This window comes from Actinopolyspora lacussalsi subsp. righensis (genome assembly GCF_900116555.1).
In the GTDB taxonomy this organism is placed as follows: Bacteria; Actinomycetota; Actinomycetes; order Mycobacteriales; family Pseudonocardiaceae; genus Actinopolyspora; species Actinopolyspora lacussalsi.
The window spans coordinates 1-115,343 of sequence record NZ_FPAT01000015.1; the positions used below are offsets into that span (position 1 = coordinate 1).

Genomic DNA, 115,343 nt, shown 5'->3' on the forward strand with positions numbered 1-115,343 from the left:
ACCCCCCCAACACACCGCCCACCCGCGCACCGAACCCGCAAGCACACGCGATCTCGCCACCACTATACGGCTCCCAACACAGCCACCAGCCCCTATCAACTAACTACATACCGGCTGACCCAGTCGGCCCCATGGTTGTTTGGGTCGGTGGCCACAGCGGAGGAGACACGCCCGGTATCCATCCCGAACCCGGCAGCTAAGCCCTCCAGCGCCCCAGGTACTGCACCCCCACGGGTGTGGGAGACACGGACACCGCCGACCCAACCCCCCCGAGACCGGCCCCACCCACCAGGGTGGGGCCGGACTCATACCCAGCCCCCTTACGGCTCGTCCCCACTGCTCCGGATCGCGGAACTCCTCGTTCTATCCTCGTACCGTGAGTGAAAACATCAGTTCGACGGAATCAGGGGCCGACCACGGTGCAGGCCCCGGACAGTCTTCCCGAGCGATGCCGCCCAGACCGCGTAGTCACGAGGTGACCGACGGTATGGAACGCGCGGCCGCTCGCGGCATGTTGCGCGCTGTCGGTATGCAGGACGGCGACTTCGCCAAACCGCAGATCGGCGTGGCTTCCTCCTGGAACGAGATAACCCCCTGCAATCTCTCGCTGCAGCGACTGGCGGGAAGTGCCAAGGACGGAGTGCACGCGGCCAACGGCTACCCGCTGGAATTCGGGACCATCTCCGTTTCCGACGGCATCTCGATGGGGCACGAGGGGATGCACTACTCGCTGGTGTCCCGCGAGATGATCGCGGACTCGGTGGAGACCGTGATGCAGGCCGAACGACTCGACGGTTCGCTGCTGCTGGCGGGCTGCGACAAGAGCCTGCCCGGAATGCTCATGGCCGCGGCCCGACTGGATCTCGCGTCGGTGTTCATCTACGCGGGATCCATCCTGCCTGGAAAGGTGGACGGGCGCGAGGTCACGATCATCGATGCCTTCGAAGCGGTGGGTGCCTGCTCGCGGGGGCTCATCCCACGCTCGGAGGTCGACCGCATCGAACGCGCGATCTGCCCCGGCGAAGGGGCGTGCGGTGGGATGTACACCGCGAACACGATGGCTTGCGCCGCGGAGGCGTTGGGCATGTCGTTGCCGGGTTCGGCGAGCCCACCATCGGTGGACCGTCGTCGTGACGCCGGCGCCAGGGCCGCCGGTGAGGCCGTGGTGGGGATGCTGGAGAAAGGCATCACCGCCCGCGACGTGTTGACCAAGGAAGCCTTCGAGAACGCGATCGCGGTGGTCATGGCGTTCGGCGGTTCCACCAACGCGGTACTGCACCTGCTGGCCATAGCGAACGAGGCGGGTGTCGAGCTGACCCTCGAGGACTTCAACCGGGTGGGGGACCGTACCCCACATCTCGCCGACGTGAAGCCGTTCGGTGAGTACGTGATGACCGCGGTGGACCGTATCGGCGGTGTCCCCGTCGTGATGAAGGCACTGCTGGACGCGGGGCTCATCCACGGCGACTGTCTGACCGTGACCGGTCGTACCGTGGCAGAGAACCTCGCCGAGCTCGAACCTCCGGAGCTGGACGGCTCGGTGATTCATCGACTCTCCGACCCGATACATCCCACCGGTGGACTGACGGTGCTGCGGGGCTCGTTGGCTCCGGAAGGCGCCGTCGTGAAGAGCGCGGGATTCGACACCGCACGCTTCGAGGGCACGGCCAGGGTGTTCGACGGGGAGCAGGCCGCGATGGACGCCGTGGAGAACAACACCCTGAGCGCTGGGGACGTGGTGGTCATCCGTTACGAGGGCCCCAGGGGCGGTCCGGGCATGCGCGAGATGCTCGCCGTCACCGGTGCGATCAAGGGTGCGGGCCTGGGCAAGGACGTTCTGCTGCTCACCGACGGCCGGTTCTCCGGAGGGACGACCGGATTGTGCATCGGCCACGTCGCACCGGAGGCCACCGATGGTGGTCCGATCGCCCTCGTCGCCGATGGCGACCCGATCCGACTGGATCTGGCTGACCGGAAACTGGACCTGCTGGTTTCGGACGAGGAGCTGTCGCGTCGCGAGCAGCGGTGGCAGCCGCCGGAGCCGAAGTACCGCGGTGGCGTGTTGGGCAAGTACGCCAAGCTGGTCGGCTCCGCTGCCAATGGTGCGGTCTGCTGACCCGATCGCCCGTGTCGCGGTCTCGCCCGACGTCATCGGGACCGGACTTCGCAGGGGACGTTCGATCGAGTTGATGCCCGGCCGGTTCGACCGGCCCGCCGGGGAACGTGCCGGATTCCCGGGACACCCCCCGGCGGGCTGTCGGCGTGCCGCGTGGGTCAGGTCGGCATGTTCATCTCGAGCAGCGGATCGTTCGAGGGCTGCTCGCTGCCGCCCGCCGGTTCCACGGTTATGCCGATGGCACGGGTGTTCGGCGGAATCTCGGCCGTCATCGCCGACATGTTGCCGCTGGACTCCTGCCGCAGCAGTCCGGCCGACTCCGCACCGTAATCGCCGAGGAACCACAGTTGGTAAACCCGTTCCGGCGGTGCGGGTTCCATACCGGAGCCCAGGAACATGACTTTGTCCATGCGTTCGGACATCACCGTGACGGCTTCCATGCCACCCGTGCTGGTGGTGGCGACCTTGGCGTCCGGTGCTCGTACGAGTCGCTCCACCGCCGCGTCACGATCCGCGCGCGCCTGCTGCAACTCCTGCTGAGTGTTCCACGCCAGGGCACCGAAACCGGCGGCCAGTACGACACCGACGATCGCCGCCGCCGTCGCCAGCCGCGTGCCCCACGACGCCCGACGGTTCACCCCCCGGCCACCGCGGCGTCGTGGTCGTTCCGCTGTGGCGGGGGGCTCCTGCCGGGTGCGCGAGACCTCCGACAGCACCCGCTGCTTGAACTCCTCCGGAGGCTCGACAGCGGTGGTTCCACCCAGGTAAGCGGCCGTTTCCCGGAACTGGCGCACCTCCTCGGCACAGTCCGAGCACGAGGCCATGTGCCGTTCGAAGGCCACCCGCTCGGTCTCCGACAGCGCGTCCAGCACGTAGGCCCCCGTCAACGTGGCCATGTCGGTGTTCATCTGCCCACCCCCAGGCAGTCCCGGAGTCGGATAAGCCCGTCCCGCAGCCGCGTTTTCAGCGTGGACGCCGGTGTGCTCAGCAATCCGGCCGCTTCCCGGTAGGTGTAGCCACGGTAGTAGGTCAGCATCACCGACTCACGTTGAATCTCGGTCAGTGTGGACAGACACTTGCGTACCTGCTGCTGCTCCCAGCGGGAGGCCACGGTCTCCGACACCTCGTCGAACGGGCGCCCCTGCTCCCGTGAGCCGGCACGGCTCTCACGGTCGGTGGCGGCCTGCGCCGAGCGCACGCGGTCCACCGCGCGGCGGTGCGCCAACGTCAGGACCCAGGTGAGCACGCTGCCCTTGCCCGCGCTGTAGTGCGTGGCGCTGCGCCAGACCTCCACCAGGACTTCCTGCGCCACCTCCTCGGACTGGGCGGTGTCGCGCACGACGCGCTGCACCAGGCCGAACACCGAGCCGGCGATCAGGTCGTAGAGCCGCTCGAAGGCCTGTTCGTCCCCCTTCGCCACCTCGGCGAGCAACGCCTCGGTGTCCGGGCCGTGCTCCGAGGCCTCCTCGAGCTCCTCGGAATCGCGCAACCACCGTTTCGATCGGTGACTCGCGGGGTTCTCCATCGCGCCGCTCCTTTCTGCGCGTTACCCGCTGTCCCGGGCGCCGTCGGTGGTGGGTTTGGCGAAGACGAGCTGCCACACGTCCAGATATCGTGCGCGGAATCCCGCTTCACTGTATGCCAGGTAGAACTCCCACATGCGCCGGAACCGCTCGTTGAATCCGAGCCCGGCGATGTGCTCGCGCCGTCGAGTGAACCCCGCGCGCCATTGCCGCAGGGTTTCGGCGTAGCTTTGCCCGAAAGCGTGTCGTTCCACAGGGTGAATACCGGTGTGCTCGGACACGATGCGCTCGATGGCCGGGATCGAGGGCAGCTGCCCGCCCGGGAAGATGTACTTGTGGATCCAGGTGTAGGAGTCCCGGGTCGCCAGCATCCGTTCGTGCGGCATCGTGATCGCCTGGACAACCGCCCGACCACCGGGCGTCAGCAGCCGGTCGAGCTTCGTGAAGAACCTGTCCCAGTACTCCGCGCCGACGGCTTCGATCATCTCCAGGCTGATCACCGCGTCGAACTCGCCGTCGGCCTGCCGGTAGTCGCGCAGCTCGACGTCGACGTGATCGGCCAACCCCGCTCGCTCGACGCGCTCCACGGCGAGCGCACGCTGCTGCTCCGACAGGGTCAGCGTGGTGACTCGCGCGCCGCGCCGCGCCGCTCGGATCGCCAGCGATCCCCAGCCGCTGCCGATCTCCAGCAGCCTGGTGCCTTCCACCACACCGGCCGCGTCGAGTGCCCGGTCGAGTTTGCACCGCTGCGCGGTCGCCAGGTCCGTTACTCCCGGTCGGAACAGTCCCGCCGAGTAGGTCATGGTCTCGTCCAGGAAAGCGGCGAAAACCTCGTTGGACAGGTCGTAGTGCCGTTGAACGTTGCGTGTCGCTCCGGCGGTGGTGTTGCGCTCCGCCGTGGGCCTGGAAGCGTCCACCCAGCGGCGCAGGGACTGCAGCGGGCGCGGCACAAGTGTGGAAAGTCGCCGTGCGAACGGGGTCAGCAGCGCGGCCGGATCTGGGCTGTCCCAGTCGCCGGTCATGTAGGCCTCGCCGAAACCGATCTTGGCGTCCACCCCGAGCCGGTGGAAGAACGCCTCGGGACGGATCACTCGCATCAGGGGAGCGTCCGGTCCGCCCGCGCCGAGGCGCTCGCCGCCCGCGAGCACAACCCGCACCGGCAGCTCACGTACGGCGTGGCGGAACAGTCGTTCGGCCAGCCCGGCGCGTACCGGGGAACGCGGCGCTTCGTCCACCGCGTCCCACACCGACACGCTCGCCGGGGCGGGTAACGACATGGCAGTGGTCATCTGACACCTTCCTGGTGAACATGGGGAGTACGGGGGTTCGGTGAGCGTCCGCGCAGCCACAGCGAGATCCCGTGCGCGCGAATCATCGCCGCCACACGCTGCGGCACCAGCGGGTTGCCGAGCAGCAGCCGCGTGAGCCGTCGTGGTTCCGCCGGAACGCGCCGACCGTGCATCTCCGCCGTCAACAGCGGTTTCCCGGCCTCGTCGCGCAGCCGGACGCTCACGTCCACCCGTTCACCCGGATAACCCAACCGCATCTCGTAGTTTCCCCGCTGTGGCAGGAAGGGCGAGACGTAGAACCGCTTGGTGACCGTGGCGTGCCCGTGTGGGTCCGGCCGCAGCAGATAGCAGTGTCGCTCTCCGTAGGTGTTGTGTACCTCGGCCACCACGCATGCCAGCTCCCCGTCCGGACGGTGACACCAGTAGAACGTGACGGGGTTGAACACGTAGCCCAGCACCCGTGCGTGGGCCAGCATGAGTACTCGGCCGCCTTCGAGGTCCACGCCGTTGCGGGACAGCCAGTTGTCCAGGTTGGCCCGGATGGAGCGGTGGGGAGACCCGAGGTGATCACGTGCCTCGAACCGTGCGAACGGCCGTAGCGGCAGCGGCAGCCGTGGCAGGTCGTCCAGATCGACCAGCCAGGTGTAGAGCCGGTGCCGGAACCCGTCACCCGGTTCGGTGTGCCTGGTGTGGCCGACCGTCACGTCGTACAGGGCGGTTGTCGTCGAATCGCTCATCCGGCTCACCAGCCCGCCCCCAGCGCGGCGGCGGCACGCACCCCCGAGGCGCAACCGTCCTCGTGGAAGCCCCAACCCTGGTACGCCCCCGCGAACCGGACTCGGTCGTCGCCGATCTCGTCCAACCGCCGCTGCGCGGCCACCGCCTCGGGTGTGTAGATCGGATGCCGGTAGGTCATGCGCGCCAGCACGCTGGCCGGACGAACCCGTTCACCGGAGTTCAGCGTGACCAGGTAGTCGTCCGGCTCGGCCAGTCGCATCAGGCGGTTCATGTGGTAGCTGATCCGCACCCCGGTCCCGGCCCGGTCGCAGGAGGGCATCGTGTAGTTCCAGCTGGCCACGGCCGCCGGACTGCGCGGTAGCACCGTGGCATCGGTGTGCAGCAGGGTCTCGTTCTCGCTGTAGCCGAAGGCCCCCAGCAGTTCCTTCTCCAGCGGTTCCGGATCGGCCAGCATCTCCAGGGCCGTGTCGGCGGGGCTGGCCAGCACGGCGTGCCGTGCTCGGTACCGCTCTCCCGCCGCGTCCCATAGCGTCACCCCTTCGGCGGAGCGCCGGACGGTCCGTATCGGGGTTGTGGAGCGCACCGCGTGCAGCCGTTCGGCGATGCGTGCCACGTACTCCCGCGATCCCCCGGGGACGAACCGCCAGCTCGGTGATCCGCGCACGCTCAGCATTCCGTGGTTGCGCAGGAAATGGAACAGGTAACGCGCCGGGTACTGGCCGCTGCTGATCCCGTCGGCCGACCAGACCGCGGAGACCAGCGGTAGTGCGAAGTGGTTGACGAAGTACTCCGAGAAGTTCCCCTGCCGCAGGAAGGTTTCCAGCGTGGGCAGCGACTCGTCCGCCACCGGTGTATCCAGCAACGAGTTGGCTCGCCGGTGAAACCGGATCACCTGCCTGAGCAGGTTCAGGTAGGCCGGGTTGCCGAGATTGTGGGGCTGGGCGAACAGCCCGCGCAGTCGTTTCGCCCCGGCGTACTCCAGCCCGCATCCTTCGCAGCGCACGCTCATCGACATCTCGGTCGGCCGGGTCGCAACGCCCAGCTCCTCGAACAGCCTGCACAACTGCGGATAGGTGCTCCGGTTGTGCACGATGAAGCCGCTGTCCACGGCTATCCTTCGCCCGTCGCCGGTGGGCACGTCGTGCGTGTGCGCGTTACCGCCCAGTCGGTCCGCCGCTTCGAACAGCGTCACCTCGTAGTGCCGTTGCAGCAGGTACGCCGCCGTCAGTCCGGAAACCCCGGAACCGATGACGGCCACTCGCGGTCGGCCGGATCCGTTCTCCATCACTGCCCTCCGGCGTGTCCTTCGAGGTGGGACGGTGTCCTGCTCGCGGCGCGGCTCGGCCCGACCTCGGCCACGAATTCGCGGGCCAGGCGGGTCCATTCCCGGTGTCGACGCAGCATCGCGTGCCCGCTGCTCGGAACCAGCCGGTACCGCGCGGTGTGTCCGGCGCGATTCGCCCGCCGTGCGTACTCGGCGGAAGCGGGTGCCGAAGTGATGCCGTCACGATCGCCGTGCGCGAGCAGTGTTCGGGTGCCCGCGAGCTGTTCCACCGGATCTGACGGTTCGATCCACGGTGCCAACGCGCAGACGTCACCCACGCCGTCCTCGCCCGCGAGCAGCAGGGCCGCGCGGCCTCCCATCGAGTGCCCCAACAGCACGATCCGGGCCCGCGGCGAGCGTCGCCGGATCTCTCGCAGCGCCCAGCGCGCGTCGACCACCGGATCCCGATCCGGCTCGTTCCACCCGCGCAGTCGGTTCCGCAGCAACCACACCGCCGATGTTCCGCCGTGCTGCCGGGCCACTCGCAGCGCGAGCCACCACATGCGCAGATAGGCCAGCCGCCAGGGGCGCATCGGCTCCTCGCTGCGAGAGCGGCCGCCGTGCAGCACCAGTACCGCAACGTCAGCCTCGGCGGATCGCCGGATGCTGTGCAGTACGGCTCCGCGGTTCTCCCCATCCCGGATCACCCGGTCGGCTGCCTCGTGATCTCGCATACCCGTTGTTCGGAACCGCCGGGCATCGGGGTTGGTCGGTGTGGCGGCCCGCACAGTCCGGGTGTTCGGGCAATCGCTTTCGCCCCCGGCTGCGAATCGCCCGAAACCGCCGCACGACGTGCCGGATTCGTACGCGCGTGCGGCACTTGATCACGACGATCGTGTGGGAGGTCGGGTGTTACGAGTTCGCAGGGGTTCTCCCGCGTCGTTCCGGAGCGCTGTCCGCGGCTCGGAGCGGCGCGCTCGTGCCACGCCGCTCGTCCTGTCGGGACGGATCCGGAAACGGCGGCGTACGGCCGGCGGGGCGAGCGGCGTGGCGGACGGTATCGCCGACCTGGTGGAGCGGGTGCTCGGCGTCGAGCCCCCGCTGGGGATCAGCGCCTGGGACGGCAGCGGTCACGGACCGCCCGGAAACCCGCGCGTGCTGCTCCGCGGTCGGCGCGCGTTGCGCCACCTGCTCTACCGCCCCGGGGAACTGGGACTGGCCCGAGCGTTCGTCACCGGCGATCTGGACGTGCGTGGGGATCTCACCGAGGCACTGCGGCGGTGCCGGGCACTCGCGCGACACGAGGGTGTGACCGTCCCACGGTTCGGCCCCGGGCACTTGTGGGGGCTGGTCCGAGACTTCGCCGTGCTGGGAGCTCTCGGCCCCCGTCCGGACCCTCCCCGCAGTGAGGCACGGCCCACCGGCAGGCTGCACAGCAGACGACGCGATTCCCAGGTCATCGCCCATCACTACGACCTGGGCAACGAGTTCTACGGGCTGTTGCTCGATCCCAGGATGGCCTACTCCTGCGGCTACTGGCCCGACGACGGCACCGAGCGCACGTTGGCGGCCGCACAGGAGGCCAAGCTCGACCTGATCTGCCGCAAACTCGGTCTGGACAGCGGCACCCGCCTGCTCGACGTCGGTTGTGGTTGGGGTTCGCTGCTGCTTTACGCGGCCCAGCACTACGGTGTCTCCGCCACCGGCGTGACCCTCTCGACGCAGCAGGCCGACCACGTTCGACGGCGCGCGCACGAACTCGGGCTGGCGGAGCTGGTCGAGGTCCGGCGTTGCGACTACCGCGAGCTGGCGGTGCCCGACTCCGGCGAGTACGACGCGGTGGCCTCGGTGGAGATGGGCGAACACGTGGGTTCGGCCAACTATCCGGATTTCGTCGCCACCCTGCACCGCATGCTCCGGCCCGGCGGCAGGCTGCTGCTGCAGCAGATGTCGCGCGGTGATTCGGCACCCGGCGGTGGTGCCTTCATCGGGTCCTACATCGCGCCCGACATGAACATGGTTCCGATCGGTGCGACGCTGTGGAAACTGGAACGTGCCGGTTTCGAGGTTCGTGATGTCCAGGCGATGCGCGAGCACTACGTTTACACGGTTCGGGCCTGGTTGCGGACCCTGCTCGACCGGTGGGACGAGGTGATCGCGCTGGCGGGTACGGAACAGGCCAGGGTGTGGTGGCTGTACCTGGCAGGCGGCGGGCTGGCCTTCGAGGAGAACCGGATGGGAGTGCACCAGATTCTCGGGGTGCGTCCCCACGAGGACGGTTCGATCGACGACTGCACCCTCGCGTTGCCCGAGGTCCGGCGTTGACCCCGGGTGCCGTGGCCGGTGTGCTCGCGATCGGGCTGGGCGTGGCGTGGGCCACGGTCACCGTCACGTTCCTGATGGCGCGGGTGCGGAATCGCTACGACACCATCGACACCGCCTGGGGCACCGGGTTCGCGCTGATCGCGGTGTGCGCACTGGCACTGGTCCGGCCGGTGTCCGGGGACTCGGAGCAGCCCGGGGTGGCGGGGTGGCTCGCCACGGTGCTCACTGTCGTGTGGGGGGTGCGGTTGGCGCTGCACCTGCATCTGCGCAACCGGACCAAGCCGGAGGATCCCCGCTACCGGGAGATGCTCGCCAAGGCGCGCCGGTTCCCGGCCGGGCGGATGTACTTCCGGGTGTATCTCACCCAGGCCCTGGTGATGTGGTTCGTCGCCCTTCCGGTACAGCTCGCCCAGTTCGGCGGTTCCGCCCGGCATCCCCTGTCAGCGGCGGTGCTCTGGGCGGGGGTGTTCGTCTGGCTGGTGGGGTTCGCGTTCGAGACCGTCGGCGACGAGCAGTTGCGCAGGTTCCGGAACCGGCCGGAGAACTCGGGGGCGGTGCTTCGCATGGGGCTGTGGCGCTACACGCGCCACCCGAACTACTTCGGTGATGCCTGCGTGTGGTGGGGGCTGTACCTGATCGCCTGCCACCACCAGGTCGGCGTTCTCCCGCTGTTGTCCCCCGTGCTGATGACCTGGTTGTTGGCCCGGGGCAGCGGCAAACCGTTGCTGGAGCGCGACATCGTCGAACGTCGGCCGGACTACGCGGACTACGTCCGGCGAACCAGCGGGTTCGTGCCCCTGCCACCGAAGCGGGATTGACGCCCACGCCGTGATGGTCGGGTTCCCCGCTCGCTCCCGGCCGGAATTGATTCCGGCTCACGTTTCGTGGCGCCGATCCTCCTCGCGAGGATCGACCTCCCGTCCCCGATCGGTTCGTTTCGCGCGTTCCACCAGCCTGGAACGCAGCGGCGCCAACCGCGATGACAGGGTATGGACGCTGACGAGCCCGATCGTGAAAATCGCTCCCAGAATCCAGCCCGCCACGACGTCGGAGGGGGAGTGCACGCCCAGCACGAGTCGGGAGAACCCGGTGATCAGCACCAGCAGTACGCCCAGTCCCACGACACCCGCGCGTGACCAGCGCCCGCGCAGCACTCCCAGCAGCAGAATCGCCAGCATCAGGTAGACCGCCGCGGAATGGGCGGAGTGCCCGGAGGGGAAGGCGAAGCTGTCCTCGGTGAGCGCGTTGGGGGCCGGAACCGGTCTGGGGCGCGCGATGGTGAGTTTGAGCAGGAAAACCGTCAGTGCTGTTCCGGTGGAGGTCAGCACCAACAGCATCGGACGACTCCAACCGCGGGTGCTGGTTCCCAACCAGACGGCGCCGATGACCGCCACGGAGAACACCACCGCTCCCTCGCCCAGGTGAGTGATGACGTTGAACGCCGCGATCACGGTGGGAGTGCGCAGTTCGGCGATCATCTCCAGTAGCCGACGGTCCAGCCCGAGGATCGCGCCGTGCTCGTAGACCTGTTCCGCGAGCTCGCCGAACACGTTGATCCCGGCCACCACGAGTAACAGCCCAAGCACCGGGGTGAACCAGGGGTACCAACTCGCGAGGTCACGCCAGCTCGCGTGCGACTCGGCGAGACGTTCCTCGGGGTCGTACCCGTCACCGGAGCGCGGGCTCTCGCCGGTGGGGGCCATTGTCATGGATCACACTCCCGGCCTCGGTCGCCGTGATTGCTCGGTCCCCGTGCATTCTACGTGCGCTCGGACTTTCGAGCCCGGATGTCGGACGAGAGGCATTCCGGTGGCGTGACTCGCGGAACGGAATCCGAGGAATTCGTGATTGTCGCCGCGCCGGGAGCTGTCTCCCCACCGGAGGGGCAGGAATCGTTCGGCGGCGGAAGTGCTCGACAATCCGTCCCGCGTGCGATCCGCTTCGTTCCGGTTGGGTTCCGGTCGGGAATGCCTTGGAAACGAAAAAGTCCCGAGCCGAATGACTCGGGACTTCGGTGCGCCAACAGGGACTCGAACCCCGAACCCACTGATTAAGAGTCAGTTGCTCTGCCGCTTGAGCTATTGGCGCGTTGCCGTGTGAAATTTTTCCGCCTCGCTCGAATTCCCTCTCGCGTTGGCGACAACACAAACTTTAGCACGGTTGCCGGAGGTGTGATTCGAGGGGGGTCGCTTGCGTGTCGTGGGTGGTGTGCGCTGCGGCTTCGTCGCTTCCTCGCTGGGCTGGGGCGCGGTCGGTCGGATCGTCCGCTCGCCGGCGGCGGTGCGGCTCGTCGGGACGGGTTCATCATGGGGCGGCGCTTCTCGTCATCCGCTTCGTCGTTCGGGCGGCCGTCTCACCCGACTTCGATCTCCGGGAGTGATCCGCTCGATGTCCTCCGAGCTCGATGTCCACCCGAGGTTACGGAAGTACTACGGCTGAGACGCGATGACAACCCTTTCGGGTGAGAAGGCGTCATCCTGGACAGCAGTTGTGCGGACTCACGTTTCGTCGTCCGGTACGGGACGGCGCCGGGTGAGCCTCGAACTCACGGGGGACACGACTGTGGGGAATGGCGAATCGAGCGGAACGGAACGCCACGGATGGAACTGTTGAGTCGCTCTTCCGGGGGATCCATGGTTTCCCCACGGCAAAGACTTCTGACGACCCTGCTCTGCTTGGTCGCGTTACTGGTCGCCGGTTGCGGTACGGGGGCCGGTGGTGACTCCCGCACCCAGACCTCGGGTTCGGAGCCGAGCAGCACCGGCCCGCCCGCGATCGAGTTCACCCCGAAGTCGGGAGCCTCGTCCGCCTCCCCGGTGGATGATGTCGGGGCCCGGGCGAAGAATGCCACGTTCACCGAGGTCGTGATGACCAACGCCTCCGGTGAGAAGGTCGAGAGCTCGCTCGAGGACGACGGCCGAGGTTGGTCGGTCCAGGAGCCGCTCGGCTACGGCAAGACCTACGAGGTGGTGGCGAAGGCCACCGGTGCGGACGGCGAGAAACTGACCGAACGCTCCCGGTTCACCACGCTGACCCCCGAGAATCTCACCTACGTGTCCATGAACCCGCTCGACGGGCAAACCGTGGGTGTCGGTCAGCCCCTGGCGTTCTACTTCAGCGAGGACGCGCCCGCTCCCGTCAGGGAACGCGCCGAGAAGGCCATCGACATCAGTACCGACCCGAAGGTCAAGGGCGAGTTCTACTGGTTCGACGACCGCGAGGTGCACTGGCGTCCCAAGGAGTACTGGGAACCGGGTACCGAGATCACCGTCGACGTCAACATCTACGGCAAGAACCTCGGCAACGGTGTCTACGGCGAGTCCGACCGCCACGCCACCGTGAAGATCGGTGACGAGGTGATCCTGCGTGCCGACGCGGCCTCCCATCGGATGAAGGTCACGGTCAACGGCGAGCTCAAACGCACGATTCCGGTCTCGCTGGGACGCCCCTCCTACCCATCGCACAACGGCACCCACGTGGTGATGCGCAAGCACGACACTTACATGATGGATTCGACCACCTACGGCCTGGGGCTGGACGAGGGTGGCTACCGCACCGAGGTCGAGTGGGCCGTACGGATCTCCAACGGCGGTGAGTTCCTGCACGCCGCCCCCTGGTCGGTCGGGGACCAGGGCGAGCGCAATGTCAGCCACGGCTGCATCAACATGAGCACCGCCGACGCGAAGTGGGTCTACGACCTGCTCAAGAAGGGCGACGTCGTCGAGGTGACCAACTCCAAGGGCGGGGAACTGGCTTCCTGGGACGGCTTCGGCGACTGGCAGGTTCCGTGGAGCGAGTGGACCAGTGGCAACAGCTGACCGAGGTCACGCGTTCGGCTCCGCCTCTCGTGCGGGGCCGATTCGTTCGAACGCCCGCGTGGAACCGCCCGATGGTGATAGGAAATCAGCTGTGGGTAGCGGGAACGCGGAAGTCGATCGGCACGGTTGGATCCACGACAGCGCCGTACGGGACGCGGCGTGCCTGACCCTGGTTCGGGGAACCGATGTGTTCCGGGTGGCACGAGCCTTCGGCGCCGATCCGACCCGGGGCAGACACTGGAACTTCGAGGAGTTCTGCGAGGAGTCCTTCGCCTGTGCGGACAAGCAGTCCCTGATCGGTCTCCGCCGGGTGGGCGAGTGGACACTCGTCGCCGAGGAGAGCCGTTTCGAGGGGATCCGGCACGAGGTGCTCGCCGAGGCCAGTTCCGGCGGCGAACTGGTCTCGGTGTACTGGGACGTCGGTGGTTCCGGTGGATTCGCCCACGCCGTGGGCGGCGAGTTGCGCACCTTCTTCGAACCCGTGCTTCCCGAGTACCGCTCCGGAACCCGCCCGGACGATCTGGAGTCGTTACGCGCCGGGCTACCCTGGCACGAGGCGGAGCGTGTGCCGCTCATGCTGGCGCTGTCGGCGCGTGTCACGGGATGCGTGCCCGACCCGGAGTGGTTCGTCGGACAGTTCCTGACCTGCCCGGTGGTGGGGACGGGCGGGAACGTGGTTCTCGGTCCCGCCTCCCACCAGATCGGTTCGCTGTTCCACGGTTCGGCGGGATGGAGAGTTTGATGGGGTTGCTGCGTCGGTTGTTCGGGCTCGAACGGCGGGCCGCGGAAGCGACGTCGCGGGTGGGGGACGAGTCCGCCGAGGCCGCTCGCCGCGCGGAGCTGTTCTGGCGCCGCTGGGAGGAGCTACTGCCGCGGGTGGGCTCCGCGTTGGGTGACGGTGTGCCGCAACGTGTCGACCACCAGCTCGCGGAAGCGGTCGGGCTGCTGCATCCGAGACTGAACTTCTCGATCGAGCGCGGCAGCGAGGCCATCTACGCCTTGGTGATCACCGCCCAGGCGGATCCCGAACTGCGGGTATACACCGATGCCTGGAAGGCGGCCGCGCCCGCCGCCGATTCACTGTGGGAGTACCACGACGCGGTGCCTCCGGTCCCCGATCCGAGGGAAGTCACCGTCAACCTCCGTGGCAAGCGCTACCAGCTGGACGAGGTGCGTGTCGCGGCGCAGTTCGACAACACCAGGAACCTGATCGACGTCGCGGTCTACCACCCCGGCTTCTCCGAACTGGCCGATGAGGAACGGGAGGCGTTGACCTTCCTGCCGTTGCACGCCGCGCTGGGGGAGAAGTTGGCGGCCGATCGCATCGGCAGGGTCGAGACGGCCGACCTGCTTCCCGCCAACGCGGTCGATCTGGTCGCGTTCCGCGAGCGGGTTCGTGCCTTCGACACCGGGGAGACCGATTCCGCCGAACCGGACACCGAGCAGTAGGCGGACGCGGCACCGGTCGAACGCGCCGTTGTCGGCGGTGCTGGTTAGTCTCGGGACGTGACCAGGGAACGCACGCACGAGCACGCCGCACCGGACGCCGCCGTTTCGCGGGAGGCGGAACCTTCGGGCTCCCGGGCCGAAGAGACCGAGGTCGAAAAGTCCGGGGCCGAGCCCGCGCCCGACGAACGGGCCGAGGGGCTCGAGGACGTCCCGCGTGAGACGAGGAAGCGGCACGACGAGCTGGTGGAGCGGGTGCGTTTTCACCAGTTCCGGTACTACGTGCTCGACGCTCCGGTGATCACCGACGGTGAGTTCGACGAGCTGTTCGTCGAGTTGCAGCGGCTGGAGGACGAACACCCGGCGCTGCGCACCCCGGACTCCCCGACCCAGGAGGTCGGCGGCACCTTCTCGACGGAGTTCACCGCCGTCGACCACCTGGAACGGATGCTGAGTCTGGACAATGCCTTCGACATTTCCGAACTCACGACCTGGGTGAACCGCGTCGAACGGGAGACCGGTAGCCACCCCGCCTTCCTCTGCGAACCCAAGATCGACGGACTGGCCGTCAACCTGCTCTACCGCGACGGCAGGCTGGAACGGGCGCTGACCCGAGGGGACGGCAGGACCGGCGAGGACGTGACGCTCAACGTGCGCACCATGCGGGACGTGCCGGACCGGCTGACCGGCGGCGCGGAGTACCCGGTCCCGGAACTGGTCGAGATCAGGGGCGAGGTGTACTTCCGGCTCGACGAGTTCGCCGAACTCAACGCCTCGCTGGTGGACGCGGGCAAAACCGCCTTCGCGAATCCGCGCAACGGTGCCGCCGGTTCGCTGCGGCAGAAGGATCCGCGGATCAGCAAGCAGCGCCCGCTCCGGCTGATCTGCCACGGCCTCGGCAGGCGGGACGGGTTCGAGCCCCCCACCCAGTCGGCGGCCTACGAGGCGCTGCGCACCTGGGGCCTGCCGGTGTCCCCGCACACCGTGGTGCTCTCCTCGCTGGAGCAACTGACCGAGCACGTTCGTTACTGGGGAGAGCACCGGCACGAGGCGGACCACGAGATCGACGGCATCGTCATCAAGATCGACGACGTGGCCCTGCAGCGCAGGCTCGGCACCACCTCCCGCGCCCCCCGGTGGTCCATCGCGTACAAGTACCCGCCGGAACAGGCCACCACCGAGCTGGTCGCCATCCGGGTCAACGTCGGCCGTACCGGGCGGGTCACCCCGTTCGCGGAGATGAAGCCGGTGAAGGTGGCAGGTTCCACGGTGTCGATGGCCACGCTGCACAACGCCGACGAGGTGCGTCGCAAGGGCGTGCTGGTCGGCGACCGGGTGGTGATCCGCAAGGCCGGTGACGTCATCCCGGAGGTGCTGGGGCCGGTGGTCGATGCCCGGGACGGCGACGAGTACCCGTTCGTGATGCCGGAGACCTGTCCGGAGTGCGGGTGGACGCTATACCGGCAGAAGGAGACCGACGTCGACATCCGCTGCCCCAACGCGCGTTCCTGCCCGGCACAGCTTCGCGAGCGGTTGTTCCACCTGGCGGGGCGGGGAGCGTTCGACATCGAGGTGCTCGGCTACGAGTCGGCCGCCGCGCTGCTCGAGGCCGGGGTCGTCGTCGACGAGGGGGACGTTTTCCTGCTCGACGAGGACAAACTGCTGCGTACCGAGCAGTTCCGGGCCAAGGACGGGAGTCTGACGGCCAACGGGGCGAAACTGCTCACCAGTCTGGAGAACGCCAAGCAGCAGCCGCTCTGGCGGGTGCTGGTCGCACTGTCCATCCGGTTCGTCGGCCCGACCGCCGCGCAGGCACTGGCGCGCGAGTTCGGGTCCGTCGACGCGATCGACGCGGCGGCGGAGGAGGATCTCGCGGCCGTGGACGGCGTGGGGGAGACCATCGCCGGTGCCGTGCGGGAGTGGTTCACCGTCGACTGGCACCGCGAAGTGGTCGACAAGTGGCGTGCCGCCGGGGTTCGGATGGCCGACGAGCGTGACACCTCCGTGCCGCGCAACCTGGAAGGGTTGTCGATCGTGGTGACGGGTTCGTTGCCCACCTACTCGCGGGACGAGACCAAGGAGTGGATCATGAACCGGGGCGGGCGTGCCGCCGGTTCCGTGTCGAAGAAGACCGCTTTCGTGGTGGTGGGCGATGCCCCCGGCTCCAAGTACGACAAGGCGGTCCAACTCGGTGTCCCCGTGCTGGACGAGGAGGGATTTCGGGTGCTGCTGGAGCAGGGGCCGGAGGCCGCGGCCGAGATGGCACTACAGCCGGAGTAGCGAGTGGTGCGGTGTCCGTCGCTCGACCGTCGTGGGCGCCACTAGTATCGACCGCATGGAGAGCGTGACCATCAGACGGGCGCTGCCGGCCGAGTTCGACACCGTCGGTGAGCTGACGGCGCGTGCCTACCTGGAGGGTGGGCACATTCCCGCCGAGAACACGCACTATCTCACGTCGCTCCGCGACGCCGCCGACCGCGCCGCCAAGGCGGAACTGCTCGTGGCGGTGCACGGTGACAAGGTGTGCGGCACGGTGACGGTGGCCCGCCACGGCAGCGAGTACACCGAGCTCGCGCGTCCCGGCGAACTGGAGTTCCGGATGTTGGCCGTGGCCCCGGAAGCGGCGGGCAGCGGTGTGGGTGCCGCTCTGGTCGACCGGGTGATCGAGCTGGCGGCCGCGGAGTCCTGGGAGCGGGTCGTGTTGTACAGCAACCGGTCCATGACGGTCGCGCACCGGTTGTACGAGCGGAAGGGATTCCACCGCCTTCCCGAGCACGACTGGGAGCCTTTCCCGGCCGTCAGGTTGCTCGCCTACGCCCTTGATCCGGCCCGGTGAGGCTTCCGGACTCCCGCTTCCCCGGCCGTGCGCTAGCCCGGATCACCGGTTCCTCCGCGCGACCGTTCGTGGTCCCCTCCGGGCGGTACGGTCGTGCTCAGCCGTCCAGCACCACCGAGACGATGCCCGCCAGGTGCGCGAGCCGGGCGACCTCGGAGGTGCGAAACATCGGTCCGCCCGGCCTGCCTGCCAGCAGCACCAGGTCGGGTTTGCCTATCGGCGTGGCCGCCAGCTCGGTGCCCAGTTCCCTCCAGGTGTCCGGTACCCAGGACTCGTCCCCGTCCAGCACGGTGGCCCTGGGTAACGGCATCCACGGTAACCGCAGGTATTCGTCCTCCGGGGCCGATGTGCTGGCCGCCAGGTGCTCCGCCCCGCCCGCGCGGTTACCGAAGATCATCGCCCATCCCGAGCGAATGATCCGGGGTACGCCCTCGGCGAACAGCTGGAGTCCCCGCGCCGGTTCCGCGGCGATCTCCTCGACCAGCTCCAGCTCGCGATGGGTGTCCAGTATGCCGGCATAGGGCCGCACCGCGTCCACACGAACGCCTTCCACCGACTCCGCGGCCGTGATCAGCACGTCCGGCAGCCTTCCGGAGGGAAGCTCCACGATGAGGTCGTCGATGGCGGCCTCGCTGCTCCGCTCGACCACATCCACGCTGAGGATGTCGGCCTCGATCTCGCCCAGCGCGCTCGCCACCGACCCGAGTGCGCCGGGACGGTCCGGAACCTGGACCCGGATGAGGAAGGACACCGGTTCTCACGCCTCCAACATCGTGCGCGGCACCTCGCCGTCCGCGCCGGACCGGTTCGCACGAGCGGCTCGGGGCCCTCGTGTGGAGCGGACCGGCCAAATTGTGGCAGACACGACGTTCCCCGGGGACGACACCGCTGGATGCACACCGGCCCGAAACGATCCCGATGCCCGGGTGTGACCACCCGTTGGTGGTCGTGGTCGCTGCCCATAGACTCGTTGTCACCTTTCGAAGCCTGGGCGGCGCCCCGAGCGAATCGGTTCAGTGATCAGCGGGAGTGGGACGGTCGGCACCGTTCCCGCGTCCCTGATCGTTCCGCGCCGCGCGGGTGGCGTACAGGCATTCGACTCGAACACGCGTGGTAGCCGGAAGCGACCGGATACCCGAACGAACCGGACACGATCAGGGGGCCCGCGCATTGTCCACGATTTCCCGTGACGAGGTGGCTCACCTCGCCGGACTCGCCCGGCTGGCCGTATCCGAGGAGGAGCTCGACACGTTCGCAGGCCAGTTGGACGTGATCCTCGATTCGGTAGCCAGGGTCGGCGAAGTGGCCGCCGACGAGATACCGCCCACGTCCCACGCGGTACCGGTCACCAACGTTTTCCGAACGGACGAGGTGCGCGACGGGCTGTCCCGCGGGGAAGCACTCGCCGGGGCGCCCGCCACCGAGGAAAACAGGTTCCGAGTACCCAGGATTCTCAACGAGGAGGCGTGATGTCCTCGACCACATCAGTCCCGGACGGGCCTGGTTCGACCGAACTCACCGGTCTCGCCGCCTCCGAACTGGCCGCCAAGATCGCCGCGGGCGAGGTGTCCGCTGTCGAGGTCACCCGTGCGCACCTGGACCGTATCGAGGCGATCGAACCGGCGGTGCACGCCTTTCTGCACGTCGACCGCGAAGCGGCGCTGGACGCCGCCCGGCGGGCCGACGAGCAGCGTGCCAACGGCACTCCCGCCTCTCCGCTGGCTGGCGTGCCGCTGGCGCTGAAGGACGTGCTCACCACCACCGACATGCCGACCACCTGCGGCTCCAGGATGCTGGAGGGCTGGACACCGCCGTACGACTCGACCGTGGCGGCCAGGCTCCGCGACGCGGGTGTGGTGGTCCTCGGCAAGACCAACATGGACGAGTTCGCCATGGGCTCGTCGACCGAGAACTCCGCGTTCGGCCCGACCCGCAACCCGTGGGACACCGACCGGATCCCCGGTGGTTCCGGGGGAGGCTCCTCGGCCGCGCTGGCGGCGTTCGAGGCGCCGCTGGCGATCGGCACCGACACGGGAGGTTCCATCCGGCAGCCCGCCGCGGTCACCGGGACCGTGGGGGTCAAGCCCACCTACGGCGGGGTGTCCCGCTACGGCCTGGTCGCGTTCTCCTCCTCGCTGGACCAGGCGGGGCCGTGCGGGCGTACGGTGCTGGACGCCGCGATGCTGCACGAGGTCATCGCCGGGCACGATCCGATGGACTCCACCTCGGTGGACGCGCCGGTTCCGAAGGTGACCGCGGCAGCACGGGACGGAGCGGACGGAGACCTGCGCGGGGTGCGCGTGGGAGTCGTCCGCGAGTTCGGTGGCGAGGGCTACCAGCAGGGTGTGCGGGACTCGTTCCGCACCGCCGTGGACACGCTCACCTCGCTCGGTGCCGAGGTCGTCGAGGTCTCCTGCCCGCACTTCGAGTACGCCCTCGGGGCCTACTACCTGATCGCGCCCAGCGAGTGCTCCTCGAACCTCGCGCGGTTCGACGCGATGCGCTACGGGCTGCGGGTCGGCGACGACGGCACCCGCAGCACCGAGGAGGTCATGTCGCTGACTCGGGAGCAGGGCTTCGGCCCCGAGGTCAAGCGTCGTATCATGCTCGGTACCTACGCGCTCTCGTCCGGCTACTACGATGCCTACTACGGCCAGGCGCAGAAGGTCCGCACCCTGATCACCAGGGATTTCGAGGCCGCTTTCGGGCAGGTGGACGTGTTGGTCTCGCCCACGACCCCCACCACCGCGTTCCGCATCGGGGAACGTGTCGACGACCCGATGGCCATGTACCGCGCGGACCTGTGCACCATTCCGAGCAATCTCGCCGGCAACGCCGCCATGAGCGTGCCGTCGGGGCTTTCCACCGAGGACGGTATGCCCGTCGGTCTGCAGATCATGGCACCCGCCATGGCCGACGACCGGCTCTACCGCGTGGGTGCGGCCTACGAGGCGGCACGCGACGCGGCTTCGGAAGTTTCCCTGCTCGACCGTGTCCCACGGTTGGAGGTCGCCTGATGAATCCCAAGTTGCGAGCCCTGCTCGCCGTCGGCGCGGAGCTGTCCCGCGGCATCGGTCTGCGTGGCAAGATCCGCCAGGCGCGCGAGGACAACGATCGACTGGTGATGGCGGACGCGATCGTCACCGTTCTCGGGTTGATCACCGGAGTGGCGTTGGCCGTTCGCGAGGTACGTAAGGCGGAACGGGAATGACAGCTGTCGCCGAGATCATGGACTACGACGAGGTTCTGCGACGTTTCGACCCGGTGCTCGGGCTGGAGGTGCACGTCGAGCTCTCCACGGCCACCAAGATGTTCTGCGGTTGCGCCAACGAGTTCGGCGCCGAGCCGAACACGCGGGTCTGCCCGGTGTGCCTGGGTATGCCGGGCGCGTTGCCGGTCGTCAACGGCTCGGCCGTGGAGTCGGCCATCAGGATCGGTCTGGCCCTGGACTGCCAGGTGGCGGAGTGGTGCAGGTTCGCGCGGAAGAACTACTTCTATCCGGACATGCCCAAGAACTTCCAGACCTCGCAGTACGACGAGCCGATCGTGTTCGACGGTGGTCTCGACGTCGTGCTCGACGACGGTGAGACCTTCCGGGTGGGCATCGAACGGGCCCACATGGAGGAGGACACCGGCAAGTCGTCGCACGTCGGCGGTGCCTCCGGCAGGATCCACGGTGCCGAGCACTCGCTGCTGGACTACAACCGTGCGGGTGTTCCGCTCATCGAGATCGTCACCAAGCCGATCACCGGTGCCGGGGAACGTGCTCCCGAGATCGCTCGTGCCTACGTGACCGCGCTGCGGGATCTGCTGCGTTCGATGGGCGTTTCGGACGTTCGGATGGATCAGGGGTCGTTGCGTTGCGACGCCAACGTCTCGTTGACCCCGAAGGGGGAGAGCGGTTTCGGCACCCGCACCGAGACGAAGAACGTCAACTCGTTCCGCAGCATCGAGCGGGCGGTGCGTTTCGAGATGCGCAGGCAGGCGTCCCTGCTGGAGAACGGTTCCGAGATCGTCCAGGAGACCAGGCACTTCGACGAGTCCACCGGTGAGACCTCCTCGGGAAGGCGTAAGGAGGAGGCCGAGGACTACCGCTACTTCCCGGAACCCGATCTCGTTCCGATCGCCCCCTCGCGGGAGTGGGTGGAGCAGCTGCGCGGCACGCTTCCCGAGATGCCCTGGGAACGGCGCAAGCGGGTCCAGGAGCAGTGGGGCCTGTCGGACGAGGAGCTGCGCGATCTGGTCAACGCCTCGGCGCTGGACCTCGTCGCGGCCACCGTGGACGCCGGTGCCTCGCCCTCGGAGGCGCGCTCGTGGTGGGTCGCCTACCTGAGCCAGCGCGCCAACGAGCGCGGCGTGGAGCTCGCGGAGCTCTCGGTCACACCAGCCCAGGTGGCCCGGGTGATCGAGCTGGTCGGCGAGGGCAAGCTCACGCACAAACTGGCCCGCCAGGTGATCGACGGGGTGCTCGAGGACCGGGGCGAGCCGGACGAGGTGATCGCCGCCGACGGCATCGAGGTCGTCTCCGACGACTCCTCGTTGCAGGCCGCGGTGGACGAGGCCCTGGCTGCCCAGCCCGACGCGGCGGAGAAGATCCGCGGCGGCAAGGTGCAGGCCGCGGGCGCCATCGTGGGGGCCGTCATGAAGGCCACCCAGGGGCAGGCGGACGCCAAGCGGGTCCGCGAACTGGTGCTGGCCGCCTGCGGTCAGCAGTGAGGACCGGGCCGGTGTGACGCGCGCACCGGCGTGACCGTTTCCCGCGCCGCCGCACGTGGCGCGGGAAACGGTCACTCCTTGCCCGCTGTCCCTCCGTTGGGCGGTTCGATGCGGATCACCCTGTCGTCGCTGGAGACGGGATCACCGCCCGCCTTGTTCGCGGTGCCGAGCCACAGCAGTCCGTTCGGTCCGCTGCTGGCCGCGCGCAGCCGACCGTAGGTGTCCTCCAGTGCCCGTTCCGGTTCGCCGGTGAACGTTCCCTCCGGACCGGGACGCATGGTGTAGACGGCCGAGGCGTCGGTCAGTGCCACCACGATCAGCCCACCGCCGGCGGCGCAGCCCGCCACGCCGGGGCTCGTCCGCCAGGACCACTTGGGGCCGCTCAGTTCCTCGTCGGGTGAGCCGCGCAGCAGCACGTCCCGCTCGGCACGCCGATCCGTCACCCAGAAAGTGGAACTGTTCGGTTGGGTGCACACGCCGCCGGGCGAGCTCAGCCCTTCCGCGATCACCGGTGAACCCGGGTCGGGATTGTCCTGGGCGGGCTCGCCGAAAGCGTCGATCCGCAGCACCTTGCCGGTCAGCGCGGAGCGTTCGTCCGTCCTGCCCGGGGACCCCGCGTTGCCCGTGGCGACGAGCAGCGCGTCCGAGCCGCTCGTCGTGATGGCGCCCGCGTTGCCGCTGGGACCGCGCGGAATACCGGTCAGGACGGGGTCCGGAGGATCATCCGGCGCGATGCGGATCACCCGGTTGTCGGTGGGGGTGGTCACATAGGCGTAGGCGAGGCCGTCCTCGGCATAGCTCGGCGAGAGAGTCAGGCCGGTGAGTCCGCCACCGCCGGTGGCGTCGACGTCGACACTGGCCAGCTGCCGGGGATCGGAGCCCCGTTCGACCAGCATGACCCTGCCCGTCTTGCGCTCACCGACGAGAGCACCCCGGCCACCGGGCAGTACGGCCACGTCCCCCACCGCCCCGAGGCAGGTCGCCACGACGGCGGGGTCGGGGTCGTCGCAGCCGTCCGGCTCGGCCTGTTCGGAGGGCGAGGTCTCGGTGTCCTCCGCCCCGGGAGGCTGTTGACCTTCTTCGGCGCGCGGTTGCGGCCCGGCCTGCGGCCGCAACGAGGGCTGTTCCTGCCACTGCTTCGGGTGCTGGTCGGGGAACTCCGCGCAACCACCGGCCAGGACGGCTGCGACCAACGCCGTCCCGACCGCCGCGTATCGGCGCGGCGCACGGAAGCGCTGGTGTCGGTCGCCGGTTCGGACTGCCACGGTCGCAGACCATATCGCGTCACCGGTTAACCCGGAGTGAGTGCCGCGAGCACTCCCGGCGCTCCCGCCGTCGATTTTTCCGAAAAGCTCGCACATTTCGTGGGGAATGTCCTAGCCTTTCGCCGTGCGAATCCACGATGACCGCCCCGATTCCGCGGGCGGGTATCCCGATGATCAGTATCACCGTGATGTCCGGGAACCGCAGGGTGGCTGGACCGTTCCGGAGCGGGAACAGGTCTCGACACGCACGTACGGCGGTTCCACCGGTACCGGATCCGTCGAACTCGACTACTACGACGACGATGCCTACACCGACGTGGGAGACCCCGCCTCGCAACGCGACCTCGACCTCTACGACGAGTTCGCCGACTCGGTGAACCGGCGTCGCTGGAACGGCGGTGCGGACTTCGCGCTGCTGGTGTTGCGATTGGCGCTGGGGGTCGTGTTCATCACCCGCGGTGCGCGGAAGCTCTTCGGCGTGCTCGGTGGGCAGGGTCCGGAGGGAACCGCGGACATGCTGTCCGACATGGGCTTCCGAGAACCGCAACTGCTCGCCACCGTCACGGGTGGGGTCGAGTTCGGCGCGGGGATCCTGTTGCTGCTCGGGCTGTTCACGCCGCTGGCCGCGGCGGGGTTGCTCGGTGTGATGCTCAACGCGGTGGTGGTCCAGCGTTCCAGCGGGTTCTTCCTGGAAGACGGCGGTGTCGAGTATCCGGCGTTGCTCGGTGTCGTGGCCCTGGCGCTGCTGTTCGCGGGGCCTGGACGAGTGGCGGCGGACAACGGGCGCTTCTGGTTCCGACGCCCGGTCGCCAGTGGTTTCGTGGGACTGCTGCTGGCGGTGGCTGCCGCCGCGGTGGTGTTCTTCGTGTTCCGGTGAATCGTGGCCGGCGGGCCCGGACCCGCCGGCCACGTCCGGTTCAGCCGCCGATGCTCCGAACGGCTCCGTAGGAGGCGGAGGTGGCCAGGCTCGCGTAGGCACGCAGCGCCGTACTGACCCGGCGCTGTCGGTCCACCGGTTGCCAGGGGTGTTCGGAGCTTTCCATCTTGGCCCGGCGTTCGGCCAGGGTGCGCTCGTCCACCAGCAGTTCGAGTTTCCGCTCGCCCACGTCGATGCGGATCTCGTCACCGTCCTGGACCAACCCGATCGTGCCGCCGTTGCCCGCTTCCGGGGAGATGTGCCCGATGGACAGGCCCGAGGTTCCCCCGGAGAACCTCCCATCGGTGATCAGTGCGCACTCGCGGTCCATCCGGGCGCCTTTGAGAAAAGCGGTGGGGTGCAGCATTTCCTGCATACCGGGGCCACCCGACGGGCCCTCGTAGCGGATCACCAGCACGTCGCCCGCTTCGATCTCCCTGTTCAGGATCGCCGAGACGGCTTGCTCCTGGCTCTCCAGAACCCGGGCCGTCCCCTGGAAGATCCAGAGTCCCTCGTCGACACCGGCCGTTTTGACCACAGCACCGTCCTCGGCCAGATTGCCCCGCAGCACGGCCAGTCCACCGTCGGCGGTGTAGGCGTGTGCGACGTCGCGGATGCACCCCTCCGCCGCGTCGGTGTCCAGTGTGGACCAACGGTTGTCCGTGGAGAACGCCTCCGTGGTGCGGACTCCGCCGGGAGCGGCGTGGAAGAGTTCCGAGGCGTGCTCGGCGGGGCTCTCGCCGCGCACGTCCCATTCGGACAGCCAGGACTCCAGGCTCGGGCTGTGCACCGAACGGACCTCCCGGTTGAGCAGCCCGCCGCGGTCGAGCTCACCCAGGATGGCCGTGATGCCGCCCGCCCGGTGCACGTCCTCCATGTGGTAGTTGGAGTTCGGGCTGACCTTCGCCAGGCAGGGGACGTCGCGGCTGATCCGCTCGATGTCGGAGAGCGTGAAGTCGATCTCGCCCTCGCGTGCGGCGGCGAGGGTGTGCAGCACCGTGTTGGTCGATCCGCCCATGGCCATGTCCAGCGCCAACGCGTTCTCGAACGCCCGCTCGTCGGCGATCGAACGCGGCAGCACGGATTCGTCGTCGTGCCGGTACCACCGCTCGGCGATCTCGACCACCGTGCGGCCCGCCCGCTCGAACAGGTCGCGCCTGAGCCGGTGGGTGGCCAGTGTCGAACCGTTGCCGGGCAGCGCCAGCCCGAGCGCCTCGGTCAGGCAGTTCATCGAGTTGGCCGTGAACATGCCCGAGCAGGAACCGCAGGTGGGGCAGGCCGAGCGCTCCACCTCGCTCAGCCCCTCCTCGTCCACCCCCGAGTTCGCCGACGCGGCGATCGTGGTGATCAGATCGGTAGGAGCGTGGGCGACACCGTCGACCACGACCGCCTTGCCGGCCTCCATCGGCCCGCCCGAGACGAAAACCGTGGGGATGTTCAGCCGCATGGCGGCGTTGAGCATTCCCGGGGTGATCTTGTCGCAGTTCGATAGACAGACGAGCGCGTCCGCCTGGTGCCCGTTGACCATGTACTCCACCGAGTCCGCGATGATCTCGCGGGAAGGCAGCGAGTACAGCATTCCGCTGTGTCCCATGGCGATGCCGTCGTCGATCGCGATGGTGTGGAACTCCCGAGGGACACCGCCCGCCTCGCGGACCGCTCCGGCGATCACCTCGCCCAGGTCGCGGAGGTGGACGTGGCCCGGTACGAACTGGGTGAAGGAGTTGGCGATCGCCACGATCGGTTTGCCGAAGTCGCCGTCGGTCATTCCGGTGGCACGCCACAGCGAGCGGGCGCCTGCGGCGTTTCGACCGTGTGTCGTCGTTCGGGAACGCAACTCGGGCATGATTGAAAGCTCTCACTTCGTGGGAATGCCGCCGCGCGGGCGGACGCGGTCACGCCTCGTGGGCGCCGGGAGTTCGCGGTGAGCACGACACTACTCCGGTGCCGCTCGTATTCGTGAGCGCCCTGGTTGTGTCCACAAAGTGAGAAAGCCGCACGGCGTCAATCCCCGTCGGTGTCCTTGGGTCGGCTCGGGTCCTGTATCCGGCCGCGGCTCATCACGGCCAGCCGGGGGACGTCCCGGACCCGGATCGCGGGCAGCCGAACCTCGCGGCCCGAAGTGGTCACCGCGCGCACCCAGTGCCGTTCGTCGAGTCGCAGCGCCCTGATGTCGGACCAGTCCATCCGAGTTGTTCCGGTGATGCTCCGCGCCGTGATGCCGGACTCGTCGACGACGGTGCGCGTCCGAACCAACCAGACGATCAGGCCCAGCGGTATCAGGTACAGCACCGACAACGGGGGCAACGACGCCGCCATCGGGCTGATGCAGAACGCGACCACGAGGATCACCAGCAGACTCACCCGCGTGATCCGGAAAACCAGGCGGGGCGGTAGTTCGGAGTGCTCCGCGGGATCGGAGTCGCTCTCCGGGTGCTCCGGTTCCCGCTCGGCCGTGGCGTCCGGTGCCGCTGCCGCGGTCCCGCCGGTGTCCCCCGCCTCGGGTGCGGCCTCGTGTCCGGCTTCGGACTCGGTCCCGGACTCGTTCGGGGAGTCCGCTCGCTGCTCCTCCGCCCCGGTGGTTTCCGGCCGGGGCGGTTCCTCCCGCGCCTCCGGGCCGGAAGGTCGATCGTTTTCCTGGGAGTCGTTCACCGTTCGATGGTCTCAGCTGCGCAGTTCGCCTTTCCGGGGAGTGGGTGCTACCGGTGGAGCCCTTCCGTCCGTGCGCCGGGACCGCCCGCTTCGCGCGCCCTGTCACCCGTTGGTGTCCACCATGCGGGAAGTTCTTCCCGTAGGTTTGACTTGACTGTCGTGCCGGGTCTAATGTTCGAGCCATGCAGCGCAGTAACGACATTCTCGTACTTTCCGGGCGCGTCGACGCCTGAGGAGTACGAAACGTCGACGCGCCAACCCTCGTTCGGCCCTGTGCCGGCGGGGGTTTTTTCGTGCCCGGCCCCATTCATCGACCACGAGGCAGAATCGATGACCAGCGCCAACACCAGGCAGAATCCGGCCCCGGAGGCATCACCGGGGCAACGTCCGAAACCGGCTCCGCCCAACGGGGCGCCGGTAAGAGCCACCGGTGCGCAGTCCCTCGTCCGCTCGCTGGAAGCGGTGGGCTGCGAAGTGGTGTTCGGTATCCCGGGCGGTACGATCCTGCCCACCTACGATCCACTGCTGGACTCGACGAAGGTTCGTCACGTACTGGTTCGGCACGAGCAGGCGGCCGGACACGCCGCTACCGGATACGCCCAGGCCACCGGCAAGACCGGGGTCTGCATGGCGACCTCCGGTCCCGGGGCGACCAACCTGGTCACCGCGCTGGCCGACGCGCACATGGACTCGGTGCCGCTGGTGGCGATCACCGGGCAGCAGTCCACCGGACAGATCGGTACCGACGCGTTCCAGGAAGCCGACATCTGCGGCATCACGTTGCCGGTCACCAAGCACAACTTCCTGGTCACCGATCCCGACGAGATCCCGCGGACCATCGCGGAGGCGTTCTACATCGCCTCCAGCGGTCGTCCCGGTCCCGTCGTGGTCGACGTCCCCAAGGACGTGCAACAGCTCGCCACCTCCTTCTCCTGGCCCCCCGAGCAGCGGCTGCCCGGTTACCGCCCGGTCGGTAAACCGCACGGCAAGCAGGTCAGGGAAGCGGCCCGGCTGATGGCCTCGGCGCAGCGGCCGGTGCTGTACGTGGGGGGCGGTGTGGTCAAGGCCGACGCCGCCGAGGAGTTGACCAAGCTCGCCGAGCGCACCGGCATTCCGGTGGTGACCACGCTGATGGCGCGCGGCGTGTTCCCGGACACGCACCCGTTGCACCTCGGCATGCCCGGCATGCACGGCACCGTCTCGGCGGTCGCCGCGATGCAGCGTTCCGACCTGCTGCTCGCGCTGGGAACCCGGTTCGATGACAGGGTGACCGGTCGGCTGTCGGATTTTGCTCCGGAGGCCAAGGTCGTGCACGCCGACATCGATCCGGCGGAGATCTCCAAGAACCGGGTCGCCGACGTGCCCATCGTCGGGGACTGCAAGGAGGTCATCTCCGAACTCATCGACGCCGTGGACACCGCCGAAGCGGAGCACGGCGCCCCCGACCTCGCGCAGTGGTGGAGCCAGCTCGGCGACTGGCGGGACCGCTTCCCGCTGGGCTACGACTGGCCGGAGGACGGCACGCTGTCGCCGGAGTACGTGATCGAACGCATCGGCGCTCTGGCGGGGCCCGAGGCCGTCTACACCGCGGGGGTGGGACAGCACCAGATGTGGGCCGCCCAGTTCATCGGCTACCAGCGGCCCCGCAGCTGGCTCAACTCCGGCGGCCTGGGAACGATGGGCTACGCGGTGCCCGCTGCCATGGGCGCGAAGGCCGGTAGCCCCGGTCGGCAGGTGTGGGCCATCGACGGCGACGGCTGTTTCCAGATGACCAACCAGGAACTGGCCACCTGCGCCATCGAACAGTTGCCGATCAAGGTCGCCGTCATCAACAACGGCAATCTCGGTATGGTTCGGCAGTGGCAGAACCTGTTCTACGCCGAGCGCTACTCACACAGTGACCTCGGCACCCACAACCACCGGATTCCCGATTTCGCGATGCTGGCCGAGGCGCTCGGCGGTGTGGGAATGCGGTGTGAGGCCGCCTCCGACGTGGACAGCGTCATCGAGCGGGCCATGGCCGTCGACGACCGACCCGTGGTCATCGACTTCGTTGTGGGCAAGGACGCCCAGGTCTGGCCGATGGTCGCGTCCGGCACCGGCAACGACGAGATCATGGCCGCTCGCGGAATCCGCCCACTGTTCGACGACGAGGGGTGAACACACCGATGAGTCGACACACACTCAGCGTGCTGGTGGAAAACGTCCCCGGTGTGCTCTCCCGGGTCTCCGGACTGTTCTCCCGGCGCAGCTTCAACATCGAATCCCTGGCCGTCGGTCCCACCGAGCACCCGGAGATCTCCCGGATGACCATCGTGGTCTCGGTGGAGGAGCAACCGCTGGAACAGGTCACCAAGCAGCTCAACAAGCTGATCAACGTCATCAAGATCGTCGAGTTGGAGCCCGAGTCCTCGGTGCAGCGCGAACTGCTGCTGGTCAAGGTGCGGGCCGATGCCTCGGTGCGCAGTCAGGTCCTGGAGACCGTGCAGCTGTTCCGGGCCAAGGTCGTCGACGCCTCCCCGGAGGCGCTGACCATCGAGGCCACCGGGGACACCGACAAACTCGACGCCCTGCTGCGCATGCTCGAGCCCTACGGCGTCCGCGAGATGGTCCAGTCCGGCATGGTCGCCATCGGTCGGGGAGCGCGCTCCATCACGGCAACCGCGGTGCGTTGACCCGCGTACGGCGCGGATTCGCTACAGAAAGGAACACGAACGGTAATGGCAACTGAGATCTTCTACGAGGCGGATGCCGACCTCGGCCGGGTGCAGTCGCGCAAGGTCGCCATCATCGGCTACGGCAGCCAGGGGCACGCGCACGCGCTCAGCCTGCGGGACAGCGGTGTCGACGTCCGGATCGGCCTGCCGGAGAACTCCAAGTCACGCGAGAAGGTCGCCGAGGAGGGGCTGCGGGTGGTCACTCCCTCGGAGGCGGCCGCCGAGGCGGATCTGATCATGATCCTCGCGCCGGACACCAAGCAGCGTCGGATCTACGCCGACGACATCGCGCCCAATCTCAACAGCGGGGACGCGCTGTTCTTCGGGCACGGGTTCAACATCCGCTACGGGCTGATCCAGCCGCCCTCCGACGTGGATGTCGCCATGGTCGCCCCCAAGGGGCCCGGCCACCTGGTGCGCCGCCAGTTCGTGGACGGCAAGGGAGTGCCGTGCCTGATCGCGGTGGAGCAGGACCCCAGCGGCGAGGCGCAGCGGCTGGCACTCGCCTACGCCGCCGGTATCGGCGGCGCGCGGGCCGGTGTCATCAGGACCACCTTCACCGAGGAGACCGAGACCGACCTCTTCGGTGAGCAGGCCGTGCTCTGCGGTGGAACGAGCGCGCTGGTGCAGTCCGGTTTCGAGGTTCTGGTCGAGGCCGGCTACCAGCCGGAGATCGCCTACTTCGAGGTGCTGCACGAGCTGAAGCTGATCGTGGACCTGATGTGGGAGGGCGGTATCGCCGGACAGCGGTACTCCTGCAGTGACACCGCCGAGTACGGTGACCTCACCCGCGGTCCCCGGGTCATCGACGAGCACGTCAAGGATTCGATGCGGCAGGTCCTCTCCGAGATCCGGGACGGCTCCTTCGCGAAGGAGTGGGTGGCCGAGGACGAAGCGGGCAGGCCCGAGTTCAACAAGCTGCAGGCCGCGGGCAACGAGCACCAGATCGAAGAGGTCGGCAAGCGGCTTCGCTCCCTGATGTCCTGGACCAAGGGCTGAGTGCTCACCCGATGCCGGGCCCCCGCGGCGAGAGCCGTCGGGAGGTTCCGCCGAGCGAGTAGCTCGACGACCCGACCGGAGAACCCCGATGAGGGGCCGTTCGGACGATTCGCCGCCTCGTGGGGCGGCCCCGAAGCGACTCGGGGCCGCCCCACGGTTTTTCCGGAGGGATCCCGGGCGTCACGGGGGGCTCGCGCGGCGCGCTAATATCCACACCGTGAGTGAGGAAACGCAACCGGTCGACGACAAAGCCCACATCAGGGACGAGCTCGACTTCACCAACGCCGAGTGGATCACCAGTACCGACGACGATGACGAACCGGGCGTGGAGATCGCCTTCGTGGACGGCTACATCGGCATGCGCAACGGAGCCGATCCGGAGGGGCCCGTGCTGGTGTTCACCCCGGAGGAGTGGGACGCCTTCGTGGCGGGTGCCAAGGACGGCGAGTTCGACGAACCGTGAGCCGTCGACCCGCTCCGCCGCGAGGCGGTGGGGTCCCGAACCGTCCACGGAGCCCGTGTGCGGCTGTTTCGGTGTTGTTTCCGCTACACGGTCGTGTTGGGATGCCGTAGCGTTACGGTGATACGTCCAACACTTGTGTGAACGGATTCTCATATCAGCGTTAAACTGCTGCACCAGCCCGGCACAATGGCGTGCCTTGCTTCGACCCTGATCTCTGTTACTGGAGCGCGCCCGTGACCAACGCAAGCCGTCCTGTCGTCCTGATCGCCGAGAAGCTGGCCCCTTCGGTGCTGGAAGCATTCGGAGACGAGGTCGAGATCCGTCACGTCGACGGCACCGACCGCCCGGCACTGCTCGAAGCCGTTGCCGACGCCGACGCGCTGCTGGTCCGTTCGGCGACGAAAGTCGATGCCGAGGTCTACTCGGCCAGCACGCGGCTGAAGGTCGTCGCCCGTGCGGGAGTGGGACTGGACAACGTCGAGGTTCCCGCCGCCACCGAACGCGGCATCATGGTCGTCAACGCCCCCACCTCCAACATCGTCTCGGCCGCCGAGCACGCGATCGCGTTGCTGCTGGCGGTATCCCGCAACGTGGCCGTGGCCGATGCCAGCCTGCGTGCCGGTGAGTGGAAGCGCAGTGCGCTCAGCGGCGTGGAGATCAACGACAAGACCGTCGGTGTCATCGGTCTCGGCAAGATCGGCCAGCTCGTCGCGCAGCGGCTGGAGGCCTTCGGCGCCAAGCTGATCGCCTACGATCCCTACGTCTCGGCCGCGCGTGCCGCCCAGCTCGGGATCGAGCTCGTCAGCCTCGAGGAGTTGCTGCAGCGCGCCGACGCCATGTCGATCCACCTGCCGAAGACCGCCGAGACGCTCGGCCTCATCGGTGCGGAGGAACTCAAGAAGACCAAGCAGGGCGCGATCATCGTCAACGCCTCGCGCGGTGGGCTCATCGACGAGGACGCGCTCGCCGAGTCCCTGCGCAGTGGACACCTCGGTGGTGCGGGTATCGACGTCTACAGCACCGAGCCCACGACCTCCAGCCCGCTGTTCGAGCTGTCCAACGTGGTCGCGACCCCGCACCTGGGTGCTTCCACCGCCGAGGCCCAGGACCGTGCCGGTACCGACGTGGCCCATTCCACGCTGCAGGCGCTGCGCGGTGACTTCGTTCCCGACGCGGTCAACGTGCAGGGCGGTGCCGTCGGTGAGGAGGTCCGTCCCTACCTGCCGCTGACCCAGAAGCTGGGCTCGTTGCTGGCCGCGGTGCTCGGCAGCACGCCGACCTCCGTCACGGTCGAGGCCAGGGGCGAGCTCGCCGACGAGGACGTCTCCGTGCTGCCGCTGGCCGCGCTGCGCGGTGTCTTCTCCGGCGCGGTGGAGAGCCAGGTCACCTTCGTCAACGCTCCGCAACTCGCCGAGGACCTCGGGGTGGACATCGACGTCAAGACCGCTCCGGAGAGCGCGAGCCACCGCAGCGTGGTCTCGGTGCGCGCCGTGCTGTCCGACGGTCGTACGGGTGTCGTCTCGGGTGCCCTGGACGGTCCGAACCAGGTGGAGAAGCTCGTCGAGGTCAACGGCAGGCACTTCGACCTGCGCGCCGAGGGCAGCGTCCTGCTGCTGGAGTACCCGGACCGGCCCGGTGTCATGGGCAAGGTCGGGACGCTGCTCGGCGAGGTCGGGACGAACATCGAGGCCGCGCAGATCAGCCAGACCTCGGACGGTTCGGACGCGATCATGCTGCTGCGCGTGGACCGTCCGGTCGACGCGGGCGTGCTCGAGCCGATCGGTGCCGCCGTCGGAGCCAAGACCGTGCGTACCGTCAGTTTCGAGTGAGCCGGTTCAGCGGTCCCGTTCGGGCCGCGTATCACCCGGGTTCCGTACCGGATCACCTCGTGTGACCGGTGGGCCCTTCCGCTGGATCCTTCGGGGGTCGCCGCTGCACGCGGCGGCCCCCGTTTCTCGTTCTCCGGGGCGCGGACAGCAGCCCGGAACGAGTTCTCGGCACGGTGCCCGAAGGTTGTACCGGCTGGTCAGCGGCACGCTTTCGACCTCCGAACACCCCCTGCGCGGGTGACAATCACCCGATCGGGTGTCCCACTGTTCGGGAGGTGACGTCCAGTATTGGGGTCCGGCGTGCCTGAGCGACATCGAAGCACGGTAGCCTGCGGCACAACGTTTCAGCCCCAAATCGGGGGTAGGACTCGGGAGGTGTGCATGCGGCTCGCTGTGATCCCAGGTGACGGGATCGGGCCGGAAGTGGTGGCCGAGGCGCTGAAGGTGCTCGGGGAAGTGGTCCCCGAAACCGAGATCACTCGGTACGATCTGGGCGCCGCTCGCTGGCACAACACCGGGGAGCTACTTCCGGAATCCGTGTTGGGTGAGTTGCGCGAGCACGACGGGATTCTGCTCGGTGCGGTGGGTGATCCGTCGGTGCCGAGCGGGATTCTGGAACGCGGATTGCTGTTGCGGCTGCGTTTCGAACTCGACCACCACGTGAATCTGCGTCCGGCGCGGCTTTATCCGGGAGTGCAGAGTCCGATCGCCGATCCCGGTGAGGTCGACATGGTCGTCGTCCGGGAAGGCACCGAAGGCCCCTACGCGGGCAACGGGGGGCTGCTCCGAAAGGACACGCCACAGGAAGTGGCGACCGAGGTGAGCCTCAACACGGCCTTCGGCGTGGAGCGTGTGGTCCGCGACGCGTTCGCGAGGGCCGCGGCGCGTCCGCGCAAGCATCTGACCCTGGTGCACAAGACCAACGTGCTCAGTCACGCCGGATCACTGTGGTCCCGGGTGGTCGAGGAGCTGTCGTTGCAGTACCCGGACGTCACGGTGAACTACGAGCACGTCGACGCCACCACGATCCATCTGGTGCAGGATCCCGCCCGGTTCGACGTGATCGTCACCGACAACCTCTTCGGCGACATCATCACCGATCTGGCCGGTGCGGTGACCGGTGGTATCGGCAGGGCCGCCAGCGGGAACATCGACGCCACACGGCGCAATCCGAGCATGTTCGAACCGGTGCACGGCAGTGCGCCCGACATCGCCGGTCAGGCCATCGCGGACCCCACCGCGGCGGTGTTGTCCGTCGCGCTGCTGCTCGACCACGTCGGTTACGCGGAGGCGGCGAGGAGGGTGCAGGCCTCGGTCGCCTTCGATCTGGCCACGCGCGATCACTCCGCGCCGGGGGCCACGCACGCCATCGGTGATCGGCTCGCCGCGCTGGTTTCGGCGCGGGAAGTCGTGCAGCAGGCGTGATTCCCCGCCACGTCCGGCCGGATCGGCCGCGCCGCTGACGGGTCGTGGCACGGATACCCCGATTGTCCGCATCGTGGGAAGAAAGGCCCACTGCTTGGAGTGTGTCCGCGATGTGCGAGCATTGCGGCATGCTCCAGTACACGACGGGCATTATTGGCAAGCGCGCCGGGTGACTCGACTCCGCGAACCCGGCGCGCAGACCTCTCGCATTCGCGGGGGGTCTTTTTTGTGTCCACGACAGCCACAACGGGCCGTTCCAGCCACGACCGGCCCGATCATCACCGCCCTTCTGGAGGGACAGTGACCCGCACCAGCCCGGCAGGGACCCCACAGGCGGACACGTTTCACGTCTACGACACGACGCTTCGCGACGGCGCGCAGCGCGAAGGCATCTCCTACTCGGTGGCCGACAAGCTCGCGGTCGCCCGCATCCTGGACAGTCTCGGCGTGGGCTTCATCGAAGGCGGTTGGCCCGGTGCGTTGCCGAAGGACACCGAGTTCTTTCGCCGGGCCACCGCCGGCGAGCTCGACCTTCGGCACGCCGTGCTCACCGCGTTCGGCTCCACACGCCGCCCCGGGGTTCCCGTGCAGCAGGACGACCAGGTAGCCGCGTTGCTCGAATCGGGAGCTCCCGCGGTCACGCTGGTCGCCAAGTCCGACAGCAGGCACATCGAACGCGCGTTGCGTACCGACGTGGCCGAGAACGGTGCCATGATCGCCGACACGGTCCGGTACCTCACCGAGCACGGCAGACGCGTGTTCCTGGATGCCGAGCACTTCTTCGACGGTTACGCCCACGATCCGGACACCGCCCTGCGGATGCTCGACGCGGCCGTGCACGCGGGGGCCGATCTGGTGTGCCTGTGCGACACCAACGGTGGGCAGCTGCCGACAGCGCTGGCCGAAACGGTGGAGGAGATCGGCCGTCGTACCGGTTTCCGGTTGGGGATCCACTGCCAGGACGACACCGGTTGCGCCGTCGCCAACACGCTCGCCGCGGTGCAGGCGGGGGTTACGCACGTGCAGTGCACCGCCAACGGTTACGGAGAGCGGGCAGGCAACGCCGACCTGTTCCCCGTCATCGGCAATCTGGAGACGAAACTGGGACTGCCCGTGCTGCCCGAGGGAAACCTGTCCGAGCTCAGCCGGGTATCGCACGCGCTCGCCGAGATCGCCAACATCGCGCCGGACACGCACCAGGCGTACGTGGGAGGCTCCACCTTCGCCCACAAGGCCGGGCTGCACGCCAGCGCGATCAAAGTGGACCCCGAACTGTACAACCACATAGACCCCGAGCGCGTCGGCAACGGAATGCGCGTGCTCGTCACCGAGATGTCCGGCCGCGCCAGCTTGGAGCTCAAGGCAGCCGAACTGGGACTGGACCTGAGTGCGGCTCCGGACGCCATCACCGGTGCCGTGCGGCGGGTCAAGGAACTGGAAGCACGGGGATGGTCCTTCGAAGGGGCCGACGCCTCGTTGGAACTGATGCTGCGTCGTGAGATGGAACTGGCCGACGGCACCGCGGCGGAAGCGGACGTCGACGCCTCGGAAGACGTGTCGTTCGGCGCTCCCTTCGAACTGGAGTCCTACCGGGTATCGCTCGACCACCGTCCCGACGGCCAGGTGGTCTCGGAGGCGACGGTCAAGTTGCACGTGTTGCGGGAACGCGTCATCGCCACCGCCGAGGGGAACGGTCCCGTCAACGCGCTGGACGCCGCACTGCGCAAGGCACTGGTACCTCGGCTGCCGTGGTTGGACGAGGTCGAACTGGTGGACTACAAGGTGCGGATTCTCACCGACGCCTCCGGGACCGATGCCGTCACCAGGGTGCTCGTCGAGTCGCGGGACGAACACCGCGAGTGGAGCACCGTTGGTGTGCACGGCAACATCGTGGAAGCGAGCTGGTACGCGCTGTGCGACGCGTTCGCCCACAAGGCGATCCACCGGGGTGAGACGGCGGAGGTCGGCACCTCCAACACGAGGTGACCAGGAACTGGGGCGTGGTCCCCCCGCACGTAAGCTGTTCGGCGGACAGTTGATGACGGAGGTTTCGTTTGCGCCTGGCACGTGTTGCTCAGCCCGAAGGGGTCTCGTTCGTGGCATTGGAGCCGGACCCCAAATCCCCCGGTGAGAAGGTGCTCGCCGTCGAGATCGACCAGCATCCGTTCGGGGAGCCGACGTTCACCGGCCGTAAGTGGCCGATGGCCGACGTGCGGCTGTTGGCGCCCATCCTGCCGACCAAGGTGATCTGCGTGGGTAAGAACTACGCCGAGCACGCGCGGGAGATGGGTGGAGAGGTACCGGAGAATCCGGTGCTGTTCATGAAGCCTTCGACATCAGTGATCGGCCCGAGCGCCCCGATCAAGATGCCGCCGAACTCCGAACGGGTCGACTACGAGGGCGAGCTGGCCGCGGTGATCGGCCAGCCCTGCAAGGACGTGCCCGAGGCCAGGGGAACCGACGTGGTGCTCGGATACACGATCGCCAACGACGTCACGGCCAGGGATCAGCAACGGGCCGACGGCCAGTGGACCAGGGCGAAGGGCTACGACACCTTCTGTCCGCTGGGGCCGTGGATCGACACCACCGTTGATCCCTCCGACCTGGGGTTGCGCACCGAACTCGACCGCGAGTTGTGCCAGGAGTCCCGCACCTCGCTGTTGACGCACGATGTGGCCGGGCTGATCTCGTTCGTCTCCCGGGTCATGACCCTGTTGCCCGGTGACGTGATCCTGACCGGAACCCCGTCCGGGGTGGGACCGATGCGGGCCGGACAGAAGGTCTCGGTCTCCATCGACGGCCTCGGCACACTCACCAACCCGGTGCAGCAGGCCTGACTCCCGCTGTCGAGTCGCGGCGCGATCCGCGCGTTTCGGGCCCGGTCACGGCGCCACCGGCAGTGCGCTCGTTTCACCCGCGAGCCGACCGAACCGCGGGTGAAACGAGCTTCTCCGGGAATCAGCGGAGCGCCTCCTTCGGCGGGCGCTCCCGCCGGGCCCCGTAGGCGAGGATGTACGGCGGAACGACGCGCAGCCAGGGAAGTCTCGGCAGCAGCTTGAGCAACCAGGGCAGTCCGGCGCGTCGACCGAAGTCGATTTCCCCTCGCAGCGCGGGCTCGACCACGTTGGCGTGGATGGTGCGTTGCAGTCCCTGGATGAGCGCGGTCGTGGGCCAGCGGGTGCGTTGGACCGCCGCGACGTGCCTGCGCCGCGGTCCACCACGCCGCAGCGGTTTCGCGAGGTGACGAGCGGCGGCCACCGCGTCCTGCACCGCCAGGTTGATACCGATCCCGCCGACCGGTGACATCGCGTGCGCCGCGTCCCCGATGCACAGCAGTCCCGGAACGTGCCAGCGGCGCAGCCGGTCCAGGGTGACGTGCAGCGGCTTCACCTCCTCCCAGCTCCGGACGAGTTCCCGTCCGTCGTCGAGCCAGCCGAGTCGTGCCCGCAGCGATTCGTTGAACCTCTCGATGTCGTTGGCGCGCTCGGCGGCGTCGGAGCCCTTGGCTATGACCGAGGCGACCTGGAAGTAGTCCCCCCGGTCCAGCAGCACGGTGAACGCGCCGTTCCCGATGTTGCCCACGGCTCCGGCGGGATCCTCCTCCCGCCGTGGAATCCGGAACCACTGCACGTCCATCGGGGCCGGAAAGTCCCGGACCCGGAGCTGGTCGGCCAGTTCACGCCGGACCAGGGAGTCCCTGCCGTCACAGGCCACCGTGATGGTGGCCCGGAGTCGGCCGTGCTCCCCGTCGGCGGTGCGGTAGTCGACCCCCGTCACCCGGCCGTGCTCCCGCACCAGTCCGGTCACCTCGGTGTTCATGCGCAGCTCGAAGTTCGGCTCCTTCGCCGCTTCCGCCGCCAGCAGATTGAGCAGGTCCCACTGCGGCACCATGGCGATGTAGTTGTACTTGATCGGTAGCCGACCGAAATCACCCAGCGTGTAGAACTCGCCGTCCGGCCCGACCGGCAACATCACCGTGCTGACCCTTCGCTGCGGCAGTTCGGCGAACCGCTCGGCGAGGCCGAGCTCGTCCAGCAGCGCCAACGTCGTCGGGTGCACCGTGTCACCGCGGAAGTCCCGCAGGAAGTCCGCGTGCTTTTCCAGCACCGTCACGGCTACCCCGGAGCGGGCGAGTAACAGCCCCAGCACCATCCCCGCGGGGCCGCCACCGACGACGCAGCAGGTGGTCCGCTTCATCGCGATCCCTCCCGACTAGGAACTCTTCGGCTCGGCCGCCCTGTCGCTCGCGTGGGTGGCCACTCGGCGCGGGCCGCGCCGAACGAGTTCCCGCTCCGGCGGTCGGAACGGGCACCTCGCGAGCCGAGGAGTACCGCCGCAGAAGAATTCAACAAACGTTGAATAACGCCAGCATGCGCCGAAGGGACGCGCCGGTCAAGAGGGGCGGCGCGCGGGATAAGCTGAATCAGTCATGAGCACGTCAGATGTCACCACCGCCGAGTCCGACCGTCCGGTACGAGCCAGGTTCTGCCCCTCACCCACCGGCACGCCACACGTCGGACTGATCCGCACCGCGCTGTTCAACTGGGCGTTCGCCCGGCACAACAACGGGTCGTTGCTGTTCCGCATCGAGGACACCGACGCGAGCAGGGACAGCGAGGAGTCCTACCAGGCACTGCTGGAGGCTCTTCGCTGGTTGCGCCTCGACTGGGACGAAGGGCCGGACGTGGGAGGTGAGTACGGTCCCTACCGGCAGAGCCAACGGCGTGAGATCTACGCGGACGTGGCCGCCAGACTGCTGGAGGCCGGTGAACTCTACGAGTCCTTCTCCACGCCGCAGGAAGTCGAACAGCGCCACCGAGACGCCGGCCGGGACCCCAAACTGGGGTACGACAACGCCGACCGCGAGTTGACCGAGCAGCGCAAGTCGGAGCTGCGCGCCGAGGGACGCAGTCCGGTCCTGCGGTTGCGGATGCCGGACCGCGACATCGGATTCACCGATCTGATTCGCGGCGAAGTCACCTTCCCCGCGGGCAGCGTGCCCGACCCCGTCCTGGTGCGTGGCAACGGGGACGCGCTGTACCCGCTGACGAATCCCGTCGACGACGCCCTCATGGGGATCACTCACGTACTGCGCGGTGAGGACCTGCTGTCCTCCACGCCGCGCCAGATCGCGCTCTACGAGGCGCTGCGGCGGATCGGCACGACGGACTTCACGCCCGAGTTCGGACATCTGCCGTTCGTGATGGGGGAGGGAAACAAGAAGCTCTCCAAACGGGACCCGCAGTCCGATGTCTTCCACCATCGCGAGCGTGGCTTCCTTCCCGAGGGGCTGCTCAACTACCTGGCGTTGCTCGGCTGGTCCATCTCCGACGACCGCGACGTGTTCGACCTCGACGAGATGGTCAGTGCGTTCGACATTCGCCGGGTCAGTGCCAATCCGGCGCGGTTCGACCAGAAGAAGGCCGATGCCATCAACGCCGCTCACCTGCGCGCGTTGGAGCTCGACGATTTCGTCGACAGGGTCGTGCCGTACCTGGTCGCCGGTGATGTACTGCCCGCCGATCCGAGCGAGCGGCAGCTGGAGACGGTGCGAGCGGCCGCCCCACTGGTGCAGGAGCGATTGACCGTGCTGTCGGACGCGGTCGGGATGATGGGCTTCCTGTTCGCGGGTGAGGACTTCGAGCCGGAACCGGCGGCCGCGACCAAGGCGTTGGGCAGTGACGCGCGGCCGGTGCTTTCGGCCGCCCTGGAAGTTCTCGAGCCGTTGCCCGAGTGGCGCGCCGCCGACATCGAGAACGCCCTGAAACAGGCGATCGTCGAAGGGCTGGGCATCAAGCCCCGGAAGGCGTTCACGCCGGTCCGTGTGGCCATCACGGGGCGTACGGTCTCACCGCCGTTGTTCGAGTCGATGGAACTGCTCGACAGGCGGTCCTGCCTCGATCGGTTGCGCACGGCGCTGCGGAACGCACCTGAGGAGTGAGCACCACGGCCGTGTCGGTCGCCACGACGGAAGTCGGGCGGCCGGCACGGCACGTGTGTTCATGTGCTGTTGCACGCGGCGAGCTAAACCGTGTCAGTGATGTAAGTATCACCATGTTGGACGAGTCGGCCACTCCGGGTGGAGTCCTAGCCTCACGGAGTGAAATCCGCACTTGAAGTATCCGCCTCGGAACGGCCTCGCGGCATCAGAGCGGTCTGCCTGGATATCGACGACACCCTGCTGGACAGTCGGGGCTCGGCTCGACGGGCTTTCGCGTCATTGACCGGCAACGATGCGGCATGGCCGGTGTGGCGGCGGATAACCGACGAGTACAACGCGCGCATGATGGCGGGTGAGATCGATTTCGAGACGATGTGTCGTAGCCGCACCCGTGACTTCTTCGCCGCCTTCGGTGAACGGCTCAGCGAGGACGAGGTGCTGGCCAGGGAGCACCGGCGAATGGTGGCGTTGCGCGATTCCTGGGAACTCTTCGAGGACGCCACCGGCTGCCTGGAATGGCTGCGCGCCAGCGGACTGCGCGTCGCGGCCATAACCAACGCCCCGGGTGGGTACCAGCGACACAAGCTCGCCGTCACCGGGTTGGCCGCGACCTTCGACGCGACGGTGATATCGGGCGAGTGCGGTGTGGCCAAGCCGTCCTCCGGAATCTTCGCGGCTGCCTGCGACGCGTTGGGGCTCTCGCCCGCGGAAGTGGCTCATGTCGGCAACAACCTGGAGATCGACGCCAACGGGGCCGCTTGCGCGGGTATGCACGGCATCTGGCTGGACCGGGACAGCGGCGGTTCGACGAGTGCGGTGGTTCCCGCCGACGGGGTGTCGGTGATCACGAGTCTGTACGAGTTGCCCGAAGTTCTGGTGTGTGATCTTCCCTTCCGCGGCGCGGACGACGAACTGCCCGCCTGCCAAGCGAGCATGGCCGGCTCTGCCTGATCGATGCTGTCCGTTCGGGGAATGGAACCTTTCGGAGCGGGCTCGTTCGCTTCGACGGGGCCGTTCCCCGGGTGGAATCCCCGTGGTGCTTCGTCGCGGGCCGTCCTCCTCGCGTGGGATTCCAACAGCATCGGCGCGGGGAGCCCCACGAACGTGGTGCGGGAGTTTCCGGCGGCTGTTCGGTCCCCGTCGGGGCGGAATCGGGGCAACGGCCCGACAGCTTCGGTGGAAGGCCCGCTCACCTGCTGAATCGCCTCGAACAGGGGGGTGGTGCGAAGCCGTTCACGGGCATGGTCTAGTATATTCATCAACGCGATGAACAGAGGTCATCGAAGCGGAAAAGAGAAAACCGCCGAATGATACGATGTTCATCGGTGCCGGTGGGGTATGGTGTAATCGGCAGCACGACTGATTCTGGTTCAGTTAGTCTAGGTTCGAATCCTGGTACCCCAGCTGAGGAAGCGTTCGATGCTTCTCGTATGGTCCCGTCGTCTAGTGGCCTAGGACGCCGCCCTCTCAAGGCGGTAACGTGGGTTCGAATCCCATCGGGACTACGATAACCGGAGAGTTCCCGCTTTCCGGTGGTGACCGGTTGTGGCCGACGCTGGTGTCGACAGCGTTGTGCGCCCCTTGGAGGCCGTGTTTCGTGTCTCATCGGGTTATCAATCGGCATGTTCGTGGGTTATGGTCCGCTCGAAAGCGTTCGATAGCTTACGCGGTCCCGTCGTCTAGTGGTCTAGGACGCCGCCCTCTCAAGGCGGTAACGTGGGTTCGAATCCCATCGGGACTACACGAGAGATACGAAGCCGGTGTGCGAGCACACCGGCTTTATTCGTATTCACGCGGTCTTACCGACTCCGACGAGCGCCGAATCGTCTCGTGTCCGGTGCGGAAGGGCCCGGGCGGTACGGCTTCCCGCGCTCATCGGGACCGTACCGCCCTCGCCCACGTATTCGCCCGGTGTCAGAGTCTGTTCTGCAGCCCGTCGGCAGCCGCGAGCAGATCGGCGGCCCAACGACTTCCGGGGCGGCGTCCCATCCGATCGATCGGTCCGGATACCGAGATGGCGGCCACCACGGTGCCCGCCGAGTCCCGCACCGGTGCCGAGACGCTGGCCACTCCGGATTCCCGCTCGGCGACACTCTGCGCCCATCCCCGGCGGCGCACCTCCATCAGAGTGCGTTCCCCGAAGACGGCCTCTGCCAGCACGGCTCGCTGGGTGGCGGGATCGGACCACGCGGCCAGCACCTTGGCGCCGGATCCGGCCGTCATCGGCAGCGCGGTGTTGACCGGGACCGTGTCACGTAGTCCGCTGGGCGGTTCCGCGGTGGCCACGCAGGTACGTTGCATCCCGTCGCGGCGATAGAGCTGCACGCTCTCGCCGGTGATGTCGCGAAGTTTGGGCAGCACCGCGGCCGCCGCCTCCAGCAGAGGATCCACCGCGCCACCCGCCAGCTCTCCCAGCGCCGGACCGGAACGCCAGCGTCCGTCCGAGCCGCGTCGCAGCATCCGGTGCGTTTCCAAGCCGACCGCGAGTCTGTGTGCCGTTGCCCTGGGCAATCCCGTACGCTCGCACAGCTCCGCCAGCCCGCACGGATCCTCGGCGGCGGCCTGTAGCACGGCCACCGCTTTGTCCAGAACTCCGATACCGCTATGCTCTCCCACGGGGCGATACTAACGTCTCGTTATCTGGGAAGTCCACAACGTGGGAGCCGTACCACTCGGATCCCACGGCTTCGATGGGGAGGAGCGATGGGTAGCACGCTCGCCGAGAAGGTTTGGAACGAGCATCTGGTACGTCGCGGTGAGGGCGATGAACCGGATCTGCTCTACATCGACCTCCATCTCGTGCATGAGGTGACCAGTCCGCAGGCTTTCGAGGGGCTGCGACTGGCCGACCGTGCCGTACGCCGTCCGGATCTGACGCTGGCGACAGAGGACCACAACGTGCCCACCGAGGGCGTGGAGTTGCCGATCGCCGATCCGGTGTCGCGCACACAGGTCGAGACACTGCGCAAGAACTGTGCCGACTTCGGGGTGCGGCTCCACCCGATGGGCGACGCCGAGCAGGGGATCGTCCACGTGGTCGGGCCGCAGTTGGGGCTGACCCAGCCCGGAACCACCGTGGTGTGCGGCGACAGCCACACCTCGACCCACGGCGCCTTCGGCGCGCTCGCGTTCGGCATCGGTACTTCCGAGGTCGAGCACGTACTGGCCACGCAGACACTGCCGCTGCGCCCCTTCCGCACCATGGCGATCAACATCGAGGGGACGCTGCGTCCGGGAGTCACGAGCAAGGACGTCATCCTCGCCGTCATCTCCAAGATCGGAACCGGTGGTGGTCAGGGCTACGTGCTGGAGTACCGCGGTTCGGCGGTGGAGTCCATGACGATGGAAGCACGCATGACCATGTGCAACATGTCCATCGAAGCCGGCGCCAGGGCCGGCATGATCGCCCCCGACGAGACCACCTTCGAGTACCTCAGGGGACGTTCGCACGCGCCCGCCGGAGCGGACTGGGACGCCGCCGTGGAGCACTGGAAATCGTTGCGCACGGACTCCGACGCGGTCTACGACGCCGAGGTGACGATCGACGCGGACTCACTCACGCCGTTCGTGACATGGGGAACCAATCCCGGGCAGGGGCTGCCGCTCGGGGAGCGGGTTCCCGATCCGGAGTCGATCGCCGACGAGGAGAGCAGGGCCGCCACCGAGAAGGCGCTGGAGTACATGGGGCTGCGCGCCGGTACTCCGCTCCGCGACGTCGCGGTGGACACCGTGTTCCTCGGCTCCTGCACCAACGGGCGGATCGAGGACCTGCGCAGCGCCGCGGGGGTACTACGCGATCGCAGGGTCGCCGACGACGTGCGGATGCTGGTCGTTCCGGGGTCCATGCGAGTACGCGAGCAGGCCGAGGAGGAGGGGCTGCACGAGGTGTTCGAGGCGGCGGGTGCCGAATGGCGCCAGGCGGGGTGCTCGATGTGCTTGGGGATGAACCCCGATCAGCTCACCCCCGGGGAACGCTCGGCCTCGACCTCCAACCGCAACTTCGAAGGCAGACAGGGCAAGGGCGGGCGCACCCATCTGGTCTCGCCCGTCGTCGCGGCGGCGACGGCGGTGCGCGGCACGCTCTCCTCGCCGGAGGACCTGTAACCGAGCCGCGTCGCGACACCGGTGCGCTCGGCCCGGCAGGTTCGCGGAAGTCCGGACCAGTCGGGCAGCCACCCAACCAACCCGAGATACGGAGTACCTCATGGAGCCGTTCACCACGCACACCGGCATCGGAGTGCCACTTCGGCGGTCCAACGTAGACACCGACCAGATCATCCCCGCCGTCTACCTCAAGCGTGTGGCGCGAACAGGTTTCGAGGACGCCCTGTTCGCGGCCTGGCGTGCCGACGAGGACTTCATCCTCAACGCCGAACCGTTCAACCGGGGGAGCGTGCTGGTGGCCGGTCCCGATTTCGGGACCGGTTCCTCCAGGGAACACGCCGTCTGGGCGCTGAAGGACTACGGTTTCCGGGTCGTCATCTCCTCCCGGTTCGCCGACATCTTCCGAGGTAACGCGGGGAAGCAGGGACTTCTCGCCGCGCGGTGCGAGCAGTCCGATGTGGAACTGCTCTGGAAGCTGCTCGAGTCCGAGCCCGGAACCGAGGTCACGGTGGACCTCGAGGCCCGCACCGTGAGCGCCAAGGAACTCACCATCGGTTTCGAGGTCGACGAGTACACGCGCTGGCGACTGCTGGAGGGCTTCGACGACATCGGCCTGACGATGCGTTCGGAGGACAGCATCGACGCCTTCGAACGAACCAGGCCGGGCTTTCTGCCCAACACGCAGCCCGCTCCCACCGTTTGAGGTTGTCCGTTCGAGTTCCGTCGTAACTCGGCCGTTCGGATCCGGGTGACGGGCGGACTCGTCCCCGAGGACGCGGTTCGGACGCACCGCGAGGCCACGAGGCACATCCGGGAATCGGTGCTCGATGCGCCCAGGCCCGCGGGGCGCCGACCCGGCGCATTCCCCGCGTCGTGTTCCCGCATCGTTCCCCTCCCGGGACTCACCGCTACGCGGTCCGGAAGCCCGCTCGACGTCGGTTCACCGCGGCCGGGAGCGGGTTGTGGTTTCCGTCCGTCGTTCCCCACGGAAAACCGGGCTACAAAGCCCTGCCGGGGCCACATCGGTTTTCTCCGGCTGCCAATGGCGCGCCACCACGCGAAAAGCGGGCGTGGCGAATGGCATCCACTCCCGCGGAGATTTACCGTGGCCCCTGAGTCGGCCCGGACGGGCCGTAGTTGTCCTGGGAGGGACTGACGTGAACAAGGCGCAACTAATCGAGGCATTGGCCGAACGCCTCGGTGACAAACAAACCGCGAGTCAGGCAGTGGACAACGTCGTGGATCTCATCGTCCGCAACGTCAACAAAGGCGAGAAGGTGAATATCACCGGTTTCGGCGTTTTCGAGAAACGAGCTCGTGCCGCCCGCACCGCCCGCAATCCGCGTACCGGTGAGGCGGTGAAGGTCCGCAAGACCAACGTGCCCGCTTTCCGGGCCGGTACACAGTTCAAGGAAGTAGTGGGCGGCCAACGAAAACTTCCCCGCGCGGCGGCGGCCAAGACCGGTACGGCGAGTCGTACCACCACCACGAGCACTTCCGGTGCCAGCCGTACCGGAACTACGACCCGTGGCGGTAGGACGGGATCCCGCACCACAGCTGCCACCACGAGTGGGACGAGCAGCCGTGCCTCCACGGCGAAGACGGGTACCGCCAAGACCGGCGCCGCCAAGACGGGAACGGCAACCAAGACCGGAACGGCAACCAAGACCGGAACGACCGCCAAGACCGGAACGACCGCCAAGACCGGAACGGCGACGAAGGCGGGTACCGCCAAGTCGGGGAGCACGAAGTCGACGGGTGCCGCCAGGACGACGAGCTCCAAGTCCACCACCGCTCGTTCGACGACGACCAAGAGTGGTGCCGCGGGTGGAACCCGCGCGAAGACGGCGACGAGCCGGACGAGCGCTGCCACCGCCACCAGGGCCAGCACCGCGAAGGCCAGCACCGCGAAGACCGGCACCGCGAAGGCCAGCACCGCGAAGACCGGCACCGCGAAGACCGGGACGGCGGCCAAGAGCGGGGCGGCGGCCAAGTCGGGCACTGCCAAGAGCGGGACGGCGGCGAAGGCGAGCACGACCAAGGCGGGCACGACCAAGGCGGGCACCGCCAAGTCGGGCACTACGAAACCTTCGACCGGGACCGCCTCGGCGAAGTCCACCGGCACCGCCAAGTCGGGGACCACGAAGTCGACGGGTGCCGCCAGGACGACGAGCTCCAAGTCCGGCACCGGCAGGACTCAACAGGCCAAGACCTCCACGACATCGACCAAGAAGTCCACTTCCGGACGTAACAGCGGGAAGTGACGCCGGTGGCCGTACCTTTCACGCGTTTTCCGGCGTTGGAGCGGGGAAGTAGTCGGCGGCTGCCAACAGCGGTGCCGGACGCGACCCGTCATCGGAATGCCCGTCACCGGAATGCGTCGTGGTGAGGAAGGAGAGAACCCAGACACTGGCCTTACGGCTGTTGACCTCACCGAGCGGCAGCCCGTCCGAGCGAGCCAGTGAGCCCACCAGATCCGGAATGACACCGCCCTGGCTGCACACCACCGCGGTTCCCGGCTCGGCGGCGATGCGCAGCAGTCGTCGCCTCCCGGCTTCCGGATCGGCTCGATACGCCTCCTCGGAAAGCGCGGGCTCGGATTCGATGTTCGTCCGTAGACTCCCGGCGACGGAATCCACCGTCTGCTCGCAGCGCAGCCTCGGCGCGGAGTGGACACGTTCGGGGCCGAACAGCGACAGCAGGCTGTGCAGCTGATTCCGTTGCCGCCATCCTGCTTCGCTGAGCGGTCGCAGGTTGTCGTCACCGTGGAATTCCGTGCGCTTGCCCGCCTCGGCGTGCCGTACCAGCAGTACGGTGCTCATCGTGGTGGGCAGGCTCAGGAACGAGTCCACCACGTGGTGGTCGTCGGCGTAGGTCAACCACTCGTGGGCCCGTGCGGCGGGAACCCAACGCAGTTCGTCGACCTCCTCGTTGGCGACGAATTCCCCGGGAAGCGCACGCGCGGCGAAGTAGTCCACGGACTTGGAGGCACGGCCGTCCCGCCCGTGGGGAACCTCGTAGCAGATCCTGCGCAGGTGACGGGACAGTACGCAGTTCACCCCCGTCTCCTCGGTGACCTCCCGCGCGGCTGCTTGCGGGATAGTCTCACCGGGGTCGAGCTTGCCCTTGGGAAGCGACCAGTCCCCGTAGCGCGGGCGGTGCACCACGGCGATCTCCGTGTCCTCGGTCGAACCCGGCCGCCACAGCACGGCCCCGGCAGCCATTACCGTGGGCCGTTGACCGGCGGGATCGCCGTGAATCGTCGCGGATTTCGACGTCGCGGGTGAATCGATCTCGGAAGCGGGTTCGGTGTCGGACATCTCGGCTCATACCTTAGCGCCGTGCAGGCGCAGCATCTCCGTCTGGTGGTCCCGCACCTGTTGGTCCTGCCGCGGTGATGCTTCCCAATCACCCTTCGAGTTGAGCACCCAGCAACGCGTCTGCGGGTGAAGTGCCGAATCCAGCAGCGAGTCCAGTTCCGAGGTCAGCCTGGGATCGGTCACCTGCACCTGCGCCTCGATCCGCCGATCCAGATTCCGGTGCATCATGTCGGCACTTCCGATCCAGTGCTCGTCCGCGCCCTGGAAATGAAACACCCTGGAATGTTCCAGGAACCTGCCGAGAATCGAGCGGACCTCGATGTTCTCGCTCAGTCCGTCGACTCCCGCCTGCAAGGCACAAATACCGCGTACCACGATCCGAACGGGAACTCCGGCGAGCGATGCCCGGTAGAGGGCATCGATGATCTGTTCGTCGACCAGCGAATTGACCTTCATCCGGATACCTGCCGGTTTTCCCGTTCGCGCCAGTGCTATTTCACCCTCGATTCGTTCGACTATCCCGGTTCGGATGCCCTGAGGTGAGACCAGAATCCTGCGATAAGTGTCGTGCCGCGCGTATCCGGTGAGCACGTTGAACAGATCGGTCAGATCGGCGCCGATGTCGTCGTCGGCGGTGAGCAGGCCCAGATCCTCATATGTTCGAGCGGTTTTCGGATTGTAGTTGCCGGTTCCCAGGTGGCAGTAACGCCGCAGCGTCGCCCCCTCCTGACGCACCACGAGTGCCGTTTTGCAGTGGGTTTTCAACCCCACCAGGCCGTAGACCACGTGCACCCCGGAGCGTTCCAGAGCACGTGCCCACTGGATGTTGGCCTGCTCGTCGAACCGCGCCTTGAGCTCGACCAGCGCCACCACCTGCTTGCCCGCCTCGGCCGCGTCGATCAGCGAGTTGACGATCGGCGAGTCACCCGAGGTCCGGTACAACGTCTGTTTGATCGCGAGCACCTGCGGGTCCACGGCCGCCTGCTCTATGAAGCGCTGCACCGACGTGGAGAACGCGTGGTAGGGATGGTGTAACAGCACGTCGCCCTCGCGTAACGTCGCGAAGATGCTCTTGGACGTGTTGCCCTCCGCGAAGGCCGGATGAGTGGCGGGTACGACCGGCGACCCCTTCAGGTCCGGGCGTTGTAGTTTGCCCAGCTGGAACATGCAGGACAGATCCAGCAGGCCACGCACCTCCACGACGTCGTGCGGGTCCACGTCCAGCTCGCGCAACAGCAGGTCGAGCATTGTCCGGCTCATCGTGTCGGCTATTTCCAGCCGTACGGGCGGGCCGAACCGCCTGCGGGCCAGCTCACGCTCCATTGCCTGCAGCAGGTCCTCGTCGCGGTCCTCCTCGACCTCCAGGTCCGCGTTGCGGGTCACGCGAAAAATGTGGTGCTCGGTGACCTCCATGCCGGGGAAGAGTTTGTCCAGATGCGCGGCTATGAGCTCTTCGAGCGGGATGAACGTGCTCTGCAGCTGGTCCCGCTCGTCCTCCACCCGGATCAACCGCGCCACGTTGTCGGGCACCTTGACCCTGGCGAACCGCTTGATCCCCGCCTCGGTGTCGGTGACCATCACCGCGAGGTTCAGCGACAGCCCGGAGATGTAGGGGAACGGGTGCGCCGGGTCGACGGCGAGCGGAGTCAGGACCGGGAAGACGTGGTCCTCGAAGTAGCGAGTCAGGTTCTCCCGGTCCCGCTTCTCGAGCCGCGCCCAGCTCAGGATGCGGATGCCGTTGGCCTCCAGCTCCGGCAGCAGCTCGTCGAGGAAGACGCGGTCGAGCCGTTCCACCAGGTCCTGGTTCCGTGCCGAGATACGGGTCAGCTGTTCGTGCGGCGATAGGCCGTCGGCGCTGCGTACCGAGAGCCCCGTTTCCTCGCGCCGTTTCAGCCCCGCCACGCGCACCATGTAGAACTCGTCCAGGTTCGAGGCGAAGATGCCCAGGAACTTCACCCGTTCCAGCGGCGGTTGGGACCGGTCCTCGGCCACGGCCAGTACCCGAGCGTTGAAATCCAACCAGGACAGCTCGCGATTGAGGTACCGGTTCTCCGGCAGGTCCGTGCTGGCCACGGCCCTGGTGACGGCGGGAGGAGCAGCCGGTACGCGCGCGCCGTCCGATTCGCCGCCACGCGTGGCCGTTTCGTCCGGCGCCGTTTCGGCCTCGGGCGTGATGGCTTCGGGCGCGTTCCGAGCCACCTTCTCGGGAGCCGTCTCGTGGCTGTTCCCTCGCATCGATTCGGAAAGCCGATCGTCGCCGTCCGTACTCACACCACTATTGTCACGCATGAGGTGGGGGATACGCTCATCCGATCGGATGGTGACGGAGGTTACACAAGCCGGCCGGGGTGTGGGCTCACCCGAACGGCAGTGGTTTCGGTGGTGCTACATCATTCCCGAACAGCCGATTTCGGAACGACTTGGTCTCGATTCGTTTCCTCGCGGCAGTTTCCGGGTGTGGGAGCCGAGCCCCAGCTCCTCCGCCGCACGCAGGTCGGTTTCGGTGTCCACGTCGCAGCGCAGTGAGGCCCACGAGCCGAGGAGCGCCTTCGCGCCGCTCTCGTGGTGAGCCGCTGCCGAGTCCGTGCCGAAGCCGGGACGTAGCGCTTCGCCGGCGGACGCGAGCAACAGCGTGGTCCCGGTGCCCTGGCGGTCCGCGCAGTAGGAGCGTTCCGAGCCCGCCTCCGCGATCGCACCGTCCAGCTCGGTGCCGCGCAACGCGGGGAGGTCGGCCTGCAGCGCGCCGATCCGGACCTTCGTGCCCCGCTCGCCGAGGAGGTGATCACCGTGGCGCAGTGCCGCGTTGAGCCCGGCCCGCGGTGAATCGGGCAGCACCTCGACCCCGAGCTCCCGGAACCGGTGCGTCAGCGCCGGGTCCGAGGTGACCACGAGCACTTCCCGTACTCGTTCGGCCGTTGCCGCCGCCAGGACGGTGTCCATCGCGAGTGCGGTCACGAGCTCGGCGTGCTCCTCGGGAAGGGTTCGCTCGGTACGCAACCGGGTCTTGGCCAGGTGCAGTGGTTTGATCGGTACGAGCAGTTGGACTCCCACGGTCACCCCGCCATTCTGCGCCTCGCGGGGAGGGATCCAGCGACCGGTCAATCGGCGGTGCCCACCCCAACGGGTATGTTGGCAGCCGCTCAAACGGAAGGAGTTGGCGTGGCCGAGCCGAGGAGTTTGCGACGTTCCCGCGGCGCCACCAAAGAGCGTGGAAACGGTGTGGTCGGCAGAATCTGGTTGGCGATCGCCATCGTCGTGTTCTATCCGCTCAAGGCTTTGCTGGCGCGGACCAGGCTGATCGGGTTGGAGCACGTCCCCGCGCGGGGCGGCGCGCTGTTGGTGCTCAACCACATCTCACATCTCGATCCGATCTACGACGCGGTGTCGGTGCATCGGGCGGGCAGGCTTCCCCGCTTCCTGGCCAAGCACACACTCTGGAACTATCCGGTGCTGCGCGGTGTGTTGCGTGGCGTCGAGCAGATCCCGGTGTATCGCGGCAGTGTGAACGCCCAGCAGAGCCTTCGGGACGCGCACCGGGCTCTGGAACAGGGCAAGGTGGTGCTGATCTACCCCGACGGCACCATCACCAAGGATCCCGAGGGCTGGCCCATGACCCCCAAGGTGGGAGTGGCCAGGCTCGCCCTGGAGCACGACGTCCCGGTGATTCCGGTGGCGAGATGGGGCACCAGGGAAATCCTCGACGGGTACCACAAACGTTTTCGCCCCTTCCCGCGCAAACGGGTCACGATGCGGTTCGGCGCCCCCGCGGACCTGTCCGAGTACCGCGAGCGGGAAGCCGACACCAGGGTGTTGCGTGAGGTCACCGAGCTGCTCATGCGTCGGGTGCGCGATCAGCTGGCCGAGATCAGGGAGGAACCCGCACCGTCCTCGTTCTACTCCGGTTCGAGGCGTGCGGAGCGGAACGACGACCATGTCTGAGACCGCGGTTCCCGGGCCGGAGGGCGGTGCCTTGCGGCGCGTGGCAGTGCTGGGGGCCGGTTCCTGGGGAACCGCGTTCGCCAAGGTGCTCGCCGACGCGGGCACCGAGGTGCGGTTGTGGGCCCGCAGGAGCCACGTGGCCGAGGCGATCGAGCGTGACCGCGTCAACACCGAGTACCTCCCGCGCACCCCGCTTCCCGACGGGCTGCGTGCCACCGACGACGCCGCGGTGGCGCTGCACGGGGCCGACGCGGTGGTGCTCGCGGTTCCGAGTCAGACCCTGCGGGAGAACCTGACCGGATGGCAACCCCTCCTCCCGGCGGGGGCCACGCTGGTCAGTCTGGCCAAGGGGGTCGAGTTGAGCACCCTGAAACGGATGAGCCAGGTGATAGCCGAGGTGGCCGATGTGCCCGCCGCTCGGGTGGCCGTCGTTTCCGGTCCCAACCTCGCCAAGGAGATCGCCGACGAGCAGCCCACCGCCACAGTGGTCGCCTGTCCGGACCACGAGCGCGCCGTCGCGCTGCAGCGCGCCTGTTCGACGGGGTACTTCCGGCCCTACACCAACACCGATATCGTCGGTGTGGAGGTGGCCGGTGCCTGCAAGAACGTGATCGCGCTCGCCTGCGGGGTGGCCTCCGGCCTGGGGTACGGCTCCAACACCATGTCCACTCTCATCACCAGGGGCATCGCCGAGACGACCCGGTTGGGAACAGCGCTGGGCGCCGAGCCCATGACCTTCGCCGGGCTGGCCGGAATGGGTGATCTGGTGGCCACCTGTGTTTCGCCGCTGTCCCGCAACCGCACGTTCGGGGAGCGGCTGGGGCGCGGTGATTCCGTCGCCGAGGCGCAGCGTGCCGCGCACGGGCAGGTCGCGGAGGGCGTCAAGTCCTGCCGGTCGCTGTGCGAACTCGCTGCCGCCAACGGCGTGGAGATGCCGATAGCCGAAGTGGTCCACCGGGTGTGCCACGAAGGGTTGGACCCGGTACCCGCCGCGGCCGAGCTGCTGGGACGGGACCGCAAACCGGAATAGCGATCGAGACGTCGCACAGGAAGGAGAACCCGTTGTACGGGGACGGGACGCGCTGCGTACACGGTGGAGAGACCGAACCGGCCGCCGGGGAGTCGTTCATGCCCGGTCCGGTGTTCGCGGCCCCGTACCACCTGGGTGGCTCCGATCGTCTCGGTGACACCGATTTCTACGGTCGGGGTGGGAATCCCACCTGGCGGGCGCTGGAAACCGCCGTCGGGGATCTCGACGGCGGAACGTGCCTGCTGCTGCCCTCCGGGATGGCGGCCATCGGCACTCTGCTGCGGGCCGTGCTGCACGCCGGTGACGTGCTGGTGCTGCCCACCGACGGCTACTACGCCACCAGGGAGTTCGTGCGGAACGAACTCGCCGAGCTGCATCTGCGGGTCAGGGAGGTTCCGACCGCGGGCCCCTTCCCGGACGACGTTTTCGACGACGCCCGTCTGGTGTTGCTGGAGACTCCCTCCAATCCCGGTCTCGACGTCTGCGACATCGCGGCACTTGCCGAGCGTGCCCACGCCGCCGGCGCGCTGCTGGCCGTGGACAACACGACCGCCACGCCGCTGGGCCAGCGACCGCTGGAACTCGGCGCCGACGCGGTGGTCGCCAGTGACACGAAGGCCCTGTGCGGGCACAGCGACCTGTTGCTCGGCCACGTCAGTGTGCGTGACGAGGAGCTCGCGCGACGCCTCGGCCGGGTACGCACCCTCTCCGGTGCGATCCCGGCACCGTTCGAGACCTGGCTGGCGCACCGCAGCATGGCGACGCTCGACCTGCGTCTCGCCCGGCAGGCCGAGAACGCGGCGGTGCTCGCCGAGGCGTTGTCCGGGCACGCGGACGTCACGGGAGTTCGCTGGCCCGGCATGCCGAGCGACCCCGCGCACGAAGTGGCGAGTCGACAGATGCGCCGTTGGGGCGGTGTGCTGCGCTTCGAACTGCGGGACGCCGAGGCGGTGGAACGGTTCGTCAACCGCAGTCACCTCGTTTCCGGAGCGACCAGTTTCGGTGGGGTGCACAGCACCGTGGACCGGCGTGCCCAGTGGGGCGATCCCGTTCCGGAGGGTTTCGTGCGGTTCTCGGCCGGTTGTGAGGATCCCGCCGATCTCGTGGCCGACGTCCTCGCCGCGCTGCGGCGGTAGTGGCGCCCTGTTCCGGTTCGCGCGGCGAGAGCTCTCGCCGCGACGTGAGTCGGTGTCGCACGACAGTGTGAGATCTTGCGAGCCCCCCGGGGATTTCCTTGCCGTAACGTCTCGTTCCTGGTTGACTGGTCGTCGTGTTTTTGCGCGCTACGAAGGCGAACCCGACGGCGGTCCGGCGTCCGGCCGGTCAGTACCGCCATGTCGAGCTGCGCCTGGTAGCGAGCGCGCTGTGTCCTTCTCGGTGAGTTGCCCCGTGATCACGGATCGTTGATCCGCCGATCCCGCTTTCCGCTCTTCTCCCGTACTATCGCGAAGGACCCTCCGCTGTGTTCGCTGTTCCACCGAATACTGTTCTCCACGCGCCCGAACGCACCCGGCCGCATCCGGCTCTGATAGCCCGCGATGTCGCGACCGATCGCCGCGGTTGGGCACACCTGGTGCGTTACGACCGGGAACAACGTTGGTCCGCGCTGCTGCGGCGCACCGACGACCACGAGGTCTGGATCCTGAGCTGGTTGCCCGGCCAGCACACCGAGCTGCACGATCACGGAGGTGCCGACGGTGCCTTCACCGTGGTCTCCGGTGTGCTGACCGAACGCGCCGTGCGCTCCGACTCCGGGCACCACCAGGCCGAGGCGCTGCACACGCTCGTCGCGGGCCAGTCCCGGGTCTTCGGTCCCAACTACGCCCACCAGGTGCACAACGAGGGGCCGGACCCCGCGATCAGCATTCACGTGTACCGACCCGGCAGGGCGCTCAACCCGACCGGTTGATCAGGACTCCGCGTTCGCGGTCGAGAGCTTTCGGACGAAGTGCGTGGAAGGGGCGGTGAATCCGCTGCTCGCGTACAACCGATGCGCGGTGTGACGCCCGTTTCCCGAATCGAGGTGGATCTCGCCCACCCCCGACGCCGCCGCCTCACGCGCGATCCAGCGCAGCAGTTCGCCCGCGTACCCGTTTCCCCTGGCTCGCGGCAGCGTGCACAGATCGTCGATGTACAGGTAGCTGCCCCAGGCCAGGCATTCACCGGAGCGGAATCCCGCCGCTGCCACCGCCCGATGTTGCGAGTCGAGAGCCGCGATCAGTCGGTACCCGTGCTGCCGCTGCCTGCCCACCGCGGCCAGGAAGTCGGCCATCGTGCTCAACCGAGGGCGTAGTTCCCGGAGTACCGGGTACGCCGTGCTCGTCTCCGCCTGGTCGAGTTCTCTGATCAGCAACGCAGCACCTTTCCCGCAGCAGTGCCCTGTGGGCCGCATCCGCAGCTTCTCCCGAGCGGTGGCATCATTGAAGGGCCAATCGAGGAGTGTTCGAAAATGCCACCCAGGGTTTCCGCGTCCGGAGCGCCACCGCTGGAACTGGCAGTGGAGCTGGACCGCACCAGCGCCCGGCCGTTGGCGGTTCAGTTGGCCGAGGGACTGCGTGGCGCCGCGACGAGGGGTCAGCTACGACGTGGTGATCGGCTGCCGTCCACCCGCGCACTCGCCCGGCACCTCGACGTCAGCCGTACGGTCACGGCGGCCGCTTACGAACAGCTCCACGCCGAGGGCTGGATCGCGGGCAGGCACGGTTCCGGCACCTACGTCACCGCCGCTCCGCCGGGAGTCGACGGGGTGGCGCAGGCCGGAACGGTCGTCGAGAGCGACGCGGACGCGACGCGGGGAGTGCTGCTGGCACCGGGAGCGCCGTGGTCACAGGGGATAGACCGAGCGGCTTGGCGGCGCGCCTGGCGTGCGGCCGGGGACAAGGCACCGTCCACCATGCCCTATCGGGCCGGCGTGCCGGAGTACCGCGCGGTCATCGTGGAGCACCTGTTGCGCCACCGCGGCCTGGTGGTCGAAGGTCCGGCCGAGAACTCGGTACTGGCAACGGCCGGAACCACCGCCGCGCTCGCCGAACTGGCCGCCGCCGTGCTGCCGTCCGGTGCGACCGTGGCGATGGAGGAACCCGGATATCAGCGAGCGGTGGGTGCGCTGCGCGCCGGCGGCATCGAGGTGTTTCCCGTTCCCGTGGACCACTCCGGTCTGCTGGTCGAGCGGATTCCCGAGCACGTCGACGCCGTCTACTGCTCACCCGCGCACCAGTATCCGCTGGGCGGCAGAATGCCCGCCCAGCGGCGAACCGCGCTGATCGAACGGGCACGCACGGCGAACTGGTTGATCGTCGAGGACGACTACGACGGCGAGTTGCGCTACGACGTGGCTCCGCTGCCCGTGCTGGCGGCCCTGGCGCCGGACGTGGTCGTGCATCTGGGGACCACCAGCAAGATCCTCACTCCCACGCTCGGTGTCGGCTGGTTGTTGGCTCCCGAGTGGGTGACCACCGCGGTGCTGGAGTATCGCGAACGCACCGGTACCCGTCCCGCACCGGCGGGGCAGTGGTTGCTCACCGAGTTCGCCGCGAACGGGGATCTGGGCAGGCATCTGCGGCGGTTGCGCCGCGAGCTCTCCGGACGCAGGGAGCTGGTCGTCGACGCCTTCGAAGGGGCGGGTGTCGAACTGTTCGGTGATCGTGCCGGGGCACACGTCGTGGTTCCGCTGTCGGACGGTGACACCGAACGTCGCATCATGGCCTCCCTCCGCCGGCGGGGAGTGCTCGTCGACGGTCTGCGCAGGCACCATCAGGCCGAGCAGCAGTGGTACGGACTGGCCCTCGGCTACGCCGTGTGCGGCGGACGGGAACTGCGTGAGACCTTGCCGATCCTGGTCTCGGAGATCGTCGGCGGTTGATCCGCCGCTTACGGTGTGGCCCCCGTACGCGAGGTATGGTGCTGCGTATGGCTGAACGCAAGATCCGGGTGGCGGTTGTTTTCGGCGGACGCAGTACCGAGCACGGTATTTCCTGCCTGTCCGCGGGCAGTGTGCTGGCTCATCTGGATCGGCGGCGTTTCGAGGTCGTTCCCGTGGGAATCACCCGCGCCGGCTCCTGGGTGCTCGGCCCGGACGACGAGGAGCAGCTACGACTCAAGGACCGGGTCGAACCGGAGATCGTCGACGGCGAGGCGTTGACCCTGCCCGCGGATCCCAGCAGCCGCCAGCTGGTCTCGCTGGAGTCGGACACTGTGGGGCAGGCGCTGTCCGGCGTGGATGTGGTGCTGCCGATGCTGCACGGTGCTTTCGGTGAGGACGGCACCATCCAGGGGCTGCTGGAGATGGCCGGCATTCCGTACGCCGGGCCGGGCGTGCTCGCCAGTGCGGCAGCCATGGACAAGGAGTTCGCCAAGAAGCTCCTCGCCGCCGAGGGGCTGGAGGTCGGCACCTACGAGGTACTGCGTCGCGACGAGACCACATTGGACGAAGCTCGCAGGAGCAGGCTGGGCCTGCCCGTGTTCGTCAAACCGGCCCGTGCCGGGTCCTCGGTGGGGATCACCAAGGTCACCGATCACGCCGAGCTCGACGCCGCCATCGCCGAGGCGCGACGTGTCGATCCCAAGGTGATCGTCGAGTCCGCGCTGTCCGGACGCGAGATCGAGTGCGGTGTTCTGGAGTTCCCGGACGGAGAGGTGACCGCTTCGGCGCCCGCCGAACTGCGCGTCGACAGTGATTCCGGCTGGTACGACTACGATTCGAAGTATCTCGACGACGACACCGAGTTCGACGTGCCGGCCAAACTTTCCGACGAGGAGACGGAACGGTTGCGCGCGGCCGCGGTCGGCGCTTTCCGCGCCCTGGACTGCCAGGGCCTGGCCCGGGTCGACTTCTTCCTGACCGAGGAAGGTCGGCCGGTGGTCAACGAGGTGAACACCATGCCGGGATTCACCCCGATCTCGCTGTACCCGCGCATGTGGGCGCACGCGGGTGTCGACTATTCGAGCCTGCTGAGCATCCTGCTGGACACCGCTGTGGCCCGCGGCACCGGTCTGCGGTGACCCGCCTGACTACCTACCCGATGTCGGACCTTCCGGAGCGAGAGCCCGCGGGAGGTTCCGCCAAGCGAGCGACTCGACAACCCGATCGGAAAACCTCGATGAGACGGGAATCAGTCGAACACGTCCCGCTTGGGCAGGTGTTCGTCGAGGATCCGTGACACGTCCTGGATCGGGCCGATACCGGTGTCGTTCGATCCGGTGACCGCGACGTAGATCGGCCGGTCGACCGCCAGCCAGGTGGTGGTTTCACCGCTGCTGATCGGCAGCCAGCTCACTCCGGAGATCACCACCAGCTTCGAGGTGGGTTTCAGCTCGGCCGGGGCGGTCAGCCCGCACCGTAGACTGATCGGGTCGTGCTCGGCGTCACCCCATGCCACCGTGCCCGCCGGTTTCGGGGTCGCCAGTTCACGCCGGGGCACTCCGGAACCGTCGACACGCAGCTTGTCGGGCAGCGCGTCCAGCACCGTCGCGCAGTCCGCCGAGTTCGCCTCCGGAGCCTTCACCGGGGGCAACGCCAATGGTCCGCTGCGGTCGGCCGTCGTATTCGCGGCGGCTCCCTCGTCGGGCCGGGCGTGCTGTCCGGTCCCGCCGCTCAGGACTCCCAACGTGGCAACGCCCGCCGCCAGCAGTACACCGAGCGACAACGCGATGATCAGTACGACCCGGGGTGGCCCGGATCCGGATTGTTCCCGCACGTCACCCACTACAGCACGAGCGACGCGGGCGATGCGGACCGGTGCCGTTCCCGCCGCGGGGAGCGGGAGGCTCCGCCGGGCGAGTCACCACCGCGAGCGGGCCGAAATGCTCCCACCCGGTGCGAAGCCGGGGGCTCGGACAGGCACCGTCCGGTGGACGGATGCTCTACAGGTGCACGACCGGACAGGTCAGCGTGCGGGTTATTCCCGCCACGTTCTGAATGTTGGCCACCACCATCTTGCCGAGTTTGTCCACGTTCTCGGCCTCGGCGCGCACGATGACGTCGTACGGCCCCGTCACGTCCTCGGCGCTGATGATCCCGGTGTTCCCGGATATCTCGGCCGCCACCGCTGCGGCTTTGCCTACCTCGGTCTGAATGAGGATGTATGCCTGGACCACGGGTGTGTGCCCCTTCGTCTCGTCGGAAGCGTTCGAGGTGGAAACTGGGAGCTGTTTACGACTTGGTCGAGCGGGCAGGTGCCCCGGCGGCCGGCCAGGCCGGTGCTGTCCCGATGAGCGGATCCAGTCCCCGAACGGGCAAGTTACCGCATCGAGCCGCGTGGACGCGCAACGAAAGGAAGATCCAGTTGACTCCCGAGGAGAGACCGGACACACGGACCGTCTCACAGGTGGGTGAGTTCGGTCTCATCCGGAGAGTGACCGAGCACCGTAACCAGCCGAGCAGCACCCTCCTCGGCCCCGGTGACGATGCCGCCGTGCTCACCGCTCCGGACGGCAGGGTCGTGGCCACCACCGACGTGCTGGTGCAGGACGTGCACTTCCGGCTGGACTGGTCCGGTCCCCGGCACGTGGGCCGCAAGGCCGTGGCCGTGAACCTCTCCGACATCGCGGCGATGGGGGCCGTGCCGACCGGCCTGCTGGTGGGACTCGGGTGCTCCGGGGAAGTGACCGCGGAGTTCGTCGACGAACTGGCCGCGGGCATGTGGGAAGAGGCGCGGCGTGCCGGTACCGCCCTGATAGGCGGCGACATGGTCACCTCGAACCAACTGACCGTCTCGGTGACCGCGCTGGGTGACCTGCGGGGTGGAAAACCCGTGACCAGGGAGGGCGCGCGACAGGGCGATGTCGTGGCGTTGGCCGGTGGCCTGGGGTGGTCGGCGGCGGGGTTGGCGGTGCTGGCTCGTGGATTCCGCTCACCGCTGTCGGTGGTCGGTGCTCATCGGGTTCCCCAACCGCCCTACGAGGCCGGGCCCGCCGCGGCGGTGGCCGGTGCCACTTCGATGATCGACATCTCGGACGGGTTGCTCGCGGACATGGCGCACGTCGCGGATGCCTCCGGAGTCTCGGTGGACATCCGCACCGACCAGCTCGAAGTGCCGCAGCGACTGCTGGAGGTGGCCTCGGCGCTCGGGGCCGATCCCGGTGACTGGGTGCTCAACGGCGGTGAGGACCAGGCGTTGGTGGCGACTTTCCCCGGTGATCGCGAGCTGCCCGACGGGTGGCGCCCCATCGGTCGTGTCCGACAGGGCCGAGGTGTCACCGTGGACGGTGTCGAGCACACCGAACGGGCCGGGTGGCAGCACTGGCGGCATTGAGAGCCCGACGGGGGCTCGGTCGGTTCTCATACCCGATTCCGTGACGTGGCGGGCACCCAGGGGGGCGGTGTTGATGATCAAAAGGTCGCTAGGGTCATGGCCCGTGACCAGGAGCCCGTTGAACGAGATTGTGGAACCAGGCTGGGCCGAGGCGCTCGCGCCGGTGTCCGACCGGATAGCCGCCATGGGCGATTTCCTGCGCTCGGAAGTCGCCGCAGGACGCGAGTACCTGCCGGCCGGGGAGAACGTGCTGCGCGCCTTCCAACAGCCGTTTCGGGATGTGCGAGTGCTCATCGTGGGACAGGACCCCTACCCGACGCCGGGGCATCCCGTCGGCTTGAGCTTCTCGGTCGCTCCGGACGTCGACCCCGTGCCACGCAGCCTGGCCAACATCTTTCGTGAGTACTGTGACGATCTCGGCCATCCGTACCCCTCCAACGGTGATCTCACGCCGTGGACCGAGCGGGGCGTGCTGTTGCTCAACCGCGCGTTGACCGTGCAGCCGGGCAAATCGGCCTCGCATCGCGGCAAGGGGTGGGAAGAAGTCACCGATCAGGCCATCAAGGCGCTGGCACAGCGTTCCGAACCACTGGTGGCGATTCTGTGGGGACGTGACGCGCGGAGCCTGCGTACGTTGATGCCCGGCGTCGGGTGCGTCGAGTCGCCGCACCCGAGCCCGATGTCAGCTGATCGGGGGTTCTTCGGATCACGGCCGTTCAGTCGCGCGAACGAGATGTTGCGGGAACTGGGGGCGGAACCGATCGACTGGAAACTTCCGTGACCGCGACGCTTCGTTCCGATCCGTGAGTGGGTCCCGCCCCGTGCGCGGGATCCGAACCACGAGTGGGCGTCGGGGAGATGGGTCTCGACGAGGGGACGGGGAAGTACCGCCCCGCTGTGTGCTCGTCCGGCGCCCACCGGCAGAAAAACGCTCGGCCGGTTGTACCGACCGAGCGTTCTCGACGAGTGATCGAGACGACGTCTCGCCATCGTCTCAGCCGCGCACGACCTTACCCGCCTTCAGGCAGGAAGTGCACACGTTCATCCGCTTGCGCTGCGTCGGGCTGACCTTGGCGCGCACGGTCTGAATGTTCGGGTTCCACCTGCGCTTGGTGCGCCGGTGAGAGTGCGAGACCGCCATACCGAAACCCGGCCCCTTGTTGCAGACGTCGCAGACGGCAGCCACGTCAGACACCCCTTACTTCGCTCGAATCTCCGTCCCCGCGCCGTCACCCGACGCGGGTCATGCTCGTGCGGTGACAGCGCTGTTGGGCAACGCGGCTACCCCGCGCCGGTGAAGGCTGTCCACCCAGGGGTGACTGCGCGCCCGTACACCGCCGTTCGAGTAACGTGCGAAATCGTGCACGCTCCCCGAGCCGTCGCCTCGCGGCGCGGCATTGGCCCCGCTCCGCTGTGGTGCGAGGTCTTCCCGTGGCGATACCCGATGCCAGCGTGACTGGCCTTACCTGGGTTTCCAGTTACCTGGGTTTCCAGCGGGCTGTCACGACGCAACTCGCCGCCGATTCAGGTCCCCCGGCGAACCGGCTCGGTTCTCACCGGTCCTTGCCGAGTTCCATCGCGAGGGAGTCTAGCAACAGGTGTCGACCCGGTCGGACACGGCGGGACGCCCATCGTTCGGAGGCCCGCCGCCGGTGCCGGACCGCGCCCCCGTGGGACGCCCGCGCTCCTCGCGGTCCGGCGCCACCGACGTGGTGGGTACTCACCATGCCGTCGCTCACCCACACCACGGTCGCGGCGACTATTCTCAGCGGCAACCGGGACGAGTGTGGTCCACGCATTGGAGGAATGGTGCTGCAGGCGTTGGACGGCCCCGCTGTACGGCGTTGGGCCGAGTTGGCAGTGCTCGCGCTGACCGCGAACCGCGCGGCCATCGACCACATCAACGTCTATCCCGTCGCCGACAACGACACCGGCACCAATCTGCTGCAGACGATGCGTGCGGCCGCGGAATCGGCGGCGAACACCGCGGCCGAGGAGCGATCCGACCGGGTGCTGGCAGCGCTGGCGGACGGTGCGTTGCACAGTGCCCGCGGCAACTCCGGGCTGTTGCTCTCGCAGGTGCTGCGCGGCATCGCCCAACAGGCCGAGGGGCGAGCCCCGGTGGAGGCGGATCTGTTCCGGGAAGCGTTACGGCGTGGTCTCCAGCTGGCAGGGCAGTCGGTGGCCCGACCGGTGGAGGGAACCCTGCTGACCGTGCTGCGCGCGGCCGTCGACGCCTGCTGGGAAGCGACCGACGAACTTCCCGAGGTGGTCGGAGCCGCGACCAGGGCCTCGATCGACGCGTTGCGACTCACCCGCACGCAACTTCCGGTGCTGAACTCGGCGGGCGTGGTCGATGCCGGGGGGCGTGGACTGGTCATCCTGCTCGACTCGCTGCACGCGGTGGTCTGCGACGCACAACGACTCGCGGCGGACAGCCCAGCCGTGCTGGACTCCGACCCGGCCGCTGCGGATATGCCCCGGCACGACTCGGACTACGACTACGAAGTCATGTACCTGCTCTCCGACGCACCCGCCTCCGTCGCCGCCGACCTGCGCAGTCACCTCGCGGAGCTCGGTGACTGCGTGTCGGTGGCCGACACGGGAGAAGCCCTTCCGGACCCGACAACACCCGCCACCTGGGCGGTACACGTGCACTGCGACGACATCGGTGCGGCCATCGAGTCGGGCATCGAACTCGGCAGGGTTCACGGCATCCGCGTCACCAGGTTCGCCGACCAGGTCGGCGACGCCGCGCGCGGTGGTTCGGGACAGCGCGCCCACGCCGCGAGCGGCGACCTCTCGGAGGGACGTGTCGTACTCGCGGTCACGCGCGGCGGGCGGCTGGAAAGCCTCTTCCGCGCGGAAGGCGCGTTGACGCTGCGCATCGACGAGCAGGAGGTGCCGGAGGCGCGGGAGCTCCTGGAGGCGATCCTCGACACCGGTTACGGGGACGTTCTGCTGCTGCCCAACGAGGAGTCGTTGGCACCTCCGGCCGAGGACGCGGCACAGGCCGCACTGCGGGCGGGAATCGAAGTCGTGGTGGTCCCCACGGCGTCACCGGTGCAGGGACTGGCCGCGCTCGCGGTGCACGATCCGAACCGCAGGACCGCCGACGACACCGTCGCGCTGGCGGAGGCTGCCGCGGCGACGCGCCGTGGTGAGCTGAGCGTCGCGGCGGGGGAGGCACTGACCTGGGTCGGCTACTGCCGCAGCGGTGACCTGCTGGGCATGCTGGACGGCGAGGTCGTGCTCATCGGCGACGACAGGCGGCGGGCGGCCTGTCTGCTGCTGGACCGGATGCTCGCCTCGGGGGGAGAACTGGTCACCGCGCTGATTCCGGACCACGCTCCGACCGCGCTGCCCGAGGTGCTGGCCGAGCACCTGCGCGGAACCCATCCCGAGGTCGAGCTGATCTGCTACCCCTGCGGGGAGTCGACCACCGAACTGATGCTGGGAGTGGAGTGAACGTTGTGCCTGGCGCAGGCCCCGAACCCAGGGGTGGGCGACCGTTGTCGGCCGCCTCGGATAGTTTGATCGTTGAACACCGATACGAGCCCTCGGGCGTCCCCGCATCGGCCGAAGCGGCTCGGTCTGCCTACGACGTCGAAAGCACGGCTCAGTGCGCCGTGGCACTGCTGGTGAAGCGATGACCGGGTGGGACACCAACCTCGACCGGGTGTTGGGCGGCAAGACCGCCAAGGCACTCAACAGCTCGTTCGGCATGTCCACAGTGGGCGACCTGCTGCGGCACTATCCCCGCCGTTACGCGGAGCGTGGTGAGCTCACGGCTATCGGCGGGCTCGAGATCGGGGAGCACGCCACCGTGCTCGCCAGGGTCGAGCGAGTCGGCAAGCGCAAGATGCGGTCACGTCGCGGCACGATCCTGCAGGCCCGCATCACCGACGGCTCGCGCTCCATGTCCTGCACGTTCTTCAACCAGGCATGGCGCGAGCGCGAACTCCTCCCCGGCAGGACGGGGATGTTCGCGGGCAAGGTCACGGCCTACCGCAACGAGCTGCAACTCGCCCATCCCGAGTACCAGTTGTTCACCGAGGAGGAGGAAGCCGACGCGCACGACGCCGCGCGTGATTTCGCGGCCGCCCTGATCCCGGTGTATCCCGCCGCGCAGGGACTGCCCTCCTGGTCGTTGGCGCGTTGTGTGGCCCAGGTGCTCGACGGTTGGCAGGGCGTCGAGGACCCGTTGCCGGAGTCGTTGCGCGAGCGCGTCGGGCTGCTCGGGTTGAATCAGGCGTTGCACTGGATCCACCGGCCGGACGGGACGAACCAGGTCGACGAGGCACGACACCGGCTGAAGTGGGACGAAGCGCTGGGGGTGCAGCTGTCGCTGGCCAGGTCGCGGCTGCGGCAGGACGAGCGCCCCGCTCCGGCCTGCCCGCCGATCGACGGGGGTGTGCGAGCGGACTTCGATCGGCGTCTGCCGTTCGCGTTGACCGAGGGGCAGGTCGAGGTCGGTGAACAGCTCGCCGCGGATCTGTCCGAACGGCATCCGATGAATCGTCTGGTGCAGGGCGAGGTCGGTTCGGGCAAGACCGTGGTGGCGCTGCGTGCCATGCTGCAGGTGGTCGACTCCGGCAGGCAGGCCGCGATGCTGGCACCGACCGAGGTTCTCGCGGCGCAGCACGCCCGGTCACTCCGGGAGCTGCTGGGAGAACTGGCCAGGGCGGGTGAGTTCGACTCCCCGGAGCACGCCACCAGGGTGACCCTGCTGACCGGCTCGTTGTCCGCCGCGCAGCGGAAGCAGGCGTTGTTGGACGCGGCTTCCGGCGCGGCGGGGATCGTGGTCGGCACCCACGCGTTGATCCAGGACCAGGTCTCGTTCGCCGACCTCGGACTGGTGGTGGTCGACGAGCAGCATCGGTTCGGTGTCGAGCAGCGGGACGCGCTGCGGGGCCGCGCCGCCGAACAGGCCTGTCCGCACCTGCTGGTGATGACCGCGACACCGATTCCGCGTACGGTCGCGATGACCGTTTTCGGGGACCTGCGCACTTCCGCGCTGCGTGAGCTGCCCCGAGGTCGCTCCCCGATCAGCACCACCGTGGTTCCGGCCGCGGAGAAACCGGCCTGGCTCGATCGGGTGTGGCAGCGTGTCACCGAGGAGGTGACCGCCGGGCGGCAGGTCTACGTGGTCTGTCCCCGAGTGGGGGACGGGACCGTCGTCGACTCCGAGGGGAGTTCCCGGAGCGGGGGCGAGTCCGCCGACGGGGAGGTCGTACCGGAAGCCGTGGACGATCCGCCGGGCGGAGCGGAAGGTAACGGTTCGCGGCGTTCGCCGCTCGCCGTGGTCGAACTCGCCGAGCGACTGCGCCAGGGCCCGCTGCGGGATCTCCGTCTGGGAGCGCTGCACGGCAGGCTCGCCGCGGACGACAAGGACGCGGTGATGCGCCGGTTCGCCGCCGGTGAGCTCGATGTGCTCGTGGCGACCACCGTGATCGAGGTCGGTGTCGACGTGCCGAACGCGTCCACGATGGTGATCATGGACGCGGACCGGTTCGGGATGAGTCAGCTCCACCAGTTGCGCGGCCGGGTGGGTCGGGGGAGCGCCCCCGGATTGTGCCTGCTGGTCACCGAGGCGGTGCCCCAGACACCCGCCCGCGGCCGACTGGACGCCGTCGCCTCGACCACCGACGGCTTCGAACTCGCCAGGCTCGATCTGCTGCAACGTCGGGAGGGTGACGTGCTCGGCGAGGCGCAGTCCGGCACGAAGTCCGCGCTGCGGATGCTGTCGCTGGTGCACGACGAGGAGGTCATCGCCGAGGCGGGCGGCGAGGCGGAGGCAGTCGTACGGCAGGACCCCGAACTGCGTGCCCACCCGGGACTGGCCGGGATGATCACCGAACTCCTCGCCGAGGAGCGTGCCGAGTTCCTGGAGAAGTCCTAGTAGGACTCCGTCGATTCGGTTTTCCGCTGTGCCGGGCGTGAAGCGGCAGCACCGAAGATCACGCGATGGAGCGCGGTAACCGCCCAGCGCGAGATTTCGTGACTTACGTCTCCTCGGGTGTTGGTGTGACCGCTCCTCCGGCTGGCGCGTCGGCGCGCAGCGCGCGAACATCGACACCTACGGTGTCCGCTTCCGCCGATCCCGCCCGCGGCCTTGGTGAGAACATTCGTCACATTCGTTTTTTTGTGAATATGTTGATTATTTCTATTGGTTGATCCTTGTTCGCCGGTTCCGGATTTGCAGGTCGCATACGGGGCACTTGTGGATCATGAGTTCCATCACGCGAGAACAGCTCCCGAAGAGGAGAATTTTCGGGGTATTGTTCGCAGGCGATCCGACACCTGCCCCAGGAGGTAGCCGGCATGTTCCGCAAGGTCCTCGTCGCCAACCGTGGCGAGATAGCCATCCGCGCGTTCCGCGCCGGATACGAGCTCGGCGCGAAAACCGTGGCCGTGTTTCCCCACGAGGATCGCAACTCACTGCACCGGCTGAAGGCGGACGAGTCCTACGAGATCGGCGCTGCCGGTCACCCCGTTCGGGCTTATCTGTCCGTCGAGGAAATCATCCGGGCGGCCCGAACAGCGGGCGCCGATGCGATCTATCCGGGTTACGGATTCCTGTCCGAGAACCCCGACCTGGCCGAGGCCTGCCAACAGGCCGGTATCACCTTCATCGGTCCGTCACACGAGATTCTGCAGCTCACGGGCAACAAGGCCAGTGCGGTCCGGGCCGCCAAAGCGGCCGGGGTGCCCGTACTCGAGTCCTCCGCCCCCTCCGCCGACGTCGAGGAACTGATGAACTCCGCCGGGGACATGCGGTTCCCGGTGTTCGTCAAGGCCGTCGCGGGCGGCGGTGGCCGCGGCATGCGCAGGGTCAACGATCTCGATTCGCTGCGTGAGGCGTTGGAAGCCGCCATGCGCGAAGCCGAATCCGCTTTCGGCGACCCCACCGTCTTCCTCGAGCAGGCCGTGGTCAATCCACGGCACATCGAGGTGCAGATCCTCGCCGATTCGGCGGGCAACGTGGTTCACCTCTACGAACGCGACTGCTCGGTACAGCGCAGGCACCAGAAGGTCGTGGAGATCGCCCCGGCCCCGAACCTGGACCCGCAGCTGCGGGAACGGATCTGTGCCGACGCGGTGGCGTTCGCGCGGGAGATCGGCTACGTCAACGCGGGGACGGTGGAGTTCCTCGTCGACGAGCACGGCCGGCACGTGTTCATCGAGATGAACCCCCGGATTCAGGTGGAACACACCGTCACCGAGGAGGTCACCGACGCCGACCTGGTGCAGTCCCAGGTGCGTGTCGCCGCAGGGGAGACACTGCCGGACCTCGGCATGTCCCAGGACGGCATCCGGCTGCGCGGTGCGGCGCTGCAGTGCCGGATCACCACCGAGGACCCGGCCAACGGTTTCCGGCCCGACACCGGAATGATCAGTGCCTACCGCTCGCCGGGCGGTGCCGGTGTCCGACTGGACGGTGGCACGGCCTTCTCCGGCAGCAGCGTCAGCGCCCACTTCGACTCCATGCTGGTCAAGTTGACCTGTCGTGGTCGGGACTTCGACACCGCCGTGGCGCGGGCACGACGGGCCGTCGCGGAGTTCCGGATCCGCGGTGTGTCCACCAACATTCCGTTCCTGCAGGCGGTGCTCGACGACCCGGACTTCGGCGCCGGAAGAATCACCACGTCCTTCATCGACGAGCGCCCGAAGCTGTTGACCGCGCGCCACTCGGCCGACCGGGGAACCCGGCTGCTGAGCTACCTCGCGGACGTGACCGTCAACCGTCCCTACGGGGAACGCCCCGCCGCTCCCGAGCCGAGGCACAAACTGCCCGCCGCCGATCTCGACACCCCGCCGCCCGCGGGATCGAAGGATCGGCTCGACCGACTGGGCCCGGAGGGCTTCGCGCGGTGGCTGCGCGACTCCGACGCCGTCGGGGTCACCGAGACGACGTTCCGGGACGCTCACCAGTCCCTGCTCGCCACCCGGGTCCGCACCAAGGACCTCACCACGGTCGCTCCCCACGTGGCCCGCACGACTCCCGAACTGCTCTCGCTGGAGTGCTGGGGCGGTGCCACCTACGACGTCTCGTTGCGGTTCCTGGCCGAGGACCCGTGGGAGAGGCTGGCCGCGCTGCGCCGAGCCGTCCCCAACATCTGTCTGCAGATGCTGCTGCGCGGGCGCAACACGGTCGGCTACACGCCCTACCCCACCGAGGTGACCGAGCACTTCGTGGCGGAGGCCACCGAGACGGGTATCGACATCTTCCGCATCTTCGACGCGCTCAACGACGTGGAGCAGATGCGCCCGGCCATTAGGGCGGTGCGCGACACCGGGCGTTCCGTGGCGGAGGTGGCGCTCTGCTACACGGGGGATCTCTCCGACCCCGACGAGCGGATCTACACCCTGGACTACTACCTGCGGTTGGCGGAGCGGATCGTCGAGGCGGGCGCGCACGTGCTGGCGATCAAGGACATGGCCGGACTGCTGCGCCCGCCCGCCGCCGCCACGCTGGTCTCCGCGCTGCGGCGCGAGTTCGACCTGCCGGTGCACCTGCACACCCACGACACCCCCGGTGGGCAGCTGGCCACTTACCAGGCCGCCGTGCAGGCCGGGGTGGACGCCGTGGACGGGGCGTCCGCGTCGCTGGCGGGGACCACCTCGCAGCCCGCCCTCTCCTCGATCGTGGCCGCCACCGATCACACCGAACGGGAGACCGGCCTGGACCTGGACGCGGTGTGCGATCTGGAGCCCTACTGGGAGTCGGTCCGCAAGATCTACCGGCCCTTCGAGGCGGGGCTGGCGGCTCCCACGGGACGTGTCTATCGGCACGAGATCCCCGGCGGGCAGCTGTCCAATCTGCGGACGCAGGCCGTGGCCCTCGGACTCGGCGACAAGTTCGAGGAGATCGAGGCGATGTACGCCGCCGCCGACCGCATGCTCGGTCGGCTGGTCAAGGTCACTCCGTCCTCGAAGGTCGTGGGGGACCTGGCGTTGCACCTGGTCGGAGCCGGGGTGGCCCCGGGCGAGTTCGAGGCCGAGCCGCACAGGTTCGACATCCCGGATTCGGTGATCGGGTTCCTGCAGGGTGAGCTCGGTGATCCGCCCGGTGGTTGGCCCGAACCCTTCCGCAGCCGTGCGCTGCGGGGCAGGCCCGCCGAACGTCAACTGGTCGAACTCTCCGAGGAGGACCGCAAGGGGCTGGCGACCGACCGGAGGGAGACGCTGAACCGGCTGCTGTTCCCCAAACCCACCAGGGAGTTCAACGAGCACCGTCACTCCTACGGTGACACCTCGCTGCTGAGCAGCAAGGACTTCTTCTACGGGCTGCGTGCGGGCGAGGAGTACGCCGTGGACCTGGACCAGGGTGTGCGGTTGCTGATCGGCCTGGAGGCGATCAGCGAGGCCGACGAACGCGGTGTACGCACCGTCATGGCCATTCTCAACGGCCAGATGCGCCCCATACAGGTCAGGGACCGTTCGGTCGCCTCCGAACTCCCCGTCGCCGAGAAGGCCGAACGCACCAACCCCGCGCACGTCGCGGCACCGTTCTCCGGGGTGGTCACGCTTTCCGCCTCGGAGGGCGAAACGGTCGAGACCGGCCAGACGGTCGCCACCATCGAGGCCATGAAGATGGAGGCGGCGATCACCGCCCAGCAGGGCGGCACGGTCAAGCGTGTGGCCATCGGTGCGGTACAGCAGGTCGAGGGCGGCGATCTGGTCATCGAGATCGGTTGAACGATTCCGCCGCTCGGCTCCTCCGGAGGGGGCGGGCTCTACCGGGGGAGCCGCCACTCCTCCGGAGAGCCCGCTCGGGCGACGGTTCCCCCGCGCGCCGTCGCCACGAGCTCCCCACTTCCCCCCTGCGGTGACCGGGCGACAGCGGTGGGCGAGGATGGTCCGGTGACCAGAATCGTCGCGGGAACCGCCGGTGGGCGCCGTATCGAGGTGCCGCAACGTGGCACCAGACCAGTCACCGAACGAGTGCGCGAGGCACTGTTCAGCGCGCTGGAGGCCATGACGGAACTGTCCGGGACCAGAGTGCTGGATCTGTTCGCTGGCTCGGGCGGTTTCGGCTTCGAGGCGCTCTCGCGCGGTGCCGAACACGCCACCTTCGTCGAATCGGACCGGCGCGCCGCCGGAGTGCTGCGTCGTAACGCCGAGACTCTCGGCTTCCGCTCCATCGGTATCGAGCAGTCCCCCGTGCGCTCGGTGCTGACCCGGTCCCCGGGCGAACCCTACGACCTGGTCTTCGCCGATCCCCCCTTCGCGATGGACTCCGCCGAGTTGGACGAGTGCTGGCAGGCGTTGGTTCGCAACGACTGGCTGAACCGGGACGGCCTGGTCATCGTCGAGCGGTTCTGGAACAGTCCCGCCCCGGTGTGGCCCGCGGGTATCGAGGAGCTGCGGAACAAGCGTTACGGCGACGCCGCCGTCTACTGGGCCGAACGCGTTCCGCCGGAGTGATGGCCGAAGCCCGCTCGCTCGTCTCCCGTACGTTCGGTGGTGAGTCACACCACCTCGTCCTGAGTCCTACCGGCGGGTACTGCTAAGTTGCCGCTCATGAGGCGTGCCGTCTGTCCAGGTTCTTACGATCCGGTCACCAATGGCCATTTGGACATCATCGAGCGAGCGGCGGGGCTGTTCGACGAGGTAACCGTCGCCGTGCTCGTGAACAAGAGCAAGAAGAGCCTGTTCGACGTCGACGAGCGGATCGAGATGCTGCGCGAGGTCAGCAAACCGTGGCCGAACGTGGTCGTCGACTCCTGGCACGGTCTGCTCGTGGACTACTGCAAGGCCAACGGGATCGGTGCGATCGTCAAAGGGCTGCGTGCGGTCAGTGATTTCGACTACGAGCTGCAGATGGCGCAGATGAACCAGCGGCTCTCCGGAGTCGAGACGCTGTTCATGTCCACCAACCCGCTCTACAGCTTCCTGGCCAGTTCACTGGTCAAGGAGGTGGCCACCTACGGTGGCGACGTTTCCAACCTGTTGCCGCCGAGGATCGAACGACGGCTGCTCGACCGGTTGGCGGAAACGGCCGAGTGAGCGGGGCGGATCAGCCGCCTCGGCAACCGGGAACGGACGTCGCGCGGTGACCCCCGTGGCACCGTGATCCGTCAGTCCAGCGAGAGCTTCATGCCGACGTGGGTGGCGCTGAAGCCGAGCCGTTCGTAGAACCGGTGCGCGGCCGTTCGACCGCTGTCGGAGGTCAGCTGTATCCGCCCCGCGCCGCGCTCGCGTGCCACCGAGATCGCCCATTCGCACATCCGCCCGCCGATCCCGAGGCCGCGGTACTCCGAGCCGACCCGAACCGCTTCCAACTGGGCCCGCTTGGTGCCCACAAGCGACAGTCCGGCGATGAAGCTCAGTTGCAGGGTTCCCACGATCTCGCCGTCGAGCTCGGCGACCACGAGTAGTTGGTTCGGGTCCGAGGCGATCTCCGCGAACGCGGTGTCGTAGGCCGGATCTCCGGGACGCTCCCGGTGGCGGCCCAGTTCGTCATCGCTGAGCAGGGAGACCACGGCCGTCACGTCCGCGGCCCGTGCGGGGCGGAAGCTGAATCGTTCGTCCATCGGGTGAGCAGTCTAGTCGCGCGACGCGCCGCGGGTTCGCGTTCGCTGCCGTCGTTCGTCATTCGCCGTTCACGGCTGTGCCTGGTGTCGGTTACGCGGCGGAGTTAACGTGCTGGTTATGCGCCAACACGCTGTGAAGCTTTCCAGGTTGATGTTGACAGGGCTGATCGCCGTCCTGGGCCTGCTCGGTCCCGTGGCGGTGGCCTCGGCGGAACCGGTCGCCGAGCGTTCCTCCGCCGTGCCGGCCGTGGCCGCGTGCGGCAACACTTCCGGCTTCGAACGAGTCGCGCTGTCGTCCCTTCCCCCGGAAGCCACCGACACCGTGCGACTGATTCAACAGGGCGGTCCCTACCCCTATCCGGAGGACGGCGGCGTCTTCCACAACTGGGAGGGGATCCTGCCGGACTGCCCGGACGGCTACTACCACGAGTACACGGTCGATACCCCGGGAATCGACCATCGCGGTGCCCGCCGGTTCGTCGTCGGCTCCGAGGGGGAGTACTTCTACACCGCGGATCACTACGACAGCTTCCGGCTGACCGACATCGACTCCTGAATCCCGTGACCGTCGGCACGGCGTCCGGAACCACCGGGGACGCCGTGCCGACGCTCACGGTACGGATCCGCCACGGCTGTGAACGGCCCGCCTCACGCACCGCGCGAATCGCCCGCCGCACGCACCGCGCGCGCCAGCTGTTCCTGCGAGATCCGCTGGGCGGAGATGTAGTACAGCGTGCTGCCCGCGGGCAGTCTCGTTCGCCAGGACGGGCTGATGAGCAGTTCGGAGTCGGTCCGCGCGGCCAGCACCGTGGCGTCGTGCCGATCGCCCAGTGCGAACTGGCAGGCACCGTAGGAGACCGGGCCCAGTGAATCGGGGAGCCGGCACGAGTAGGTGTTCCCTCCGCCGTGTGTCACCAGTTCGCTGTAAACCTGGGTGATGCCGGGGTCCAGCAGCTCCTCGGTGATCATGTGCGGGGTGTGCCACTGGACGCAGCGGATCGTGTCGTCCACGTACCGCATGTGCTCGGCCCTGCTCATGTCCCGCAGCGCGATCACCGGCTCCAGTGCCGGATTGACGTGGTGCACGCTCACCGCCACGGCGAGGGCCTCGTTGTCGTCGCGCGCGTCGATCAGTACCGAACGGGCGCGGTGCAGCCCGGCCCTGTGCAGCACGTCCTCCGCGGTCAGATCGCCGCGCACGAAGCCGATCCCCCGGTCGGGAACGGGATTGTGGTCCACGTCGTCCCAGGCGCCGAGCACGACCGGATGCCTACCGTCGGCGAGCAGCTCGTCGATTATGCGTTCACTGCGTCCGGCGCCGTATCCCAGCACCACGATGTGATCGGATATGTGCAGGCTGCCCGAGCCGCTCATTCTTCTGCCTCTCGCCGTTTCCAGGGTGGTCGCCAGGTGGGTGAACAGGGTGGTCAACGTCGCGATCCCCCCGACGATGACGTAAACCCCGACGATGTGGCCCCCGGTGGTCTCCGGGTAGAAGTCGCCGTAACCCACCGTGGAGGTGGTGACCAGAAACCACCACCAGTAGTTCTCCGGAGCAGTCAGTTCGCTGTCGGCGCGTTCGAACAGCGCCATCAGCGGCCAGCTCGTGAAGAACACGAACGTGATCACCAGAGCAGGGGTCGTCCATGACCGGATGCTGATCAGACGTTGCAGCAAACGGAACAGTACGGTGGGCAACGGGACCTCCCGCCGGATCGTGACACTGGTCTTCGCCCAGTTTCGATTACCCGCCGGTCCGGTCTCCCACCGGTGTCCCGGTGACGCGTGTTGGACACGCGGCTCCGGATATCCCGCATCCCGCCGGTGCGGCCGGGCAGACTGGGATCACACATGGTCGGCTCGTGTGACCGGTTCGAAACCACCGGATCGCGGGGTGATCGATACCCGGATCCGTGCGTTCTGAGAGCCTGAACGGGCCTGGCAAGTATCCTTCGGGTGAATACGACTGCAGGGAGATCGACGTGTACCGGGTGTTCGAGGCGCTCGACGAGCTCGTCACGATCGTCGAGGAAGCGCGAAGTGTTCCGATGACCTCCGGGTGCGTCGTGCCGCGCGGCGACGTGTTGGAGCTGCTCGACGAGGTTCGCGATTCCTACCCTTCGGAGCTCGACGACGCGCAGGACGTGCTCGATCACCGGGACGAACTGGTGAACAAGGCCAAGACCGAGGCCGATGACAGCCTCAGTACCGCACGTTCCGAAGCGGAGAAGACGTCCTCCGAGGCCAGGGCCGAGGCGGAGAAGATGCTCGCCGACGCCAGGGAGCGGGCCGACGAGATCGTCGCCCAGGCCCGGGCCGACGCCGAACAGACCATCAACAACGCGCGCCGCGAGTACGAGGACTACATCGCTCGCGCGCAGTCCGAGTCCGACCGGATGGTGCAGGCCGGCCGCGCCGCTTACGACCAGTCCATCCACGAGGGGCGTTCGGAGCAGGCCCGCCTGGTTTCCGAGACCGAGGTGGTCCAGCAGTCGCAGCACGAGGCCAAACGCGTGGTCGACGAGGCACATGAGGAGGCCGAGCGGCTGCGCGGCGACTGCGACGCCTACGTCGACTCCCGGCTGGCCGACTTCGAGGAACTTCTCGGACGTACGCTGCGCACGGTCGGCAAGGGCAGGCAGCAGCTCCGACGTCCCATCAGCGCGCCCTTCGACTACGAGGAGTGGCAGACCTCCGAGCACGGCGCCGCTGTCAGCGAGCACTGACTCCCGGCCGGTGACCGCCCGTGTCACCGGTGCGGTCGCGCCCCACGCCGTCGCCTCCCGAGCCCGGTCGGGCTTCGGGTGTGTTGTCGCTCATCGTGCGCATCAGCCGTGTGGTTTCGGTCGACGGCTCCCGGTGGCGTAGCCTGAGGGGTGGTTCTGCTCGGCCCCGGCCGGTCCCTCCGCTCGAAAAAGGCGAGCGCTCGTGGTCCGGCGACGTGAGGTGCTTGTCGGGGATCGCTCGTCGGTGGACCGGTGATCCGCCGAGCTCGGTTCCGAGCGGGTCCAGCAATCGCGAAACAGCCTAGCCGAAACCACAGATGCCTCAGAAACACGAAGTCGTGCGATCCGCACCGGACGGTCCGTGGGTGATAGACACCCGGGAGTTCGGCCGCAGTCCCGGTACGAGTCGCAACTACACCCGTACACCCCCGGCCCCGGCCGGTTTCGGTCTCGACATGGTCCGGGTGCCGGAGGGAGATCCGATCGAGCTCGATCTGCTGCTGGAGGCAGTGGTCGAGGGCGTGTTGGTATCCGGTACCGTCAGGGCGAACGCTAGCGGCGAGTGCGCGCGGTGTCTCGACCCGATTTCCGAGGATGTCGACGTCGAGCTGCGGGAGCTGTTCGCCTATCCGGACAGCGCCACCGACACCAGCACCGATGAGGACGAAGTCAGCCGGATGTCCGGTGATCTGATCGATCTGGAGCCGGTGGTCCGGGACACGGTGTTGCCGTCGATGCCCACCGCCCCGCTGTGCTCGCCCGACTGTCCGGGACTGTGTTCCGGATGCGGTGCCAAATGGGCCGATCTCGGTCCGGAACACCATCATGAGACGATTGATCCTCGCTGGGCCGCATTGCGTGAGCGGTTCGGTGGGACCGAAGAGGAGAAGTAGCCGTGGCTGTCCCCAAGCACAAGGTTTCCCGGTCGAACACCCGTAAGCGCCGTTCGCAGTGGAAGGCCTCCGCTCCGACCCTGCGGGCGTGCCCCAACCGGGCCTGCCGTGAGATGAAGCTCCCGCACGTCGCCTGCCCATCCTGCGGTCAGTACAAGGGCCGTCAGGTCAGCAACCCTGCCTGATAGGCGCCGAGAGTGGGGGGAAAGCAACAGTCCCGGGACCGTGAATCGGACCGGTCTGCGTTGGTAGCGGCTCTCGGCGTCGATTTCGACGCCGAGATGCTCACGCTTGCCCTGACACACCGTTCCTACGCCTACGAGAACGGCGGCTTGGAGCCCAACGAACGGTTGGAGTTCCTGGGGGATGCCGTACTCGGACTGGTGATCACCGATCACCTGTATCGTGACCACCCCGATCTTCCCGAGGGGCAACTCGCCAAGCTGCGGGCGAGCGTGGTCAACATGCACGCGCTCGCCGGTGTGGCTCGTGAACTGGGCGAGGGTGGTCTGGGGCAGTACCTGCTGCTGGGACGTGGCGAGGAGCTCACCGGAGGCAGGGACAAGGCCAGCATCCTGGCCGACTCGCTGGAAGCGGTTCTCGGAGCCGTTTATCTGCAGCACGGGTTGGAGACCTCCCGTGCGGTGATCCACCGGTTGTTCGACTCGTTGCTGGCCGAGGCGCCCATGCTCGGTGCGGGCCTGGACTGGAAAACCAGTCTGCAGGAGCTGACCGCATCGGCCGGTCTGGGAGTCCCGGACTACCGGATCGACGAGCAGGGTCCGGACCACCGCAAGGAGTTCAGCGCCTACGCCGTCGTCAACGGTGAAGTCCTGGGGCAGGGCGACGGTCGAACCAAGAAGGACGCGGAGCAGAAGGCGGCGCAGACCGCCTGGCGCACGCTGTCGGACCAGCTCAACGGCGCGGCCGGTGCGGGCGGTACTCCCGAGCGGTAGGCGGCGTGGGTTCGAGGGGCCCGGCCGGGGGAGACCCGGCTGGTGACGCCCCGGTGCACGGCAGCCGTGAATCGTGTTCGAGGATGGCCTCGTGCCAGAACTACCCGAAGTCGAAGTCGTCCGCAGTGGGGTCGCCGAGCACGTCTCGGGCCGCAAACTGGCCGGTGTCGAGGTGTTGCACTCGCGTGCCGTGCGTAGACATCTCCCGGGGCCGGAGGATTTCGCGTCCGTGCTGGTCGGTCGAGTCGTCGAGAGCGTTCGCAGGCGTGGCAAGTACCTCTGGTTGTCGTTGGGGGCCTCGGGAACCCCCGACAGCGGGTCCCCGGCAGCGGGACAGGTGATCGCGGGGGACCAGGCGATCGCGGGGGGACAGGCGGTACTCGCTCATCTCGGGATGAGCGGTCAGCTGTTGATACAGCCGCGCCGGGCCGACGACGAGAAGCACCTGCGCGTGAGGTTCCGTTTCGAGGACGAGGGTCCCGAGCTGCGATTCGTCGATCAACGGACTTTCGGCGGGTTGAGCCTCACCGAGCTGGTTCCCTCGGCGGACCTCGCCGTGCCCGACTCCATCGGGCACATCGCGGCCGACCCGCTGGAGCCCGCCTTCGACCGGGAAGCGGTCGTACGGCTCCTCCGCTCCCGCAGGACGGGCATCAAACGAGCCCTGTTGGACCAGAACCTGATCTCCGGAATCGGCAACATCTACGCCGACGAGGCGCTCTGGCGTGCCCGGTTGCACTGGGCGCACCCCACGGCCGCGCTGGGGGACGAGCAGGTCCACCGCCTGTTGGACTCGGTGGTGGAGGTCCTCGGCGAGGCGCTCGTCGCGGGTGGAACCTCGTTCGACTCGCTGTACGTCAACGTCAACGGTCGGTCCGGTTACTTCAGCCGTTCCCTGTCGGTCTACGGCCGCGCCGGTTCGCCGTGTCCACGCTGTGGTGCCTCGGTCCGGCGTGAGGCGTTCACCAACCGTTCCTCGTACAGCTGTCCCGGTTGCCAGCCGGTTCCGTCCGAACCCCACTGGTGAGGCGCACCCGGTGGCACGGTGACCCTTCCGGCGTCCGGGGCGGTGGGGCGGTGGAAACCGCCCCACCACACGCGTCTGCCCGTGCGTCGTTCACTCGGTCGAACGAGCCCGCGGCTGATCAGACCTTGCTCTCCGGCCCGTGCTGTTCCAGCCATATCGACATGTCCAGGAACCGTTCCAACACGTCGCGCGTACCGCTGTCCACCTCCCGGGCGGGAGTCGTCACCGCTTCCCGGATCCATCGCTCGTTCAGCAGCGAGAGAGCCGGATCGTCGGCGCGCAGCAGTTCCCCGGCCTGTCGCTGCAGTTCGACGGTGTAGTTCGGATCCTGGGTAGAGGGATAGGGGCTTTTGACTCTGTCGAGCACCGAACGCGGCAGGACGTCGGCCACCGCGCCGCGCAACAGGCTTTTCTCCCCGCCGTCGTGGGTTTTCAGCGACCAGTGGGCGTTGAACACGTACTCCACCAGGCGGTGATCGCGGAACGGTACCCGGACCTCCAGACCCACCGCCATGCTCATCCGGTCCGTGCGGTCCAGCAGGATTCGCACGAACCGGTGAACCCCGGCCGGGTTCCCGTTTCCGGAAGTGACGCGAACCGGTTCGCCGGGGCCGGTAGCCTGATCACATGGCAGGTTCCGGGGTGTTCGGCCTCGGGCGTTTCGACGGTGTTCGAAAGGACGGACTCGTGACGGGACAACCGCGACGGTCGCCCGTCGTCCACCGCGAGGGGCTGGACGAACTACTCGAACGCGCCCGGGAACTCGCCCGCGACGGCAGGCGCCGGATTCTCGGGATAGCCGGTCCGCCGGCGGCGGGAAAGGGAAGGCTCGCGGACAAGCTGCTACGGGGACTGGGCGACAGCGCGGCACTCGTCCCGATGGACGGGTTCCACCTCGCCGGTGCCGAACTGCGCAGGCTGGGCAGGCAGAACCGGAAGGGGGCGCCGGACACCTTCGACGTGGCGGGCTACCTGTCGTTGCTGCGCCGACTGCGTGCCCAGACCGGGGGAGGGAGTGACGAGGTCGTCTACGCCCCGGAGTTCCACCGCTCCGTCGAGGAGTCCTACGCCGGTTCCATCCCGATCTCCGCCGAGGTGCCGTTGGTGCTGACCGAGGGCAACTACCTGCTGCTGGACCGGGAGCCCTGGACCGAGGTGCGCGGCCTGCTCGACGAGTGCTGGTACCTGGAACCGGACGACGGCAAGCGGATCGGACGGTTGATCGCGCGCCACGTCCGCAACGGGATGTCGCGCGGCCGCGCGCGGGAGTGGGTGATGCGCAGCGACGAGCGCAACGCGGCGCTGATCGCCGAGAGCAGGGGAAACGCCGACCTGGTGATCCCGGGGGACATCGGGTAGCCGTTCCCCGTTCCCGCGGTCTCGGCTCAGACCGTCCTCGTGCTCGAGGGTTCGAGCGGCGTGGTGGACGGCGCGGGCGAAGTGCTCTCCGGCGAACTCGCGGTCACCTGGGTATCGCTGCTCTCCTGAGTGCTTTCCGAGGCGCTGTTCTTGGTTTCGTTCTCGGGTTCGTCGCCCTGCTCGGTCTCGGAACTGGTGGTCTCAGTCGGTTCCGTGGTGGGCTCTGTTGTGGGTTCGGTCTGCGTATCCGTGGGATCTGATGGCTGCGTGTTCGTGGGTTCGGTCTGCGTATCCGTGGGATCCTTGGGCTCGGTAGGCGAGGGTGTGGAATCACCGTCGTCGTGAGTCTCTGTTGTCCCCCTGCTCGGATCCTGTTCAGAGATACCTTCCCGCCTGTCCGGGCGGTCCTCGCGTGATATGTCGCTCGACTCGTCCGCGGTTTCCCCACCCGCCGCGGGCACTCCGCCGTGGGGCGTTTCGGATGAGCTGGAGCTCGGTTTCCGCGAACTCGCCGTGTCCTCCCGCGAACCGGTGCTCTCGTAGCTCGTCGAGTTGGCCGCGCCGCCGGTCGACTCGGACAGCGAGGCTTCCCGCTGTTCCACGTTGCCCAGTGCGACGGCCGCCATCGTCGAGAACGCGGTCGCGACCATCACCCCCGAACCGGCGAGTACCGCCAGGCGTTTCGACAGGGCGTTCCGGTCCTCGTGGAGTGGATCCATCGGGTTGCTCACTCGTCCTCGCGTCCGTAGGTGGTGTCCCGGCGGGCGGGTGCCACGGTTCCCCGGTGGCCGCGTGAGCCGTCGGGGTGGCCGCGTTCGTCCGGATTACGGTAGCTATCCGGCACCCGTCCGCCGATGCCGGGGTGGGCCGCCGTCCGGCGCAGTCGCGATTCCCGCGTCGGAACCAGCGGAAGGCATCATCGGTACCACCTCACACGACGAGAACGACTACGACAAGGAGCGGTTGCCCGGACATGTCGGAAGGAACCGAAGCCGAACCCAGCAGGTTGACCGCCTGGGTGCACGGTCGCGTACAGGGAGTAGGGTTCCGGTGGTGGACACGGTCGCGTGCCCTGGAGCTGGGGCTGGCCGGTAGCGCGACGAATCTGCCGGGGGGCCGTGTCGAAGTGGTCGCCGAAGGACCCCGACACGCCTGCGAAAGATTGCTGGAACTCCTTCGATCGGGTGATACACCGGGAGTTGTCGAGCATGTCGCCGACCAGTGGGCACCACCACGTGGTGGACTCTCCGGGTTCGTCGAACGGTGAGTTCCGCGGGACTCGGTCCTCGGTCCGGAGCGGTGCCGTCTGCCCCGGCACCGGCGGTTTCTCCCGAGCGCCCGGCAGTAGCGCACAGCCGTCATTTCGCGGGAAGGTCGTTGAGCAGCGGTGCATCTGAAGAGCCTGACGCTGAAGGGGTTCAAATCCTTCGTGTCGACCACGACTCTGCGGTTCGAACCGGGAATCACGTGCGTGGTGGGGCCGAACGGCTCCGGCAAGTCCAATGTGCTCGACGCGCTGACCTGGGTCATGGGGGAGCAGGGCGCCAAGGCGCTGCGTGGCGGCAAGATGGAGGACGTCATCTTCGCCGGAACATCGGGACGGGCGCCGCTCGGGCGTGCCGAGGTCAATCTGACCATCGACAACGCCGACGGGGCGCTGCCGATCGACTACACCGAGGTGTCGATCACCCGCCGCATGTTTCGCGACGGTGCCAGCGAGTACGAGCTCAACGGCAACGCCTGCAGGCTGCGCGACCTGCAGGAGCTGCTGTCCGACTCCGGGATCGGCCGGGAGATGCACGTCATCGTCGGCCAGGGGCAGCTCTCCAGCATCCTGCAGGCCAAGCCCGAGGAGCACCGCAGGCTCATCGAGGAGGCCGCGGGCGTGCTCAAACACCGCAAGCGCAAGGAGAAGGCGCTACGCAAGCTGGAGGCGATGCAGGCCAACCTCACCCGGTTGACCGATCTGACCGGCGAGCTCCGCAAGCAACTCAAACCGCTGGGCAAGCAGGCCGAGATCGCCCGAAGGGCCCAGACCATCCAGGCCGAACTGCGCGACGCGCGACTGCGGCTGATCGCCGACGACCTGGTCACCGCTCGTTCCGAGCTCGAACGTGACGAAGCCAACGAGCAGGCCGCGCGGGACAAGCGGGCCGAGACGGAAAAGGCGCTGCAGCAGGCCCAGGAGCAGGAGAAGCAGCTGGGGGAGCAGGTCAGCGCCGACGCTCCCCGGGTGGCACGTATCCAGGACACCTGGCACCGGCTCTCCGCGCTGCAGGAACGTCTCGGCGGCACGCTGCGACTGGCGCAGGAACGGCACAAGCACCTCAGTGCCGAACCGGAACAGCACCACTCGGAGCGCGACCCCGAGGAACTCGAGGCCGAGGCGGACGAAGCGGCCGAGCGCGAGGAGACCGCCAACGAGGAGGCCGAGCGCACCCGCGAGGCGCTCGCCGAGGTGGTCACGAGCCGTTCGGAAGCGGAGTCGGCACTGCGGGAGGCCGAGAACGCCCACATGGCCGCCGTGCGCGCCATAGCCGACCGCCGAGAGGGAGCCGCGCGCCTCTCCGGCGAGGTCGAGTCGATGCGCAGCAAGGTCGCCGCCACCGACGAGGAGATCGAACGGTTGACGGCCTCCACCACCGAGGCCGAGCGACGCGCCGCCGAGGCGCAGCAGACCTACGAGGAGGCGGCCGCGGCCGACGACACAGAGCACGGTGACGACGACGGCGTCGAACAGCGGTGTGCCAACGCCGCTGAGGCCAGGGACGCGGCCAAGCGGCGAGTGGACGAACTCGTCGAGGCCGAGCGGTCCGCCGAACGTGAGACGGCCTCCTGGCAGGCCCGGGTGGAGGCCCTGTCGATGGGGCTGGACCGCAAGGACGGCGCGGCCACGTTGCTGGCCGCGGGCGAACGCGTTCCCGGACTGCTCGGATCGATCTCCGCCCTGCTGAGCGTGGAACCCGGTGCGGAGTCCGCGTTGACGGCGGCGCTGGGGACGGCGGCCGAAGCGGTGGCGGTACGCGGGGTCAGCGACGCGGCCACCGCGCTGCGAGTGCTCAAGGAGGACGAGGCGGGCAGCAGTGGTCTGCTCGTCGGTGCCGCCGCTCCACCCGATCGAGCCTCCTGGCCCGAGCTGGACGGTTCGGCGCGTTGGGCTGTGGACCTGCTGCAGGCCCCCGACGAGCTGCTGCCCGCCCTGACGGTGCTGCTCGACCGGATCGCGGTGGTCGAGGACCTGGACAGCGCGGAACGGCTGCTGGAGCGGTACCCCGAGGTGCGGGCGGTCACTTCGGAGGGTGACCTGCTCGGCACCAGCTGGTCCTCCGGTGGCTCGTCGGCCTCGGACAATCGGAGCCTCATCGAGGTGCAGGCCGCCGTGGACGAGGCCGAGTCCGAGCTAGCCGAGGCACGGCGCGCGGTGGAACGGCACGGTGCCGCCCTGGAAGGGGCGCGCTCCGAGCTGGAGTCACGCGAAGCCGAGGTCAACACCGCGCGGGAACAGCGCAACGAACTCCGGGTGCGGCACGCACGCAGTTCCGAGCGGGTGGCCAGCCTGCTCGACGCCGCCCGGTCCGCGGCCGCGGAGGTGGAACGGCTGCGTACCCAGCGCGGTGACGTGGAGCGTTCGCGGCAGGAGGCGGTGGACAAGCTCGCCGAGCTCCAGGAACGACTGGAGGTGGTGCAGTCCGAACAGCTCGACGAGCAGGAGCCCGACACCACGGAACGGGACCGACTGGCTTCCGAGCTGGACGACCTGCGGCAGCGGGAGATGGACGCCAGGCTCGCCGTGCGCAGTGCCGAGGAGCGCGCACGCGCGCTGCAGGGCAAAGCCGAACAGCTGCGTCGTTCCGCCAGGCAGGAACGGCAGCAGCGTGAGCGTGCCGAACAGGCACGACTGGCCAGGCAACGTGGTGCACGGGTCGCCGAGACCGTGATCGAGGGCTGTCGCACCGCGTTGCAGCGCATCGAGCTGTCACTGCGGTCGGCCGGTGAGCAGCGTGACGAGTTGCAACAGCGCCACTCCGAGAACGAGAGCCGGTTGCAGACCGTGCGCAACCAGGTTCGCGAGCTGTCCGGGGAGCTGGAGAAGCTCACCGACGCGGTGCACCGCGACGAGGTGGCCCGTGCCGAGCAGCGGTTGCGGATCGAACAGCTCGAAACGAAGATCGTCGAGGACTTCGGTGTGGGGCTGGACGACCTGGTTCAGGAGTACGGGCCCGATGTCGCGGTCCCGCCGAGCCCGACGGAGATGTCGGAGTACGAGGCGGCCAAGGAGCGCGGTGAGCAGGTCAGCAAGCCGCCCTCGTTGCCCTACGACCGGGACACCCAGCAGCGTCGGGCGGACCGCGCGGAGAAGGATCTGGCCGCGTTGGGCAAGGTCAATCCGCTGGCGCTGGAGGAGTACGCCGCCCTGGAGGAGCGTTACAAGTACCTCTCGGGGCAGTTGGAGGACCTCAAGGCCACCCGCAAGGACCTGCTCGACGTGGTCAAGGAGGTCGACGAGAAGATCCTGGAGGTCTTCTCGACCGCGTTCGACGACGTCGCGGCCGAGTTCGAGAAGGTCTTCTCGGTGCTTTTCCCGGGTGGTTCCGGCAAGCTCGTGCTCACCGACCCCGAGGACATGCTCACCACCGGCGTCGAGGTGGAGGCCAGGCCGCCGGGAAAGAAGGTCAAGCGGCTGTCCCTGCTCTCCGGTGGGGAGAAGTCGCTGACCGCCGTGGCGATGCTGGTGGCGATCTTCCGTGCTCGCCCCTCCCCGTTCTACGTGCTCGACGAGGTGGAGGCCGCGCTGGACGAGACGAACCTGCGGCGACTGATCGGGCTGCTCGATCAGCTCCGGGCGAACTCGCAGTTGATCATCATTACCCACCAGAAACCCACCATGGAGATCGCCGACGCCCTGTACGGGGTGAGCATGCGCGGCGACGGGATCACCACCGTGATCTCGCAACGACTGGCCTCGGGCAACGACGAACCCGTCGAGACGACCGAACCCGTGGCGAAGGCCGAATCCGTTCCTACCGCGGCCGGAGGAGAGGCGAGTTCCTGACACCGCGACAGGGCGCACTCCCGCGCGCCGGATGTGGCACCGTGCGGCATCAGCACGGTGCCGCCCCGGTGTCGGGTACGTCGCCGGGGCCGCTGCCGGGAACTCAGCCCGTCTCGGACAGCTCGGACTCGCGTGCTGCCTCTTCCTGCCGCGGGCGGTGCCGCAGCGACAGCACACCACCCGTGAGCAGCGTGATCACCACGCCGATCGGTGCGTACCAGGGAAACGCCAACGGTGCGTGACCTCCCTGCCCGTCCGGAAAGGCCGCGCCGAACGCCAGCCAGAGCACCCCGAGCAGTGCGCAACAGAACGCCACCACCGCGTCGGGCTGCCGCGCACGACGCACCAGCAGTCCCAGCAGAAAGGCCCCCAGCAGTGCCCCGTAGGTGTAGGACGCGATTCCGAGTCCCACCTCGACCACCGGGTTGTCGGTACTGGTGAACAGGGTGGCGAACACGACGAACACCAGCGCCCACCCGACCGTGACCGCCCGAGCCAGTCGCAGCAGTGCCCGCTCGTCGTGGACCTTGCCGCTCAGCCGCTGATACAGGTCGCTGACGGTCGAGGTGGCCAGCGAGTTCAACGAGGAGGACAGCGTACTCATGGCGGCCGCGATGATCCCCGCGATCAACAGTCCCGAAAGGCCGGGCGGAAGCTGGTTCACGATGAACCGGGGGAACAGGGCGTCACCGCTGCTCAGGCCCAACCGCTCGGGACTGGCCCCCGCGAAGAACGCCCACAGCATCGAACCGACACCCAAGAACAGCGCGAACTGCAGCAGCACGAGCAGGCCACTGGTGATCACCGCGCGTTGACTGTCGGCGAGGGTGCGGCAGGCCAGCAGCCGCTGCACCATCAACTGGTCGGCACCGTGCGAGGCCATCGCGAACACCGCTCCGCCGAACAGGGCCGTGACGAAGGAGTACTGACTCGTCAGTACTGGTGAGCTCAGGTCGAACAGCTCGAACTTGCCCGCCCGCAGTGCCTGATCGAACCAGTCACCGGGCAGCTTGCTCAGCAGGATGATCCCCGCGAGCACCGAGCCGCCCACGTAGACACCCAACTGCACCACGTCGACCCAGACGACGGCCCGGATGCCCCCGAAGTAGGTGTAGATCACCGTCAACGCCGAGAGGGCCAGGACGATCTGCCAGTAGCTCGCGGCGACGCCGAACGAGGCCAGCATCACCTTCACCGGGATGGCCGTGGCGAACAGCCGCAGTCCGTCCGCCAGCAACCTGGTGATCGAGAAGGTCACCGAGGCGGTGCCCTGCATCCCGCGCCCGAAGCGCTGCCCCAGGAACGCGTAGGCGCTGACCAGTTCGCCGGTGTAGTAGCGCGGCAGCAGCACGAAAGCCACGATCGTCCTGCCGATCAGGTACCCGATGGCCAGCTGCAGGTAGGTGAACGAGCCCAGATAGGCCACGGTGGGAACGCTGATCACGGTCAGCGTGGAGGTCTCGGTGGCCACCACCGAGAAGCAGACCGCCCACCAGGGCAGATCACGTCCGCCCAGGAAGTAGTCACCGGTGCCGCGCTGCCTGCCCGCCAGCAGAATACCGAGGGCGGGCATCGCCAGCAGGTAGACGCCGATCACTGCCAGGTCGATGATGCGCATGTGCTCTCCCGGTCGGAGGTGTGGAACGCGCTCGGCGTCGAGATCCGGAGTGCGGTCACCGGTGTCCCGACGGGGTCGGGTGGCGACAACGGCCGGTTACCCGGGGTGATGGTGCCCAGCACGCGGGGTCCCTCGGCTCCGGTGCAGGACGCGATGTTGCCCGCGATCCCGTGCATCCCGAGAAAACCGAGCAGCGCGGCCAGGAACGCCTCCTTGGCGTCGGGAGGTATCCCGTGCTGCCCGCTGGTGTTCAGCTCGGCGCCGTGACGGCCGAGCTCGCGTCGCAGTCCGGACATCAGTACCGGATTCGCCACTCCACCGCCCGAGGCGATCACCAGGGCCGCTTCGTGCGCGGCACACGCCTCGGTCACCGTGCGGACCGTGAGCTCGGTGACGGTGCGCAGCAGGTCCGGCGCGGAGACCTCCGGTAGCGCTTCCAGCGCGTTTCGCAGGTACTCGTCCCCGAAGTGCTCCTTGCCGGTCGTCTTCGGTGGGCGGAGGCGAAAGTAGTCGTCGCTCAGCAGCCTTTCCAGCAGATCCGGCCGAACTCGGCCGCGCGCGGCCAACGTGCCGTCGGTGTCGCGCCCCTCCTCGGAGCCGACCAGTTCGGCGGCCGCGTCGATCAGCGCGTTCCCCGGCCCCGTGTCGTAGGCGAGCGGATCTCCTTCGCCCACCACCGTGATGTTGGCGATACCGCCCAGGTTCAGCGCCAGTACGCGGCCTGGAGGCGGGGTGTTCCCCACGGGAGGGAAGAGGCCCGCGAGCCAGAGCACATCGAGTACCGGTGCCAACGGCGCACCCTGCCCACCCGCGGCCACGTCCCTGCTGCGCGGGTCGGCGAGCACGGGAAGCCCGGTGGCTTCCGCGATCCGGGCGGAGCCGCCCAGCTGCAGCGTTCCCAGTGTTCGGCCCCGCACCGTCTCGTGCCGGACGGTCTGCCCGAGCGAGCCGATCAGATCCGCCCGCCCACCGGCCAGCTGTTCGACGCCGTACCTCGCGGCCGTGGCGAACACCCGACCGGTCTCGGTCTCCAACCCACACCACGCGGACGGTCCCTTGTCCTCCGAACGAGTCAGCGACACGAGCTCCCGACGCAGCGTTTCGGGGTACGGAAGCGAGCTGTAGCCCAGCGGAAGCGACTCGATCACCCCCGCCCGCAGTCGAAATTCGACAGCGGCGACGTCCACCCCGTCCATCGAGGTTCCCGAAAGCAGCCCGATCACCCGCCACGGCTCCATCCTGGTGGTGTAGATCACTTCGGGTGGTGGTGCAAGCGCGACACGGCTTCCCGGGCGAACCCGCCGTGCGGGTCGCGTCCGGCGGTGCGCTCCTCGGGTGCGACGATGGACGTGTGTCCACCACGAATGTGATCCTGATCATCGTTGCCGCACTGGTGGTGCTGGCCGTACTCGTCGGCACGGGCATTCTGCTCGCTCGACGCAGGCGGGTCAGCCTCGCTCAACAGGAGCGGGAGGATACGTCTGCGGGCCAGGGCGGTTATCGCGCGGGCAGTGGAATCAGCCTCTCCAGTGGCGGCACGACGACCGCACCCGAGCACCCCGTCGAGGAACGAACCGAGACGCAGGGGCAACCGGGTGTCGGTGACGACGCCGCGGTTCCCAGGGACAGTCAACGGCGCGGCATGGTCGACGTTCCGCTGCCGAGCTCCTCCGAGGTCGATGACACCACGGTCGGAACCGACGACGACACCGCGACGACCACCGGAGAGCCCCCTGCCGCCGAGTCCGCCACGGCTCCCGCCGTTCCGGAGCAGCCACTCCCCGCCGAGTCGGAGTCGGTCGCGGAGACCGGCACGTCGTCCCAGCGGGAGGAGGACTCCGAGTCCACCGCTTCCGGCGGAGCCACCGGCACGGTGCCTCCCGAAACCCCAGAGTCCCCCGAACGGCCCGAGGACGTCGTCGAGGGGACCGAGGCCGGTGCCGAGCCGGGCACGGCCGCCGACACCGAGGTCGAACCGATCGAACCGTCCACCGGCAGGTTGGAGCGGTTGCGTGGCAGGCTCTCGCGTTCGCGGTCGATGTTCGGGCAGAGCGTGCTCGGGCTGCTCGGGGCCGGTGACCTCGACGAGGACTCCTGGGAGGAGATCGAGGACACCCTGCTGATGGCCGACCTCGGTGCCACTACGGCCTCGGAGATAATCGAGCGGCTGCGCACCGAGGTGGCCGCTCGCGGCGTGCGTACTCCCGAGCAGGCCAGGGCGTTGTTGCGCGAGGTGCTGGTGGACGCGTTGGCCACCACGCAGTCCCGCGCGGTCCAGGCGTTGCCGCACGGGGATCCGGCGGACGGCGGCAAACCCGCGGTGGCGCTGGTCGTCGGGGTCAACGGAACCGGCAAGACGACCACGACCGGAAAGCTCGCTCGCGTGCTGGTCGCGGACGGGCGCACGGTGCTGCTCGGCGCCGCCGACACCTTCCGCGCCGCCGCGGTGGAACAGCTCGGGACGTGGGGAGAACGCGTCGGAGCCGAGGTGGTCCGGGGTGATGAGGGAGCGGACCCGGCGAGCGTGGCGTTCGAGTCGGTGCAGCGCGGTGCCGATTCCGGTGTCGACGCCATCCTCGTCGACACCGCGGGCAGGCTGCACACCAAGACCGGCCTGATGGACGAGCTCGGCAAGGTCAAACGCGTGGTCGGCAAGCGTGCGCAGGTCGACGAGGTGCTGCTGGTGCTCGACGCCACGACCGGTCAGAACGGGCTCGCCCAGGCGAGGGTGTTCGCCGATGTCGTCGACGTCACGGGGATCGTGCTCACCAAACTCGACGGGACCGCCAAGGGTGGGATCGTCTTCCAGGTGCAGCGCGAGCTCGGCGTGCCGGTCAAACTGGTCGGACTGGGGGAGGGTGCCGACGATCTCGCCCCGTTCGAGCCGGAGGCGTTCGTCGACGCGCTGCTCGGCTGACCGGGGCCCGCTGACCGGGGGCCCGCTGACCGGGGACCTCCGGGCCGTTAACACGCCGGTGATTCCGCCAACCGGGACGTAACAGTCAACGGCACGGATTTCATCCACGCGACACGGCGAAAACGTCATCGGGAAACACACGTTGCCGAGTATTCGGACTCGACTTGGAGCGCCGGATCGTACGGGAGGCGACGTGAATTCAGGTGACACCGCCTGGGTGTTGGTGTGTGCTGCGCTGGTCATGCTCATGACACCCGGCTTGGCGCTGTTCTACGGAGGCATGGTCCGTTCCCGCGGCGTGCTCAACATGCTGATGATGAGCCTGGGCAGCCTGGGTCTCGTCGGGGTGCTCTGGGTGATCTACGGATACTCCGGGGCCTTCGGTTCCGATCTCGGTGGCGTGGGGCTGCTCGGCTCTCCCGCGGAGTTCTTCGGGATGTCGCGGTTCGTCGGGCAGGAGAGCTTGTCCGGCTCGATCCCCACGTTCGCGTTCGCCGCCTTCCAGGCCATGTTCGCGATCCTGACCGTGGCGCTGATCTCCGGCGCGATCGCGGATCGTGCCCGGTTCGGCCCCTGGATGTTGTTCGCCGGGCTGTGGGCGACCCTGGTGTACTTCCCCGTGGCCCACTGGGTCTTCGCCTTCGACGAGACCAACGCGGCCGGTGAGGTGACCGCGGTCGGTGGCTGGATCGCCAACCGGCTCGCGGCGATCGACTTCGCGGGCGGTACCGCCGTGCACATCAACGCGGGAGCGGCCGCGCTCGCGCTGGTGCTGGTTCTGGGGCCCCGGACCGGCTGGCCGAAGGAGACGGGCAAACCGCACAATCTCCCGCTGGTGGTGCTGGGAGCGGGGTTGCTGTGGTTCGGGTGGTTCGGATTCAACGCCGGCTCCGCACTGACCGCCGGAACCACCGCCGCCATCGTCTTCGTGAACACGCTCGTCGGTGCGGGTGCGGCCATGCTCGCCTGGATGCTGGTCGAACGGATCCGGCACGGCAAACCGACCACGCTGGGAGCGGTGTCCGGGATCATCGCGGGACTGGTGGCGATCACCCCGGCCTGCTCGGCGGTCACCCCGATGGGAGCCATCGCGGTGGGGAGCATCGCCGGTGCCGTCTGCGCGCTCGCGGTGGAGCTCAAGTACCGGCTTCGCTACGACGACTCGCTCGACGTCATCGGGGTGCACCTGGTCGGTGGACTCGTCGGCACCCTGCTGGTCGGGCTCTTCGCCTCCGAGAGTGCTCCCGCGGGCGTGGCGGGGCTGTTCTACGGTGGCGGTTTGGACCAGCTGTGGCGACAGGCGGTGGGGGCTGTCGCGGTGCTGGCGTACTCGCTGGTGCTGAGCCTGGGCATCGCCTGGGTCGTTCGTAGCACGATCGGTTTCCGCCTCGATCCCGCCGACGAGGACACCGGCATCGACGAAACCGAACACGCCGAGTCCGGTTACCACTTCGGGGAGGCGCGCAATACGGTGCGCGGACCGCGGACCACCGAGCAAGGCTCGATCGAGGCGCTGGAAGGAAGTGTGCGATGAAGCTCGTCACAGCCGTCGTCCAACAGGCCAAAGTGGACGAGGTGCGGGACGCCCTCACCGCCCTGGGGATTCGGGGAATGACCATCGCCGACGTGCAGGGGTACGGCAGGCAGCAGGGGCACACCGAGATCTACCGGGGCGCGGAGTACAAGGTCGACGTGGTGGACAAGACCAGGGTGGAGGTGCTGGTCAACGACGCCGATGCCGACGACGTGCTGCAGGCGATCGTTTCCGCCGCCCGCAGCGGAAGGGTCGGGGACGGCAAGGTGTGGGTCACACCTGTCGAGTCCGTGGTGCGGGTGCGCACCGGTGAGACCGGAGAACAAGCGGTCTGAGCGGTAGACGTCCCCGGCGTCCGCCGAGTTCCGACCCCTCGTGCCGCGACGGGCCGGAACCCCGATCCGAGAAGTGACATCCCAGGGCCGTTCCCGGAGTCGTTACGCCGCCTCCGGGAACGGCCGTTTTCGTGTCCGGGCCGGGCGCTGTGCTCGTCCGCGCGGCACCGGTGCCGCGTAGGACCCGGTAGCGCGGTGCACCCGGATATGCGTAGCAATACGTAGCCCGGTTCAGGGGTCATCACGGTCTCGTCGCGGGCCGTCCGAACGCCAGAATCCCGGTGTGACGCCGTGAACATTCCCCGATGAGGGGTGGAGCTTCCCGCCCGTGCTGGGGGTCGGGCGGGAGCCGTCGGGGAGTGTTCCGCGTGCCAGGGGGTACCCGTCGGATGGCCCGTCGAGGGGTCGGGCCATCCGGCCGGTCCGGCTCCGGCGAACGCCGACGGGTGGCCCGCGGTTCGGGTACAGTGAACGCGAAGTGAGTACACGAAGTGACTTCCGGCGCGCTGTTCTGCTCGCGCGTGGTGTCGCCGGAACCACCACGTGTCCCGTCCGTGACGGAAAACACGACGATTCCGCTTCACACATCCGGATCGGCCGTAGGGACCTGCTCGTCGTCGCGGGACTGCCGGGGGCGGGCAAGACCACGCTGCTGGGTTCGCTTCGGTGCTCCGAGCCCACCCTCGTGCTGGACTCCGCGCAGTTGTACCGGGTGCTGCTCGCCGGGTTCGGTACCGGCGTCCCCCGGCGGCTCTACCGGGCGATCGTCCACCCGCTGCACTACGCCAGGATCGTGGTGGCCTGCCTGCTGGCTCCCGGTGTCGTCGTGGTGCACGTCCCCGCCACACGCCGCACCGCGCGGGGGCTGCTGGTCGCGCTCGCCACGCTCACGCGGCGGAGTCCGGTGCTGTGCTGGTTGGAGGTCTCTCCCGAGGCCGCGCTGGCGGGGCAGCGGGCACGTGGCAGAATGATAGCGGCACGTGCGTTCGCTCGACATGTACGCCGTGCCCGGCTCCCCGTGCGATACCTGTACCGCATCGGCAGGTTGCGAGGATGGCACCGGGTGTACGTACTCACCCGCGCGGAGGTTACTGGCGGGGTTCAACTGGTTCCGTAGTGTCATGTTGTTCCCCGAATGACCGACGGGGGGCCGAGACGGACGTGATCGACCGTTACCCTGGACGGTACGCGCCGGACGCACCCGGCGCTGCCGGCTGAGATTCATCGAGCTGCGAGTGACTGGCAACAGAGTGTGCGTTGCGGGTGAGCGCGGCCCGAGATGCGTAGGCGACGGTGCGTGAACGGTGCCGTCGGTTAGCGAACCCGATTCGTGCGATCCGTGTCGTGGATGCCGCCACGGGTTCGTCCGCAGTGCTTCAGCCGCCCCGACCACACGAGGAGACCTCAGACTTACATGCCCACATTCGACGAGCTCGATCTCGACAGCCGCGTACTGCAGACCCTGACCGAACTCGGTTACGAGACCCCCTCGCCCATTCAGTCGGAGACCATTCCGTCGCTGCTGCAGGGGCGTGACGTGACCGGTCAGGCGCAGACCGGCACCGGCAAGACCGCCGCCTTCGGGCTGCCCATACTCTCCAGCATCGATCTCGACAAGCGCAAGAAACCGCAGGCCCTCGTGCTGGCTCCCACCCGTGAGCTGGCCATCCAGGTGGCAGAGGCGTTCCGTACCTATGCCGCCAACCTGCCCGGCCTCCGGGTGCTGCCCATCTACGGTGGACAGAGCTACGGTCCGCAGCTCGGCGGGCTGCGTGACGGCGCGCACGTGATCGTCGGCACTCCGGGTCGTCTCATCGACCATCTCGATCGGGGGTCGCTGGACCTGTCCGAGCTGAGCCACGTGGTGCTCGACGAGGCGGACGAGATGCTGCGCATGGGATTCATCGAGGACGTGGAGCGGATCCTGAAGTCCGTTCCGTCCCAGCGGCAGGTCGCGCTGTTCTCGGCGACCATGCCGAACGCCGTGCGCAAGATCAGCCAGTCCTACCTGGACAACCCCGTGGAGGTGGCGGTTCGCAGCTCCACCACCACGGCGGCCAACATCCGCCAGCGCTACTGGCAGGTGCGCGGTGTTCGCAAGGTCGACGCGTTGTCACGGCTGCTCGAGGTCGAACCGGTCGACGCGGCCATCGTGTTCGCCCGCACCAAGCAGCTCACCGAGGAACTGACCGAGCAGCTGCGGCAGCGCGGTTTCAACGCCGCCGCGATCAACGGTGACATCGCCCAGGCGCAGCGTGAGCGCACCATCGACCAGCTGCGGCAGGGCCGCACCGACATTCTCGTGGCCACCGACGTCGCCGCGCGCGGACTGGACGTGGACCGGGTCTCGCACGTGCTCAACTACGACGCCCCTCACGACAGCGAGTCCTACGTACACCGGATCGGTCGTACCGGTCGAGCCGGCCGCAGCGGCGAGGCGATCCTGTTCGTGACCTCGCGGGAACGGCAGCTGCTGCGTTCCATCGAGAAGGCCACCGGCCAGTCCATCGAGCGGATGGACCTTCCGACGATCGAGGCGGTCAACGAGCGACGGCTCGAACGTTTCCGCCAGCGGATCACCGACACGCTGCAGAACGGCGAGCTGGAGATCTTCGAACAGCTGGTGCGCGACTACGAGCAGAACAGCGAGGTTCCCGCGGCCAGGGTGGCGGCGGCACTCGCGAGCATGACCCAGGGCGACCGTCCGCTGCTGTTGCAACCGGAACCCGAGCCCGAGCCGAAATCCCGTCGCAACTCGCAGCGCTCCGCCGAGTTCGAGTCCTCGGACTCCGACACGGCCATGTTCCGGGTGGAGGTCGGTCGTCGCAATCGCGTGACCCCCAGTGCCCTGGTGGGGGCGCTGGCCAACGAGGGCGGCCTTTCCAGCAAGCGGATCGGGCACATCGACATCCGCGACGAGCACACGCTCGTGGAGCTGCCCGCCGAGATCCCGGAGGAGATGCTGCGCAAGCTGCGCAAGACGCAGGTCGCCGGACGTGGACTGCGGATCAGCCGCACCGAGGGAGAGCCACCTCGTCGTTCCGGTGGCGGCTGGTCCCGCAGGCCCGGCGGCAGGGAGCGCTCGAGTTCCCGGCGCAAGGGGCGTGCCGGTGCGGGCGGACCGCGTTCCGGCGGTGACAAGCGTCCGGCGGTCGATCGAGGCTGACGATCGGTTCGTGTCCCTGTCCGCCTTCGGGCACCGTAGGTGGGCGGTTACCCTCGGCGTAGGAACATCGACGACTCTGGAGCCCGTGACCCCGTGTTCGACACTCTTTCCGACCGGCTCACTTCGGTCCTGAAGAACCTGCGCGGCAAAGGGCGCCTGTCCGAGGCGGACATCGACGCCACCGCGCGCGAGATCCGTATCGCGTTGCTGGAAGCCGACGTGGCACTGCCGGTGGTGCGCGGCTTCATCTCGGGAGTCAAGGAGCGAGCCAAGGGCACCGAGGTGTCCCAGGCCCTCAATCCCGCCCAGCAAGTGATCAAGATCGTCAACGAGGAGCTGGTCGGCATCCTCGGTGGCGAGAAGCGGGATCTCACGCTCGCGAAGAAGCCACCCACGGTGATCCTGCTCGCGGGGTTGCAGGGTTCCGGTAAGACCACGTTGGCGGGCAAGCTGGCCAAGTGGCTCGCCGGGCAGGGACACACCCCGATGCTCGTGGCCTGCGACCTGCAGCGCCCCAACGCCGTGACGCAGTTGCAGGTGGTGGGGGAGCGTGCCGGTTCGCCGGTCTTCGCTCCCGAACCGGGCAACGGTGTCGGCGACCCCGTGGACGTCGCGCGTCGCGGTGTCGCCGAGGCGGAACGTGCCCAGCACGACGTCGTCATCGTCGACACCGCGGGACGCCTCGGTGTCGACGAGGAGATGATGCAGCAGGCCTCGGACATCCGCGACGCGGTGAATCCGAACGAGATCCTGTTCGTGGTCGACGCCATGATCGGTCAGGACGCCGTGAGCACCGCCGAGGCGTTCCGTGACGGAGTCGGTTTCAACGGCGTGGTGCTGACCAAGCTCGACGGTGACGCGCGGGGTGGTGCCGCGCTGTCGGTCCGCCAGGTCACCGGTGAGCCCATCATGTTCGCCTCCAACGGCGAGAAGATCGAGGACTTCGACGTCTTCCATCCCGACCGGATGGCCAGTCGTATCCTCGGCATGGGCGACATGCTCACGCTGATCGAGCAGGCCGAGCAGGCCTTCGACGCGGATCGCGCCGAGCAGGCCGCCGAGAAGCTCGGCACCGGCGAGCTCACGTTGGAGGACTTCCTGGAGCAGATGCAGGCGGTCCGGCGTATGGGGCCGTTGCAGAATCTGGTCGGCATGCTGCCCGGTGCCAACCAGATGAAGGACCAGCTCGCCAACTTCGACGAGGCGCACCTCGACAGGGTGCAGGCCATCATCCGGGGCATGACCCCGGCCGAACGTGCCGACCCGAAGATCATCAACGCCTCTCGCAGGCAGCGGATCGCCAATGGCTCCGGTGTGCGGGTCAGCGACATCAACGACCTGGTCAGCAGGTTCTTCGAGGCCCGCAAGATGATGCAGCAGATGGCGGGCCAGTTCGGCGGCGGTGGTGGTGGGGGCCGTAAGGCCACCAAGAAGGACAAGGGCAAGAAGGGCAAGAAGGGCAAGAACAAGGGGTCGACGCAGCCCAAGGCGGCGCGCGGCGGTATGCCCGGTGGTCTTCCCGGCATGCCCGGAGGCCAGCAGGGTGCCGACCCGTCCCAGCTGACGGGCGGGCTCAACCAGCTTCCCCCCGGATTCGACCCGTCGAAGCTCGACTTCGGCAAGAAGAAGAAGTAAAACCGCGCTCGCGGTCGCTCACCGGAGTCCCGAAGCGGTCGGCGAGCGCCCCGGGAAGCGGTATCACCGGAAGCGTCCGACCGGAGGCACCCCACGGGCCCGTGGAACGCGGGTCCGTGGCCGAGGTCCGGCCCCGGTCGCGAGGAGCGGTTCGATGACCGAGGAGCGTTCGTGACGGCTCTGCACCTGCGTGGCGTGCTGCTGCCCGAGGGAAGATCGCGTGATCTGTGGATCAGTGACGGTCTGATCAGCACCGAACCGATCGAGGACGCCGTCACCATCCTCGACGGTGGGTACGTGCTGCCCGGTCCCGTCGACGCACACTGCCACGTCGGTATCGGTCCGGACGGCCCGGTGGACCTCGACGAGGCGGTGACCCAGGCGGAGACCGACGCGGCAGCGGGGACCCTGTTGATCAGGGACTGTGGCTCTCCGGTGGACACCACGCCGCTCCAGTCCCGTCCCGACCTTCCCCGGATCATTCGCGCCGGTAGGCATCTGGCACGGCCGAAGCGCTACATACCGAATCTCGCCGAACAGCTCGACGACCCGGAGGAGCTTCCGGAAGCGGTGGCGAGACAGGCCGCCCAGGGCGACGGTTGGGTCAAGCTGGTCGGTGACTGGATAGACCGTTCGGTGGGGGACCTGGCTCCGCTCTGGAACCCGGACGTGCTGCACAAGGCCGTCGAGACCGCGCATCGACACGGGGCCCGGGTCACCGCGCACGTCTTCGGGAAACAGGCGCTGGCAGGGCTGCTGGACGCGGGGATCGACTGCATCGAGCACGGCACGGGGCTCGACGACGCGATGATCGAACGGATGGCGCGTGACGGCATCGCGCTGGTCCCCACACTGATCAATATCGAGAACTTCCCCGCCTTCGCGGCCGCCGCCACCAAGTATCCGGACTACGCGTCACACATGCACCGGCTCCATCGTGACGGAGACCGCACCGTGCGCAAGGCCGTCGAGGCCGGAGTTCCCGTCTACGCGGGCACCGACGCCGGTGGTGGTATCGAGCACGGCAGGCTCGTCGACGAGATCGTCGCGTTGCACCGGGTGGGGATGTCTCGGGAACAGGCGCTGGGCGCCGCGACCTGGTCCGCCCGCCGCTGGCTCGGCTTCGCGGGGTTGGAGCACGGTGCCGAGGCCGATCTGGTCTGCTACGCCTCGGACCCGCGGGCTGATCTGGACGCGCTGCGCTCCCCGGAGCGGATCCTGTTGCGCGGCGGTGTGCTGCGGTGACGAACCACTCCGGTGGTCACTCCTCGGATCCGCGCGTCCCGTCCCGGTGGTATATCCAGGTGCCGACCCCCCGATGTCGGCGGTAGTCTGTCGACCCGGCGGGGACGGATCGTTCCGGGCCCCGGAAGTCACCTGGATCGCACGGAGGCGCCCGTGACGGCACCGCAGTCATCCGGATCCGGCGGAGACGTTGATCCGGAACAGTCCGACGCGGCCATTCCGAGTCCGGACGGCGGGTCGACCGTGGTGACGGGCCCGCGATGGGGCTTCGGGGCCTTCTTCCTCGCGGAGGCCGTGTTCGTGCTGGTATCGGTGGGACTCGCGGCCCTGGTCGGGGACTTCGGTGAGCAGGGTTGGATGGGGCCCGTTTTCGTGCTCGTGCTGATGGCTCCCACGGTGCTGGCCGGTCTGGTGGCCGTCGTCGCGACCATGGTGCGTGGGAACGGGCCGGTGCGGGACTTCGGGCTGCGGTGGCGACGCTCCGATGTGCGGACGGGGCTGATCATCGGTTTCTGCGGGTTGGTGCTGAGTACCGTCGCCTCGGCGCTCTGGACCCGCTGGGTCGGTGCGGATCAGGCCAACTCCGCCGTGGGAAGTCTGCTCGAGGACATCCGACTTCCCCCGGTGCTGGCAGTGATCATTTTTCTGCACGTGTGGCTGATCGCACCGGTCTGCGAGGAGCTGCTCTACCGCGGTCTGCTCTGGGGAGCGATGGAGCGGCTCAGGTTCAGCCAGCTGACCGTTTTTCTGCTCACCACCGCGATATTCGCCATCGGGCACTTCGAGCCCGCCCGTACGCTGCTGCTGATCGTGATAGCGGTCCCGATAGGGCTGGCCCGCCTGGTTACCGGAAGGTTGACTGCTAGCGTCGTGGCACACCAGGTGAACAACTTCCTGCCCGCGCTGGGGCTGTTGCTCATGTCGCTGGGCATGTTGCCTGCCTGAGAGACCGGTCGGGGATCCGTTCCTCGGGACCTTCCGCTCCGGCGGTGTGCCCGAGCCGGAGACCGTGGGCTCCTGCCCGAAAACGGGTCTGGCACAATAGGGAGCTGTTCGCCACGAGCGGGCTCTCTCACCGCTTCGTGGCTGGTCGAAGTATGAGCATCCCGGCGCTTCCGGCGCCGGTGCACAGTGATGCTCACCGGAGCACGAACGAGAGTTTGAGGAGCACCACCACCCGTGGCAGTTAAGATCAAGTTGATGCGGTTGGGCAAGATCCGTGAACCGCACTACCGTATTGTCGTGGCCGACGCGAAGACCCGCCGTGACGGCAGGGACATCGAGACCATCGGCCAGTACCACCCCAAGCAGCAGCCGAGTCACATCCAGGTGAACTCCGAGCGTGCGCAGTACTGGCTCGGCGTCGGTGCCCAGCCCACCGAGCGGGTTCAGCACCTGCTCAAGGTCACCGGTGACTGGCAGAAGTTCAAGGGGCTTCCCGGAGCCGAGGGCTCGCTGCAGGTGAAGGAAGCCAAGACCCCCAAGCAGGAGCTTTTCGAGGCAGCGCTGGCCGCCGCCGACGAGGAGCCGGGCGCGGACGCCACCACCCCGAAGAAGAAGGGTGGCGGCAAGAAGTCCGAGTCCTCCGCCGCTGCGGACGAGAACAAGGAGCAGGCCGAGGAAGGCCAGGAGTGACTGTCCTCGCCGACGCGTTGGAGCACCTCGTCCGGGGGATCGTTGACAATCCCGACGAGGTGCGTGTCGAGTCGTTGACCACTCGTCGTGGTCGTACTCTCGAAGTTCACGTCAATCCCGACGACCTTGGCAAGGTGATCGGCCGGGGTGGTCGGACCGCCACCGCGTTGCGCACCGTCGTTTCCGGCGTGGGCGGCCGTGGCATCAGGGTCGACGTGGTCGATACCGATCGCTGAGAACCCCATGATGGCCGAGCAACAGGCGGCTCCACTCGTGGTCGGCCGTGTGGTCAAACCGCACGGAATCCAGGGCGAGTTGGTAGTGGAGATCCGCACGGACAGTCCGGAACGACGTTTCGTCGTGGGCGCCGTACTCGGAGTGCTGTGGAAGTCCCGGGGAACGCGTCCCGAGTCGCTCGAACTGGCGGCCGTCCGGTGGCACGCCGGACGGCTGCTGGTCAAAGCCGTCGAAGTGACCACGCGTGAGGACGCCGAGCGCCTTCGGGGCGTGCTGCTCGGCGTTCGGCCGGAGGAACTGGAACAACTCGAGGATCCGGACGAGTTCCACGACCACGAGTTGGAAGGGCTGCGGGCGGTCCGCCCGGACGGTGCCGAGCTGGGCAGTCTGCTCGGTGTGCTGCACGCCCCGGCGGGGGAGTTGTTGCGGTTGTCGCTCCCGGACGGACGGGAGGCCCTGGTGCCGTTCGTCGCCGACATCGTCGTCGACGTGGACACCGACCACGGCACCGTCACCATCGACCCTCCCGAGGGGCTCCTGGAACTCTTCTGAGCCGATGACGAACCGCCGTTCCCCACCGGGGAACGTCCGTTCACGGTCCCGCCCCCGAGTCCGGTGCGTGTTTCCCGCCGTGGCCTCGGCTCGCGGCCGTGCGGTTCGACTGGTCGGCGGCCCGACCCCGGAAGGGAGCTGTGTTGCGGATCGACGTGTTGACGATCTTTCCCGATTATCTGGCTCCGGTACGGGAGGCCCTGTTGGGGAAGGCGATCGAGCGGGGCAGGCTCTCCGTGGGGGTCTACGACCTGCGTGACTGGACCCACGATGTCCATCGCTCGGTCGATGACAGTCCCTACGGGGGCGGTCCCGGCATGGTGATGAAACCGGACGTGTGGGGTGAGGCGCTCGACAGCGTGGCCGCCGAGGCGGCGGAAACCCCCCGCCTGGTCGTCCCCACGCCCGCCGGGGTGCCGTTCGACCAGCACACTGCCCGTCGCTGGGCCCGCGAAGAGCGCCTGATCTTCGCCTGTGGCCGTTACGAAGGCATCGACCAGCGAGTCATCGACGACGCCGCCCGGAGGATGCCGGTCGAGGAGGTCTCCATCGGTGATTACGTCCTCGTCGGTGGTGAGGTGGCCGCGCTGACCATGATCGAGGCCGTGGTGCGGTTGTTGCCCGGGGTACTCGGTAACCCGGCCTCGGCGGAGCAGGACTCGTTCTCGGACGGACTGCTGGAGGGGCCGAGCTACACGCGCCCGGAAACCTGGCGGGGGCTCTCCGTCCCCGATGTGCTGCGCTCCGGTGACCACGCGGCGGTGCGTCGCTGGCGCAGGGAGCAGGGTTTGGAACGTACGCTGCGTCGCCGTCCCGAGCTGCTCGACACGCTCCCTCCGGAGGAACTGGACGAGCACGACCGGGCACTGCTGGACCGGTTGCGACGGGAGCGTGCCTCGTCCGGCGAGGAATAGCGGGAACGGCGAGTCCGCCGGGCTCGCTTGCCGGGGGAGGGTCGCTTCGACGCTCTGGTGTCCGGTGACGTCGGGGCTCGTTCGGAGGCGACGAACCCGACTGATAAGCTGCCCGGTGAGACAATGCGACCGGTGCGGTGGCAGTACCACCGGTAATCGCTTTTCCGCTCCGGCGGACGTCTTCCTCGTGGTACGAGGTGACGCAAAACGACTCGGTGACTACCCGGGGCCCGATCGGTGTTGTCGGGTAGGTCACAGGGGAATCCGCGCGGCCCGTCAGGGCCGAGAGGCGGATCGGTCGCCGTGACGCGAGTCGCGGCTCGCCCGAACAGATTTCACTGTCGTGAGTGAACGTTCAACGACACGGATGAGGACGGACCACCGATGAACAAGCTGGACGCGCTGGACGCCCAGTCGATGCGTTCCGACATCCCAGACTTCCGGCCCGGCGACACGCTGAAGGTCCACGTCCGCGTCATCGAGGGTTCGCGCGAGCGTGTCCAGGTCTTCCAGGGTGTGGTCATCCGCCGGCAGGGCGGTGGCATCCGGGAGACCTTCACCGTTCGCAAGGTCTCCTTCGGTGTCGGCGTGGAGCGGACTTTCCCGGTGCACAGCCCCAACATCGCCAAGATCGAGGTCGCCACACGTGGCGACGTTCGGCGGGCGAAGCTGTACTACCTGCGTAACCGGGTCGGCAAGGCTGCGCGAGTCAAGGAGAAGAAGCTGGCCAAGTCCTCCTCCTGACGCGCTGCCGCGCCGGTGGCAGCTATCGACCACCGGGCGGAACGCCATCGACGATGCACGGTCCCGAGGCTCGGGGCCGTGCATTTTGTCGTTCCGCTCCCGAGTACTCGGAGTTCCCGAGTGCTCGGAGTTCCCGAGTGCTCGGAGTCCTCCGCCCCGCTTCTCGGGCGCCCCACGGAGCAGTGGCATCGGCCACGTGCCTTCGGAAGCGGTGATTCGTGTCGGCTGGTTTCCTTCGATCAGGTGAAACCGACCCGGTTGGTTCCGGGACATCGTGCCCGATCGTCGGTCACCCGACTCGACAACCGCGCGGGGTGATCGTGACAGATCGGTAAAAGTGCACCGCAACCGTGATGAATCCGGCGACTGTTACGCGTGTTCCGTCGTGGGGTCGCGGGAGACGGGCTTCGTGTATCCAGTAGCCTGGCCGCGTGGCCGACGTCATGCGTTCCCAAGGACCCGACGAGGACCCTGCGGAGGGCTCCTCGGACGAGCAGGCAGCCGCCGAACAGGCGGACGAGACGCGCTCCTCGGCGCGAAACGCCTCGAAGCGGTCCGGAAAGTCCAGGAAGGGCTCCTTCTGGTGGGAACTGTTCGTCCTGATAAGTACCGCTCTGGTGCTGACCGTGCTGCTGCAGCTGTTCGTCGCGCGGGTGTTCCTGATCCCTTCACGCTCGATGGAGCAGACGCTGCACGGCTGTGACGGATGCAGCAACGACCGGATCCTCGTCGACAAGATCACCTATCGGTTCAGCGATCCCCAGCCGGGCGACGTGGTCGTGTTCAGCGGACCGAAGAGCTGGATGGCCGACGAGGGCGGTGTATCCGAACCCGCCAATCCGGTGGTCGGTTTCTCCTACCGCATCGGTTCGCTGCTCCACCTGGTCGAGCCCGTCGAGAAGGACTTCGTCAAGCGCGTGATCGCCACCGGCGGGCAGACCGTGGAGTGCTGTGACGAGCAGAACCGGGTTCTGGTGGAGGGCGAGCCGCTCGACGAGCCCTACATCTACTGGGCTCCCGGATCTCCGCAGGAGCAGGAGGAGTTCGGTCCGGTGACCGTGCCGGAGGATCACCTCTGGGTCATGGGGGACAACCGGAACAACTCGCTGGACTCCAGGTACCAGGGGGGTGGTGGCCGCGCCGGTGCCGTCCCGGTCGACAACGTGGTCGGTAAGGCGCAGGTGATTCTGTTGCCGCCCGGACGGTGGCAAGGTATCGAGGAATCGAACCCGCAGGCCGTGGCGCTCGGTCCTGACGAGGATTCGTGGTCCGGATCCCCCGGCTGGGAAGGACTGCGGTACCTGGTGGTCGTACCGGCCGTGTGGTCGACTCGCCGCGGTTCGCTGGTTGCAGCACGCTCGCGTACGTGGGAGCGACACTGAGCTTGCGGAACAAATCCGCTGAGCTGGGGTTGCCGCGCACCATCGTGCGTAGGGACTCCGGTAGCTGGGCACTGCAGAACGCACTGGAACGTCGGGGGCTCGGCCCCGTGGCCGGTGTCGATGAGGCGGGGCGCGGCGCTTGCGCCGGTCCGTTGGTGGTCGCCGCCTGCGTCCTGCGCGCGGGCTCGGGGCGTCGGTTCGACGGTTTGACCGACTCCAAGCTGCTCACCGCGCGTGCTCGTGATCACTGGTTCGAGATCGTCCGTGCCTCGGCGGTGGGATACTGCGTGGTTTCGGTCGAACCGGCCGAGGTCGACGCGATGGGGGTGCACGTCGCCAACCTGGAAGGAATGCGCCGTGCGGTCGCCGGTCTCGGGGTTCATCCCGGTTACGTGCTCACCGACGGTTTCCGGGTGGAGGGGTTGGCCGCCCCCAGCGTGGCAGTGCGCAAGGGGGACCGGGCGGCCGGTTGCGTGGCGGCGGCTTCCGTGCTCGCGAAGGTCAGCCGGGACCGGAAGATGAACGAGTTGCACGTCTCGTGCCCGGAATACGGTTTCGACGTGCACAAAGGGTATTCGACAGCGCGACACACCTCCGCTCTCCGGTTACACGGTCCCACCACGGAGCATCGTTGGAGTTACTCGAACGTGGTGGAGGCCGCGGTCACTCACGGTATGCGTTCGCCACGAGGCAACAGTAGTGAATCCGGATTGTTCGATGCTTTTGATCAAGCTGTGATGGACAATGGGAGTGCCGCCATTGGGCATCCGTGGACCGATCAGTGACAGGAAAGGGCTCGCACAGCCATGAGCGCCGAGGATCTCGAGAAGTACGAGACCGAGATGGAGCTGCAACTCTACAAGGAGTACCGCGACATCGTCGGTCAGTTCACCTACGTGGTGGAGACCGAACGGCGTTTCTACCTGGCCAACGGGGTGGACGTTCAGGTGCGCAACTCGGATACCGAGGTGTATTTCGAGGTGGTCATGTCGGATGCCTGGGTCTGGGACATGTATCGCCCCGCCCGGTTCGTCAAGAACGTTCGAGTGATCACGTTCAAGGACGTCAACGTCGAGGAACTCGACAAGCCGGAACTCCGGCTGCCGGAGAGCGGGACGCCGTTCGGCTGACGGTTCGCGTGTTCGCTCCTAGGCCCGAGGAGTCCGGTGTGCGGGTCGAGTGCCACGGGAAGTGCCGGGGACTCGTCAGGGGGCCCGCTCGTCGTCTCCCCCGGCCCTCGTCACTTCTCGGACGTGGCCGGGCCGGCTCACGTGCCGACATCGGCCACGTCGACGAGTTCCGGCACGGATCGGTGGGCCACGGGCACGTGGTTGTCCACATCTTCCGCGGTGCTACACAACCGAATGATTCGAGTTTGGTGGGCGCGTAGCGCTCCGTGCAGGTTGGAAGTGTCCGATCCGACCGATCCCGGAGGCGCCCATGACACCGAAACCCATCATCGGAGCAGTCTCGGACGACGAGACGCACGGCAGAAGACACGCCCTGGGGAGAGCGGGCGAGCGGCTGGCGGCGGAGTATCTCCGGCAACGGGGCCTGGTGGTGCTCTCCCGTAACTGGAGCTGCCCGCAGGGGGAGCTCGACATCGTCTGTACCGACGGGCGCCGTGTGATCGTCTGTGAGGTCAAGACGCGATCCGGGATCGATTACGGTTCCCCGGTCGAGGCGGTGAGCCCGCACAAGGTACGCAAACTGCGAGAGGTCGCCGCCGCCTGGCTCCGGGCCCACGACGTCCGCAACTGTCCGGTTCGGTTCGACGTGCTGTCCATGCTGTGGCCACCCGACTCGCCGGTGCGCATCGAGCACCACGAGGAGGTGTGCTGAGTTGGCGCTGCACACCACCTGGGCGGTGGCGCTGTTCGGTGTGGACGGTGTGCTGGTCGAGATCGAGTCCGACGTCCGCAGTGGTGGTATTCCCAGTGTTCAGCTGCTGGGGCTGCCGGACGCGGCACTGCAGGAATCGAAGAATCGGGTCCGTGCCGCGATCAGGAACTCCGGGGAGCACTGGCCGCAGTCCTGCGTCACCCTGGCGTTGTCACCGGCCGCCATGCCGAAGACCGGAACCTCGTTCGACACCGCCCTGGCCATGGCGGTGCTCGCCGGGGCCGAACGCGTGCCCGCCGGCAGGCTCGACGGAACGGTCTTTTTCGGGGAGCTGGCACTGGACGGTCGTATCCGTCCGGTACGCGGACTCGTGCCCGGACTGTTGGCAGCCGTCGCGGGTGGGATGCGACGTGCGGTCGTGCCGCTGGAAGGGCTGCGGGAAGCCGGTCTCGTCGAGCGGATCGAGATCCTCGGTGCCGAGACCCTGCGGGAGGTGATCGACTGGACACGGGGCGCCGGAGAGCTGTGGTCCGGTCCCGACCCGGCGGACGAGGGTGTGCCTCGGTCGTCTCCGGCACCGGATCTGGTCGACGTCCTCGGGCAGCCGGAGGCGCGATGGGCACTGGAGATAGCGGCGGCGGGTGGCCATCATCTCCTGATGGTCGGCCCGCCCGGGACGGGCAAGACGATGTTGGCGGGGCGCCTGCCCGGCTTGCTTCCGGAACTGTCGGCACCACGGGCTCTGGAGACCACCGCGGTGCACTCCGTCGCGGGTGAACTGTCCGAGAACGCCACACTGCTGCGTACTCCGCCGTTCGTGGCTCCGCACCACTCGATATCCCTTCCCGGCCTGATAGGCGGCGGAACCGGACTCGCCAGACCGGGGGCCGTCAGTCGCGCCCATCACGGGGTGCTGTTCCTGGACGAAGCCTGCGAATGGGGGACGAAACGCCTGGAATCCATGCGGACCGCCCTCGAGGAGGGGGAGATCCGGTTGTCCAGGAGTGAGGGCACCCTGCGCTATCCGGCCCGGTTCCAGCTGGTCATGGCCACCAATCCGTGTCCCTGCGCACCAGCCAGGGACATCGACTGCCAGTGCACACCGCACGCTCGGCGAAAGTACTTCAGCAGGCTTTCCGGGCCGTTGTTGGACCGTGTCGACCTGTGGGTGCGGATGCGTCCGATGTCCACGATGGAACTGCCCGACGACGAACCCCCGGAACCCTCCGCCACGGTGCGCGAGCGGGTCTCAAGGGCACACCGAACCGCTCTCCTGCGGTGGGAGAAGCACGGCTGGCGTTCGAACTCCGAAGTTCCCGGCCCCGTGCTACGACGTGAGTTCCCGTTGCCGGACAGTGCAACGAGACTGTTGGACAAAGGACTCGACACGGGTGCGTTGACGGCGAGGGGAGCCGACCGGTGTCTGCGTGTCGCCTGGACGTTGAGTGATCTGGACGGGGCGGAACGCCCCGACGTGGATCACGTGGCCGCCGCCCTGCGGTTCCGTGACAGGAGCACCGCATGAGCGTCTCCGCCGGAGCAGTGAGCCACGAGCGATTGTGTGCCTGGGCGTATCTCTCCGCCGTCGTCGAACCACCGGCACCGGCGTCCTACGGTTTCGTCGCGGTGCACGGTGCCGAGATCGCCGCCGACCGGATTCGGTCGGGCAACGTTCCCGGCGCGGTGGTCAACGAGACCGCTGCTCGTCGTGAGCACGTGTGCGGTGCCGAACTACTGGAACGTGCCCACCGGTCCGGAATTCGGCTGGTCACTCCCGAACACGGGGAATGGCCCGGTTCCCGGAGCGCCTTTCTGGAGGGAGCTACCGAGGTCGGATTGTCCGGGTTGGCCGCTCCGATGGCACTCTGGTGCCGTGGGAACGTCTCACCGGAAGCCGTGTCGCGCAGTGCGGTCGCGGTGGTCGGGGCCCGTGCCGCGACCGGTTACGGCGAGTCCTGCGCGGCGGAACTGGGGTACGAACTGGCCCGTTCCGGAACGACGGTGGTCTCGGGAGCCGCCTACGGAATCGACGGTGCCGCACACCGCGGTGCACTCGCCGCCGGTGGAGCCACCGCGGCGATTCTGGCCTGTGGTCCGGAACTCGACTATCCGGCGGGACACGCCAGGCTCATCGCACGTATCGCCGAGAACGGACTGGTGTGCAGCGAGTACCCACCCGGCACACCACCGAGGAAACACCGGTTCCTGGTCCGCAACCGCCTGATCGCCGCCGTGACCGACGGTACCGTGGTGGTGGAGGCGGGGCTCCGGAGCGGGGCGGGCAACACCGCGACCACCACCGACACCCTGGGGCTGCCGGTGATGGCCGTGCCCGGACCGGTCACCTCGGCCAATTCGTCCGGTTGCCACGAGTTGATCCGTTCCGGAAAGGCCGTACTGGTGACCGGAGCCCCGGACGTGCTGGAGCTCGTTTCGGATATCGGTACCGCCCGGGCGCCGGAACGTGAACCCACCCCGCGTCCCACGGACGAACTCGACGAAGTTTCCAAACGTGTCCACGATTCACTCTCGCCGACCCGGCGTCGTACCGTCGAACAACTGGTACACGAGACGGGGATAACGCGAAAGTCGGTGGTCACCTGCCTGAGCGCGTTGGAGATTTCCGGATTCGTCCGGTGTGACGATCGAGGATGGACACGTTGCGACCAGTGAGATGTCGAGCGCGTATCGTGGCGTCGTGCTACTTGAATCCGGCGAATGCACCCAGCGACGTCACTCGGCATGAATCAGAAACGTTCCCAGCAGTCGACCAGACCGGACCTGCTCGCGACCCGTCGAGGTCTTCCCACCGAACTGGCTACGGCAGTCGATCGTTTCGAGCGGTACCTGGCGTGGGAGAGAGGGCTGTCCCGCCATACCGTGCGTGCCTACGTCACCGATGTCGTGTCGTTACTGGAACACTTCGGTGCCGAGTACGCGGGGGAGGCCTCGGGGCTTCACGAACTCGGTATCGACTCGCTTCGTTCCTGGCTGAGTGCCGAGCACGAACGAGGTACCAGTAGAACCACACTCGCCCGTCGTGCGGCGGCCGTCAGGGCTTTCACCGCTTGGGCGCATCGCCGGGAGCTGTTGGCGGATGATCCCGGGCCTCGGTTGTCCGTTCCGGGCGGCCCACGTGGGTTGCCGTCCGTCCTTCGCGAGGATCAGGCGGACTCGGCGCTGCGTGCGGCCGCCGCCGGGGCCGAGCAGGAGGACCCCGTGGCGCTACGTGATCACGCGGTGCTCGAACTGCTCTACGCGACCGGTGTGCGGGTCTCCGAACTGTGCGGACTCGACCTGGAGCACATCGATCACGAACGCAGCATGCTGCGCGTAATCGGCAAGGCCGACCGGCAGCGGGCGGTTCCGTTCGGTGTTCCGGCCGCACGTGCCCTGACCCGTTGGTTGGAGATCGGACGCCCGAAGCTGTCCGGTTCCGCATCGGGGAACGCCCTGCTCCTCGGTGTTCGCGGTGCTCGGCTCAATCCGCGCAGTGTGCGACGTATCGTCCACGACGCCGTCAGCACCGTCCGCGACGCCGGTCGGCTGAGCCCGCACGGTCTGCGTCACTCCGCTGCGACGCATCTTCTGGAAGGAGGCGCGGACCTGCGTAGCGTACAGGAGTTGCTCGGTCACGCTACGCTTTCGACAACGCAGCTCTACACTCACGTGACCGTCGAACGGTTGAAGGCGATCCATGAGCGAACCCACCCCCGTTCCTGACGATGCCGGGGGCGCGGCCCGAGCGGCCACCGCGCGATCAGGCATGCGGCCCGCCGACGAGGCGGAGGAGACGGAGCAGCACCCCCGGCACGGCAACGGACACCGCGGCGACGGTGTCTCCCGATTCGACTCGATGCTTCGGAAGGCGTGGTGGCCGCAGGGCGGTACCGCCACCGCGGGCCACGCCGAGGATCGTGAGGGCGAAGACGTGGAGGCCGGAATAGTCGCACTGTGGCAGGCATTCGGCCGGAGCCGAGAACAGCGGCTTCGTGACCGGTTGGTGCTGCACTACGCGCCGCTGGTCAAGTACGTGGCCGGCCGTATCGGCACCGGGCTGCCCGCCCACGTGGAGGTCTCCGATCTGATCCAGTCCGGTGTGTTCGGACTCGTCGACGCGATCGAGAAGTTCGAACCCGAGCGAGGACTGAAGTTCGAGACCTATGCCATGCAGCGTATTCGCGGGGCCATACTCGACGATCTGCGAGCGCAGGACTGGGTTCCGCGTTCGGTGCGCAGCCGTGCCCGGGACGTCGAGCGCGCGTTGGAGCGGCTGGAGGCCAAGCTGCAACGCACTGCCACCGACTCGGAACTGGCCGAGGAACTCTCGCTGTCCGTCGAGGAGCTGCGTGAGTTGTTCGCGCAGCTGCAGATGACCAGTGTGGTGGCGCTCGACGATCTCATCGGAGTGGGGCGGGGCACCGCTTCGCTGGCCGAAACGCTGCCGGACGACCGTGCCGAGGATCCGGTCAACACCTTGGTCGACCGCGACAGCAGACGTCAGCTGGCAGAGGCGGTGGAGCGGCTGAGCGAACGGGACCGCATCGTGGTGACGCTGTACTACTTCGAGAATCTCACCCTCGCCGAGATCGGAAAGGTGCTCGGGGTCACCGAGTCCAGGGTGTGTCAGCTGCACACCAGGGCTGTGTTGCGCCTACGGGGGAAACTGACCGAGCCGGGAAACTGAGCTGGAGCGGTGTACCCGCTCGGGGCCGCGCCACGGCAGTAGCCGGACATCGCCCGTGGCGAGTCGGAGCAGCGGGTCGAGATAGGTGTCGTGGTCGCGGAGTCCCCAGTGCAGGCACGTGTGCGGCTTCTTCGCGGCGCATTCGGGGTGACCTCGGGTTACGCTGCCGATGATCTCGCCTCGTTCGACCGGCTGCCCGGCGGTGACTTCGGGGAGCACGGGTTCGTAGGTGGTGCTCATGCCGTTGCCGTGGCCGATGGCGATCACATGCCTGTCCACCACGAACCCGGCGTGTTCGACCGTTCCGGCCGCCGCGGCGAGAACCGCTTCGCCGGTAGACGCCCGTAGGTCCACTCCCCGATGGCCCGGACCGTAGCGGTTCGGGGGTTTTCGGAACCCCCGTACCACTTCCACCGACCCGCGCAACGGATCACGCAGCCGGAACCCGGGTGTGCTCGTGCCGGCGGGTTCCCCGGTGGGAGCCGCGGGAACGTCGGGGCCGCTCGACGCGGTGACGGTTCCGGTTCCCAGAGCCAGCACCAGTGCTACTGCCCAACCACGCATGCGGATCACCCTGCCGGAGCCGTGCGCTCACCGGCCAGGCCCGATTTCCCACCGGGTGGACCGATCGGGGAGCTGTGGAAAATCGCCACCGCGATGTGGTTGCCACCTGTTGTGGCGTACACTCGTTCCCGCGACTCGTCCTCCGGCGAGTTCGACTTCGCGTACGCGCGTATCGATCGCATCACCTCCGGATTCCGTGCTCGGAGTCCGTCTCTCGGATCGGTCGGGGTTCTTCGTTCCGACGAGCCCCGCGGATCGGTCCCGACGAGAGCCTCCGTGTGGGTTGCCCGAGTACGGCAACCGGTGCGAGAGGGTTTCCGCCGCCGGTGGCGGAAGCACGGTCCGGTGCGGGGCAACGGTGCGGCGGTCACGAGGAGGCGTCCGCGGTCCCGGTATCACCGAGTGTGTCCGGGCGACGGCTCCGCGCGTACCAGGGTGGTGGGTCACCCGGCTCATCACGGCAACCGAAATCGCGCGCCGTCGGACGGCGCGCCCGACACGTGAGGTGCGAAGCAGGCCATGGCCGTCGTCACCATGAAGCAGTTGCTCGACAGCGGTGTGCATTTCGGGCACCAGACCCGCCGCTGGAACCCGAAGATGAAGCGCTACATCTTCACCGAGCGCAACGGCATCTACATCATCGATCTGCAGAAGACCCTGTCCTACATCGACGGGGCTTACGACTTCGTCAAGCAGACCGTCGCCCACGGCGGCACCATTCTGTTCGTCGGGACGAAGAAGCAGGCGCAGGAAGCCATCGCCGAGCAGGCGCAGCGCGTCAACATGCCGTTCGTCAACCAGCGCTGGTTGGGCGGCATGCTCACCAACTTCCAGACCGTGCATCGTCGGCTGCAGCGTCTCAAGGAACTGGAGACGATGGAGCAGACCGGTGGTTTCGAGGGGCGCACCAAGAAGGAGATCTTGATGCTGACCCGCGAGAAGGAGAAGCTGGAGCGCACACTCGGCGGTATCCGTGACATGTCCAAGGTCCCGAGCGCGATCTGGATCGTGGACACCAAGAAGGAGCACATCGCGGTCGGTGAGGCCCGCAAGCTGGGGATCCCGATCGTCGCCATCCTCGACACGAACTGTGATCCGGACGAGGTGGACTACCCCATCCCCGGCAACGACGACGCGATCCGCTCGGCGGCCATGCTGACCCGCGTGGTCGCGGACGGTGTCGCGGAGGGCCTGATGGCCCGGAGTGGCCGCGGCGAGAGCGCCGAGACCGGCGAGAACCAGCAGGCAGCTTCCGAGGAGCCGCTCGCGGAGTGGGAGAAGGAACTGCTGACCGGTTCCGGTGAGTCCGAGGCCGCCGCGAACTCCGAGGCAGACCAGCAGCCGGCGCAGTCCTGACGAACGGGGGCGTGCCCGCGCCTGTCGGGCGGGCGCGCCCCGTCACTTCGATTTCCCCACCGCGTACACACTCCGACGAGGACGGACAACGCACGATGGCGAACTACAGTGCGGCCGATGTGAAGCGTCTCCGCGACGTCACCGGCTCCGGCATGATGGATTGCAAGAAGGCGCTCGAGGAGACCGAGGGCGACTTCGACAAGGCGATCGAGAACCTGCGCATCAAGGGCGCCAAGGACGTGGGCAAGCGGGCCGAGCGCTCCACCGCGGAAGGTCTGGTCGCGGGCGGTAACGGCGTCCTGATCGAGTTCAACAGCGAGACGGACTTCGTCGCCAAGAACGACGAGTTCGTGGAACTGGCCGACAAGATCGTGGCCGCCGCCAAGGAGGCGGGCTCGGCCGACGTCGAGACGGTCAGCGAAGCCAAGCTGGGTGACAGCACCGTCGGCACGGCCATTCACGACCTGTCCGCCAAGATCGGTGAGAAGCTGGAACTGCGCAGGATCAGCGCCTTCGACGGCCAGGTGACCACCTACCTGCACCGTCGTGCGGCGGGACTGCCGCCCGCCGTGGGTGTCCAGGTCGAGTACACCGGCTCCGACGAGGAGGCCGCCCGGGGTGCCGCGATGCAGATCGCGGCGTTGAAGCCGCAGTACCTCTCTCGGGAGGACGTGCCCGAGGACATCGTCGAGAACGAGCGCAGGATCGCGGAGGAGACCGCCCGCTCCGAGGGCAAGCCGGAAAAGGCCATGCCCAAGATCATCGAGGGCAGGCTCAACGGGTTCTACAAGGACAACGTGCTGCTGGACCAGCCCTCCGTCCAGGACAACAAGCGTTCCGTCAAGGATCTGCTGGACGAGGCCGGAGTCAGCATCACCCGCTTCGCGAGGTTCGAAGTCGGTCAGTCCTGAGCTTCGCGTTGACGGCCGCGGAATCGTGCGTGTCGTGCGCCCCGCGGTTCCGGCGGCCAGGATGTTCACCGGAGTGTTCCGCGTCCGGCGGAGTACTCCGAGCGGGAGCTGTTCCGGAATGATCGTGGAACGGGACCACCAGCGAGCGGGATGTGAATCCGGCACGTGAGTCGGCACCCGTACGTGTCCTCGTCGTTTCCGGACGAATCCAGGAATCGATGTCCGCGCCCCGCCTTCGCAGCCCGAGGGCGGGGCGTTTTCTCAGGAGGAGTGAGTGACTGACGACGGCGTACCCGCTGGTCATGTCGGTGAGGCCGGTTACCGACGAGTACTGCTCAAGCTGGGTGGCGAGATGTTCGGCGGCGGCAGTGTGGGGGTCGATCCCGACGTCGTGGGTACGGTAGCGCGGCAGCTGGCCGAGGTGGTCGCCAACGGGGTCGAGGTCGCGGTCGTCATCGGGGGCGGAAATTTCTTCCGCGGTGCGGAGCTGCAGCAACGCGGTATGGAACGCGCCCGCGGTGACTACATGGCGATGCTGGGCACCACGATGAACTGCCTGGCGTTGCAGGACTTCCTGGAGCGTGAACACGGGATCGACACCCGTGTGATGACCGCTATCAGCATGGGGCAGGTCGCCGAACCCTACATTCCGCGTCGCGCCAGTCGGCACCTGGAGAAGGGGCGCGTCGTCATTTTCGGTGCCGGGACCGGTATGCCGTACTTCTCCACCGACACGGCCGCCGCCCAGCGGGCTCTGGAGATCGGTGCCGAGGTGGTGTTGCTGGCGAAGGGGGTGGACGGTGTCTACTCGGCCGATCCCAAGACCACACCGGGTGCGGAGCTCTTCGACAGCATTACCCACCGCGAGGTTCTGGAACGGGGACTGAAGGTCGCCGACGCGACGGCTTTCAGCTTGTGCATGGACAATCACATGCGGATTCTCGTCTTCAATCTCCTGGTGGAAGGCAACATAGCCCGTGCCGCCAGCGGTGCGAAAATCGGGACGCTGGTCAGCACCCCCGGTTAGCACTCCCCGGAACTCGTACTGGGATCCTGAGCGGGCTCCGGTGCGATCACACCCGGCCGGAGCGGTAACCAGTGTCGACAAACCCGTCGGAGCCTGCCGGCCCCGTACCGAAGGAGCAGCCGTGATTGACGAGACTCTTCTCGAAGCCGAGGAGAAGATGCAGAAGGCGGTGACGGTGGCCAAGGACGATCTGTCCACCGTTCGGACCGGCCGTGCCAATCCGGCGATGTTTTCCGGCATCGTCGTCAACTACTACGGTTCGCCGACTCCGTTGAATCAGTTGGCGAGCATCAATGTGCCCGAGGCGAAGCTCGTGGTCATCAAGCCGTACGACGCCAGTCAGCTCGGTGCTATGGAACGCGCTGTTCGGGATTCCAATCTCGGGGTCAATCCGAGCAACGACGGCAACGTCATCCGCATACAGATCCCCGAGATGACCGAGGAACGGCGTAAGGAGATGGCCAAGCTCGCCAAGCAGAAGGGCGAGGACGCTCGTATCACCGTGCGGAACCTGCGTCGTAAGGCCAAGGAAGAGATCGATCGAACCGTCAAGGACGGTGAGGTCGGTGAGGACGAGGGCACGCGCGGTGAGAAGGAATTGGAAAACATCACCCATCGCTACGTTTCCCAGATCGACGAGCTGGTCAAGCACAAGGAAAACGAACTGCTCGAGGTCTGAGGACGTGGTAACCGCTGACCAGCGCGAAGGTGAGTCCGGAATGTCGGCCGACGTGCCGGGCGATGCCGCACGCCCTTCCCGCGCCGGCCGGAACCTGCCCGCCGCGTTGGCGGTCGGGTTGTTGCTCGGCGCGGGAATCGTCACCGCTCTGCTGACTTATCGCCACCTGTTCATCGGCATCGTTGCCGTGGCGGCGGCTCTCTCCGCTCTGGAGCTGGCGGGAGCGCTGCGGCGCGGGGCCGGTATTCGACTGGCGCTGTTCCCCGTCCTGCTGGGTGGACAGGCGATCATCTGGTTGTCCTGGCCTTACGGCTTGCGTGCCGTTCTGGTCGCCTTCGCCCTCACGACGCTGGCGTGTCTGGCCTGGCGTGTTCGACTGGGGGTCGATGGGTACCTGCGTGACGTCACGGCATCGGTGTTCACCACCGCCTACGTCTTCGTCTTCGCCGCGTTCGGGGCCATGTTGGTCGCTCCTTCCGACGGGGGTTTCCGCGCGCTGTGCTTCATGATCGGTGTCGTCGCCTCCGACACCGGTGGTTACGCTTCCGGAGTTCTGTTCGGGCGACACCCGATGGCTCCCCGGGTGAGTCCCAACAAGTCGTGGGAGGGATTCGTCGGTTCGCTGCTCTCCGGGGTGGCCGGGGGAGTGCTCTCCGTCGGGCTGCTGCTCGGCGGCGCCTGGTGGGTGGGGGCGCTGTTCGGCCTGGCGGTGGTGTGCAGTTCCACCATCGGGGACCTGATGGAGTCGTTGATCAAACGGGATCTCGACATCAAGGACATGGGGACCCTGTTGCCGGGACACGGTGGTCTGATGGACCGGATGGATTCGTTGCTGCCTTCGGCGGTGGTCGCCTGGAGCACGCTGTCCTGGTTGCTTCCGAGCTGACGGAAGACGATGTTGGCTGGACTGTCGGTCAAACTCGCGGCCACTCGTGCGGTGCCCCTCGGGGACGTCGAGATCCGTCCTAGTCCCAACGCGTGGAACTGGCCGGACGTCTACGAGGTGGAAAACGCCGCGCAGGACGTCACCGGCGCCGTATGGGCGAAGCTGCGCGGCCTCCAGGACTGGCAGGGGCTCGACGTGGTCGACATCGGCTGTGGTGCCGGGTTTCATCTGCCGGTTTTCGCGAAACGGGCGCGCAGCGTCCTGGGCGTCGAGCCGTACCGCCCACTGGTCCGCCGTGCCCGGCGCAGGCTCGCGCGTTCGCGGTGCGGGGATTCGGTCCGTGTGGTTCGTGCCGCCGCTCACCGGTTGCCGTTGCAGGCTGGCTCCGTGGATCTGTTGCACGCTCGCACCGCCTATTTCTTCGGCCCGGGATGCGAGGCCGGTCTGGCCGAGGCTCGGCGTGTGCTGCGGTCCGGCGGTGCGTTGGTGATCATCGACCTGGACGGGCGTAGTGCACCGTACGGCGACTGGATGCGCGCCGACCTCACCGGTTTCGACCCCGAGCGGATCGAGCGTTTCTTCGCCTCCCGGGGGTTCGACAGCTTCGACGTCGAGACTCGCTGGGAATTCGACGACCGGAACAGCTTGGAAGCCGTGCTGCGGATCGAGTTCTCCCCGCCCGTGGCCCGCCGGGCCGTCGAATCGATTCCCGGGACGGCTCTCCCGGTGAACTACCGGATTCGAATTCGTCGCGAGGAGTGATCGGTTTTCTTCGTTCGGTATCGTGTCGAGCGATCGAATATCCGGTTTCCGTGCGTTCGCGCGTGGTCCCGGGGCGTCGAGCGGTTTCGTTCGCCGCGGGCGACCACTGTTCCTGACTCGGATCACCGGTTTCGACCGGGCCCGTTTCGCGGTTGGTGAGTAACCCGAACGGCGCCTTGCCATCCCCGCTTTTCCATGATCGACTGTGTTCGAGAGAAGTCGGGGGGCCGTCGCTTCGGAGATTCCGGTTGGTTGGCGGGAGTGCGGTAACTATGACTGGGGGACCGGTCGAAACGCTCGTGACTGGATTGGATCGAGTCGCGCGAATGGAGCCCGGCGAACGTACCGACGCGGTGCGTGATCTGGACAGGAACTGTCCGATGTACCGATCGCTGCGGAAGACGGTCACCGTGGCGCGGATCGTCGCCTTCGCCTCCGGGCTGGCGTTGTGCGTGGCCGTGCTGTTATTGGCCCAGCGTTCTCCGATCGAATGGGTGGCGGGGTTCGTGTTCGCGGGGTTGTTCGGTTTCGGATGGGTGGTCGTTCGGCTCACCGACAGCAGGTTCGACCTGTTGCTCGCCGTGCTGGGCGCCTACGAAGCCGAACGGACGAGGGACGGTTCCGCCGTGGAGGACTCGCCGGGGCGTTCCGGTTCTCGGACCGTCGTCGCGGAGCGTGCCGCGCTGTTCGGCGAGAACTCCCGGTCTGCCGATCACGGTTCCGGGGGCGGCTCGGCCTCCGACGACCCCGCATGACGACTTCCCGGCGCTGCCCCGGTCGCCACTACCGCTGCCATCACTGTTATGCCTTAGAGTTCCTAACGTATTGCGTTCGGGAGACGGTGCCAGCAAATGAGGCTGGTGGCCAGGGCGAGGAAGCCGTGATGGATGTCAGCACGACGCTCCCAGCGGATGGCCAGACGCCGAAACTGATGCAGCAGGGCCAAGTTTTGTTCGACAACCCAGCGCACGGCCTGGTTGGTGTCGCGGGTTTTGCGCCGGCTGATGAACGGCTGGATGCCGCGTTGGCGCAGATGAGCACGGTAGGTGTCGTGATCGTAGCCGCGGTCGGCGACGAGGGCATTGGGATTGCGCCGGGGCCGTCCGCGTCGCCCACGCACGGGCGGGATCGCCTCGATCAGCGGCAGAAGCTGGGTGATGTCGTTGCGATTGCCACCGGTGAGGATCGTCGCCAGTGGAATGCCTCCGCCATCGGTGATCACGTGGTGCTTCGAGCC

The 115,343-nt window shown here is 67.9% G+C and carries 101 protein-coding genes, 4 tRNA genes, 1 rRNA gene and 3 pseudogenes (1 of these 109 running past the window's edge); 80 read left to right on the forward strand and 29 right to left on the reverse strand.

The window, feature by feature from the left end; genetic code table 11:
• The first annotated feature begins 143 nt into the window (after positions 1-143).
• Both rrf and ilvD (BM394_RS20600) read left to right on the forward strand, forming a co-directional pair.
• Positions 144-261 (forward strand): 5S ribosomal RNA (gene rrf, locus BM394_RS20595).
• A 187-nt stretch (positions 262-448) separates the two neighbouring features.
• Positions 449-2,116 carry a dihydroxy-acid dehydratase gene (gene ilvD, locus BM394_RS20600; RefSeq protein WP_092981173.1) on the forward strand — a complete coding sequence of 556 codons (1,668 nt, stop codon included), beginning with the start codon at positions 449-451 and terminating at the stop codon, positions 2,114-2,116.
• A 158-nt stretch (positions 2,117-2,274) separates the two neighbouring features.
• Here ilvD (BM394_RS20600) and BM394_RS20605 read toward each other — a convergent pair whose 3' ends face one another.
• From BM394_RS20605 to BM394_RS20630, 6 genes are read right to left on the reverse strand one after another with little or no spacing between them, the layout of a single operon-like run.
• The gene (locus BM394_RS20605) at positions 2,275-3,024 is read right to left on the reverse strand and encodes an anti-sigma factor (RefSeq protein ID WP_092981174.1); all 750 of its coding nucleotides are present in this window, start codon (positions 3,022-3,024) and stop codon (positions 2,275-2,277) included.
• Complete coding sequence (gene sigK / locus BM394_RS20610; RefSeq protein ID WP_092981176.1) at positions 3,021-3,641, reverse strand: ECF RNA polymerase sigma factor SigK; 621 nt, start codon at positions 3,639-3,641, stop codon at positions 3,021-3,023. Before sigK ends, BM394_RS20605 begins: the two co-directional genes overlap by 4 nt.
• Before the next feature lie 21 nt (positions 3,642-3,662).
• Positions 3,663-4,928, reverse strand: coding sequence for an SAM-dependent methyltransferase (locus tag BM394_RS20615; RefSeq protein WP_175530197.1), 1,266 nt, complete (start codon positions 4,926-4,928; stop codon positions 3,663-3,665).
• The gene (locus BM394_RS20620) at positions 4,925-5,665 is read right to left on the reverse strand and encodes a DUF1365 domain-containing protein (RefSeq protein ID WP_092981177.1); all 741 of its coding nucleotides are present in this window, start codon (positions 5,663-5,665) and stop codon (positions 4,925-4,927) included. Before BM394_RS20620 ends, BM394_RS20615 begins: the two co-directional genes overlap by 4 nt.
• Positions 5,666-5,670: 5 nt before the next feature.
• A complete protein-coding gene (locus BM394_RS20625; RefSeq protein WP_092981179.1) occupies positions 5,671-6,951 on the reverse strand; it encodes an NAD(P)/FAD-dependent oxidoreductase in 1,281 nt (426 codons plus the stop codon).
• Complete coding sequence (locus tag BM394_RS20630) at positions 6,951-7,664, reverse strand: alpha/beta hydrolase (protein ID WP_092981180.1); 714 nt, start codon at positions 7,662-7,664, stop codon at positions 6,951-6,953. The genes BM394_RS20625 and BM394_RS20630 overlap by 1 nt, the downstream gene beginning before the upstream one ends.
• A 313-nt stretch (positions 7,665-7,977) precedes the next feature.
• Between BM394_RS20630 and BM394_RS20635 the strand changes: the two genes are divergently transcribed.
• Positions 7,978-9,255 (forward strand): SAM-dependent methyltransferase, encoded by a 1,278-nt coding sequence (locus tag BM394_RS20635; RefSeq protein WP_245780345.1) that lies wholly within the window; start codon positions 7,978-7,980, stop codon positions 9,253-9,255.
• Between the two features lie 74 nt (positions 9,256-9,329).
• Complete coding sequence (locus BM394_RS20640) at positions 9,330-10,073, forward strand: DUF1295 domain-containing protein (protein ID WP_092981315.1); 744 nt, start codon at positions 9,330-9,332, stop codon at positions 10,071-10,073.
• A gap of 57 nt (positions 10,074-10,130) precedes the next feature.
• Here BM394_RS20640 and BM394_RS20645 read toward each other — a convergent pair whose 3' ends face one another.
• Positions 10,131-10,964, reverse strand: coding sequence for a phosphatase PAP2 family protein (locus BM394_RS20645; RefSeq protein ID WP_245780347.1), 834 nt, complete (start codon positions 10,962-10,964; stop codon positions 10,131-10,133).
• A gap of 306 nt (positions 10,965-11,270) precedes the next feature.
• Positions 11,271-11,343, reverse strand: a tRNA-Lys gene (locus tag BM394_RS20650).
• Between the two features lie 587 nt (positions 11,344-11,930).
• Here BM394_RS20650 and BM394_RS20655 point away from each other — a divergent pair.
• The 5 genes from BM394_RS20655 to BM394_RS20675 all read left to right on the forward strand — a co-directional run bounded on the left by BM394_RS20655 (position 11,931) and on the right by BM394_RS20675 (position 17,355).
• Positions 11,931-13,073: a L,D-transpeptidase gene (locus BM394_RS20655; protein ID WP_245780348.1), complete on the forward strand. Its 1,143-nt coding sequence runs from the start codon at positions 11,931-11,933 to the stop codon at positions 13,071-13,073.
• 91 nt (positions 13,074-13,164) lie between these two features.
• Complete coding sequence (locus BM394_RS20660; protein WP_092981185.1) at positions 13,165-13,815, forward strand: DUF6461 domain-containing protein; 651 nt, start codon at positions 13,165-13,167, stop codon at positions 13,813-13,815.
• Complete coding sequence (locus tag BM394_RS20665) at positions 13,815-14,522, forward strand: hypothetical protein (protein WP_092981188.1); 708 nt, start codon at positions 13,815-13,817, stop codon at positions 14,520-14,522. Before BM394_RS20660 ends, BM394_RS20665 begins: the two co-directional genes overlap by 1 nt.
• A gap of 57 nt (positions 14,523-14,579) precedes the next feature.
• Positions 14,580-16,799: an NAD-dependent DNA ligase LigA gene (gene ligA / locus BM394_RS20670; protein ID WP_092981191.1), complete on the forward strand. Its 2,220-nt coding sequence runs from the start codon at positions 14,580-14,582 to the stop codon at positions 16,797-16,799.
• 55 nt (positions 16,800-16,854) lie between these two features.
• A complete protein-coding gene (locus BM394_RS20675) occupies positions 16,855-17,355 on the forward strand; it encodes a GNAT family N-acetyltransferase (RefSeq protein WP_092981194.1) in 501 nt (166 codons plus the stop codon).
• A gap of 97 nt (positions 17,356-17,452) precedes the next feature.
• Here BM394_RS20675 and BM394_RS20680 read toward each other — a convergent pair whose 3' ends face one another.
• Positions 17,453-18,106 carry an ACT domain-containing protein gene (locus tag BM394_RS20680; protein WP_092981196.1) on the reverse strand — a complete coding sequence of 218 codons (654 nt, stop codon included), beginning with the start codon at positions 18,104-18,106 and terminating at the stop codon, positions 17,453-17,455.
• A 419-nt stretch (positions 18,107-18,525) separates the two neighbouring features.
• Here BM394_RS20680 and gatC point away from each other — a divergent pair, with 419 nt between their 5' ends.
• Genes gatC through gatB form a run of 4 tightly spaced genes read left to right on the forward strand, consistent with a single transcriptional unit; the run spans position 18,526 to position 22,071 of the window.
• On the forward strand, positions 18,526-18,825 hold the full coding sequence (gene gatC / locus BM394_RS20685) for an Asp-tRNA(Asn)/Glu-tRNA(Gln) amidotransferase subunit GatC (RefSeq protein WP_092981317.1): 300 nt from the start codon (positions 18,526-18,528) through the stop codon (positions 18,823-18,825).
• Positions 18,825-20,372 carry an Asp-tRNA(Asn)/Glu-tRNA(Gln) amidotransferase subunit GatA gene (gene gatA / locus BM394_RS20690; protein ID WP_092981198.1) on the forward strand — a complete coding sequence of 516 codons (1,548 nt, stop codon included), beginning with the start codon at positions 18,825-18,827 and terminating at the stop codon, positions 20,370-20,372. The genes gatC and gatA overlap by 1 nt, the downstream gene beginning before the upstream one ends.
• Complete coding sequence (locus BM394_RS20695) at positions 20,372-20,566, forward strand: hypothetical protein (RefSeq protein WP_092928938.1); 195 nt, start codon at positions 20,372-20,374, stop codon at positions 20,564-20,566. Before gatA ends, BM394_RS20695 begins: the two co-directional genes overlap by 1 nt.
• Positions 20,563-22,071, forward strand: coding sequence for an Asp-tRNA(Asn)/Glu-tRNA(Gln) amidotransferase subunit GatB (gene gatB / locus BM394_RS20700; RefSeq protein WP_092981201.1), 1,509 nt, complete (start codon positions 20,563-20,565; stop codon positions 22,069-22,071). The genes BM394_RS20695 and gatB overlap by 4 nt, the downstream gene beginning before the upstream one ends.
• A 71-nt stretch (positions 22,072-22,142) precedes the next feature.
• On the opposite strand, the gene BM394_RS20705 is transcribed toward gatB, so the two are convergent.
• Positions 22,143-23,336: a PQQ-dependent sugar dehydrogenase gene (locus BM394_RS20705; protein ID WP_245780349.1), complete on the reverse strand. Its 1,194-nt coding sequence runs from the start codon at positions 23,334-23,336 to the stop codon at positions 22,143-22,145.
• A gap of 124 nt (positions 23,337-23,460) precedes the next feature.
• Here BM394_RS20705 and BM394_RS20710 point away from each other — a divergent pair, with 124 nt between their 5' ends.
• Positions 23,461-24,213, forward strand: coding sequence for a DoxX family protein (locus BM394_RS20710; RefSeq protein ID WP_092981205.1), 753 nt, complete (start codon positions 23,461-23,463; stop codon positions 24,211-24,213).
• Between the two features lie 40 nt (positions 24,214-24,253).
• Here the strand turns inward: BM394_RS20710 and ilvD (BM394_RS20715) are convergent, their stop codons facing one another.
• Positions 24,254-26,098 (reverse strand): dihydroxy-acid dehydratase, encoded by a 1,845-nt coding sequence (gene ilvD / locus BM394_RS20715; RefSeq protein ID WP_092981208.1) that lies wholly within the window; start codon positions 26,096-26,098, stop codon positions 24,254-24,256.
• Positions 26,099-26,256: 158 nt separating this feature from the next.
• The gene (locus tag BM394_RS20720; RefSeq protein WP_092981211.1) at positions 26,257-26,904 is read right to left on the reverse strand and encodes a PH domain-containing protein; all 648 of its coding nucleotides are present in this window, start codon (positions 26,902-26,904) and stop codon (positions 26,257-26,259) included.
• A 330-nt stretch (positions 26,905-27,234) separates the two neighbouring features.
• Here BM394_RS20720 and BM394_RS20725 point away from each other — a divergent pair, with 330 nt between their 5' ends.
• From BM394_RS20725 to BM394_RS20760, 8 genes and pseudogenes are all read left to right on the forward strand, one after another.
• Positions 27,235-29,064 (forward strand): acetolactate synthase large subunit, encoded by a 1,830-nt coding sequence (locus BM394_RS20725; RefSeq protein ID WP_092981216.1) that lies wholly within the window; start codon positions 27,235-27,237, stop codon positions 29,062-29,064.
• A gap of 8 nt (positions 29,065-29,072) precedes the next feature.
• Positions 29,073-29,579 carry an acetolactate synthase small subunit gene (gene ilvN / locus BM394_RS20730; protein WP_092632302.1) on the forward strand — a complete coding sequence of 169 codons (507 nt, stop codon included), beginning with the start codon at positions 29,073-29,075 and terminating at the stop codon, positions 29,577-29,579.
• Positions 29,580-29,621: 42 nt separating this feature from the next.
• Positions 29,622-30,620: pseudogene (gene ilvC, locus BM394_RS20735) on the forward strand (ketol-acid reductoisomerase); the annotation flags it as partial.
• A gap of 217 nt (positions 30,621-30,837) precedes the next feature.
• Positions 30,838-31,083, forward strand: coding sequence for a DUF397 domain-containing protein (locus BM394_RS20740; protein ID WP_092632193.1), 246 nt, complete (start codon positions 30,838-30,840; stop codon positions 31,081-31,083).
• 233 nt (positions 31,084-31,316) lie between these two features.
• Positions 31,317-32,912: a phosphoglycerate dehydrogenase gene (gene serA / locus BM394_RS20745; protein ID WP_092928954.1), complete on the forward strand. Its 1,596-nt coding sequence runs from the start codon at positions 31,317-31,319 to the stop codon at positions 32,910-32,912.
• Positions 32,913-33,293: 381 nt separating this feature from the next.
• Positions 33,294-34,337 carry a 3-isopropylmalate dehydrogenase gene (locus BM394_RS20750; RefSeq protein ID WP_092981220.1) on the forward strand — a complete coding sequence of 348 codons (1,044 nt, stop codon included), beginning with the start codon at positions 33,294-33,296 and terminating at the stop codon, positions 34,335-34,337.
• 300 nt (positions 34,338-34,637) lie between these two features.
• Positions 34,638-36,323 carry a citramalate synthase gene (cimA, locus tag BM394_RS20755; RefSeq protein ID WP_092981222.1) on the forward strand — a complete coding sequence of 562 codons (1,686 nt, stop codon included), beginning with the start codon at positions 34,638-34,640 and terminating at the stop codon, positions 36,321-36,323.
• 68 nt (positions 36,324-36,391) lie between these two features.
• Positions 36,392-37,174 (forward strand): fumarylacetoacetate hydrolase family protein, encoded by a 783-nt coding sequence (locus tag BM394_RS20760; protein WP_092928960.1) that lies wholly within the window; start codon positions 36,392-36,394, stop codon positions 37,172-37,174.
• 121 nt (positions 37,175-37,295) lie between these two features.
• On the opposite strand, the gene BM394_RS20765 is transcribed toward BM394_RS20760, so the two are convergent.
• Positions 37,296-38,534, reverse strand: coding sequence for an FAD-dependent oxidoreductase (locus BM394_RS20765; protein WP_092981224.1), 1,239 nt, complete (start codon positions 38,532-38,534; stop codon positions 37,296-37,298).
• 232 nt (positions 38,535-38,766) lie between these two features.
• Between BM394_RS20765 and gltX the strand changes: the two genes are divergently transcribed.
• The 5 genes from gltX (at position 38,767) to BM394_RS20790 (ending at position 42,019) form a co-directional block, all read left to right on the forward strand.
• Positions 38,767-40,278: a glutamate--tRNA ligase gene (gene gltX / locus BM394_RS20770; protein WP_092981229.1), complete on the forward strand. Its 1,512-nt coding sequence runs from the start codon at positions 38,767-38,769 to the stop codon at positions 40,276-40,278.
• 159 nt (positions 40,279-40,437) lie between these two features.
• A complete protein-coding gene (locus BM394_RS20775) occupies positions 40,438-41,229 on the forward strand; it encodes an HAD family hydrolase (protein WP_175530198.1) in 792 nt (263 codons plus the stop codon).
• 381 nt (positions 41,230-41,610) lie between these two features.
• A tRNA-Gln gene (locus tag BM394_RS20780) sits at positions 41,611-41,682 on the forward strand.
• 28 nt (positions 41,683-41,710) lie between these two features.
• A tRNA-Glu gene (locus BM394_RS20785) sits at positions 41,711-41,783 on the forward strand.
• A gap of 163 nt (positions 41,784-41,946) precedes the next feature.
• Positions 41,947-42,019 (forward strand) — tRNA-Glu (locus tag BM394_RS20790).
• 173 nt (positions 42,020-42,192) lie between these two features.
• Here BM394_RS20790 and BM394_RS20795 read toward each other — a convergent pair.
• Positions 42,193-42,894: an IclR family transcriptional regulator gene (locus BM394_RS20795; protein ID WP_165400580.1), complete on the reverse strand. Its 702-nt coding sequence runs from the start codon at positions 42,892-42,894 to the stop codon at positions 42,193-42,195.
• Positions 42,895-42,981: 87 nt separating this feature from the next.
• Between BM394_RS20795 and leuC the strand changes: the two genes are divergently transcribed.
• From leuC to BM394_RS23565, 3 genes are all read left to right on the forward strand, one after another.
• Positions 42,982-44,382, forward strand: a complete 1,401-nt coding sequence (gene leuC, locus BM394_RS20800) for a 3-isopropylmalate dehydratase large subunit (RefSeq protein ID WP_092981233.1) — start codon at positions 42,982-42,984, stop codon at positions 44,380-44,382.
• Between the two features lie 100 nt (positions 44,383-44,482).
• Entirely contained in the window at positions 44,483-45,085 is a 603-nt protein-coding gene (gene leuD / locus BM394_RS20805; protein ID WP_092981234.1) for a 3-isopropylmalate dehydratase small subunit, read from the forward strand.
• Positions 45,086-45,539: 454 nt separating this feature from the next.
• Positions 45,540-46,646, forward strand: coding sequence for an HU family DNA-binding protein (locus BM394_RS23565; RefSeq protein WP_092981236.1), 1,107 nt, complete (start codon positions 45,540-45,542; stop codon positions 46,644-46,646).
• 18 nt (positions 46,647-46,664) lie between these two features.
• Here the strand turns inward: BM394_RS23565 and BM394_RS20815 are convergent, their stop codons facing one another.
• The 3 genes from BM394_RS20815 to cofC all read right to left on the reverse strand — a co-directional run bounded on the left by BM394_RS20815 (position 46,665) and on the right by cofC (position 50,759).
• Positions 46,665-47,606 (reverse strand): NUDIX hydrolase, encoded by a 942-nt coding sequence (locus BM394_RS20815; RefSeq protein WP_342752774.1) that lies wholly within the window; start codon positions 47,604-47,606, stop codon positions 46,665-46,667.
• A gap of 102 nt (positions 47,607-47,708) precedes the next feature.
• The gene (locus tag BM394_RS20820; protein ID WP_425427679.1) at positions 47,709-49,991 is read right to left on the reverse strand and encodes an RNA degradosome polyphosphate kinase; all 2,283 of its coding nucleotides are present in this window, start codon (positions 49,989-49,991) and stop codon (positions 47,709-47,711) included.
• 96 nt (positions 49,992-50,087) lie between these two features.
• On the reverse strand, positions 50,088-50,759 hold the full coding sequence (gene cofC / locus BM394_RS20825) for a 2-phospho-L-lactate guanylyltransferase (protein ID WP_092981240.1): 672 nt from the start codon (positions 50,757-50,759) through the stop codon (positions 50,088-50,090).
• Positions 50,760-50,861: 102 nt separating this feature from the next.
• On the opposite strand from cofC, the gene BM394_RS20830 reads away from it, so the two are divergent.
• The 4 genes from BM394_RS20830 to BM394_RS20845 all read left to right on the forward strand — a co-directional run bounded on the left by BM394_RS20830 (position 50,862) and on the right by BM394_RS20845 (position 54,580).
• The gene (locus BM394_RS20830; protein ID WP_092981241.1) at positions 50,862-51,641 is read left to right on the forward strand and encodes a lysophospholipid acyltransferase family protein; all 780 of its coding nucleotides are present in this window, start codon (positions 50,862-50,864) and stop codon (positions 51,639-51,641) included.
• Positions 51,634-52,671 carry an NAD(P)H-dependent glycerol-3-phosphate dehydrogenase gene (locus tag BM394_RS20835; protein WP_092981243.1) on the forward strand — a complete coding sequence of 346 codons (1,038 nt, stop codon included), beginning with the start codon at positions 51,634-51,636 and terminating at the stop codon, positions 52,669-52,671. Before BM394_RS20830 ends, BM394_RS20835 begins: the two co-directional genes overlap by 8 nt.
• Positions 52,672-52,703: 32 nt before the next feature.
• Positions 52,704-53,807: a cystathionine gamma-lyase gene (locus BM394_RS20840; RefSeq protein ID WP_245780350.1), complete on the forward strand. Its 1,104-nt coding sequence runs from the start codon at positions 52,704-52,706 to the stop codon at positions 53,805-53,807.
• 326 nt (positions 53,808-54,133) lie between these two features.
• Positions 54,134-54,580 (forward strand): cysteine dioxygenase, encoded by a 447-nt coding sequence (locus BM394_RS20845; protein ID WP_092981245.1) that lies wholly within the window; start codon positions 54,134-54,136, stop codon positions 54,578-54,580.
• Here BM394_RS20845 and BM394_RS20850 read toward each other — a convergent pair whose 3' ends face one another.
• Positions 54,581-55,024 (reverse strand): GNAT family N-acetyltransferase, encoded by a 444-nt coding sequence (locus BM394_RS20850; RefSeq protein WP_092981247.1) that lies wholly within the window; start codon positions 55,022-55,024, stop codon positions 54,581-54,583.
• A gap of 96 nt (positions 55,025-55,120) precedes the next feature.
• Between BM394_RS20850 and pdxR the strand changes: the two genes are divergently transcribed.
• Both pdxR and BM394_RS20860 read left to right on the forward strand, forming a co-directional pair.
• Positions 55,121-56,533: a MocR-like pyridoxine biosynthesis transcription factor PdxR gene (gene pdxR, locus BM394_RS20855; protein WP_092981251.1), complete on the forward strand. Its 1,413-nt coding sequence runs from the start codon at positions 55,121-55,123 to the stop codon at positions 56,531-56,533.
• A 47-nt stretch (positions 56,534-56,580) separates the two neighbouring features.
• The gene (locus BM394_RS20860; RefSeq protein WP_092981324.1) at positions 56,581-57,672 is read left to right on the forward strand and encodes a D-alanine--D-alanine ligase family protein; all 1,092 of its coding nucleotides are present in this window, start codon (positions 56,581-56,583) and stop codon (positions 57,670-57,672) included.
• A gap of 110 nt (positions 57,673-57,782) precedes the next feature.
• Here the strand turns inward: BM394_RS20860 and BM394_RS20865 are convergent, their stop codons facing one another.
• Together BM394_RS20865 and BM394_RS20870 are read right to left on the reverse strand one after the other, a co-directional pair.
• Positions 57,783-58,367 carry a DUF3515 domain-containing protein gene (locus tag BM394_RS20865; RefSeq protein ID WP_245780351.1) on the reverse strand — a complete coding sequence of 195 codons (585 nt, stop codon included), beginning with the start codon at positions 58,365-58,367 and terminating at the stop codon, positions 57,783-57,785.
• A 166-nt stretch (positions 58,368-58,533) separates the two neighbouring features.
• A complete protein-coding gene (locus tag BM394_RS20870; protein WP_092981254.1) occupies positions 58,534-58,767 on the reverse strand; it encodes an Lrp/AsnC ligand binding domain-containing protein in 234 nt (77 codons plus the stop codon).
• A 188-nt stretch (positions 58,768-58,955) separates the two neighbouring features.
• On the opposite strand from BM394_RS20870, the gene BM394_RS20875 reads away from it, so the two are divergent.
• Together BM394_RS20875 and BM394_RS20880 are read left to right on the forward strand one after the other, a co-directional pair.
• Positions 58,956-59,924: a thiamine-phosphate kinase gene (locus tag BM394_RS20875; protein WP_217643644.1), complete on the forward strand. Its 969-nt coding sequence runs from the start codon at positions 58,956-58,958 to the stop codon at positions 59,922-59,924.
• Between the two features lie 103 nt (positions 59,925-60,027).
• On the forward strand, positions 60,028-60,705 hold the full coding sequence (locus tag BM394_RS20880; protein WP_092981256.1) for a uracil-DNA glycosylase: 678 nt from the start codon (positions 60,028-60,030) through the stop codon (positions 60,703-60,705).
• A 213-nt stretch (positions 60,706-60,918) separates the two neighbouring features.
• On the opposite strand, the gene rpmB is transcribed toward BM394_RS20880, so the two are convergent.
• Entirely contained in the window at positions 60,919-61,110 is a 192-nt protein-coding gene (rpmB, locus tag BM394_RS20885; RefSeq protein ID WP_092632132.1) for a 50S ribosomal protein L28, read from the reverse strand.
• A gap of 620 nt (positions 61,111-61,730) precedes the next feature.
• Between rpmB and BM394_RS20890 the strand changes: the two genes are divergently transcribed.
• The 5 genes from BM394_RS20890 (at position 61,731) to coaD (ending at position 70,937) form a co-directional block, all read left to right on the forward strand.
• The gene (locus BM394_RS20890; RefSeq protein WP_245780354.1) at positions 61,731-63,392 is read left to right on the forward strand and encodes a DAK2 domain-containing protein; all 1,662 of its coding nucleotides are present in this window, start codon (positions 61,731-61,733) and stop codon (positions 63,390-63,392) included.
• 181 nt (positions 63,393-63,573) lie between these two features.
• Complete coding sequence (gene recG, locus BM394_RS20895) at positions 63,574-65,826, forward strand: ATP-dependent DNA helicase RecG (protein WP_092981258.1); 2,253 nt, start codon at positions 63,574-63,576, stop codon at positions 65,824-65,826.
• A gap of 422 nt (positions 65,827-66,248) precedes the next feature.
• Positions 66,249-69,626: a pyruvate carboxylase gene (locus BM394_RS20900; RefSeq protein ID WP_092981259.1), complete on the forward strand. Its 3,378-nt coding sequence runs from the start codon at positions 66,249-66,251 to the stop codon at positions 69,624-69,626.
• Between the two features lie 165 nt (positions 69,627-69,791).
• Positions 69,792-70,355, forward strand: coding sequence for a 16S rRNA (guanine(966)-N(2))-methyltransferase RsmD (gene rsmD, locus BM394_RS20905; RefSeq protein WP_092981263.1), 564 nt, complete (start codon positions 69,792-69,794; stop codon positions 70,353-70,355).
• A gap of 96 nt (positions 70,356-70,451) precedes the next feature.
• On the forward strand, positions 70,452-70,937 hold the full coding sequence (coaD, locus tag BM394_RS20910) for a pantetheine-phosphate adenylyltransferase (RefSeq protein ID WP_092632120.1): 486 nt from the start codon (positions 70,452-70,454) through the stop codon (positions 70,935-70,937).
• Between the two features lie 71 nt (positions 70,938-71,008).
• On the opposite strand, the gene BM394_RS20915 is transcribed toward coaD, so the two are convergent.
• Entirely contained in the window at positions 71,009-71,464 is a 456-nt protein-coding gene (locus BM394_RS20915; protein ID WP_092981265.1) for a GNAT family N-acetyltransferase, read from the reverse strand.
• A 118-nt stretch (positions 71,465-71,582) separates the two neighbouring features.
• Between BM394_RS20915 and BM394_RS20920 the strand changes: the two genes are divergently transcribed.
• The gene (locus tag BM394_RS20920; protein WP_092981267.1) at positions 71,583-72,020 is read left to right on the forward strand and encodes a guanyl-specific ribonuclease; all 438 of its coding nucleotides are present in this window, start codon (positions 71,583-71,585) and stop codon (positions 72,018-72,020) included.
• 92 nt (positions 72,021-72,112) lie between these two features.
• Here BM394_RS20920 and BM394_RS20925 read toward each other — a convergent pair whose 3' ends face one another.
• Positions 72,113-73,162, reverse strand: a complete 1,050-nt coding sequence (locus BM394_RS20925; RefSeq protein WP_092981269.1) for a potassium channel family protein — start codon at positions 73,160-73,162, stop codon at positions 72,113-72,115.
• Positions 73,163-73,446: 284 nt separating this feature from the next.
• On the opposite strand from BM394_RS20925, the gene BM394_RS20930 reads away from it, so the two are divergent.
• The 5 genes from BM394_RS20930 to mutM all read left to right on the forward strand — a co-directional run bounded on the left by BM394_RS20930 (position 73,447) and on the right by mutM (position 77,066).
• A complete protein-coding gene (locus BM394_RS20930; protein WP_092981271.1) occupies positions 73,447-74,190 on the forward strand; it encodes a DivIVA domain-containing protein in 744 nt (247 codons plus the stop codon).
• A gap of 365 nt (positions 74,191-74,555) precedes the next feature.
• Positions 74,556-75,083 carry a YceD family protein gene (locus tag BM394_RS20935; RefSeq protein WP_092981332.1) on the forward strand — a complete coding sequence of 176 codons (528 nt, stop codon included), beginning with the start codon at positions 74,556-74,558 and terminating at the stop codon, positions 75,081-75,083.
• Positions 75,084-75,085: 2 nt separating this feature from the next.
• A complete protein-coding gene (gene rpmF, locus BM394_RS20940) occupies positions 75,086-75,268 on the forward strand; it encodes a 50S ribosomal protein L32 (RefSeq protein ID WP_092929005.1) in 183 nt (60 codons plus the stop codon).
• Positions 75,269-75,328: 60 nt separating this feature from the next.
• Positions 75,329-76,039, forward strand: a complete 711-nt coding sequence (rnc, locus tag BM394_RS20945; RefSeq protein ID WP_217643646.1) for a ribonuclease III — start codon at positions 75,329-75,331, stop codon at positions 76,037-76,039.
• Positions 76,040-76,130: 91 nt separating this feature from the next.
• Positions 76,131-77,066: a bifunctional DNA-formamidopyrimidine glycosylase/DNA-(apurinic or apyrimidinic site) lyase gene (mutM, locus tag BM394_RS20950; protein WP_092981275.1), complete on the forward strand. Its 936-nt coding sequence runs from the start codon at positions 76,131-76,133 to the stop codon at positions 77,064-77,066.
• Between the two features lie 118 nt (positions 77,067-77,184).
• Here the strand turns inward: mutM and BM394_RS20955 are convergent.
• Positions 77,185-77,622 (reverse strand): annotated as a pseudogene (locus BM394_RS20955) (asparagine synthase-related protein); the annotation flags it as partial.
• Between the two features lie 71 nt (positions 77,623-77,693).
• On the opposite strand from BM394_RS20955, the gene BM394_RS20960 reads away from it, so the two are divergent.
• Positions 77,694-78,425: a nucleoside/nucleotide kinase family protein gene (locus tag BM394_RS20960; protein WP_092981278.1), complete on the forward strand. Its 732-nt coding sequence runs from the start codon at positions 77,694-77,696 to the stop codon at positions 78,423-78,425.
• A gap of 26 nt (positions 78,426-78,451) precedes the next feature.
• Here BM394_RS20960 and BM394_RS20965 read toward each other — a convergent pair whose 3' ends face one another.
• Complete coding sequence (locus tag BM394_RS20965) at positions 78,452-79,144, reverse strand: hypothetical protein (RefSeq protein ID WP_092981280.1); 693 nt, start codon at positions 79,142-79,144, stop codon at positions 78,452-78,454.
• A 254-nt stretch (positions 79,145-79,398) separates the two neighbouring features.
• Between BM394_RS20965 and BM394_RS20970 the strand changes: the two genes are divergently transcribed.
• Entirely contained in the window at positions 79,399-79,692 is a 294-nt protein-coding gene (locus tag BM394_RS20970; RefSeq protein ID WP_092929013.1) for an acylphosphatase, read from the forward strand.
• A 120-nt stretch (positions 79,693-79,812) separates the two neighbouring features.
• The gene (smc, locus tag BM394_RS20975; protein WP_092981282.1) at positions 79,813-83,478 is read left to right on the forward strand and encodes a chromosome segregation protein SMC; all 3,666 of its coding nucleotides are present in this window, start codon (positions 79,813-79,815) and stop codon (positions 83,476-83,478) included.
• Between the two features lie 103 nt (positions 83,479-83,581).
• Here the strand turns inward: smc and BM394_RS20980 are convergent, their stop codons facing one another.
• A complete protein-coding gene (locus BM394_RS20980; RefSeq protein ID WP_092981283.1) occupies positions 83,582-85,096 on the reverse strand; it encodes a sodium:solute symporter in 1,515 nt (504 codons plus the stop codon).
• Positions 85,072-86,352 (reverse strand): anhydro-N-acetylmuramic acid kinase, encoded by a 1,281-nt coding sequence (locus BM394_RS20985; protein WP_245780360.1) that lies wholly within the window; start codon positions 86,350-86,352, stop codon positions 85,072-85,074. Before BM394_RS20985 ends, BM394_RS20980 begins: the two co-directional genes overlap by 25 nt.
• A gap of 95 nt (positions 86,353-86,447) precedes the next feature.
• Here BM394_RS20985 and ftsY point away from each other — a divergent pair, with 95 nt between their 5' ends.
• The 21 genes from ftsY to whiG all read left to right on the forward strand — a co-directional run bounded on the left by ftsY (position 86,448) and on the right by whiG (position 107,921).
• The gene (ftsY, locus tag BM394_RS20990) at positions 86,448-88,013 is read left to right on the forward strand and encodes a signal recognition particle-docking protein FtsY (RefSeq protein ID WP_092981338.1); all 1,566 of its coding nucleotides are present in this window, start codon (positions 86,448-86,450) and stop codon (positions 88,011-88,013) included.
• Between the two features lie 193 nt (positions 88,014-88,206).
• On the forward strand, positions 88,207-89,547 hold the full coding sequence (locus tag BM394_RS20995; RefSeq protein ID WP_092981285.1) for an ammonium transporter: 1,341 nt from the start codon (positions 88,207-88,209) through the stop codon (positions 89,545-89,547).
• Positions 89,544-89,882 carry a P-II family nitrogen regulator gene (locus BM394_RS21000; protein ID WP_092981287.1) on the forward strand — a complete coding sequence of 113 codons (339 nt, stop codon included), beginning with the start codon at positions 89,544-89,546 and terminating at the stop codon, positions 89,880-89,882. The genes BM394_RS20995 and BM394_RS21000 overlap by 4 nt, the downstream gene beginning before the upstream one ends.
• 478 nt (positions 89,883-90,360) lie before the next feature.
• Entirely contained in the window at positions 90,361-90,999 is a 639-nt protein-coding gene (locus BM394_RS21005) for an AAA family ATPase (RefSeq protein ID WP_245780361.1), read from the forward strand.
• A 297-nt stretch (positions 91,000-91,296) separates the two neighbouring features.
• Positions 91,297-93,048, forward strand: coding sequence for a DEAD/DEAH box helicase (locus BM394_RS21010; protein WP_092981289.1), 1,752 nt, complete (start codon positions 91,297-91,299; stop codon positions 93,046-93,048).
• Between the two features lie 93 nt (positions 93,049-93,141).
• On the forward strand, positions 93,142-94,683 hold the full coding sequence (ffh, locus tag BM394_RS21015; RefSeq protein ID WP_092981291.1) for a signal recognition particle protein: 1,542 nt from the start codon (positions 93,142-93,144) through the stop codon (positions 94,681-94,683).
• A gap of 171 nt (positions 94,684-94,854) precedes the next feature.
• Complete coding sequence (locus BM394_RS21020) at positions 94,855-95,928, forward strand: metal-dependent hydrolase family protein (protein ID WP_175530202.1); 1,074 nt, start codon at positions 94,855-94,857, stop codon at positions 95,926-95,928.
• A 153-nt stretch (positions 95,929-96,081) separates the two neighbouring features.
• On the forward strand, positions 96,082-96,873 hold the full coding sequence (locus BM394_RS21025; protein ID WP_092981293.1) for a CPBP family intramembrane glutamic endopeptidase: 792 nt from the start codon (positions 96,082-96,084) through the stop codon (positions 96,871-96,873).
• 234 nt (positions 96,874-97,107) lie between these two features.
• Positions 97,108-97,563, forward strand: a complete 456-nt coding sequence (gene rpsP / locus BM394_RS21030; RefSeq protein WP_092632071.1) for a 30S ribosomal protein S16 — start codon at positions 97,108-97,110, stop codon at positions 97,561-97,563.
• A complete protein-coding gene (locus BM394_RS21035; RefSeq protein ID WP_092632068.1) occupies positions 97,560-97,799 on the forward strand; it encodes an RNA-binding protein in 240 nt (79 codons plus the stop codon). The genes rpsP and BM394_RS21035 overlap by 4 nt, the downstream gene beginning before the upstream one ends.
• Positions 97,800-97,809: 10 nt before the next feature.
• Entirely contained in the window at positions 97,810-98,352 is a 543-nt protein-coding gene (gene rimM, locus BM394_RS21040) for a ribosome maturation factor RimM (RefSeq protein ID WP_092981353.1), read from the forward strand.
• A 143-nt stretch (positions 98,353-98,495) separates the two neighbouring features.
• Positions 98,496-99,266, forward strand: coding sequence for a tRNA (guanosine(37)-N1)-methyltransferase TrmD (gene trmD, locus BM394_RS21045; RefSeq protein ID WP_092981355.1), 771 nt, complete (start codon positions 98,496-98,498; stop codon positions 99,264-99,266).
• A 384-nt stretch (positions 99,267-99,650) separates the two neighbouring features.
• A complete protein-coding gene (rplS, locus tag BM394_RS21050) occupies positions 99,651-100,010 on the forward strand; it encodes a 50S ribosomal protein L19 (protein WP_043572209.1) in 360 nt (119 codons plus the stop codon).
• 431 nt (positions 100,011-100,441) lie between these two features.
• Positions 100,442-101,392: a signal peptidase I gene (gene lepB, locus BM394_RS21060; RefSeq protein WP_175530203.1), complete on the forward strand. Its 951-nt coding sequence runs from the start codon at positions 100,442-100,444 to the stop codon at positions 101,390-101,392.
• A gap of 2 nt (positions 101,393-101,394) precedes the next feature.
• Positions 101,395-102,177 (forward strand): ribonuclease HII, encoded by a 783-nt coding sequence (locus BM394_RS21065; RefSeq protein WP_217643647.1) that lies wholly within the window; start codon positions 101,395-101,397, stop codon positions 102,175-102,177.
• 21 nt (positions 102,178-102,198) lie between these two features.
• A complete protein-coding gene (locus BM394_RS21070) occupies positions 102,199-102,522 on the forward strand; it encodes a DUF2469 domain-containing protein (RefSeq protein ID WP_043572207.1) in 324 nt (107 codons plus the stop codon).
• Positions 102,523-102,832: 310 nt separating this feature from the next.
• Positions 102,833-103,234, forward strand: a complete 402-nt coding sequence (locus BM394_RS21075; protein WP_092981295.1) for a YraN family protein — start codon at positions 102,833-102,835, stop codon at positions 103,232-103,234.
• Between the two features lies 1 nt (position 103,235).
• Entirely contained in the window at positions 103,236-104,759 is a 1,524-nt protein-coding gene (locus BM394_RS21080) for a YifB family Mg chelatase-like AAA ATPase (RefSeq protein WP_092981296.1), read from the forward strand.
• A complete protein-coding gene (gene dprA, locus BM394_RS21085) occupies positions 104,756-105,907 on the forward strand; it encodes a DNA-processing protein DprA (RefSeq protein ID WP_092981297.1) in 1,152 nt (383 codons plus the stop codon). Before BM394_RS21080 ends, dprA begins: the two co-directional genes overlap by 4 nt.
• 69 nt (positions 105,908-105,976) lie before the next feature.
• Entirely contained in the window at positions 105,977-106,957 is a 981-nt protein-coding gene (locus tag BM394_RS21090; RefSeq protein ID WP_092981298.1) for a tyrosine recombinase XerC, read from the forward strand.
• The gene (gene whiG, locus BM394_RS21095) at positions 106,932-107,921 is read left to right on the forward strand and encodes an RNA polymerase sigma factor WhiG (RefSeq protein WP_175530204.1); all 990 of its coding nucleotides are present in this window, start codon (positions 106,932-106,934) and stop codon (positions 107,919-107,921) included. The genes BM394_RS21090 and whiG overlap by 26 nt, the downstream gene beginning before the upstream one ends.
• On the opposite strand, the gene BM394_RS21100 is transcribed toward whiG, so the two are convergent.
• The gene (locus BM394_RS21100) at positions 107,889-108,485 is read right to left on the reverse strand and encodes a M23 family metallopeptidase (protein WP_139235282.1); all 597 of its coding nucleotides are present in this window, start codon (positions 108,483-108,485) and stop codon (positions 107,889-107,891) included. The genes whiG and BM394_RS21100 overlap by 33 nt on opposite strands.
• Positions 108,486-109,004: 519 nt before the next feature.
• On the opposite strand from BM394_RS21100, the gene rpsB reads away from it, so the two are divergent.
• The 7 genes from rpsB (at position 109,005) to BM394_RS21135 (ending at position 114,861) form a co-directional block, all read left to right on the forward strand.
• The gene (gene rpsB / locus BM394_RS21105) at positions 109,005-109,841 is read left to right on the forward strand and encodes a 30S ribosomal protein S2 (protein WP_092981301.1); all 837 of its coding nucleotides are present in this window, start codon (positions 109,005-109,007) and stop codon (positions 109,839-109,841) included.
• A gap of 95 nt (positions 109,842-109,936) precedes the next feature.
• The gene (gene tsf, locus BM394_RS21110; protein ID WP_092981302.1) at positions 109,937-110,752 is read left to right on the forward strand and encodes a translation elongation factor Ts; all 816 of its coding nucleotides are present in this window, start codon (positions 109,937-109,939) and stop codon (positions 110,750-110,752) included.
• 274 nt (positions 110,753-111,026) lie between these two features.
• The gene (gene pyrH / locus BM394_RS21115) at positions 111,027-111,779 is read left to right on the forward strand and encodes a UMP kinase (protein WP_092981303.1); all 753 of its coding nucleotides are present in this window, start codon (positions 111,027-111,029) and stop codon (positions 111,777-111,779) included.
• Positions 111,780-111,900: 121 nt separating this feature from the next.
• Complete coding sequence (frr, locus tag BM394_RS21120; protein WP_092632036.1) at positions 111,901-112,458, forward strand: ribosome recycling factor; 558 nt, start codon at positions 111,901-111,903, stop codon at positions 112,456-112,458.
• A 40-nt stretch (positions 112,459-112,498) separates the two neighbouring features.
• Positions 112,499-113,344, forward strand: coding sequence for a phosphatidate cytidylyltransferase (locus tag BM394_RS21125; RefSeq protein WP_092981361.1), 846 nt, complete (start codon positions 112,499-112,501; stop codon positions 113,342-113,344).
• Between the two features lie 9 nt (positions 113,345-113,353).
• On the forward strand, positions 113,354-114,106 hold the full coding sequence (locus BM394_RS21130) for a class I SAM-dependent methyltransferase (RefSeq protein ID WP_175530205.1): 753 nt from the start codon (positions 113,354-113,356) through the stop codon (positions 114,104-114,106).
• A gap of 326 nt (positions 114,107-114,432) precedes the next feature.
• Complete coding sequence (locus BM394_RS21135) at positions 114,433-114,861, forward strand: hypothetical protein (RefSeq protein WP_092981304.1); 429 nt, start codon at positions 114,433-114,435, stop codon at positions 114,859-114,861.
• A 62-nt stretch (positions 114,862-114,923) separates the two neighbouring features.
• On the opposite strand, the pseudogene BM394_RS21140 reads toward BM394_RS21135, so the two are convergent.
• Positions 114,924-115,343, reverse strand: a pseudogene (locus BM394_RS21140) (IS5 family transposase) (it continues 329 nt past the right edge of the window).

Excerpts from the sequence above, each read along its gene's own strand:
- ilvD (WP_092981173.1), top strand. The coding sequence starts at position 449 with ATGCCGCCCAGACCGCGTAGTCACGAGGTGACCGACGGTATGGAACGC.
- BM394_RS20605 (WP_092981174.1), bottom strand. The coding sequence starts at position 3,024 with ATGAACACCGACATGGCCACGTTGACGGGGGCCTACGTGCTGGACGCG.
- sigK (WP_092981176.1), bottom strand. The coding sequence starts at position 3,641 with ATGGAGAACCCCGCGAGTCACCGATCGAAACGGTGGTTGCGCGATTCC.
- BM394_RS20615 (WP_175530197.1), bottom strand. The coding sequence starts at position 4,928 with ATGACCACTGCCATGTCGTTACCCGCCCCGGCGAGCGTGTCGGTGTGG.
- BM394_RS20620 (WP_092981177.1), bottom strand. The coding sequence starts at position 5,665 with ATGAGCGATTCGACGACAACCGCCCTGTACGACGTGACGGTCGGCCAC.
- BM394_RS20625 (WP_092981179.1), bottom strand. The coding sequence starts at position 6,951 with ATGGAGAACGGATCCGGCCGACCGCGAGTGGCCGTCATCGGTTCCGGG.
- BM394_RS20630 (WP_092981180.1), bottom strand. The coding sequence starts at position 7,664 with ATGCGAGATCACGAGGCAGCCGACCGGGTGATCCGGGATGGGGAGAAC.
- BM394_RS20640 (WP_092981315.1), top strand. The coding sequence starts at position 9,330 with ATGGCGCGGGTGCGGAATCGCTACGACACCATCGACACCGCCTGGGGC.
- BM394_RS20645 (WP_245780347.1), bottom strand. The coding sequence starts at position 10,964 with ATGACAATGGCCCCCACCGGCGAGAGCCCGCGCTCCGGTGACGGGTAC.
- BM394_RS20665 (WP_092981188.1), top strand. The coding sequence starts at position 13,815 with ATGGGGTTGCTGCGTCGGTTGTTCGGGCTCGAACGGCGGGCCGCGGAA.
- BM394_RS20675 (WP_092981194.1), top strand. The coding sequence starts at position 16,855 with ATGGAGAGCGTGACCATCAGACGGGCGCTGCCGGCCGAGTTCGACACC.
- gatA (WP_092981198.1), top strand. The coding sequence starts at position 18,825 with ATGTCCTCGACCACATCAGTCCCGGACGGGCCTGGTTCGACCGAACTC.
- BM394_RS20695 (WP_092928938.1), top strand. The coding sequence starts at position 20,372 with ATGAATCCCAAGTTGCGAGCCCTGCTCGCCGTCGGCGCGGAGCTGTCC.
- gatB (WP_092981201.1), top strand. The coding sequence starts at position 20,563 with ATGACAGCTGTCGCCGAGATCATGGACTACGACGAGGTTCTGCGACGT.
- ilvD (WP_092981208.1), bottom strand. The coding sequence starts at position 26,098 with ATGCCCGAGTTGCGTTCCCGAACGACGACACACGGTCGAAACGCCGCA.
- BM394_RS20725 (WP_092981216.1), top strand. The coding sequence starts at position 27,235 with ATGACCAGCGCCAACACCAGGCAGAATCCGGCCCCGGAGGCATCACCG.
- ilvN (WP_092632302.1), top strand. The coding sequence starts at position 29,073 with ATGAGTCGACACACACTCAGCGTGCTGGTGGAAAACGTCCCCGGTGTG.
- BM394_RS20750 (WP_092981220.1), top strand. The coding sequence starts at position 33,294 with ATGCGGCTCGCTGTGATCCCAGGTGACGGGATCGGGCCGGAAGTGGTG.
- BM394_RS20765 (WP_092981224.1), bottom strand. The coding sequence starts at position 38,534 with ATGAAGCGGACCACCTGCTGCGTCGTCGGTGGCGGCCCCGCGGGGATG.
- gltX (WP_092981229.1), top strand. The coding sequence starts at position 38,767 with ATGAGCACGTCAGATGTCACCACCGCCGAGTCCGACCGTCCGGTACGA.
- leuC (WP_092981233.1), top strand. The coding sequence starts at position 42,982 with ATGGGTAGCACGCTCGCCGAGAAGGTTTGGAACGAGCATCTGGTACGT.
- leuD (WP_092981234.1), top strand. The coding sequence starts at position 44,483 with ATGGAGCCGTTCACCACGCACACCGGCATCGGAGTGCCACTTCGGCGG.
- BM394_RS20815 (WP_342752774.1), bottom strand. The coding sequence starts at position 47,606 with ATGGCTGCCGGGGCCGTGCTGTGGCGGCCGGGTTCGACCGAGGACACG.
- BM394_RS20820 (WP_425427679.1), bottom strand. The coding sequence starts at position 49,991 with ATGCGTGACAATAGTGGTGTGAGTACGGACGGCGACGATCGGCTTTCC.
- BM394_RS20835 (WP_092981243.1), top strand. The coding sequence starts at position 51,634 with ATGTCTGAGACCGCGGTTCCCGGGCCGGAGGGCGGTGCCTTGCGGCGC.
- pdxR (WP_092981251.1), top strand. The coding sequence starts at position 55,121 with ATGCCACCCAGGGTTTCCGCGTCCGGAGCGCCACCGCTGGAACTGGCA.
- BM394_RS20860 (WP_092981324.1), top strand. The coding sequence starts at position 56,581 with ATGGCTGAACGCAAGATCCGGGTGGCGGTTGTTTTCGGCGGACGCAGT.
- BM394_RS20890 (WP_245780354.1), top strand. The coding sequence starts at position 61,731 with ATGGTGCTGCAGGCGTTGGACGGCCCCGCTGTACGGCGTTGGGCCGAG.
- recG (WP_092981258.1), top strand. The coding sequence starts at position 63,574 with ATGACCGGGTGGGACACCAACCTCGACCGGGTGTTGGGCGGCAAGACC.
- BM394_RS20900 (WP_092981259.1), top strand. The coding sequence starts at position 66,249 with ATGTTCCGCAAGGTCCTCGTCGCCAACCGTGGCGAGATAGCCATCCGC.
- coaD (WP_092632120.1), top strand. The coding sequence starts at position 70,452 with ATGAGGCGTGCCGTCTGTCCAGGTTCTTACGATCCGGTCACCAATGGC.
- BM394_RS20915 (WP_092981265.1), bottom strand. The coding sequence starts at position 71,464 with ATGGACGAACGATTCAGCTTCCGCCCCGCACGGGCCGCGGACGTGACG.
- BM394_RS20920 (WP_092981267.1), top strand. The coding sequence starts at position 71,583 with ATGCGCCAACACGCTGTGAAGCTTTCCAGGTTGATGTTGACAGGGCTG.
- BM394_RS20960 (WP_092981278.1), top strand. The coding sequence starts at position 77,694 with ATGGCAGGTTCCGGGGTGTTCGGCCTCGGGCGTTTCGACGGTGTTCGA.
- BM394_RS20965 (WP_092981280.1), bottom strand. The coding sequence starts at position 79,144 with ATGGATCCACTCCACGAGGACCGGAACGCCCTGTCGAAACGCCTGGCG.
- BM394_RS20970 (WP_092929013.1), top strand. The coding sequence starts at position 79,399 with ATGTCGGAAGGAACCGAAGCCGAACCCAGCAGGTTGACCGCCTGGGTG.
- BM394_RS20980 (WP_092981283.1), bottom strand. The coding sequence starts at position 85,096 with ATGCGCATCATCGACCTGGCAGTGATCGGCGTCTACCTGCTGGCGATG.
- BM394_RS21000 (WP_092981287.1), top strand. The coding sequence starts at position 89,544 with ATGAAGCTCGTCACAGCCGTCGTCCAACAGGCCAAAGTGGACGAGGTG.
- BM394_RS21010 (WP_092981289.1), top strand. The coding sequence starts at position 91,297 with ATGCCCACATTCGACGAGCTCGATCTCGACAGCCGCGTACTGCAGACC.
- rimM (WP_092981353.1), top strand. The coding sequence starts at position 97,810 with ATGGCCGAGCAACAGGCGGCTCCACTCGTGGTCGGCCGTGTGGTCAAA.
- rplS (WP_043572209.1), top strand. The coding sequence starts at position 99,651 with ATGAACAAGCTGGACGCGCTGGACGCCCAGTCGATGCGTTCCGACATC.
- BM394_RS21070 (WP_043572207.1), top strand. The coding sequence starts at position 102,199 with ATGAGCGCCGAGGATCTCGAGAAGTACGAGACCGAGATGGAGCTGCAA.
- BM394_RS21075 (WP_092981295.1), top strand. The coding sequence starts at position 102,833 with ATGACACCGAAACCCATCATCGGAGCAGTCTCGGACGACGAGACGCAC.
- dprA (WP_092981297.1), top strand. The coding sequence starts at position 104,756 with ATGAGCGTCTCCGCCGGAGCAGTGAGCCACGAGCGATTGTGTGCCTGG.
- BM394_RS21090 (WP_092981298.1), top strand. The coding sequence starts at position 105,977 with ATGAATCAGAAACGTTCCCAGCAGTCGACCAGACCGGACCTGCTCGCG.
- whiG (WP_175530204.1), top strand. The coding sequence starts at position 106,932 with ATGAGCGAACCCACCCCCGTTCCTGACGATGCCGGGGGCGCGGCCCGA.
- BM394_RS21100 (WP_139235282.1), bottom strand. The coding sequence starts at position 108,485 with ATGCGTGGTTGGGCAGTAGCACTGGTGCTGGCTCTGGGAACCGGAACC.
- rpsB (WP_092981301.1), top strand. The coding sequence starts at position 109,005 with ATGGCCGTCGTCACCATGAAGCAGTTGCTCGACAGCGGTGTGCATTTC.
- tsf (WP_092981302.1), top strand. The coding sequence starts at position 109,937 with ATGGCGAACTACAGTGCGGCCGATGTGAAGCGTCTCCGCGACGTCACC.
- BM394_RS21125 (WP_092981361.1), top strand. The coding sequence starts at position 112,499 with ATGTCGGCCGACGTGCCGGGCGATGCCGCACGCCCTTCCCGCGCCGGC.
- BM394_RS21130 (WP_175530205.1), top strand. The coding sequence starts at position 113,354 with ATGTTGGCTGGACTGTCGGTCAAACTCGCGGCCACTCGTGCGGTGCCC.
- BM394_RS21135 (WP_092981304.1), top strand. The coding sequence starts at position 114,433 with ATGGAGCCCGGCGAACGTACCGACGCGGTGCGTGATCTGGACAGGAAC.